Origin of the sequence: Vibrio pomeroyi, from assembly GCF_024347595.1 — a bacterium.
Taxonomy (GTDB): Bacteria; Pseudomonadota; Gammaproteobacteria; order Enterobacterales; family Vibrionaceae; genus Vibrio; species Vibrio pomeroyi.
In genome coordinates this window covers 749,731-865,073 of the sequence record NZ_AP025507.1, presented here as the reverse complement: position 1 = coordinate 865,073, position 115,343 = coordinate 749,731, and the positions used below count along the sequence as shown (strand labels likewise).

At 44.2% G+C, this 115,343-nt stretch carries 100 protein-coding genes (2 of these 100 only partly in view); 44 read left to right on the top strand and 56 right to left on the bottom strand.

Annotated features, from left to right (window positions below):
• Positions 1-13, top strand: the 3' portion of a protein-coding gene (locus tag OCV12_RS19970; protein WP_261887019.1) for a DEAD/DEAH box helicase. 1,337 nt of this gene lie to the left of the window's left edge; the window shows 13 of its 1,350 coding nt (coding positions 1,338-1,350); its start codon lies off the left edge, out of view; it ends in the stop codon at positions 11-13.
• Between the two features lie 189 nt (positions 14-202).
• Positions 203-409, top strand: a complete 207-nt coding sequence (locus OCV12_RS19965; protein WP_086712132.1) for an antitoxin Xre/MbcA/ParS toxin-binding domain-containing protein — start codon at positions 203-205, stop codon at positions 407-409.
• A gap of 70 nt (positions 410-479) precedes the next feature.
• Here the strand turns inward: OCV12_RS19965 and OCV12_RS19960 are convergent, their stop codons facing one another.
• The 7 genes from OCV12_RS19960 to OCV12_RS19930 form a co-directional block, all read right to left on the bottom strand.
• On the bottom strand, positions 480-1,472 hold the full coding sequence (locus OCV12_RS19960) for a TniB family NTP-binding protein (protein WP_261887018.1): 993 nt from the start codon (positions 1,470-1,472) through the stop codon (positions 480-482).
• A gap of 11 nt (positions 1,473-1,483) precedes the next feature.
• Positions 1,484-3,295, bottom strand: coding sequence for a Mu transposase C-terminal domain-containing protein (locus OCV12_RS19955; RefSeq protein WP_261887017.1), 1,812 nt, complete (start codon positions 3,293-3,295; stop codon positions 1,484-1,486).
• On the bottom strand, positions 3,288-3,977 hold the full coding sequence (locus OCV12_RS19950) for a Tn7 transposase TnsA N-terminal domain-containing protein (protein ID WP_261887016.1): 690 nt from the start codon (positions 3,975-3,977) through the stop codon (positions 3,288-3,290). The genes OCV12_RS19955 and OCV12_RS19950 overlap by 8 nt, the downstream gene beginning before the upstream one ends.
• 147 nt (positions 3,978-4,124) lie before the next feature.
• Positions 4,125-5,168, bottom strand: coding sequence for a GMP reductase (locus tag OCV12_RS19945; protein ID WP_048659894.1), 1,044 nt, complete (start codon positions 5,166-5,168; stop codon positions 4,125-4,127).
• Between the two features lie 874 nt (positions 5,169-6,042).
• Entirely contained in the window at positions 6,043-6,480 is a 438-nt protein-coding gene (locus OCV12_RS19940; protein WP_017630838.1) for a PAS domain-containing protein, read from the bottom strand.
• A gap of 1 nt (position 6,481) precedes the next feature.
• Positions 6,482-7,486, bottom strand: coding sequence for a response regulator (locus OCV12_RS19935; protein ID WP_010430576.1), 1,005 nt, complete (start codon positions 7,484-7,486; stop codon positions 6,482-6,484).
• Positions 7,487-7,812: 326 nt separating this feature from the next.
• The gene (locus tag OCV12_RS19930; RefSeq protein WP_017630837.1) at positions 7,813-8,058 is read right to left on the bottom strand and encodes a hypothetical protein; all 246 of its coding nucleotides are present in this window, start codon (positions 8,056-8,058) and stop codon (positions 7,813-7,815) included.
• 225 nt (positions 8,059-8,283) lie between these two features.
• Between OCV12_RS19930 and OCV12_RS19925 the strand changes: the two genes are divergently transcribed.
• The gene (locus OCV12_RS19925) at positions 8,284-8,721 is read left to right on the top strand and encodes a Spy/CpxP family protein refolding chaperone (protein WP_261887015.1); all 438 of its coding nucleotides are present in this window, start codon (positions 8,284-8,286) and stop codon (positions 8,719-8,721) included.
• A 110-nt stretch (positions 8,722-8,831) separates the two neighbouring features.
• On the opposite strand, the gene OCV12_RS19920 is transcribed toward OCV12_RS19925, so the two are convergent.
• Positions 8,832-10,184, bottom strand: coding sequence for an MATE family efflux transporter (locus OCV12_RS19920; protein ID WP_261887014.1), 1,353 nt, complete (start codon positions 10,182-10,184; stop codon positions 8,832-8,834).
• A 100-nt stretch (positions 10,185-10,284) separates the two neighbouring features.
• On the opposite strand from OCV12_RS19920, the gene OCV12_RS19915 reads away from it, so the two are divergent.
• Complete coding sequence (locus OCV12_RS19915) at positions 10,285-11,259, top strand: LysR family transcriptional regulator (protein WP_261887013.1); 975 nt, start codon at positions 10,285-10,287, stop codon at positions 11,257-11,259.
• Between the two features lie 94 nt (positions 11,260-11,353).
• Here OCV12_RS19915 and OCV12_RS19910 read toward each other — a convergent pair whose 3' ends face one another.
• Positions 11,354-12,754: an alpha-amylase family protein gene (locus tag OCV12_RS19910; RefSeq protein ID WP_261887012.1), complete on the bottom strand. Its 1,401-nt coding sequence runs from the start codon at positions 12,752-12,754 to the stop codon at positions 11,354-11,356.
• 300 nt (positions 12,755-13,054) lie between these two features.
• Between OCV12_RS19910 and OCV12_RS19905 the strand changes: the two genes are divergently transcribed.
• The gene (locus OCV12_RS19905) at positions 13,055-13,954 is read left to right on the top strand and encodes a DMT family transporter (RefSeq protein ID WP_081090052.1); all 900 of its coding nucleotides are present in this window, start codon (positions 13,055-13,057) and stop codon (positions 13,952-13,954) included.
• A gap of 97 nt (positions 13,955-14,051) precedes the next feature.
• On the opposite strand, the gene OCV12_RS19900 is transcribed toward OCV12_RS19905, so the two are convergent.
• Together OCV12_RS19900 and OCV12_RS19895 are read right to left on the bottom strand one after the other, a co-directional pair.
• Positions 14,052-14,471 carry a VOC family protein gene (locus tag OCV12_RS19900; protein WP_017065925.1) on the bottom strand — a complete coding sequence of 140 codons (420 nt, stop codon included), beginning with the start codon at positions 14,469-14,471 and terminating at the stop codon, positions 14,052-14,054.
• Positions 14,472-14,676: 205 nt separating this feature from the next.
• The gene (locus OCV12_RS19895) at positions 14,677-15,570 is read right to left on the bottom strand and encodes a DMT family transporter (protein WP_261887011.1); all 894 of its coding nucleotides are present in this window, start codon (positions 15,568-15,570) and stop codon (positions 14,677-14,679) included.
• Between the two features lie 299 nt (positions 15,571-15,869).
• Here OCV12_RS19895 and OCV12_RS19890 point away from each other — a divergent pair, with 299 nt between their 5' ends.
• Positions 15,870-16,490, top strand: coding sequence for a heme-binding beta-barrel domain-containing protein (locus OCV12_RS19890; protein WP_261887010.1), 621 nt, complete (start codon positions 15,870-15,872; stop codon positions 16,488-16,490).
• A 71-nt stretch (positions 16,491-16,561) separates the two neighbouring features.
• Here OCV12_RS19890 and OCV12_RS19885 read toward each other — a convergent pair whose 3' ends face one another.
• Entirely contained in the window at positions 16,562-17,503 is a 942-nt protein-coding gene (locus OCV12_RS19885) for a bile acid:sodium symporter family protein (RefSeq protein ID WP_261887151.1), read from the bottom strand.
• Positions 17,504-17,888: 385 nt separating this feature from the next.
• Here OCV12_RS19885 and OCV12_RS19880 point away from each other — a divergent pair, with 385 nt between their 5' ends.
• Positions 17,889-18,155, top strand: coding sequence for a DUF3081 domain-containing protein (locus OCV12_RS19880; RefSeq protein WP_261887009.1), 267 nt, complete (start codon positions 17,889-17,891; stop codon positions 18,153-18,155).
• Positions 18,156-18,227: 72 nt separating this feature from the next.
• Positions 18,228-18,836, top strand: coding sequence for a CIA30 family protein (locus OCV12_RS19875; protein ID WP_261887008.1), 609 nt, complete (start codon positions 18,228-18,230; stop codon positions 18,834-18,836).
• 152 nt (positions 18,837-18,988) lie between these two features.
• Here the strand turns inward: OCV12_RS19875 and OCV12_RS19870 are convergent, their stop codons facing one another.
• Positions 18,989-20,014, bottom strand: coding sequence for a zinc-binding alcohol dehydrogenase family protein (locus OCV12_RS19870; RefSeq protein ID WP_102433988.1), 1,026 nt, complete (start codon positions 20,012-20,014; stop codon positions 18,989-18,991).
• Between the two features lie 188 nt (positions 20,015-20,202).
• Positions 20,203-20,988: a glycine betaine ABC transporter substrate-binding protein gene (locus OCV12_RS19865; protein ID WP_261887007.1), complete on the bottom strand. Its 786-nt coding sequence runs from the start codon at positions 20,986-20,988 to the stop codon at positions 20,203-20,205.
• Positions 20,989-21,198: 210 nt separating this feature from the next.
• Between OCV12_RS19865 and OCV12_RS19860 the strand changes: the two genes are divergently transcribed.
• Positions 21,199-22,131 (top strand): LysR family transcriptional regulator, encoded by a 933-nt coding sequence (locus OCV12_RS19860; RefSeq protein ID WP_261887006.1) that lies wholly within the window; start codon positions 21,199-21,201, stop codon positions 22,129-22,131.
• 104 nt (positions 22,132-22,235) lie between these two features.
• Here the strand turns inward: OCV12_RS19860 and OCV12_RS19855 are convergent, their stop codons facing one another.
• Positions 22,236-22,622: a hypothetical protein gene (locus tag OCV12_RS19855; RefSeq protein ID WP_261887005.1), complete on the bottom strand. Its 387-nt coding sequence runs from the start codon at positions 22,620-22,622 to the stop codon at positions 22,236-22,238.
• Positions 22,623-22,961: 339 nt separating this feature from the next.
• Between OCV12_RS19855 and OCV12_RS19850 the strand changes: the two genes are divergently transcribed.
• Positions 22,962-23,945, top strand: a complete 984-nt coding sequence (locus OCV12_RS19850; protein WP_261887004.1) for a hypothetical protein — start codon at positions 22,962-22,964, stop codon at positions 23,943-23,945.
• An 87-nt stretch (positions 23,946-24,032) separates the two neighbouring features.
• On the opposite strand, the gene OCV12_RS19845 is transcribed toward OCV12_RS19850, so the two are convergent.
• Positions 24,033-25,226, bottom strand: a complete 1,194-nt coding sequence (locus OCV12_RS19845) for an acetate/propionate family kinase (protein ID WP_261887003.1) — start codon at positions 25,224-25,226, stop codon at positions 24,033-24,035.
• Positions 25,227-25,888: 662 nt separating this feature from the next.
• The gene (locus tag OCV12_RS19840) at positions 25,889-27,943 is read right to left on the bottom strand and encodes a DEAD/DEAH box helicase (RefSeq protein WP_128644454.1); all 2,055 of its coding nucleotides are present in this window, start codon (positions 27,941-27,943) and stop codon (positions 25,889-25,891) included.
• Between the two features lie 308 nt (positions 27,944-28,251).
• Here OCV12_RS19840 and rnb point away from each other — a divergent pair, with 308 nt between their 5' ends.
• Both rnb and OCV12_RS19830 read left to right on the top strand, forming a co-directional pair.
• Positions 28,252-30,258: an exoribonuclease II gene (gene rnb / locus OCV12_RS19835; protein ID WP_261887002.1), complete on the top strand. Its 2,007-nt coding sequence runs from the start codon at positions 28,252-28,254 to the stop codon at positions 30,256-30,258.
• A gap of 180 nt (positions 30,259-30,438) precedes the next feature.
• Positions 30,439-31,269 carry a helix-turn-helix domain-containing protein gene (locus tag OCV12_RS19830; protein WP_261887001.1) on the top strand — a complete coding sequence of 277 codons (831 nt, stop codon included), beginning with the start codon at positions 30,439-30,441 and terminating at the stop codon, positions 31,267-31,269.
• Between the two features lie 97 nt (positions 31,270-31,366).
• On the opposite strand, the gene OCV12_RS19825 is transcribed toward OCV12_RS19830, so the two are convergent.
• Positions 31,367-31,729 (bottom strand): DUF3024 domain-containing protein, encoded by a 363-nt coding sequence (locus OCV12_RS19825; protein ID WP_261887000.1) that lies wholly within the window; start codon positions 31,727-31,729, stop codon positions 31,367-31,369.
• 253 nt (positions 31,730-31,982) lie between these two features.
• Here OCV12_RS19825 and OCV12_RS19820 point away from each other — a divergent pair, with 253 nt between their 5' ends.
• A complete protein-coding gene (locus tag OCV12_RS19820) occupies positions 31,983-32,798 on the top strand; it encodes a phosphate ABC transporter substrate-binding protein (protein WP_261886999.1) in 816 nt (271 codons plus the stop codon).
• 91 nt (positions 32,799-32,889) lie between these two features.
• Here the strand turns inward: OCV12_RS19820 and OCV12_RS19815 are convergent, their stop codons facing one another.
• The 3 genes from OCV12_RS19815 to OCV12_RS19805 all read right to left on the bottom strand — a co-directional run bounded on the left by OCV12_RS19815 (position 32,890) and on the right by OCV12_RS19805 (position 38,226).
• The gene (locus OCV12_RS19815) at positions 32,890-33,576 is read right to left on the bottom strand and encodes a MaoC family dehydratase (RefSeq protein WP_123300660.1); all 687 of its coding nucleotides are present in this window, start codon (positions 33,574-33,576) and stop codon (positions 32,890-32,892) included.
• A gap of 349 nt (positions 33,577-33,925) precedes the next feature.
• Complete coding sequence (locus tag OCV12_RS19810; RefSeq protein WP_261886998.1) at positions 33,926-37,078, bottom strand: efflux RND transporter permease subunit; 3,153 nt, start codon at positions 37,076-37,078, stop codon at positions 33,926-33,928.
• Positions 37,079-37,089: 11 nt separating this feature from the next.
• On the bottom strand, positions 37,090-38,226 hold the full coding sequence (locus OCV12_RS19805) for an efflux RND transporter periplasmic adaptor subunit (RefSeq protein WP_239848530.1): 1,137 nt from the start codon (positions 38,224-38,226) through the stop codon (positions 37,090-37,092).
• Positions 38,227-38,486: 260 nt separating this feature from the next.
• Here OCV12_RS19805 and OCV12_RS19800 point away from each other — a divergent pair, with 260 nt between their 5' ends.
• Positions 38,487-38,930: a dCMP deaminase family protein gene (locus OCV12_RS19800; RefSeq protein ID WP_017058015.1), complete on the top strand. Its 444-nt coding sequence runs from the start codon at positions 38,487-38,489 to the stop codon at positions 38,928-38,930.
• A 118-nt stretch (positions 38,931-39,048) separates the two neighbouring features.
• Here the strand turns inward: OCV12_RS19800 and OCV12_RS19795 are convergent, their stop codons facing one another.
• From OCV12_RS19795 to pepT, 3 genes are all read right to left on the bottom strand, one after another.
• On the bottom strand, positions 39,049-39,891 hold the full coding sequence (locus OCV12_RS19795; RefSeq protein WP_213865138.1) for a mechanosensitive ion channel family protein: 843 nt from the start codon (positions 39,889-39,891) through the stop codon (positions 39,049-39,051).
• 156 nt (positions 39,892-40,047) lie between these two features.
• Positions 40,048-40,515, bottom strand: a complete 468-nt coding sequence (locus OCV12_RS19790; protein WP_261886997.1) for a DM13 domain-containing protein — start codon at positions 40,513-40,515, stop codon at positions 40,048-40,050.
• A 76-nt stretch (positions 40,516-40,591) separates the two neighbouring features.
• Positions 40,592-41,824 carry a peptidase T gene (gene pepT, locus OCV12_RS19785; RefSeq protein WP_261886996.1) on the bottom strand — a complete coding sequence of 411 codons (1,233 nt, stop codon included), beginning with the start codon at positions 41,822-41,824 and terminating at the stop codon, positions 40,592-40,594.
• A gap of 350 nt (positions 41,825-42,174) precedes the next feature.
• On the opposite strand from pepT, the gene OCV12_RS19780 reads away from it, so the two are divergent.
• The 3 genes from OCV12_RS19780 (at position 42,175) to OCV12_RS19770 (ending at position 44,652) form a co-directional block, all read left to right on the top strand.
• Positions 42,175-42,321, top strand: coding sequence for a hypothetical protein (locus OCV12_RS19780; protein ID WP_008215590.1), 147 nt, complete (start codon positions 42,175-42,177; stop codon positions 42,319-42,321).
• Between the two features lie 429 nt (positions 42,322-42,750).
• Positions 42,751-43,743, top strand: coding sequence for an aldo/keto reductase (locus OCV12_RS19775; RefSeq protein ID WP_261887150.1), 993 nt, complete (start codon positions 42,751-42,753; stop codon positions 43,741-43,743).
• A 174-nt stretch (positions 43,744-43,917) separates the two neighbouring features.
• Positions 43,918-44,652, top strand: a complete 735-nt coding sequence (locus OCV12_RS19770) for an RNA methyltransferase (RefSeq protein ID WP_017631333.1) — start codon at positions 43,918-43,920, stop codon at positions 44,650-44,652.
• A gap of 193 nt (positions 44,653-44,845) precedes the next feature.
• Here the strand turns inward: OCV12_RS19770 and fdxA are convergent, their stop codons facing one another.
• Positions 44,846-45,169 (bottom strand): ferredoxin FdxA, encoded by a 324-nt coding sequence (fdxA, locus tag OCV12_RS19765; RefSeq protein ID WP_017631334.1) that lies wholly within the window; start codon positions 45,167-45,169, stop codon positions 44,846-44,848.
• A 254-nt stretch (positions 45,170-45,423) separates the two neighbouring features.
• Between fdxA and OCV12_RS19760 the strand changes: the two genes are divergently transcribed.
• Entirely contained in the window at positions 45,424-47,055 is a 1,632-nt protein-coding gene (locus tag OCV12_RS19760) for an NAD(P)/FAD-dependent oxidoreductase (protein ID WP_017631335.1), read from the top strand.
• Between the two features lie 81 nt (positions 47,056-47,136).
• Here the strand turns inward: OCV12_RS19760 and bluB are convergent, their stop codons facing one another.
• Positions 47,137-47,805, bottom strand: coding sequence for a 5,6-dimethylbenzimidazole synthase (bluB, locus tag OCV12_RS19755; RefSeq protein WP_261886995.1), 669 nt, complete (start codon positions 47,803-47,805; stop codon positions 47,137-47,139).
• 167 nt (positions 47,806-47,972) lie between these two features.
• Here bluB and OCV12_RS19750 point away from each other — a divergent pair, with 167 nt between their 5' ends.
• From OCV12_RS19750 to OCV12_RS19740, 3 genes are all read left to right on the top strand, one after another.
• Positions 47,973-49,178 carry a DEAD/DEAH box helicase gene (locus tag OCV12_RS19750; protein WP_017630130.1) on the top strand — a complete coding sequence of 402 codons (1,206 nt, stop codon included), beginning with the start codon at positions 47,973-47,975 and terminating at the stop codon, positions 49,176-49,178.
• A gap of 112 nt (positions 49,179-49,290) precedes the next feature.
• Positions 49,291-49,692: a PPC domain-containing DNA-binding protein gene (locus tag OCV12_RS19745; protein WP_261886994.1), complete on the top strand. Its 402-nt coding sequence runs from the start codon at positions 49,291-49,293 to the stop codon at positions 49,690-49,692.
• A 70-nt stretch (positions 49,693-49,762) separates the two neighbouring features.
• Positions 49,763-50,386 carry a 3'-5' exonuclease gene (locus OCV12_RS19740; RefSeq protein ID WP_048661139.1) on the top strand — a complete coding sequence of 208 codons (624 nt, stop codon included), beginning with the start codon at positions 49,763-49,765 and terminating at the stop codon, positions 50,384-50,386.
• A gap of 85 nt (positions 50,387-50,471) precedes the next feature.
• On the opposite strand, the gene OCV12_RS19735 is transcribed toward OCV12_RS19740, so the two are convergent.
• The gene (locus OCV12_RS19735) at positions 50,472-51,308 is read right to left on the bottom strand and encodes a DUF6279 family lipoprotein (protein WP_261886993.1); all 837 of its coding nucleotides are present in this window, start codon (positions 51,306-51,308) and stop codon (positions 50,472-50,474) included.
• A 281-nt stretch (positions 51,309-51,589) separates the two neighbouring features.
• On the opposite strand from OCV12_RS19735, the gene OCV12_RS19730 reads away from it, so the two are divergent.
• Positions 51,590-51,763: a hypothetical protein gene (locus OCV12_RS19730; protein WP_017630126.1), complete on the top strand. Its 174-nt coding sequence runs from the start codon at positions 51,590-51,592 to the stop codon at positions 51,761-51,763.
• 125 nt (positions 51,764-51,888) lie between these two features.
• On the opposite strand, the gene dbpA is transcribed toward OCV12_RS19730, so the two are convergent.
• The 9 genes from dbpA to OCV12_RS19685 form a co-directional block, all read right to left on the bottom strand.
• Positions 51,889-53,268 carry an ATP-dependent RNA helicase DbpA gene (dbpA, locus tag OCV12_RS19725; RefSeq protein WP_017064348.1) on the bottom strand — a complete coding sequence of 460 codons (1,380 nt, stop codon included), beginning with the start codon at positions 53,266-53,268 and terminating at the stop codon, positions 51,889-51,891.
• Positions 53,269-53,415: 147 nt separating this feature from the next.
• Positions 53,416-54,324: an aldo/keto reductase gene (locus OCV12_RS19720; RefSeq protein ID WP_261886992.1), complete on the bottom strand. Its 909-nt coding sequence runs from the start codon at positions 54,322-54,324 to the stop codon at positions 53,416-53,418.
• 217 nt (positions 54,325-54,541) lie between these two features.
• Positions 54,542-55,129: a hypothetical protein gene (locus OCV12_RS19715; RefSeq protein WP_261886991.1), complete on the bottom strand. Its 588-nt coding sequence runs from the start codon at positions 55,127-55,129 to the stop codon at positions 54,542-54,544.
• Between the two features lie 210 nt (positions 55,130-55,339).
• Positions 55,340-56,284, bottom strand: a complete 945-nt coding sequence (locus OCV12_RS19710; RefSeq protein WP_261886990.1) for a PstS family phosphate ABC transporter substrate-binding protein — start codon at positions 56,282-56,284, stop codon at positions 55,340-55,342.
• A complete protein-coding gene (locus OCV12_RS19705) occupies positions 56,284-56,922 on the bottom strand; it encodes an OmpA family protein (RefSeq protein ID WP_261886989.1) in 639 nt (212 codons plus the stop codon). Before OCV12_RS19705 ends, OCV12_RS19710 begins: the two co-directional genes overlap by 1 nt.
• On the bottom strand, positions 56,922-58,235 hold the full coding sequence (locus OCV12_RS19700) for a TolC family outer membrane protein (protein ID WP_048661132.1): 1,314 nt from the start codon (positions 58,233-58,235) through the stop codon (positions 56,922-56,924). Before OCV12_RS19700 ends, OCV12_RS19705 begins: the two co-directional genes overlap by 1 nt.
• 34 nt (positions 58,236-58,269) lie before the next feature.
• A complete protein-coding gene (locus OCV12_RS19695) occupies positions 58,270-59,595 on the bottom strand; it encodes an HlyD family type I secretion periplasmic adaptor subunit (protein WP_107898391.1) in 1,326 nt (441 codons plus the stop codon).
• Complete coding sequence (locus OCV12_RS19690; protein WP_261886988.1) at positions 59,588-61,747, bottom strand: type I secretion system permease/ATPase; 2,160 nt, start codon at positions 61,745-61,747, stop codon at positions 59,588-59,590. The genes OCV12_RS19695 and OCV12_RS19690 overlap by 8 nt, the downstream gene beginning before the upstream one ends.
• A 33-nt stretch (positions 61,748-61,780) precedes the next feature.
• Positions 61,781-70,957, bottom strand: a complete 9,177-nt coding sequence (locus tag OCV12_RS19685) for a T1SS-143 repeat domain-containing protein (RefSeq protein ID WP_261886987.1) — start codon at positions 70,955-70,957, stop codon at positions 61,781-61,783.
• Positions 70,958-71,211: 254 nt separating this feature from the next.
• Between OCV12_RS19685 and OCV12_RS19680 the strand changes: the two genes are divergently transcribed.
• Complete coding sequence (locus OCV12_RS19680; RefSeq protein ID WP_261886986.1) at positions 71,212-73,059, top strand: M3 family metallopeptidase; 1,848 nt, start codon at positions 71,212-71,214, stop codon at positions 73,057-73,059.
• A 107-nt stretch (positions 73,060-73,166) separates the two neighbouring features.
• On the opposite strand, the gene OCV12_RS19675 is transcribed toward OCV12_RS19680, so the two are convergent.
• From OCV12_RS19675 to OCV12_RS19665, 3 genes are all read right to left on the bottom strand, one after another.
• A complete protein-coding gene (locus tag OCV12_RS19675; RefSeq protein ID WP_176679383.1) occupies positions 73,167-73,478 on the bottom strand; it encodes a hypothetical protein in 312 nt (103 codons plus the stop codon).
• A gap of 217 nt (positions 73,479-73,695) precedes the next feature.
• A complete protein-coding gene (locus OCV12_RS19670) occupies positions 73,696-74,736 on the bottom strand; it encodes a porin (protein ID WP_261886985.1) in 1,041 nt (346 codons plus the stop codon).
• A gap of 155 nt (positions 74,737-74,891) precedes the next feature.
• On the bottom strand, positions 74,892-75,812 hold the full coding sequence (locus OCV12_RS19665) for a DUF3187 family protein (RefSeq protein WP_261887149.1): 921 nt from the start codon (positions 75,810-75,812) through the stop codon (positions 74,892-74,894).
• Between the two features lie 259 nt (positions 75,813-76,071).
• On the opposite strand from OCV12_RS19665, the gene OCV12_RS19660 reads away from it, so the two are divergent.
• Positions 76,072-76,866: a response regulator transcription factor gene (locus OCV12_RS19660; protein WP_261886984.1), complete on the top strand. Its 795-nt coding sequence runs from the start codon at positions 76,072-76,074 to the stop codon at positions 76,864-76,866.
• Between the two features lie 22 nt (positions 76,867-76,888).
• Here the strand turns inward: OCV12_RS19660 and OCV12_RS19655 are convergent, their stop codons facing one another.
• Entirely contained in the window at positions 76,889-77,722 is an 834-nt protein-coding gene (locus tag OCV12_RS19655) for a RecX family transcriptional regulator (protein ID WP_261886983.1), read from the bottom strand.
• A gap of 164 nt (positions 77,723-77,886) precedes the next feature.
• On the bottom strand, positions 77,887-79,491 hold the full coding sequence (locus OCV12_RS19650; protein ID WP_261886982.1) for a mechanosensitive ion channel family protein: 1,605 nt from the start codon (positions 79,489-79,491) through the stop codon (positions 77,887-77,889).
• A gap of 252 nt (positions 79,492-79,743) precedes the next feature.
• On the opposite strand from OCV12_RS19650, the gene OCV12_RS19645 reads away from it, so the two are divergent.
• The 5 genes from OCV12_RS19645 to OCV12_RS19625 all read left to right on the top strand — a co-directional run bounded on the left by OCV12_RS19645 (position 79,744) and on the right by OCV12_RS19625 (position 84,407).
• Positions 79,744-79,992 carry a hypothetical protein gene (locus tag OCV12_RS19645; protein WP_210442077.1) on the top strand — a complete coding sequence of 83 codons (249 nt, stop codon included), beginning with the start codon at positions 79,744-79,746 and terminating at the stop codon, positions 79,990-79,992.
• A gap of 366 nt (positions 79,993-80,358) precedes the next feature.
• Positions 80,359-80,835 (top strand): hypothetical protein, encoded by a 477-nt coding sequence (locus OCV12_RS19640; RefSeq protein ID WP_261886981.1) that lies wholly within the window; start codon positions 80,359-80,361, stop codon positions 80,833-80,835.
• Positions 80,836-80,930: 95 nt separating this feature from the next.
• Positions 80,931-82,994 (top strand): protein-disulfide reductase DsbD family protein, encoded by a 2,064-nt coding sequence (locus tag OCV12_RS19635; RefSeq protein WP_261887148.1) that lies wholly within the window; start codon positions 80,931-80,933, stop codon positions 82,992-82,994.
• Between the two features lie 3 nt (positions 82,995-82,997).
• Positions 82,998-83,567, top strand: a complete 570-nt coding sequence (locus OCV12_RS19630) for a protein disulfide oxidoreductase (RefSeq protein ID WP_261886980.1) — start codon at positions 82,998-83,000, stop codon at positions 83,565-83,567.
• Between the two features lie 120 nt (positions 83,568-83,687).
• Positions 83,688-84,407 (top strand): DsbA family protein, encoded by a 720-nt coding sequence (locus OCV12_RS19625; protein WP_210472633.1) that lies wholly within the window; start codon positions 83,688-83,690, stop codon positions 84,405-84,407.
• Between the two features lie 293 nt (positions 84,408-84,700).
• On the opposite strand, the gene OCV12_RS19620 is transcribed toward OCV12_RS19625, so the two are convergent.
• Positions 84,701-85,720, bottom strand: a complete 1,020-nt coding sequence (locus OCV12_RS19620) for a succinylglutamate desuccinylase/aspartoacylase family protein (RefSeq protein ID WP_261886979.1) — start codon at positions 85,718-85,720, stop codon at positions 84,701-84,703.
• A gap of 377 nt (positions 85,721-86,097) precedes the next feature.
• On the opposite strand from OCV12_RS19620, the gene OCV12_RS19615 reads away from it, so the two are divergent.
• The 3 genes from OCV12_RS19615 to OCV12_RS19605 all read left to right on the top strand — a co-directional run bounded on the left by OCV12_RS19615 (position 86,098) and on the right by OCV12_RS19605 (position 88,823).
• Complete coding sequence (locus OCV12_RS19615; RefSeq protein ID WP_261886978.1) at positions 86,098-87,090, top strand: porin; 993 nt, start codon at positions 86,098-86,100, stop codon at positions 87,088-87,090.
• A gap of 155 nt (positions 87,091-87,245) precedes the next feature.
• A complete protein-coding gene (locus OCV12_RS19610) occupies positions 87,246-88,136 on the top strand; it encodes a DMT family transporter (RefSeq protein WP_261886977.1) in 891 nt (296 codons plus the stop codon).
• A 69-nt stretch (positions 88,137-88,205) separates the two neighbouring features.
• Positions 88,206-88,823, top strand: a complete 618-nt coding sequence (locus OCV12_RS19605) for a glutaredoxin domain-containing protein (RefSeq protein WP_017630100.1) — start codon at positions 88,206-88,208, stop codon at positions 88,821-88,823.
• A 162-nt stretch (positions 88,824-88,985) separates the two neighbouring features.
• Here the strand turns inward: OCV12_RS19605 and OCV12_RS19600 are convergent, their stop codons facing one another.
• The 5 genes from OCV12_RS19600 to OCV12_RS19580 all read right to left on the bottom strand — a co-directional run bounded on the left by OCV12_RS19600 (position 88,986) and on the right by OCV12_RS19580 (position 93,465).
• Complete coding sequence (locus tag OCV12_RS19600; RefSeq protein WP_256099315.1) at positions 88,986-89,120, bottom strand: hypothetical protein; 135 nt, start codon at positions 89,118-89,120, stop codon at positions 88,986-88,988.
• Between the two features lie 322 nt (positions 89,121-89,442).
• On the bottom strand, positions 89,443-89,793 hold the full coding sequence (locus OCV12_RS19595; protein ID WP_017057980.1) for a hypothetical protein: 351 nt from the start codon (positions 89,791-89,793) through the stop codon (positions 89,443-89,445).
• Positions 89,794-89,936: 143 nt separating this feature from the next.
• Positions 89,937-91,136, bottom strand: a complete 1,200-nt coding sequence (locus OCV12_RS19590) for an MFS transporter (protein ID WP_261886976.1) — start codon at positions 91,134-91,136, stop codon at positions 89,937-89,939.
• A gap of 115 nt (positions 91,137-91,251) precedes the next feature.
• Positions 91,252-92,166: a LysR family transcriptional regulator gene (locus OCV12_RS19585; RefSeq protein WP_261886975.1), complete on the bottom strand. Its 915-nt coding sequence runs from the start codon at positions 92,164-92,166 to the stop codon at positions 91,252-91,254.
• A 93-nt stretch (positions 92,167-92,259) separates the two neighbouring features.
• Positions 92,260-93,465: a multidrug effflux MFS transporter gene (locus OCV12_RS19580; RefSeq protein ID WP_261886974.1), complete on the bottom strand. Its 1,206-nt coding sequence runs from the start codon at positions 93,463-93,465 to the stop codon at positions 92,260-92,262.
• A 108-nt stretch (positions 93,466-93,573) separates the two neighbouring features.
• On the opposite strand from OCV12_RS19580, the gene OCV12_RS19575 reads away from it, so the two are divergent.
• A complete protein-coding gene (locus tag OCV12_RS19575; RefSeq protein ID WP_176679368.1) occupies positions 93,574-94,470 on the top strand; it encodes a LysR family transcriptional regulator in 897 nt (298 codons plus the stop codon).
• A gap of 152 nt (positions 94,471-94,622) precedes the next feature.
• Positions 94,623-96,467, top strand: a complete 1,845-nt coding sequence (locus OCV12_RS19570; RefSeq protein WP_261886973.1) for a putative bifunctional diguanylate cyclase/phosphodiesterase — start codon at positions 94,623-94,625, stop codon at positions 96,465-96,467.
• 106 nt (positions 96,468-96,573) lie between these two features.
• Here the strand turns inward: OCV12_RS19570 and OCV12_RS19565 are convergent, their stop codons facing one another.
• The 3 genes from OCV12_RS19565 to OCV12_RS19555 form a co-directional block, all read right to left on the bottom strand.
• Positions 96,574-97,884 (bottom strand): peptidoglycan DD-metalloendopeptidase family protein, encoded by a 1,311-nt coding sequence (locus OCV12_RS19565; protein WP_261886972.1) that lies wholly within the window; start codon positions 97,882-97,884, stop codon positions 96,574-96,576.
• A gap of 367 nt (positions 97,885-98,251) precedes the next feature.
• Positions 98,252-98,551, bottom strand: coding sequence for an isoamylase early set domain-containing protein (locus OCV12_RS19560; RefSeq protein ID WP_017630092.1), 300 nt, complete (start codon positions 98,549-98,551; stop codon positions 98,252-98,254).
• A gap of 126 nt (positions 98,552-98,677) precedes the next feature.
• Positions 98,678-99,331: a hypothetical protein gene (locus OCV12_RS19555; RefSeq protein ID WP_261886971.1), complete on the bottom strand. Its 654-nt coding sequence runs from the start codon at positions 99,329-99,331 to the stop codon at positions 98,678-98,680.
• 32 nt (positions 99,332-99,363) lie between these two features.
• On the opposite strand from OCV12_RS19555, the gene OCV12_RS19550 reads away from it, so the two are divergent.
• From OCV12_RS19550 to OCV12_RS19535, 4 genes are all read left to right on the top strand, one after another.
• Positions 99,364-99,846, top strand: a complete 483-nt coding sequence (locus OCV12_RS19550) for a GFA family protein (RefSeq protein ID WP_261886970.1) — start codon at positions 99,364-99,366, stop codon at positions 99,844-99,846.
• A 150-nt stretch (positions 99,847-99,996) separates the two neighbouring features.
• Complete coding sequence (locus OCV12_RS19545) at positions 99,997-100,671, top strand: YoaK family protein (RefSeq protein WP_261886969.1); 675 nt, start codon at positions 99,997-99,999, stop codon at positions 100,669-100,671.
• A 228-nt stretch (positions 100,672-100,899) separates the two neighbouring features.
• Entirely contained in the window at positions 100,900-102,270 is a 1,371-nt protein-coding gene (locus tag OCV12_RS19540) for a YjiH family protein (protein ID WP_086775662.1), read from the top strand.
• Positions 102,271-102,706: 436 nt separating this feature from the next.
• Entirely contained in the window at positions 102,707-104,578 is a 1,872-nt protein-coding gene (locus OCV12_RS19535) for a methyl-accepting chemotaxis protein (protein WP_261886968.1), read from the top strand.
• A gap of 128 nt (positions 104,579-104,706) precedes the next feature.
• Here OCV12_RS19535 and OCV12_RS19530 read toward each other — a convergent pair whose 3' ends face one another.
• Entirely contained in the window at positions 104,707-106,113 is a 1,407-nt protein-coding gene (locus OCV12_RS19530; RefSeq protein ID WP_261886967.1) for an alpha-amylase family glycosyl hydrolase, read from the bottom strand.
• Positions 106,114-106,395: 282 nt separating this feature from the next.
• Positions 106,396-106,674 carry a peptidylprolyl isomerase PpiC gene (ppiC, locus tag OCV12_RS19525; protein WP_017062750.1) on the bottom strand — a complete coding sequence of 93 codons (279 nt, stop codon included), beginning with the start codon at positions 106,672-106,674 and terminating at the stop codon, positions 106,396-106,398.
• 211 nt (positions 106,675-106,885) lie between these two features.
• On the opposite strand from ppiC, the gene OCV12_RS19520 reads away from it, so the two are divergent.
• The gene (locus OCV12_RS19520; RefSeq protein ID WP_261886966.1) at positions 106,886-107,800 is read left to right on the top strand and encodes a chemotaxis protein; all 915 of its coding nucleotides are present in this window, start codon (positions 106,886-106,888) and stop codon (positions 107,798-107,800) included.
• A 92-nt stretch (positions 107,801-107,892) separates the two neighbouring features.
• Here the strand turns inward: OCV12_RS19520 and OCV12_RS19515 are convergent, their stop codons facing one another.
• The 4 genes from OCV12_RS19515 to hutW form a co-directional block, all read right to left on the bottom strand.
• Positions 107,893-108,453: an ATP:cob(I)alamin adenosyltransferase gene (locus OCV12_RS19515; protein WP_261886965.1), complete on the bottom strand. Its 561-nt coding sequence runs from the start codon at positions 108,451-108,453 to the stop codon at positions 107,893-107,895.
• A 161-nt stretch (positions 108,454-108,614) separates the two neighbouring features.
• The gene (gene hutZ, locus OCV12_RS19510; RefSeq protein WP_261886964.1) at positions 108,615-109,145 is read right to left on the bottom strand and encodes a heme utilization protein HutZ; all 531 of its coding nucleotides are present in this window, start codon (positions 109,143-109,145) and stop codon (positions 108,615-108,617) included.
• A gap of 119 nt (positions 109,146-109,264) precedes the next feature.
• Positions 109,265-109,786: a heme utilization cystosolic carrier protein HutX gene (hutX, locus tag OCV12_RS19505; protein WP_261886963.1), complete on the bottom strand. Its 522-nt coding sequence runs from the start codon at positions 109,784-109,786 to the stop codon at positions 109,265-109,267.
• Positions 109,787-109,844: 58 nt separating this feature from the next.
• Positions 109,845-111,254, bottom strand: a complete 1,410-nt coding sequence (gene hutW, locus OCV12_RS19500) for a heme anaerobic degradation radical SAM methyltransferase ChuW/HutW (RefSeq protein ID WP_261886962.1) — start codon at positions 111,252-111,254, stop codon at positions 109,845-109,847.
• 161 nt (positions 111,255-111,415) lie between these two features.
• Here hutW and OCV12_RS19495 point away from each other — a divergent pair, with 161 nt between their 5' ends.
• The 5 genes from OCV12_RS19495 to OCV12_RS19475 all read left to right on the top strand — a co-directional run.
• Positions 111,416-112,219, top strand: coding sequence for an energy transducer TonB (locus OCV12_RS19495; protein WP_261886961.1), 804 nt, complete (start codon positions 111,416-111,418; stop codon positions 112,217-112,219).
• A 2-nt stretch (positions 112,220-112,221) separates the two neighbouring features.
• Positions 112,222-112,923, top strand: a complete 702-nt coding sequence (locus OCV12_RS19490) for a MotA/TolQ/ExbB proton channel family protein (protein WP_017062755.1) — start codon at positions 112,222-112,224, stop codon at positions 112,921-112,923.
• Positions 112,920-113,333 carry an ExbD/TolR family protein gene (locus OCV12_RS19485; protein WP_261886960.1) on the top strand — a complete coding sequence of 138 codons (414 nt, stop codon included), beginning with the start codon at positions 112,920-112,922 and terminating at the stop codon, positions 113,331-113,333. The genes OCV12_RS19490 and OCV12_RS19485 overlap by 4 nt, the downstream gene beginning before the upstream one ends.
• A gap of 148 nt (positions 113,334-113,481) precedes the next feature.
• Entirely contained in the window at positions 113,482-114,372 is an 891-nt protein-coding gene (locus OCV12_RS19480; RefSeq protein WP_261886959.1) for a heme/hemin ABC transporter substrate-binding protein, read from the top strand.
• Positions 114,373-114,475: 103 nt separating this feature from the next.
• Positions 114,476-115,343 carry the 5' portion of a FecCD family ABC transporter permease gene (locus OCV12_RS19475; protein ID WP_261886958.1) on the top strand. The gene runs 170 nt beyond the window's last position, so the window shows 868 of its 1,038 coding nt (coding positions 1-868); its start codon is at positions 114,476-114,478; its stop codon lies off the right edge, out of view.

The following is a 115,343-nucleotide window of genomic DNA, read 5'->3' as shown; positions in this document are numbered from 1 at the left end:
CCAATATCTTTGATCCAGTTTGGTTAAATCTTATAAGTGACACGTCGAATTTTCAGCGAATCAACCCTCCACAATCTGACTTTTGGCCACTTCTTGTTTAGACCATTGTTATTTATCAGTTCGCCTAATCATTATTTGGCCTACTTTTCTTAACGTAGTATTGTGTATTACACTTACTACATCCATTTAGGTGGAGTTTAAGGTGAATAAAGAAACGAAAAAGAATTTTGATAGAGTATTTCAGGAAGCACTAGCGCTGTTTGGAAGTGAAGAAGCTACTCATTACTGGCTTAAACACCCAGTTAGAGGACTAAGTAACAAACGGCCAATTGACATGCTTTCAACAACTGAAGACACTCAAGTCGTAATTAGTTTAATCGGTCGTTTAGAGCACGGAGTGTTTTCGTGACCTTTTGTAGTAGGTTTTGCCCAGAAAATAAGGACAACGCTCCTTAAGTAGTGTTGTGTACACCATTACATTACTCAAACATGTTCCCACCATTAAGCTTACTTTTTGATCTTGAATTAATGTTTTTCAGATAATCCTCCCATCCAATATCCTTTGGTGGAGGACGCAACATTTCCTCCGTCACCTTGACTCCGTTTTCAAAAGGGTTTTTCCATGTGTAGGTCTTGTTACTACATGTGAGCTCAGCAGCAAAAACTAGATCTTCATAAATAATCGTGGCCCGATGATTATCAATGGCATTAACCGATGCTTGATAGATGAGGTTTCTCAGCGAACGCATATTACCTTCAGAAAAAGCATATAGTTTTTTCTGAAGGTTTTTCTCTGCTAACCCAGCCTCTTTGACAAAAGGTAATAATTTATCAAGATTTTCCAGAAATTTTTTGAATACACCTTCACCACCCTGATAGATAAATGGGCGGAGTTCACACTGAATTGAGAATCGTCCATGCAGTTGTGAGTTTGCTTTCAATACAACCTTAGAATACGGCATACCAAAAAGAACAATTGGGCACTTCGTTCTATTGAGTATCATTTTGAGCCAATTGCCTACTTGTGTAAGAATGCGATTTGACCTCTCTTCAACTAAGTGCTGAAATTCATCAATAATGATCAACTTAACACCAACCAAAGGTATCAAGTCAGTCAGTTTTTTCGTCAACCTCGCCAGATCAGTATCATAAAGCGCTAATGGGTCACCCATTTCAAGCAACAACTCTCTTGCTGCATCAATAGGCTTCGCATTGTCTGGTAATTCGATATGCAGAACAGGAACTATTTCTCCTCGCACTTTAGAATCGCGATTATTTTGACTTAAATATTTTTTGATAACCGTCGTCTTGCCTACTCCCGATGCACCAAAGACCATCATACAAGTTGGCTCGGATTCAAAATCTGACAAATCCCTACATCTATCCATATAGCCCAAAATTTTCGTAACACTCGGCGTTGATACAAATGCTCTTTTGGCTTTTGAGATGCGCGCTTCTCGAGTTTCATTCATCTAATGATTTCTCAAACATAACCAATATCCCAATCTTCATTATCTACAATTACAATTTCTTCTTCGTCTTTCTGGGGTGGGGCTAGCTTAGTATTGCTGATGCTCTTTGCTCTTGCGCTATTTTCCTGATGCCTAGCTCCACGCCTCCGGGATCTAATTTTCTTTGTTTCAAGAATTGAACGATCAGCAATTTCTTCAATTTTGATCTCTGCATCGATTTCCTTATCTTCGTCATATTCTGCTGAATTTAATTCTGCTAGATACTTAATATTGTATTTATGCTGCCACAGAGAGACTCTACTAGCATATTCATAATCTATAGCATTAACCGTGAAGTATTCGTTCACATCTTCATCTAACACCCAAATGACCGCCATACACTCTGGATTATATTTGAACTGCACTTTATGATTCCCTTTCTTACCTCTGTACCCAGCTAAACGTTCACTGCTGTATGTCAGTCCTTTGTAGACGGTTACCCCTGCTTTGGTTAGTTGTTTGCTATCAACAATAGCGAATTTAAAGTCCAACTCATCTTTAGAACCAGAAAACTCTTCAGGCTCCCATTCTTGGCACCCATTTCGCCAAGCGATATTCGGACAATTAGTGCCTCTCTGGTTAGAGTCTTTATGATAAATATCTACTAACCAAATTAAGTAAATTTCTTGAATTTCATCTAGTGTAAGAGTAGCTTCACCCACTGAATCATAACCCTCTCTCTGAAGGTATTGACTAAAAGCTTTCCCTGGTAAATCGTCTAATAGAGAAGTATTGATCGTCCCGTATTTACGTTCGACATCAGGCTTATTGTCAGGCACTTCGACTCTGTTTTGATGAACATTGATCAACAGTGACTCACATGCTTTATCAAAGGCTTTAGACAAAAATTCTTTACCATTATCAGTTACGAGCAAGTCAGGGATACCGTAACATAGCCATTCATTTTCAATTGATTCATATGAAGACAATAAGTCATCTTTGCGTTGTATTGCATTTTTTAGGGCTAACGATACCGATACGTAACTGGGTGGCTCAAAACCTAAATAAAAACCAATTACGGCTTTACTATAACAATCTACTAACTGCGTGAGCCAAGGTCTTCCTAAAGTAACTCGATGTACTGGGTGTACCGCAAATATATCAACCATTGTATGGTCTATTTCCACCCGCTCTAATACGGCCGAGGTTGTTATCTTCTTTCCCATACGGCGGAATTCTCTTTTAGCAACTCGTTCGCCTTTCTTTGCTGCTAATACTTCGAAGGGAGTTTTCTTTTTAACCCGTATTCTTACAGACTCGTATTTAGGGTATGGATACTTTGTACCGTGCGTTAAGTTATATTGTCGAACTTTACGCTTAACTCGCCTGTGTGCCGAGCTGATATTGATCTTTCGACCAGAAATAACTCTTTCAACTGCTTGTTCTATTATCGAATCAACAATTGGTGAAACTTTAGCCCCCCTATTTCCTCTACTTTTAAAGTCAGGAGCTAAACTAACCGGGTTATAACCGGAGGCTCTGAAAACTAACCACCACCTGTATATTGATATCGCACTTGGAATATTTTTGTCGTGTAACCGTTGCAGTGCGACGCGATATGGTTCGATTGTCTTGGGAGTGATTTTTTCGCACTTACCAGCTAAAAAACGAAGAATGCTTAGACGAAAAGTAATCTGATTGGCTATATTTTCAGGAAATGCGGATATATCTTGATATGTTGCTTCATCGACATCGTTGGAATCAACGACTCTATCATTCTGCTCAAGTTTTTCTTGCTGAAGTGCTGACTTCCTATGAAAACTTGAAAATGATTTCTTAGGCATAACAACCCAATTCAAATTCAGACTCAAGTGATAGTGGGGTCTCTAAGCTCGTCTGGAGGAGGTTTCGAGAGAGTAAATCACACAGGAATGGTAATATTTTTCTTCCATTTAAGCCGAGGTGATGCCCTAAACTCTTTGCTGTTTGCGTACCATTCCGTTTCAAAGTAGTAAGGAGAATTTGATGGAAGTCGTTCAAGTTATCTCTTGAGGCATACCGATGCAAAAGCTTAAGGTTGTTAAATATGACCTCATCCAGTATTTCTTCCTCTACAACCAGCTCTAGATCTAACCCTATCTCAAACGCACCTTGAACTTTTGCTTCCCATTCACAATGAAACTCCTTTTTTGAACTTTCCTTGTCGGACTTTACCTCGTACAACTTATATTCACCGGTATCAAATTGAACTAGAAAGTCTGGAACATAAGTATGGGTCTTACCATTTAGGCTGTATGAAAATCTTATCGGTTGAGAACAAAAGCGAACGATACTAGGTTCGAAATCAAAATGATAACAAGCGGCACATTCTAAAAAAGATTCTACCGTGACTCTTTTTCCCATCTTAGCACTGACGTAACGGTGTATGTTTTTTCCACGTGATTTAGTTAAGTTTCTAGCAGGAGTGTCAAACGCAGTTTCAAGTTCAAGCAGGGTGGCTATAGAAAGGAAAGGTAGAGCAGACATAATATTGCCTCTTCACGATTTTGTCGTAAACTTACACAAGTTTAGACCATGAAGAGGCAATATCAAATTATGGCTGTACCAAAAATCAATATATGGTTGTAAATATCAATTTATGGATGTTTCAACAACTATTCGAACTCGTTCAGATTACTCTTTACCGAATACGTTGTTCTCTTGCTCTTGTACACGGATGAAAGTTGTACGCTTAGTTAGCTCTTTAAGCTTCGCTGCGCCTACGTATGTACAAGTTGAACGTACACCACCAAGGATGTCAGAAATTGTGTTGTGAACTGAACCACGGAACGGAAGAAGTACAGTTTTACCTTCCGCAGCACGGTACTTAGCAACACCACCTGAGTGCTTGTCCATAGCCGACTGAGACGACATGCCGTAAAACTTCATGTATTGCTTACCGTCTTGCTCTACAACTTCACCGCCTGACTCAGAGTGACCTGCTAGCATGCCGCCTAGCATTACGAAGTCTGCACCGCCGCCGAACGCTTTAGATACGTCACCCGCACATGAACAGCCACCGTCACCGATGATCATGCCGCCAAGGCCGTGTGCCGCGTCGCCACATTCGATGATTGCAGAAAGTTGAGGGTAACCTACACCTGTTTTAACACGAGTAGTACAAACCGAACCAGGGCCGATACCAACCTTAACGATGTCTGCGCCCGCTAGGATTAGCTCTTCAACCATGTCACCTGTTACAACGTTACCAGCAGAGATAACTTTGTTCGGGAATTCTGCACGTACTTTCTGTACGTACTCAACTAGATGCTCTGAGTAGCCGTTAGCGATATCAATACAGATAAATACGAAGTCTTCGCTAAGTGCCATGATTTGCTTAGTTTTCTCAAACTCAGCTTCAGATGTACCTGTTGATACAAATACGTTGTTCAGTGTTTTCTTATCTGCTGTTTTAGCGAACTCAGCCCACTGCTCTACTGTGTAGTGCTTGTGTACTGCAGTCATAACACCGTGCTCTGCTAGAGCAGCTGCCATTTCAAAGCTTGCTACCGAATCCATGTTAGCTGCAATTACTGGAGTACCAGACCATTGACGACCGCTATGCTTGAATGTAAAATCGCGGGTTAATTCAACTTGAGAACGGCTTTTAAGGGTAGAACGCTTCGGACGGAAGAGTACATCTTTGAAACCTAACTTAAGTTCTTGTTCGATACGCATGGTGTTTTCCTTGATTCATAAAATTATGTGTCTCTCGCGAAATGCGTAGTAAAACCGTTGGCAGACGAGTTTACTTTTCTTCGGACACAAAAAAACCGGAGCGTTGGCAGACGCTCCGGTTTTCAGCATTATAGGTCGTGATTTAGTAACAGCAAGTCTGATATTTCATTTTTTTTTGTGCTATCCTCTCGAAGATTCCATATCTGGTAAAACCTCCCAAGTAACACTTTCCTACTAAATTCTTACTAATTAATAACTTAGCGAACCAATCACGCAAACGCTGTCGGTTTATTGCGCAATCGTTTTCCTCTCTTTTTCACACAATATCGCCTTCATTAAGCAAATATGTGAAGAAAGTGCCTCGAGATCACATAAAAATCACACTTTTCTCCAACAAAAAAATGCCTTTTTTCTTAAATAAATTCGATTTTTTTCCAAATTTTTCCTGTTTTCGACCAAATTCAGCAAACTCATGGTGCTGTTGGTTAGCATCAAGTATGAAAAATACACCTCAATTCGCTTTATCTTGAAGGCAAGGTTCATTTGGTTTCGACAACCCAAATCCCAATCTCTATTAAAAGCCACCTAAAACAACAAAATTTATAAACCACTAACAGCCGAGATCGTGCTTCTTCATTACCTAGTAGTTCATTCTATCTAGGTTCTTGAGTAAAAGGTTCGAGCAAAGAGAGTTCGCTGAGGTGGTGAACTGTATAAATGATGGAAATTTGCAATAAGCAGACGAAAAAGATCGAAGCCTTTAAGGTCAATTGAAGAATAGAAAGCAAAAAAATGGCTAAGGTGATTCACCTTAGCCATTTTTATTCGATGTTTGGATTGCTCTTCTAAAGCTATTTAGTCATCGCAAGATGGGTTAGCTCTTTTGAGACATCAGCGCTTCTGCCGTTGCATCCTGAATAGACAGGAACAATGAAGTGACTTGGCCTGTTGGCGAGCGCATTGGGTTTAGCGTCACGTTCTGATACATGAAATCGGCTTGTTGAGTTACAGGCCTAACGTTACGACACTTAAACAGATAAGGCCTTTGTTGCCATGTAATGAAGCTACGACAACCTAAATCATAAACGGGCTTGGTTTTGAGCCTAAACCACTCTTCAGGAATCTCCGGGAACAGTTCAAAGATAGACTTACCAATCGCATCATGCGATTGCTTACCGCTATGGTGCGTCATGAAGCCATTCCAAACTTGTACCTGAAAGTCACGGTTAATGACCACCAGCCCCATATCGACATTTTGAACCATATCCACCATCCAGTGGAACTGTTCAAATTCAGCAGGAAGATTCAGCATATTAAAACTCCTCCATTAGGTAGGCCAACTTGTTGTCTAGAAGAGGCAGAGATTCGTCAACGAACATAAACAGAAGGTCACAACGGATAGAAGTGCCATCAATGTTATAGCTGACTTCGAAGGTCATGGTCTTCTTAAACGAGCCACTGGTATTCTCAATCACAGAATCAATCGAGATGTGTTGCCCTAGCAGAACAGGCGAACTCTGGAAGAAGCGAACCTCGGATTGCTCCCCTAGCCCGTTAAGGAATGAGCCGACTAGGATATTCGACACATCCATCAGCAGTTCTAGTTCTTCAAGCTGTTCGCTTTCGGTGGGCACCTTCATGAGCTTCTTAAGATCGCTCACGCTGGAATCACTCAATAAAACTAATGCTTCACCTGCAATGCCTTCTCCGCTAAAGCCTTGGCAAACACCCGAAACTTGGTCGTTGTCTGCGAGGTCACGAAGTGCCATGTGCAATTCACTCACTTCGAAGATGTTCACGTTCGGCAATGGTAAGTGCACAAATACATTAAAGTGGCGCGCCAATGCATCGGCTGCACGGCCTATCGCAACGTTCGCGACTTCCATATAGATGTCACGTCGGCGAAGTATTGGGAGTTCTAAAGGCGAAGGCGTAATGAGTTGAGGCTGTTTTGGCGGCTCCACATGCTCACGTAAAATGGCTTTTAACGCTTCTTTATCAATCGGCTTTTGCAAAAACGCTTTGGCACCAAGGTCCATGACCTTCTGCTGCGCTTTTGGTTGGATATCACCAGAAACCACTACAACAGGTGTGGTATCACCTAAACGTTGCATCTCTTCCAATGTGCCATAGCCATCTAACTCCGGCATGGTGAGGTCGAGGAACATCAGTTTGAACTGGTTTTGAGCGAGCTCTTCAAGTGCATTAAGCCCATGAACAGCAAAAGTTATATCTGCATTTAGAGAACTAGGCAGTGATCGAGCCATCTGCTTCCTTGCTAACGCAGAATCATCACATATAAGAACTGGGAACGACATAAATGCACCACCGACAAATTAAAGCTAATTTGGACGAGTGTAACAGATCATTATGGTATCAGGTACGGGGTGAATGGATTTATGTGTAGATTATTAGTAAGAATGATGAAACAAGTGGGTAAGCTATTATCTCGCATTATTCTTTATGAAAAACAATATGCTACAAAGACAATAGCAACTCAATATCATGGAGTATTAACACTATTTTATTAAATAGCAGCCTTAATAAGTGAGTTTATTAAGGCTCGGTTTACTCATGCATTTATCGCTTCTATATATCCAACATGAAAGAACTTATGAAAGATGTCAGAGCGAATACAAGATAGCTAGAATTGATAGGTCGGCCATAGAATCAGCAAGGCGAAACGGATAATCACGGCAAAAACCAATAACGCGATTCCAAGTCGGTACCATTTGTATTCCGCAATATTCATTGGGATACGCTTGTAGAACATCGTAATCACGCCTTTCCAATCACTACTGCGTCTTCCGTACTGCATCATGCTCGTCAAAACAAACAGTGCGCCAAGCACTAGCATCCCTTTTTCAGCCCAGAACAATCCAACTTCCATTTGTGTAATCCTTGATAAAACGGTGAGCAACTCAAATCATTCTAGTCACCTTTGCGCTCGGTTTCTGTAAGACCAAGGTCTAACCTGCTTCCTTGTTTATCTGCTTCTTTGCTTATCCGGATACAGCAGCTAGGCGTGAAGCAAGCTTAGTTAACTGAACAGCGTGTTCATATCGAGTTCAGCTTGCTCACCTATACTCTTATTTCCACTAACAGGAGAAACTCAATGAAATCACTGAAAAAGTCGCTTTGTGTATTAACTGCTTCAGCTTTACTCGTTACTGCTCCGTTTGTGAGTGCGTCATCACCACAACAACCGCCACAGCCAGTCCTCAGCCCACTACAAATGGTTATTGCTTCTTTGAATCTAACGGAAGAACAGCAAGCGGAAGTGTTCACTCTTGTGCAAGATTATCAATCCGATAGAACTGAAATTGATATGGATAGTGCGATTGAACTTAAGAAAAAGCAGATCGCCTTAGTGACTCAACCTGAGTTTGATGAAGCTGAGATGGAAAAAGTCATCGACACAGTACAAGCCACTGAGAAGTCGATGGTGATGCAAGAAATGCGTCTTAAGAACAACATCTATAACGTACTAACTGAAGAGCAGAAAGAGCAATTTAAGACAATGATGAAGTCAGCGCTCTCTGGTGAAAAATAGTTTGGTAGAAACTAGCTGCCCCTAAACCTGATATTGATTCACTCCCCCAGAATCAATGAGATAAACAAAAGCCACAGACTTTGCTGTGGCTTTTTGCGTTTCAGTAAAGCTTAAGAATAAGCTGAACAATCTAAGTCTGGTGTCTTGCTGCTCTTGTTTAGAACGACCATCAAATGGATAAGCAGCAGAATACCCGTCACGCCTAAGCCAACGCCGATTCCGCCCCAGATCCCTGCAAGCTCGAATTTTGGCATCAAGTACCAAGCAGCAGGCAAGCCAAACATCCAGTAACCAATGGCTGTCATCACCGTTGGCATAGAGACAATCTTCATCCCTCTTAGCAGGTTAATCGCCAACAGTTGCCAAGCATCAACAATAAAACACAGTGCGACAACCCAGATAACCGAAGCCAATAGCGATGTCATTGAGCCAGTGCCGTCGTCTAGCTTGAAGATGGAAGCGATCATTTCAGGCCAAATGATAAACACGGCAGACAAGGCCACACTCAACACAGACACCAATATAAAGCTTTGAATCGAGGTTCTTTTGATGCCTTCGTAGTTGCCTGCGCCATAATCACGGCCTACTAAAATTGCCGCAGCTTGCGAGAAACCGAAGTTAAAGTTCCAAGTAAAGCTTAAGCATTGCAGCAAGATTTGGTGCAGCGCTAGAGAAGCAATACTGATCGTTCCCGCCATCAAGGTTCCGCCATAAATCAAGCCGTGCTCAAGTAACGCCGCCAAGCCGATAGGCAAACCCATTAATAACAACGGGCTCATCAACTTAATAGAGTACTCTTCGGTATTGAGCCAAGGGGCGAACTGTTTAAATTCGTCACGTTTAAACACCCAAACGGTGTAGCCAACCATCACGATAAATGCCGCAATAGCCGTACCTAAGCCTAAACCTGTTAAGCCCATGTCGAGCTGGAACGTGAGGAAGTAGCTCACTGGTACATTCAAAATCACAGTGATAATCGACATCACCAGAATAGAACGCACATTACCGAATGCACTGGTTAAGCCACGCAGCACCAATAAGATAAGCGAAGGCAACATCACCCATTTTAGGGCGTGTACATATTCCATCGCTAAGGTGATCACTTCTTGAGGTTGTTTCGCCGCTTCCAACACCAGTGGCGCAAACCAGAAGCTCGCCATTAAGGTCACGCTGAGCACGAACGACAGCATGGTTGCACCTTTCACGGCCAATCTAATTTGTGTATTACCGAACTCTGGGCGTGCGACACGCTGACCATAAGCAATAGCGATTAAGTTTGCGACACAGCCGACTGTGCTACTCGCAATAATGAAGATGAAGAAGTAAATAGAGGCACCTAAACCACCAGCCGCAAGGGCTGACACGCTGATTCGCGACATCATCCAAACATCAGTAAGGACTAAAGCCATGGATATCAGCTGTGAAATGATCAAAGGGAATGCAAGAGTGAGTATTTTTTTCATGAGCGCCTCAGTTAATTTCGCCCAAAATACGATCGATGGGGCTGGCGTTCAATTGATAAATTTGCGACTCTAACATTCCAAAAACTCATGCGAATGAATTATGACCCCATATCCTAGCTTGCCATCCTCCCATAATAGCTTAAAAGCCTTCGAAGCGGCTGCAAGGCTGATGAGCTTTACGTTGGCTGCCGATGAGCTCAACGTGACACAGAGTGCAATCAGCCGTCAGATCAAACAGCTTGAAGATGAGCTGAACGCATCTTTGATCATTCGTAAGCATCGAGCGATTGAATTAACGGTACAAGGTCATGATTTGTATGTCGCTTTGCGTGAAAGCTACGGCAATATCGAATCGGTTATCGCCTCTTGGAGTGAGCCGAAACAGAAACGCATAGTGATCAAAGCAACCCTAAGTTTTGCTACGCGCGTGTTGATCTCTAAGGTTCGTGAATTAAACGAGCGTTACCCAGATTACGAGATCGTGATCGTTCCCGTGATTGAAGAAGATGAAGCCATTAACAGTAGTGAGTATGACCTGTTGATCTTCCACACTCGATTCAAAAAACGCTATGACAACGCACCTGACATCACTTTCTTGCGTGAAGAGTTCATGGCGCCAGTCTGCTCCACGAGCTTAACGAATGCTGTTGGTTTGACTAAGAAAGATACCGACCTCGATTCGATCTTAACCATGCCACGGCTGCACCCGACCTTAGATCACCATGACTGGAAAGTATGGCTGGCTGATGTCGAATCGCCTCCGAAAAAGCCCGTTAGAAACACCAGCTTCTTGTCTTTGGATATGGCACTCAGTGCCTGCTTATCCGGTGAAGGCGTCACGGTAACGGATCTGCTTTTGGTTTTGCAGGATCTCCAACGCGGTTTCTTATATTGCCCAGAGAATGCCAAGATCCAGAACAGTGCTTGGACCTATTTCATCCACCAGCGCACTCACTCACCTGTGATCAGTGGTTTGATTGATTGGCTTAAAATAGAGACAGCGAAAGAGATCGAATTGTTGAAAGCGCTTTCCCAGCAAAATCATTGGTCAGGAGTGATTGAAGACCAGCACTGAACACAAGCTTACGCCAAATGAATAAGCCACAGCATTTGCTGAGGCTTATACTTCGTTCTTGCTTAATAAGCTAAGTGGTTTAGCTAGATAACATTTACAACTTAAACATACGCGCACTGCGTGGTGGTAAGTTAAAGGTGTGATAGCGAGAAGTCACGGTTTCTGTCGCGCTGCTTAATACGTCTTTGTATTGAATATGCCAATTGAACTCATGTTGGTAGGTATCGACCGTCACGCCACGCGTTTCGCCACACTTGTTAATACCAACAACTCCCTCTTTACCTCGCTTGAACAACAAAGTGCACTGGTCGCTCGAAATCATAGTCATTGTTTTGCCTTGCATCGCGTTATGGAAGCTCAACATGTTCTTCATTGTCGAACTGTTCCACACATTGCCCCAGCGACCATTATCCTTGTCTTCAGAATCAGGAAGATCATCGCTGTAGATCAACGGCGTGCCACCATCTTTACCAAGGATATACGCGTAAGCAAGCTGCTCGTCTTGTGGGTCCATGATTTGGTAACGGAAGCCGTCATTAGTTGGAATATCATGTGTGATAGCGAAAGTGATTGAGCGACTATCATCCAAAGCTTGTCCGTACGCTTGTGGATCATGCAGTTGGTTTAAACCGCCACTCATAGAGAAGGCTGATCGAATTGAAGCAAACAGCGGGAAATCGTACGCAGAATGATTGGTGTTGTTCAAGTAAGGCGCTAAGAACGACTCATAACCACTGTTCCCTGCCCCGCCACTGGTAATCACCTCGCCAAACACATGCATGTTCGCGGTGATCTCAGGCGTAAATACTTGGTCGATTTGGTACTGGCTCATGTGCTTCACTGCGTCAATACGGAAACCTTTGATGCCCATGTCTTTTAACGCTTTCAAATATAAACGTTGTTGTGAAACCACCCAGTTGTTTGGATCCAGATCAGGAAGACCCACATCGCCGTCGGCACCACATAAACGCCAGTATTGAACATGACCCGGGTCGTTCCAGTCAGTAATACAGCCTGCGGCATGGAAATCGTTAGCCGAGACAAAACCTTGCGCTAAGTTGCCAAACAAAGTCTGGTCGGCATAGTAGCTTGAACGGCTGGCATAGTCATTTAGCACTTCTGTGCCTGGGTAGTCCAAGTCACTTCGCTTCCAGCTTTCATTTGCCATGTGGTTCAGCACCACATCTGCGTAAACATCAACACCCACACCTTTAAGTGCGGTGATCATTGCAGCTAAATCTTGTTTATTCCCCAACGGAGAATCAATGGTGCGCAGATCTTGTGGTTGATAACGCGCCCACCATTGGCTGCCGCTGGATTTCATTGCCGGAGCAACCAACACTTTCTTATAGCCAGCTTCGGCTATTTGGTTGGCATTGGCTGTCACATCTGAGTACTTCCAATTGAAAGCATGCAAAATGGTGTCAGCGTAAGTCGCTGAACTAAAAGAGCAAAGCGCGATTGTGGATATGAGTAGGGTATTTATTGGTTTCATAGAACATATCTCTCATTATAAATTCACAAGAATGATATGAGTGATAAGGACAATTAAAACGACCGATAAATCAGAGTTGAATTAGCGTCACCTTCTGTTGATGTTGATTTTATAAAATTGAGCTATAGCCGATATTATGTGGGACAAAATGTGATGTGCGTTTTATGGGGTTGTACAGGTATGCGTAAAGAGTGGAAATGAGAATTAATTGAATCAAGTTGACGAGAACAGGACAAAGACTTTGGTCGCCTCTCCTAAACTAAGCTATGATTCCTTCTCCCTCAACCGATTGATATTTTTATGCCTTCTTTCTCTTTTTCAATGATCCCTGTTGGGGTTCGATTTATGATCCTTTCTGCTTTTGGATTCGCACTGATGTCTGCTTGTGTGAAATACATCAGCAACTACGGCATACCGGTATTTGAAATCGTTGCAGCAAGGGCGCTGGTGTCTTTGATCATCAGCTACATCGACGTAAAACGAAAAGGCATTTCTATCTGGGGTAATAACAAACCTCTGTTGTTCGTTCGAGGCGCAGTCGGCACTGCGGCGCTGATGTGTGTTTACTACGCAGTAACCACGTTACCGTTAGCAGAAGCGACCATTCTGCAATACGTACACCCTGTCTTTACCGCATTACTCGGTGTGTTATTCCTTAAAGAACGCGTCCAAAAATCGACCATGATCTGCATTGCATTCTGCCTAGCGGGATTACTGGTAATGGTACAGCCAAGCATGAACAGCGGCGCGAGCAGCGAACTGCCGTTATTCAGCATTATGGTGGCGTTATGTGGCGCGTTTGGTAGCTCAATCGCTTATGTGATTGTGAGAAAACTGAGTCAAACGGAAGACAGCTCTGTCATCATCTTCTACTTCCCACTGGTTGCCCTACCGATCTCAACAGCCCTTATCTGGAACGACTTTGTGTGGCCAAGCCTATTCTTAACCGTGATGCTGGTTTTGGTTGGGATCTTCACTCAAATCGGCCAATACGGTTTGACCAAGGCGATGCAGACACAAGCAGCGGGCAAAGCTTCGGCTTACTCTTACGTTCAGATTGTGTTCTCGGCACTGTTAGGCGTGTGGATCTTTAATGAAATCCCATCAGTTTGGACTTATCTAGGTGGTGGCCTGATTGTCACTGGCGCACTCATTAACGTGTTTGGTAAACAGCTATTGGTGCCATTCAAGGCTAAATAAGTAACCCACTCAATATCAGCTAATAAATAGAATCTAAAAAGGGCATTGCGGAATATTCCACAATGCCCTTTTTGTTACTTTCTACCCAAAGACGCTATTAGCTTGTAGCATTACGCAGCTTGGGGTCATCACTTAGGTATTCAACGAACTCGATTTCAAAGCCTGCCGGATCCACAAAGTAGACATTTTTTCGATAAGGTTCTTCAGCGCCGGGTTTAGCAATCGGGAAGCCCGCATCAATAAGACGTTGAGTGACGCTTTCGATATTATTGGTCACATAAGCAAAGTGCGCGAGACCAACAGAGTGCCCTGCTAAGTCTCTATTTTCACCTTCTCCGTGATCACTCAATGCGATGTATTGGTACTCGTCGCCAAAATGCAGCCAGTTACGTGGCTTGCCTGACCATTCGCCTTTTCCTTCATCACGAACGTACCAGTGTGGAAACGCCGCTTTATAGAAAGTCAGCATTTCAGGGATGTCCTTAACGACTAAATTCACATGTTCAAGTTGGATCATTCTTCTCTCCTTAAAGTATTCTCGTAAGCAACGTTGCATATCCTAATACCTCAAGTTAAGTTGAGGTAAAGCACTAATTTGCATTTATTTCGAGAACGTTTTTAGAGCCCAAATTGTCGTATTTTTAAGCGATACAAACCCTAAGTTTAGACGACCTTCCCTAATGTGGTTTATTTGGAATCCAGAATAGCTGAGAGACAAACCTCTATGGTTTAGGCGGAGTAACCTCAACTTCTAAAGCGGCTCGCTCCCTCCACTTGAAACTCTTCTTCCATTTAATCGGCATCATAGGAATAACGATAAGGCTAATACCCACCAGTGTCAGGATGTCTGGAATCTCATCGAACCACATAACACCAAACAGTGTCACAAACACCAACCCGGAATACTCTGCGAGCGCAATCTGGTTGGCCGGTGCTTTTTTGTAAGCCACCACCACAAGCGCATGGTATCCAAGTACGAACAAGTTGATTGCCATGATCCAACCCACATGATGCCATTCAATCGCAGACCAAGTTGGTAGTGCAAATGCCAGTGCGAGTGGAAGAGTCATAATGCTGGTCCAGAACAGAGTTGAGATGATGTGTTGCTCTGTGTTCAGGCGTTTGATCAATATGTTACCCACGCCCATCGCAAGCGCACTGCCTAGCCCAGCAATCGCTGCCCAGTGAAATTGCTCTGGGCGTAATACGATCAACACGCCCACAAAACCAATTAAGGTCGCGATCACTTTTGAAGATGTCGGCCTTTCTTTCAACAGCACTATCGACAAAGGCAGCATAAGGATTGGTCCAACATAGAACATCGCGTTTGCTGTCGCCAAAGTAAGGTGTGTAATGGCGATCATCGCGCAGCCACTCCCCACCAAGATAAATTGAGCCCTTAAGAAGTTGATTCTGCAACCGCCTTGCATACGTGTCTCTCTCGGTAACTTTAACCAAAATGGAAGAAGCAAGATCACGCTCAATAGCTGGCGGATAAACACATACTGGAACGTAGGGACTTCGCCATTCAGTATCTTCAACGATACATCTGAAAAGGACGCAAGTAGGTTTGCGAACACCAAAAGTAAAATGGCGTGGTTAGCAGCTTTATTCATACAGAAGTAAGATTACACATTTGTCATACAATTATGGGCGCACATCATACATGAGAATTTGAAATGTGTAATAGCAAAATTAATAAGGCTCAGATTAATGCAATTTTGAATTAAACCTCGATGAACAAATCAAAGCTATTCGTTCAATATTTAGCCGCATTAATATTCTCTTATTGACTGATACATCAAGTTACAAATCGCTTTCATAGTAACCAAGAACACTGATCTGAGTTAATAAACTGGTTTCACAATAACCTTACTTTTACTGAGGTCGTATAATTACAAAAAAGGAAGTTACAGTGAAAAAATTATTAGCACTTAGTATTGCAGCAGTAATCTCGGTTCCAGCAGTAGCCGACCACAATACAATCAACGGAATGGATTTCGGTCCATTGGCAAAACTAGTCGGCACATGGAAATCAGTCGAAACAGGCGGCGTTGATATCTCCCCAGGTCAAGAAGGCACAGAAGTCGGTGCGGGTGGCCCTGCAGTCACACCGTTTTATGAAATGATGACGTTCGAGGTTGCCGCAGACGCGACTAATGCCAGCGACCAATACCTTGTTGCTCTGTACTACAAGCAGGAAGTATTCAGAAAGGCCGACGATTCTAAATTCCACGATCAACGTGGTTACTTCATCTACGATCAAAAAAATCAGATCGTGTACAACTCTTACTGTGTGCCACGCACCACATGTGTCACCGCGGAAGGCCCTGCTGGCGACACAATGACGTTAGTCGCGTCTAAGCGTGGTATCGCTGAGTCTGAATACATGACAGACAACGCAACCACTACGGGCTTCACAATGAACATCAGTATTTCAGACGACACGCTGACTTACTCTCAAACAACTGGCTTAGAGATCTACGACAACGCATTCGCTCATACCGATTCAAGCACACTAATTAAAGTGAAGTAGATTCAAATACAAACGCCTTTCACAGCGAAGTGAAAGGCGTTTTTCTGTTGTACTTGTAACAACAAACAAGTTTAACTCGATTGTGTATCAACCTTGGCGTAACGGTTGGCTAGCACTGCACAGTAAAAGATCTGAATCGGGTGATAGAGCATGATTGGCAGTAATATCATCCCCAGATTAGGGTTGTGAGCAAAGATAACCTTAGCCATAGGAATACCTGCCGCTAAAGTCTTCTTGGTACCACAGAATACTGCCGCCACTTCATCTTGATGATTGAATCCAACCTTTCGGGCACTCCATTGAATGCCGTGTACCATCACCATCAATACCACTAAACAAATCACCGCAGACACCAGCAACAGCATTGGTGAGAAGTCGCTCCAAATACCGTGTTCAATGGAGTCACAGAAAGCACTGTAAACAATCAGAAGTATCACGTATTTGTCTAATTTGTTGACCACTGACTTGTGTTTCTGAGTCCATTCAAAAAGTAATGGGCGCATCACCTGGCCTACAATCATTGGCAATAGCAGCATTTTAGATATAGAGATCACCGACTCCATCAGGTTTAGCTCTGCACCTTCCAAACCCATAAAGAGCTGAATCAGAAGCGGCGTAATGAATACACCTAAGATACTAGAAAGTGATGCATTGAATATCGCACCCGGTAGGTTTCCTTTTCCAATCACCGTCATCGCGACCGAAGACGAAATCGTACTAGGCAAAACAAAAAGATAGCAAAAACCAAAAGCCAGAGCTGCTGGCATATAAGCGACAAACCCTTTCCCGAATATCACCCAAAGCAGTGGGTAAACTAAGAAGGTCGCACTTTGTACAAAAACGTGCAGCTTCCAATTTGAAAGCCCCTCAAGAATGGCTTTTGGTGACAAACCCAAACCGTGTAAGAAAAACACCAAAGCAATGCCGAGAACAGTCACCGTATCGAGATGAAGTACCCCACCTGATTTACCCCAATCTGGCGTAAAAACAGCAACGGCCATGGCCACCACCATCCCTACCAGAAACCATTCCTTTTTCAGTTTTTCTATCATGTTGACACGCACTTTCTGTAGATTCCATTTCAGCCAATAACCCGACTCCGATGCTATTTATCCTATCGACTCTAATTTTAATTAACCACCATAACCGCAAATTAAGCTCGTCTTTATTTTGAGGGTTAACATCATTATTCGAGTTTGTTACGCCCGTTTTGCTCAGGATTGAACAGATGTATGGAATGACGATGAAAATATTAGAAAACAGCGGTTTATCGAGAAGATAAGACCCTTTCAGTGATCGGGGCATAGAGCCAAGCCGTAAGGATATAAAATTAAGCCGTAGTTAGTTTAGATACCAAAATTCAGCCTATGTTAAAAGATGACGCAGCGGGAGCAACACATGGACAATAGAATCACCATTATTGAGTTTCTCAGAGTGTTTGAGTTTATTCGCTCTTCCGGTGAGCAACGGGACAACAAATATCAAATTGGCGAAATGACGGCCTGGCATGATTACGATGGTTACACCTGTTGGCTAAGCTATAAAGACGTCACTGTGACTCTGATGTTCCATGGCTCGTTGAAAATTGAGTACGACAATGCTTCAAACTACTCTGAATTTATCGAACATTGTTTAGGTATGCTCGCCACTGAACCTTCTCCATAAAACGCGAACAGACTCATCACTACTATCGGCTATCGGCTATCGGCTATCGGCTATCGGCTATCGGAGAAAATCATGAACGAATCTGCTTTTAAGGAATCTTCATTACGTAAACGAGTCGCTCCTTTATGGCTAATGCTCAGCCTTTCTTTTTTATGGTCTAAAGGGTCAACAGCAGGAACAGAGATGATTGATTTCACACAAGCGAACGAACATAAGAATTGGACAGCGACTAACGACAACGTGATGGGCGGAATCTCAACCGGTGGGTTTGTTTATGACGGTGGTATGAGTCAGTTCAAGGGAGAGTTATCGTTAGAGAATAACGGTGGCTTTAGCTCAATCAACCGCTCTGTTGAATCACTAAGATCTGAAGTAGGCAACGTAGAACTGATGTTTGTGGGTGATGGGCGTACTTACCAATTAAGGTTAACCACATGGAAAGACGGTTATCGAACCAACTACAAGCACAACTTTGAGACAATCAAAGGCGAGCAACTTAGGAAAGTCTTCCAACTAACGGACTTTCAAGCCGTGTTCAGAGGTCGATTGCTCAGCGGAGCACCAGAACTCAAAGCTCAAGACATTAAAAAGATCGGCTTTTTAATTGCAGATAAACAGGCTCTGCCCTTCGAGTTAAATTTAATTCAGATTCAATTCAAAACGCTTCAAGAAACTGAGTAAAGCTCTGAGTAAGACCCGAAGTAAACTACAGACGAACAAAAGCCCCTGATACCTTACCGATTCACGATAAGTATCAGGGGCTTTCTAATCCAGCGTTCGAGCTATTCAAAAGATCAACGATTCAAACCGTCAAAGATCTAAATCATTAACAATTAATATTTGATAGCTGTTTTACCAATCGACGCGCTGCTTTCAATACGTTGGTGCGCATCTTTCAGTGTCTCAACGCTAAAGCCATTCAATGTGGTGGTAAGCGTAGATTTGATACGGCCAGCATCAATCAGGTTCGCTGCTTGGAACAGGATATCTTGTTGTTTCTGAATATCGTCAGTGTTGAACAGTGAACGTGTAAACATCAACTCCCACACAAAGCCTGCAGACTTGCCTTGCAGCGCCGACAGATCTATTCCGCCGTCGAACTCAACAATAGAACTGATCATGCCTTGTGGTGCAATAAGCTCGACCATTGATTCCCAGTGCCCTTTGGTATCGGCAACATTGAAGATGTAGTCGACATGCTGAATGCCTTGCTCTCGTACAGACTCAACCAAGTTACGGTGATTTACGACATGGTCTGCACCCATATCCCTTACCCACTGTTCAGTTTCAGGTCTTGAAGCAGTCGCAATAACAGTCAGGTTAGTCAGTTGGCTCGCCAATTGAATTGTGATTGAACCGACACCACCAGCACCACCAATGATCAAAATGGATTTTTTCTCTTCTGGACGCACACGTAGGCGATCAAACAACGCTTCCCACGCAGTAAGTGTTGCCAGTGGCATAACTGCAGCAGCTTCATCAGAAAGGCTCTTTGGTGCTTTCGCCGTAATACGGTAGTCAACGGCTTGGTATTCTGCATTAGCACCCATGCGAGTTACGTCACCTGCATAGTAAACGCGGTCGCCTAGTTCGAACCCTTCAACGTCTGTACCTTTACCGACAACTTCACCAACCGCGTCATAACCAAGGACTTTTGGTTGCTCAAGTGTTTTATCTTGAGCACTGCGAATTCGAATTTTTGCGTCTGCTGGATTGATAGAGGTCGCGCTCACTTTCACAAGCAGATCATGTTCTTTTAGTTCTGGAAGATTCGTTTCAAACTCAACTAGACTGTTTTGCTCTGCAATCGCAAGTGACTGAGTAAATCCGATAGCTTTCATTTTCGATGGTACTGACATTGTGCTTTCTCCTTGAATTAGACGACTTAATCTTAGTTGACTCTCAATTTAGATAAACCGCCTAATGTTTGAATCATATTCAATTATTTTTTGATAATCGTGTTGCTACTGATTGAGCAACACGAACAAGTAACTCTGTTAGGTGCTGCATAGAGGCATAGAGGCATAGAGGCATAGAGGCATAGAGATTAAATTAGATCTTGCTCAATCAACCAGTCACGCGTTACTTCATCTTGCGGCTTACCTTCACGGCAAACTTTATAATCTAGCTCTGCGATAATATCGTTTGAGAATCGCAATGAATCTAACGTCTGGATCTGTTGTTCGCTAAACAAATGCTTCTTGTCGTCTCTTAAAAGAAGTACTGCTCTATCCACAATACCGAGTAAGCCTTTTGGCTCTTTGATCTCTCGAATGTCATAGCGATAGTGCAAGAATTGAGGTTTCCACAGCGGTACAACAACCCACTCCTTGTTCGCTACCGCGCTTTCAAAGGCATCAAAACAGTCGTCTTCACTACCAGGGAAAAACTCGTAACCCGCATCGTTCAGGCCGTACTCTTTCATCATCTGAATAGAGAAGCGTGTGATGCCTGCACCGGGGTTAATACCCTGAATGGTAGAGTTCATTTTCTCGATAACTTCAGGCTTTAATAGATCAGCGACCTCAGAAACAGCTTCTTCAGGGACATAATCAGGCACGCCCCACAACGCATAAGGTTCATAGTGAAGGCCAAGTTCAATAAGTGGCTCAACTTCCTCAACGTCCGCTTTGTAGATACCGTGGCTTGATGGCAACCAAGCCGAAGAAAGCATGTCTACTTCACCCGCTTTTAGCTTTTCGAAATTTTCTTGATGAGGAGAAAAAACACGCTCCACCTCGAAGCCCATTGCGTTTAATACATTGGTAACCAATGATGCAGTGGTTCGGTGAAACGACAAATCTGTTACGCCAATTGTGATTTTCTTAGTCATGTTGTTATCCCCTTTTGTTCGGCTTGATAGAGATAGTACATGGGTAAAAATCAGCGAAAAACAGCCTAATATTTGAATGATTCTCAAATATATTTTGGCAATTGCGCATATAAAGCTAGCTTAAAAGAGATGAATTGGGATCAACCCACTTTATGATTAGCAAAAATCTCAATACAATGTTTAGAACATTATCAAACACAGGTAGATAATATGCTTCTTGAAGACTTGCAGGTCATTTTAAAGGTGGCGGAGTTTCGTAGTATCACCGCAGCAGCCACCAACCTAGACATGCGTACCGCAACCGCGAGTGCTGCCGTCAAACGTGTTGAAGCCGCACTGGGTGCTGAACTGTTTGTAAGAACCACTCGTCATTTACGGCTTTCCTCTGCAGGCGAGCGCTATTTACCTGAGTGTGAGCAAGCCTTGAAGATGTTAGAGCAAGCCAAACTCAACATGCGTGAAGAGCTTGGTATCTTAGACGGAGAAATCCGCATCGCGCTTTCTTCGGATTTAGGACGTAACCTCATTACACCTTGGCTTGATGAATTTCTGCTTGAATACCCAAAGGCTACACTTCGCACCAGCATCAGTGACAGCAACATCGATTTCTACCGTGATTCTGTAGACATGGCTTTGCGTTATGGTTCTCCGAATGATGCCAACATGTACGGCTTTAAGATCTGCGATGTGCCAAGAATATTGTGTGCAGCGCCTGCATACTTGGCCGAGATGGGAACACCAAACCAGCCAAGCGACCTAGCTGATCACAATGGTCTGCTGTATCAGCTGCATGATATGTTGCAAGACGAATGGGTGTTTAATGACGGTAAACAAGATCATAAAGTGAAACTAAAAGGGAATCGCGCCTCAAATGATGCTGACCTTGTTAGGCGCTGGTGTGTGGCAGGGAAAGGCGTGGCGATAAAGTCTTGTTTAGATATGTCGAGCCATCTGCTCTCTGGCGAAGTGGTTAAAATCATGCCCGAGTTCAAGCCAACCTCAACTGAACTGTGGTTAGTGTGTCCCAGCCGTCAATCCATCACTCCGACCGTTCGCCTATTAAGAGATCTGTTCCGCGAGAAAACCGCAGAGATCCTTTCTCAACTGAGCGAGCAAGGCATTATAGAAACTCAAAAGTCTTAACGACCTAAAGATAAAAAAGGCTTTTAGTGAACTTTAATCCACTAACGCCTTTAATCATTTGAAGATTACACCCTATCGATGGATGTATCGTCTAATACGAGTGCTTAGTTTGACTCGTCTTCAACATCACAGTCAGCACAGCACTGAAGCGCAATTTCATGTTCGAAGGTGATCGTGTCTTTACCTTCTTCTAGTAGTTCTGCGATTTCATCAGCGACTTCTTTCTCATCATCCGCTTCGATCCCGCTTTCTAGCTCTTCTTCTGAATAACCAAAGAAGTTCAGCAGCAAGTATTCGCGAGCTTCTTCTTTCGTACAAACTACGTCCGCTGAAAGATCTGGCGTAACTTCACCTTGAGCAAGCGTCGCAGTTACTTGTGCTACAGCAGCCTCTTTCATCGCAGGCGTTAACCAACCAAGATCAGTACTTACAGATGTCTTTTTACAATCGAAGCAAGGCAGTTGGTGAAAGTAGTATTGAAAGGTAGTCATAGGTAATTTCTTCTTTAAATGTTGTATAGCGAGATTATGCGCGTTTTGTAGCAAAATACTATCTCAATCACAACCAGAGACTGATTCGTGGGGGTTATTTTTACGAACACAGCGCAAGCTGGTGCCATTATCCAAGCAAACGCTGTTTTACCATTTATTACTCAGCTTTACGCTTGTTTACATTCTTGCCGTTATTATAAGCCCCATTCAGGAATAAGCATGGTAGCCCAGCAGGTGATCTAGCTTCTGCTTAGTTTAATTGTATTTAGCTTAACTTACTTGCACTTGGCTCATTTTGAACCACGCTTATTTACATCATTCCACATTGGCTCTCTATCAATGATCAACACAAAACATCAGGCTCTTGCCATTTCATCTATCGCATTACTCGTGGCAGGGTGCTCACCATCATCAGACACACCGTCTGTCAGCAACATCAACGATTACCAAGGCTCAGCAAGCATTACTCAAGGCAGAGCCACTACCGTTGAGTCGAATCTATTTGAATGTAACAACGGACGCAGCCGAGTCGCCGGTGTTGGGGAAATTACAGACTCTGACGGAAAGGTTTGGACAGTTCCTGCCAAAAACAGCTTTGCGAGCGGTCCAAAAGCCTTCGATCTTTATGAAGAGTGTTCAAACACCACACCAAGCAGCCTAGCGGATGTCGATCAAACTTTGGTTCCGGTAGTCGAAATTGATCCTGACGGCGAAGAAGTGACAGGCTATATTTTTGCCGATAACTATTTTGAACTGTACATCAACGGCACGCTAGTCGCAGTCGATACGGTTCCTTTTACGCCATTTAACTCAAACCTTGTTAAGTTCAAAGTTAACAAGCCCTACACGATTGCAGTAAAGGTGATTGATTGGGAAGAAAACCTAGGCCTAGGTACAGAAGACAACCGCGGTAAAGCTTATCATGCGGGTGATGGTGGTTTTATCGCGAGCTTTAGTGATGGAACCGTTACAAGCGCAGATTGGCAAGCTCAAACATTCTATACCGCACCGATTTACGACCTAACTTGTTTGAGTGAAGTAGACGGAAAACGTCTTTCTGAAAGTTGCACAACCGAAGGCACTGATCACGGGCAAGATGCGTACGCCGCTCACTGGGAAACGCCAAGTAATTGGATGAACCAAGAGTTTAATTCAGCTTCATGGCCTCAAGCATCTGTCTACTCAGAAGACGATATTGGCGTAAACAACAAAAAGGCATACATGAACTTCATTGAAAAATTCAGTGGCGCCGGAGCAAGCTTTATCTGGTCGACGAATGTTGTTCTCGATAATGAAGTGCTTCTAAGGTACGAAGTTAAGTAGTTTTCAATTGAATACAACAGACACAAAAAAGCGAGCCACTTAGGCTCGCTTTTCAATTGTTTTTTATAACTTAAGCCGTTGCTTAGATTACAGAAGCTCTACCGACTGTTGAGCAATAACGAACTCTTCGTTAGTTGGGATAACCATTGCTACAGCGTCTAGCATTTCAGACTTCGCGATGATGCCTTCAGCACCGAAGCGAGCTGCTTCGTTACCAGCTACATCTTCAACAAAACCTAGAATCTTAAGGTTGCTTAGGATCTCACGACGAATTGGTAGAGAGTTCTCACCGATACCGCCTGTGAAGATGATGCCGTCTAAAGAATCTAGCGTTGCAAGGTAAGAAGCAACGTATTTAGCTACGCGGTATGTGAATACTTCGAAAGCCAGTTTAGCGCCTTCATGGCCCTCTTCCATTGCTTCTAAAATGCCACGAGCATCGCTCGTAAGACCAGACACGCCTAGGAAGCCAGACTCCTTGTTAAGAGAGTTGAAGACTTGCTCTTGTGACCAACCTTTCTTAAGTAGGTACTCGATGATGCCTGGGTCTAGGTCACCACAACGTGTGCCCATCATTAGGCCAGAAAGCGGTGTAAAGCCCATAGAAGTATCAACACTGTTACCATCTTTGATAGCACATACAGATGCGCCGTTACCTAGGTGAACAGAGATGAAGCTCGATTTCTCGATTGGCTTGTTAACCATCTTCGCAGCTTCACGGCTAACGAAGTAGTGGCTAGTACCGTGGAAACCGTAACGACGTACGCCGAAGTCTGTGTATAGCTCTTTTGCGATTGCACCAGTGAATGCACGTTGAGGCATTGTTTGGTGGAAAGCAGTATCAAATACAGCGAACTGAGGTAGAGAAGGGAAAGCTTCAATCGCAGCACGGATGCCGATAGCACCTGCTGGGTTATGAAGTGGAGCTAGGTCAGACAGGCTTTCAATTTCGTTCGTTACTTCTTCAGTAATGCGAACAGTTTGAGTGAACTTCTCACCACCGTGAACGATACGGTGACCGATTGCCACGATATCTGCCGTGAAGCCTAGGTCTTCCATCAGGCCAACCAATTTGCCAATGGCAATTTTGTGGTGGTTATCTTCACCTTGAATGGCAATTTCAGTTTTCTCGCCTTGGAATTTCCAGCTCATGCGAGCATCTTCAAGACCAAAACACTCCCCTAGGCCACTTAATACTGCTTCACCAGAAACAGAATCGATTACAGCAAATTTTAGGGATGAACTACCCGAGTTAATAACCAGAACAAACGAATTAGACATTGGATATGGATCCTGTTTCAGTACGAATTGGATGAAGTGTTTACTTCAATTTTAGTTAAGCCCATTATTCAATAATTTTTGAATCTTTCAACTTTTGTTTTGAAAAAATCACTAAATGAACACAATTAAGTTGATCTTAGTCATTAATTTATTTATTTCGAGAGCGAAATTAAAAAATAGTTGAATAAGAAAATTGATAAACGAGTACCGCAAACGAATGCTAACGTTATTTTTAACTTGATTTGCTCTATTTGTCGGATTCGGTCAGGAAGCTCATTTCACGAGAGAAAATAGTAAAACTCCCCCCATTAAACACCTGTGACTGCCAAAACCTCCCCCCACTCCAATAAACCTTCTACACGGCACATTAAGTGGCTTTCATACATCTCGCTGAATCTTGTAGCACGCGATTTAAGTATAGCCTTACAACGTCATACAGCCATGCTAACGGCACTTGATGCTCACTTCACGTCGTCTTGAAATCGGATTATTCATTTTTAGTTTATATACCGACGAAGACAGTCAATCGCGGAGTTTGGATAGTTTGCTTCAAATGTGAGTAGTAAGATCGGGAAGATAAACGAGCAGGCACAAAAAAGCCGAGCATTACGCTCGGCTTTTAAATTCAGTGTCTAGACTAAAGCGTCTAAGCGAAAGGTTGATTAACCTTCGTTACGCTCTGGACGACGACCACGGTTACCGCCGCCATTGCCGTTACCATGGCCACGTTCACCACGGTAGTTACCACGGTGATCGCCACCACGGTTACGGTCGAAACGACGCTCGCCATCACGGCCGCCTTCACGGTTACCATCGCGTGCACCATCACGGTTGCCACGGTATCCACCACGACCGCCTTCACGGTTGCCACCTTCGCGGTTACCATCACGGTTACCACGGTAGCCGCCGCCATCACGACCGCCACGACCACGGTTGCCATCACGACCGCCGCCACCACGACGAGGCTCACGGAAGTCGTTGAAATCAACAACAACAGCGCCAGCTTCTTTTTGACGAATACGTAGTTTGCTTAGCTTACCAGCAGTTTCAGAGTTCATTGCTTTTGGCAGTTGAACGTAAGTAGAACCTTGGTCTAGCTTGATAGCACCGATTGAACCTTTAGTTAGGCCAAGTTCGTTTGCTAGTGCGCCAACGATGTCTTTAACCTGAACGCCTTGCTCACGGCCAACTTGTAGTTGGTAAGTATCCCAATCTTGCGTATTGAAGTTGCGATCGCCACGACCATTTTCACGGTCTTCACGACGCTCTTTGCGACGGTTCTTGTCACGCTCAATAGCAGCGATCATTGGGTCTTCGCCAACATAGAATAGTGGGCTCTTACCTTGCTGACGCTTAAGAAGCATTGCAGCTAGAGTAGCAGCATCAACTTCTAGAGACTCTTGAAGTGTAGAGATAAGACCTGCGAAGTTTTCTAGAGCTTTGCTTTCTTTCTCTGTTTCAAGTTCAGCGCCAAGCTTAGCAACACGTGCTGCAGCAACTTGGTCACGTAGAGGAAGTTGGATTTCTTCCATAGATGACTTAGTTACGCGCTCGATAGTGCGAAGCATGCGAATTTGGTTAGTGCGAACTAGTAGGATCGCTTTACCTTTACGTCCAGCACGGCCAGTACGACCGATACGGTGGATGTAAGATTCAACATCGAATGGGATGTCGTAGTTGAATACGTGAGTGATACGTGGAACATCAAGACCACGTGCTACAACGTCAGTTGCAACTAGGATGTCGATAACACCTTGTTTGATGTGATCAACAGTGCGCTCACGTAGAGACTGAGGAATATCACCGTGCAGTGCAGCAGCTTTGAAGCCACGTGCAGATAGCCAATCAGCTAGACGCTCAGTGTCTTGACGAGTACGTACGAATACGATTGATGCGTCAGTTTCTTCAGTTTCTAGAAGACGAGACATTGCTTCGTCTTTTTCTACGCCTTTAACAACCCAGAAGTTCTGCGCTACTTTGTCAACTGTGTGGTTAGTACCAGCAACGTCAACTTTTGCAGGGTTACGTAGGTAACGGTCAACAATAGTCTTAACCATTGGAGGCATAGTTGCAGAGAAAAGTACACGTTGTGCAGTTTCTGGAGCTTGCTCTAGGATCCAAGTAACGTCATCTACGAAGCCCATTTTTAGCATTTCATCTGCTTCATCAAGAACAAATGTGTGTGCTTCATCTAGGTGTAGACGGTCACGAGTTAGTAAGTCTTTAACACGACCTGGAGTACCAACAACAATGTGAGCACCGCGGCTTAGAGCGCGCATTTGGTCAACGATTGAAGCACCACCGTAGATTTCAATAACCTTAAGACCTTTGATATCACGGCCAAGGTTTTTGATTTCCGCAGCAACTTGAATCGCTAGCTCACGAGTAGGAGCCATGATGATTGCTTGTGGTTTGTGTTGGTTTAGGTTGATTTTGTTAAGTAAAGGCAGAGAGAATGCTGCTGTTTTACCAGTACCAGTCTGTGCTTTACCTAGTGCGTCACGGCCTTCAAGTAGAAGAGGAATAGCTGCTGCTTGGATTGGAGTCGGAGAAACGAAACCCATGCTATCAAGAGCTGAAAGAATGTTATCGTTTAGGGCTAATTCATTAAATTGAATTACAGATTCGGACATTGGGATCCCACTATATATAAGTAAACAAAAGGTCCCGGGAGCTCTATCAATTCCAATACTGATCCAATCAGATACTGATTCCATTCAGAGTTACGAAGCAGTAATAAAACACTTCAAGCCATTAGGGACGTCTAAGGGAGGCGGATTATTCCCTAAATGCATAAAAAAAGCCAGAAAAAATTGAAATACATCACATATTTTTCGGTTTTATGTCAATACTGGCTATCATATCGTCAAAACTTGATGAATATCTCGTCATAGCGAAGGACATCCACCAAATTGACCTAGTTAAATAAGCCGACAATTAATTTACGCTCACTTCGGCTTTAAGTAGTAATCGGGCCTCGCAATGATTATAGTGTGCTCAATTGTTCTCGTTAGATAAAAGTAAGATGTTTCAAGATAATCCTCTACTCGCTCAGCTCAAGCAGCAAATCCAAGAAACCCTCCCTAAAAAGGAAGGTACTATCAAAGCCACTGAAAAAGGCTTTGGTTTTCTCGAAGTTGATAGCAAAACAAGCTTCTTTATCCCGCCTCCGTACATGAAGAAATGTGTTCACGGTGACAAGGTGATTGCCATCATTCGCACCGAGAAAGAGCGCGAAGTAGCAGAGCCAGAGGAATTGGTTGAACAAGGTCTTACTCGCTTTATTGCACGAGTGAAGCTTTTCAAAGGCCGTTTGAACGTTGTTCCTGATCACCCGCAACTGAAAAAGCTGCAACTAAAAGCGAAAGCAATGAAGGGTTTAAACCCTGAAACGCTTAAAGAAGGTGACTGGGTTGTTGCTCACATCGTTCAACACCCATTAAAAGGTGACAACGGCTTCTTAGCTCAGATCTCTGAAAAAATCACAGACGCTGATGACAAGATCGCACCTTGGTGGGTAACGCTGGCACAGAACGACCTACCAAACAGCGAGCCTGCAGGCATCGACAACTGGCAGATCAATGATGACGCCGATCTTGAACGTGTAGACATGACGCACGTACCTTTTGTGACCATCGATGGTGAAAGCACAAAAGATATGGATGATGCGCTTTACGCGAAGAAGAAAGAAAACGGTGATTTTGAACTGACTATCGCGATTGCTGATCCTACGGCTTACATCTCTCCTGATGATGCTATGGATAAAGTAGCTCGTGAGCGTGGTTTCACGATTTACCTCCCGGGTCGTAACATCCCAATGTTGCCTCGTGATCTTGCAGACAACTTGTGTTCACTTATCGAGAACGAAGTTCGCCCTGCTCTATGCTGCACAGTAACGGTATCTAAAGATGGCGTTATCGGCGACGACATCAACTTCTTCGCTGCAAACATCAAGTCTCACGCTCGTCTTGCTTACGACAATGTATCAGACTGGCTAGAAACGGGTGCTTCAGAGAAGTGGCAGCCATCAGAAGAGATCGCTGCGATTGTTTCTGACCTTCATCAATTCGCTCAAGCACGTTCAGCATGGCGCTCAGCAAACGCTGTTGTGTTCCCTGATCGTCCTGACTACCGCTTTGAACTTAGCGAAGATAACGATGTTGTTGCTATTCACGCTGACATGCGTCGTAGCGCGAACAAGTTAGTTGAAGAGTCGATGATCAGCGCAAACATCTGTGCAGGTCGAGTGTTAAAAGAGAGCTTCAACCAAGGTGTGTTTAACTGCCACTCTGGTTTCAAAGCTGAGAAAGTTGCTGACGTTCTTGAACTGGTGAACCCGCAAGCGGAAACACCATTCACTGAAGAACAGATTGTTTCTCTTGAAGGATTCGCAACGCTGCGTCGTTGGTTGGGTTCGTTAGACAACAGCTACTACGACAACCGTATTCGTAAATTCCAAGCGTACAGCGAGATCAGCAATGAGCCTGCGCCTCACTACGCAATGGGTTTAGACATTTACGCGACTTGGACATCTCCAATCCGTAAATACGGCGACATGATTAACCACCGTATGCTTAAAGCGCACATCCTAGGTAAAGCGCCAATTCAAACACCAGATGAAACCATTGGTGATGAACTTGCTCTACACCGCCGTCACCACGGTATGGCTGAGCGTAATGTTGGCGATTGGTTATATGCTCGCACTCTGGCGAACGCTCCAACAGAAGAAACTCGCTTCCAAGCAGAGATCTTCGACATTAACCGTGCGGGTATGCGTGTTCGTTTACTAGAGAATGGTGCTGCGGCATTTATCCCTGGTTCTCTCATTCTTGATAATAAAGAGAGAATCGAGTGCAACAGTGATATGGGCACTGTATCTATCGATAAAGAAATGGTATACAAACTGGGAGACGTTTTAGAAGTAGTTCTCTCAGAAGTTAATCAGGAAAACCGTAACTTAGTCGCTAAACCGACTCAAGTATTTGCGGACTTGCCTAGCGAGCCTGAAACAACAGACGAAACCGAAGCTTAAGACCTATAACGGTTACAGCTTGCAAGGTTAGGCCCTTCAAGGTCAAAAGCTTTAAAGCTTCAAGGTTCACTTCTAAAGGCGCTAATTATTAGCGCCTTTTTTGTAAATGTCTCATGCTTAAACAATACTTAAAAAAAACAATCAATAAGCAACCAATTTACAACGTCAAAGAAGCGCACTATGTCATCAATCACAGTTACTCAGTTTAGAAACTTCATTCCCAGGAAACGAGAACGCTACCCTGCCTCTAAAAACGGTATATTCATGGTATCGAAGGGCAGCATTTCTTTCGTGCTACCTAATGGCACTGAAGCCTCGTTACAAGCGGGCGATTTCACACTTTACAATTCTGGTCAGATTAAAGACATCACGGTTAACACTGAAAATGGCGAATTTAGCGCAACCTGCTTAGATTTCGATTTGGCTATTTTTCAGAAGTTCATCAACCAATTCAGCGATCTAGAATCCACTCGAATCCCAGACAAATACATCAAGTTCAATCAAACTGATACTGAAATCTACCAGTTGAAAGAGCTCATCATGTCGATCGCCAATTCTTCTTCTCAAAATGACTACGCACTCACTCAATTAGGCTTAAGTTTGCTGTCGCTGATGGTAGAGCAATACCCTGCTCTTTTGGTCATCATAGCTCGAGCTTCGAGATTAACCGTGACACAAAAAGTCATTCATTACATTGAACAAAACATAGAAAACAATATCTCTTTGGACACGCTCGCGAGTTACATGGGAATGTCGCCAGCAACGCTTAAACGTCGTTTGTCTGCTGAAGATCTGTCGTTTTCGAATCTACTGAAGATCAAGCGAATTGCCCACGCCGCTACGCAATTAAGAACATCGGATAAATCGATCACTCAAATTGCTTATGAATCAGGCTTTAAAAGTGCCGCTCACTTCAGTACTGCCTTTAAAACTTATCACGGAAAAACGCCAAAAGACTTCCGTTCGTTAATCGCACGAGCGCAACAACAAGGCATTAAACCGCCCGTCTAAAGTGTAGGGAAACAAGTTGGTTAGGCGCAAGTGGTTAAGCTTTGGCGTTGCGCCACTCGCTATGAGGTTCAGCCACCAGCGACGTTGAAGTGGTCGGTTATGACCAAAAATACGATTTAGGATCTTTTTCTAGTTCAGCCAGAATAGCATCAAGATCCTTCGATTTAGGAAGGTAGGGATAAGGTGCCCAATTCACGGAGTCAGTTTCGGTATCGTCTTCAAGCGGCACCATCACCAACCAGCAAGATAACGATTCATCAAAGGTCACGCAGGCTATCTCATTTGTATAATCACTATGAGATGAGTCGAGCAGGTAATGGGCCTGAGAAAACAGCACACCGCCCTCATACTCTTCATATAGGGATTTGCCTAGCTCGACCGGTAAATTGCTATTTCGAGAAGTACAGAGCCTCTCAGCTCCAATTAAAAGACGATTCAGTTCTATATGAATAACGGACATAACACCCCTTGTAACTTCATAGAAACTTCTAAGTAGTGAATTCCTCTACTTAGCTTAGGACTCAACGAACATTTTAGCGAACCAGCGAAAACAAAATACCCGCCCAGCTCCCAGAAACGAATCCTTCTCCTCCAAAGTTATCTTACTTTCAAAAACGAACCCGGCAGCTATACATCGAGCGTATAGAATTTCACAAAAGTGTCATATAACCGACCTATCATATGCGACAAATGTTATTAACTAGGAGTTGTTTATGTTACGAGTCGCGATTGCCTCTCTTTTATCCTTAGCCCTGTCTTCTCACGCTGCTTTTGCACAAGAAACCAATATTTCGGGCTCCACTTCGGTATCACGAGTGATGGATGTATTAGCTGAGGAGTACAACAAGACTCACCCTGATAACTACATTGCGGTTCAGGGCATCGGTTCTACAGCAGGCATTACCATGGTTAATAAAGGTGTGTCTGATATCGGTATGACCTCACGCTACTTAACGGATCGTGAACAGAGCGACAAACTGAAAGTGTTCCCGATTGCTTTTGATGGCCTAGCGGTCGTAACTAACCGTTCGAACGGTGTAAGTAACGTTACTCGCGAACAGTTATTCGATATCTACAAGGGCAAAATCACCAACTGGAAAGCCGTAGGTGGTGCCGATCAGCCTATTGCGGTTGTGACTCGTGAAGCGTCTTCTGGTTCACGTTACAGCTTCGAGAGCTTACTGGGTTTAACGAAAATCATTAATGACCGTCTAGTGTCTGACATCAACCCAAATAACTTGGTTGTAAACAGCAACAGCATGGTAAAGACGATTGTTAACCATAACCCACACGCGATTGGTTTTATCTCTGTAGGTTCTATCGACCGTTCGATTAAAGCAATCACATTTGAAGGCGTAGAGCCGACATCTAAGAACATTGCCAACCACAGCTATGAACTAGCTCGCCCATTCTTATTGCTGCACAAAACAGATTCTGTTTCTGAAGAAAGCAAAGACTTCATCAAGTTCGTGAAGTCAGAGCAAGGGCAAGATCTTATCGAAGAATACGGCTACACTCGCATTAAATAAGTGAGCGAGTTTTATCTTATGGAAACAAAAAGAGAGAGCACTATGCTCTCTCTTTTTTTGAATCTTTATAAATCGCTTGTTTACAAATCACTTAGAAGTGAAGTTGAATCACCGAAACGATAACAGCGCCAGGACGACGAATACCTTCGATTTCTACGCGTATTTCGCGCTCAATCTCTAGGCCTTTCTTAATTGGCGTCACTTTTGTTAGCGTACTTTTAGCACGAACGTTGCTGCCTGATTTCACAGGGTATGGGAAACGTACTTGGTTAAGACCAATGTTTACAACCATCTTCGCTGTTGGAAATTGAGACTTGTCAGGATCAACGCTGTCAGTAAGGCGAGGAAGCAGAGACAAAGTTAAAAAACCATGTGCGATGGTTGTTTTGAACGGAGAGTCTGTTTCTGCCTTAGAAGGCTCAGTGTGGATCCACTGCATGTCTTCAGTCACAAGGCCGAACTGGTTAATACGGTCTTGACTTACATTGATCCAGTCGCCAGTATGGATGACTTCACCGATCTGCTGATTAAGCTCGTCAAACACAAGCTGTGCTTCAGGCTTTAATACGATCGGTTGCTCCACAGGCATCTCTGGTGCATCTTCATTTACTGCAGGTTTGTGGTGATCACGAACCCACGCAAAGAAATGGCTATTTTGCGTACGATTAAGAAAGTCACCCCAGTAATCTCTAAGAGCTGGAGACATCCATTGCATAAACTCTGAGTGTTGCGAAGACACGCTGTCGCCTCGGTGTTTAAATAAATCAATGACTTTCATAAGAACCTCAATGCACAAAAAATTTCAATATAACTTCGTAATTTTGAAACACTTCACACTATTGTGCAAATGTTTTCGAGCATACACCCGTTAGCTGAACCTTGCTATTTTTATAATAAACATACACTTACTAATAAAACATCATTTTATTACAAAACCCAATTTAGAGTGTTAGCTCTATCACATAATAAACATTTGATTATATAAATAGCGTTTTTATTCACAAGTGGAATAAAAAAAGGCTTAGCGCAATGCTAAGCCTCAGTTTTTATAAGGGATTAATTTTCACAAGGGATTCGTTTGTGGCTTACTTTGGCAAGCAAGCCACCTCCCTTGAAATTAACTTATCCTATTCGTCATCCAGTGGAATCAGTTTGGTATTACCACCGTGTGCCTTCTCACGCTTACGCTGCACGAATGCGTAGAAGCCAGGGATTAGGAACGTACCCGCTAGTAACACACATAGCAGACCACCAATCAGTGAAATACCCAGAGAGTTCTGGCTCACGTGACCAGCACCCGCAGCGAAGATAAGCGGGAAGATACCTAAGATGAACGACCAAGACGTCATGTTTACAGCACGGAAACGTAGCGTACCGCCCTTCACTGCCGCATCTTCGATTGGTGCGTCTTTCTCTTCACGCTCAACTTTCGCGAATTCCACAATCAAGATTGCGTTCTTCGCGGCCAAGGCTATTAAGAGAACCAAACCAATCTGTGCATATAGGTTCAACGGTGTGCCTGTTAGGTTCAACGCCAAGAAGGAACCTAAGGTTGCGACCGGTACTACTAAGATAATCGCAATCGGTATGGTCCAACTCTCGTATTGAGCCACCATGAACAAGTAGATGAAGATCAGTGCCAATGCGAACGCGAAGATCGCTTGGTTACCCGCTAATACCTCTTGGTAAGCCATACCAGTCCATTCGTACTGGTAACCTTGTGGCAGAACTTCTGCAGCTACACGTTCCATCGCCGCAATCGCATCACCACTAGAGTAACCCGGTGCTGGTTGGCCTTGGATCACTGCACTGCGGTACATGTTGTAACGCCATGCTACATCAGGTTCGAAGATCTGGTCGTAAGTAACAAGCGTACTTAGCGGGATCATCTCACCATTAGACGAACGTACGTGGAATCGTTGTAGGTCGTCCATGCTGCTACGGTGATCACTGTCAGCTTGCATGGTTACGCGGAAGTTCTTACCAAACATGGTGAAGTCGTTCACGTACAACGAACCCAGGTTACCTTGTAGTGTTTGGAAGATTTCCGACAGCGGAATACCTAGTTGCTGCGCTTTCTCACGGTCAATGTCGACATAGTAGTGAGGCACGTTCGCACGGAAAGTACTGAATGTGTGTGAAATCTCAGGCTGTTTAGTCGCCTCAGCAATCACGTCATTCATAACCATCGCAAGGTCAGTACGGCTACGACCTAATGTATCTTCAAGCACAAACTCAAAACCAGACGCTGCACCCATACCCGGTACCGCTGGCGGTCCCATAGCAAAAACAATCGCCTGAGGCAGTTCAGTGGCTGCTCGCCCATTGATACGCTGTGAGATAGCCTGCGCTGAATGTTGACCGCCCAGTGCGTTACGCGTATCCCAATCGTGAAGCTTGATGAACATCGACGCACCATTCGATGCAGATGCACCTGTCATGAATGCGTAGCCGTTTACCAGTGTTACACCATCAACACCCGGCTCTTGCTCAACCATCTCTAGTAATTGCTCAGTCACATCTTCTGTACGAGACAGTGATGCCGCGTCAGGAAGCTGCACGTTAACCAGCAAAATACCTTTATCTTCTTGAGGTACGAACGCCGTAGACGTTGTTTTCGCGAAGTAAGTAACAGCAGCCAAAGCAACAACGAAGAAAGTGAACAGCAGAACGCCTTTCTTAACTAAGAAGCCAGCAATTTGACCGTATTTGTTAGTTACGGATTCTAGGCCACGGTTAAACGCTTGGTACCAACGAGCTGTGTTACCACCGCCTTGCTTCAGAACCAATGAACACAATGCTGGTGACAACGTTAGTGCGTTAATCGAAGAGATAACAACGGCGATACAGATAGTCAGGGCGAACTGACGATACATGATGCCGGTAATACCTGGCAGCATCGCAACAGGGATGAATACCGCAAGTAGAACCAAGGTAGACGTAATGATCGGACCCGTTACTTCTTTCATCGCGATAAGCGTCGCTTTACGCGGTGAAATCGTTGGGTCTTTGGCCATCGTGGTATCAACGTTCTCGATAACCAAGATCGCATCATCTACTACAATACCAATCGCCAATATCAGACCGAACAGGGTTACCGTGTTGATGGTAAAGCCCGTCATCTGCATGATGGCAAACGTACCGATCAAAGATACCGGAATCGCGACGACAGGAATCAAGGTTGCACGCGCACTACCCAAGAACAGGTAAGTCACTGCGATTACCAGCAAGATCGCTTCGATCAGCGTTTTTACTACCCCTTTGATCGACTCAGCAACGAAAACTGTCGTGTCGTAACTCGCTTCATAAGCGACACCTTCAGGGAAGTTTTTGCTTAGGTTGTCGAGCATCGCCATTACGGCTTTACCACTTTCCAGTGCGTTAGCGTCTGACTGAAGTGACAGCGTTACGATCGACGCATCTTGACCACGGTATTTACCATTACCATCGTAGAACTTTTTACCAAGCTCAACACGTGCAATGTCTTTTAGATAAACCGTTGAACCGTCTTGAGTTGCACGAAGAACAACATTTTCAAACTCATCAGCCGTTTCTAGTCGGCCTTTTGTTACCAAGTTAAACTGCACTTCTTGAGCGTTGTTATAAGGTGCAGCACCAATACGGCCTGCAGCAACTTGAACGTTCTGCTCTGCCAACGCGCGATTCACGTCTGAAGTGGTGATATTGAGATTAGCCATTTTCTCAGGATCTAACCAAACACGCATTGCGTATTCACCACCACCCAACACATTAACTTCACTAATGCCTGACACACGTGCCAATTGGTCTTTAATGTTTAAGTTAACGTAGTTGATCAGGAATTGATCGTCGTACTCACCGTTTGGCGAATAGAAGTTCAATACCATCAAAAGGTCCGGTGAACGCTTTTTAACGGTAACACCCACCATTCTAACTTCTTGAGGAAGCTTTGATTCGATTTGAGCAACTCGGTTCTGAACGTTGACCTGAGCCATATCTGGATCAGTACCAACATCAAAGGTCACATTAAGGTTATATGAACCATCATTAGCACTCTTAGAAGACATGTAGATCATATCTTCAACGCCGTTAACCGACGTTTCTATGGGGTCGGCTATCGCCTGTTCTACTACTTCAGCACTTGCACCTGTGTAGAATGCGGTAACACTAACAGAAGGCGGGCTGATTTTTGGATATTCCGCCACTGGCAAGATAGCGAGAGAAATCGCACCCGCCAGCGTTAAGATTATGGATATTACAAGGGCAAACTTAGGCCTTTGAATAAAGAAACGACTCAACATAAATAAGCCCCTTACTCAGCTTTTTCAGCAGCAGGTTGAATGCGCACAGACATACCATTACGCACACGCTGTAAGCCTTGAGTGATAACTGCATCGTCCTTCTCTAGTCCAGAGTGAACAATCACACCACCTTCAACCTGACGACCCATCTCGATGTTTCTACGTTCAGCCACAGGAGCAGCTTCGCCTTCAACTAGCACCATAACAAAGTCACCTTCAAGATCAGTTTGAACTGCGCGGCGAGGAATAGTGACAACATCAATAGATTGCTTTTCACGCAGATCAACACGAACGTGCTGGCCAGGAAGCAATTGCTGGTCTGGGTTATCGGCAATCGCGCGCATCGCGATCGTACCAGTGTTTAGGTTGATACGGTTTCCCAAGAAATCGAGCTGACCTAGGTGTTCGAATGCTTCGCCATTTTCAAGCATGATTTGCACTTCAACACGGTCAGAATCGCTGCTGCCGTCACCTTCAATACGATCCATACCTAACTCAATACGCTCACGCTCACTGATGCTGAACGATGCGTGGATTGGGTCTAGGCTAACCAAAGTCGTTAGTACACCTGAAGACGGTGAAACTAGGTCACCTTTACTTACTTTAGTGTCACTGATTCTTCCAGAGAAAGGCGCGATAATTTGGGTGTGAGAAAGTTGGACATTCGCGGCGTTTAACTGAGCTTGGCTTGCTTCTAGCTGTGCTTGAGAACCTAATAGGTTTGCCGTTAATGCATCAAATTCCGATTGAGAAATACTGCCCTTAGGAAGTAGGTTCTTACCACGGTTGAAATCAAGTTCGGCTTTTTTAAGGTTGGCATTCGCTTGAGCAACAGCCGCTTTCGCGCTTGCTACTTCCGCTTCAAATGATGAAGGCTCAATTGAGTAAAGCAATTGACCCTTCTCGACCATTTGGCCTTCTTTGAAGTGACGGCTTTGTAGATAGCCAGAAACCTGCGCCGTGATCGCCGTGTCTTCTACGGCTTCAATACGACCGATGTACGACTTACTTTGCTGGTGAGAAACAACGCTAACATCCTGTACAGCTACGAGAGGTAAAGGCGCTTGCTTGGCATTCTGAGCATCTTGCCCACATCCAGCAAGAATAAGAGAGCTTGCAAGAGCCGTAAGGATTAACTTTTTACGCATGGTTATACCGTCACTTATGAGAAATTGAACAGCATAAAAGTTACGTAACACAATTGCTTCAAATGTCCGAGGAATATCAATTATAACTCGCAAAAGTGTTTCAACGTGTAACGAGAAACCTGATGCTTATAAAACACTTACAAGTAGATAACAAAATCACCTCAAATGAGCCTTTCTCGCTATTGGTAACTAGGTATATTGATTAACATCATGTATCTTCGTAGATAAGTATTCATATTTAATTACTTAAGGTAATTCACATGATTTCAAAATGGGCTAAACGTTTTTATCAAATGGCGGAGCTGGTTGGCTCTTGGAGTAAAGATCCATCCACTCAAGTTGGCGCTGTGATCACCAAACACAACCGTATCGTTTCAGTAGGCTTTAACGGCTATCCTCATGGTGTATCAGATAGCGCTGATACTGATGATCGTGAGATGAAATACCTAAAAACCTTACACGCAGAAGAAAACGCAATCTTGTTTGCTAAGCGTGATTTAGACAGCTGTGAAATCTGGGTGACTCACTTCCCTTGTCCAAACTGTGCAGCGAAGATCATTCAAACAGGTATCTCTGCGGTTCACTGCCCTGAGCAAAGTGAAGATTTCCTTTCTCGCTGGGGAGACAAGATCAAGGTAAGCCAAGATATGTTTGAACAAGCTGGCGTACAAGTCGATTGGTTGCCAATAGCTGACTTAGACTAACTTCAGTTGGTTAATCTGTTTATTGATTGATTAAGAAGATACAAAAAAGCCGAGAGTCGATGATATCGCTCTCGGCTTTCTTTTTATTCGGCTTGTTCATTCACAAATGAAGCGAGGATTATGCGGTAGCTGGAAACTCTTCAGCGTACGCTTCCATGAAGTCTTTGCGGATGTCTTGCTCTAGGTGAATCGCTTTTTCCGTCGGGCAGAAAATCATAAAGTGGACTTCTTGCTCACCCGTTGAACTGCTTGTGATGTGGATATGCGGCTCAGAGCCCGGAAGGTCGACGCCAGCGTGCTTTTCGATTACACCGTTATAACGACGAGCGACATCGATAAACTCTTCACAATGCTCTTCAATTTTGACGATAAGACCCGGCACCATTGGGTACAGGTTAACGAAGTCTTTCACTGTCACCGTAAAGCTATGGTAAACGTAACGCTTCATGAAGTTGAGATTCTTTACAGGATAAGTAAAGAACATGCTGTTAGGCAGCGTCGCTGTCTTTCCTGTGAAGTGGTATTGACCATGATACAAGTCGATTTCTTGAATCACAGTCGCCATCAGATTGTGTTCAATCACCTCACCACTGATTTTACCCACCTCAATCCAGTCACCGATTCGGAATGAACGTGAACTCGCACGTTGAATCGAGCCAGTAAAACACAAGATGATCTCTTTCGAAGCCACAACTATCGCAACGGCAATCGCAGTCACAGACAGAGCAAACTCACTGATTTCAGATTTCCAGAGAATAAACAGCGTAATAACAATAATCGCAAAGGTGCCGTTTTTGGTACGGGACATCCAGTTACGTTGGTCTTCGCTAAGGAAAGCGACATCACCTCTAATGCGAGACAAGGTGATTCGGCGGATGATTAAAATAAGACTGATAATCAGCGCACTAAAAATAAACTTATGAGCGAGTAGGAAATCTATTACTTGCCACACTTTTTCCATTACTTAATCCTTAGCATTACAACAGTGAGCTTTACAACGGCTAGCGATACAGCAGCTAGCAGCTTTAACAACAAAGCAGCCGTAAACGGCATTATAAAAAAGCGCTCAAAAGTAGAGCGCTTTTTTTACATGCCTAAATCAGCTTAGCTAAGGCTATCATTTTATCTGAGCAGAAGTAATAAATTGGCCAAAAGTTTCACACCAAATCACAACGGTATTAAATCGATTAAGATCAACACCTTCTGGAAGCTCAACCATAAATCGGTCGAATGTTTTTACATCTCCCACTCTCAATAAGTCGCTCTTGCTGTCATTGAAGGCTTGTTCGGTTTCAATAAACTTAGGAGAGAGGTAAACCTTGTAGTCCGGCCCCGGAGCCAGCTCGCCTTCAAACGCAATCGCATTTTCTGAAACCGAGACGATGCCCTCTCCCCAGTGTAAGAAATCACTGTCTTGGCGATCTTTACTGAATTCGCCGGTATAAATAGCTTGTTGTGAAATAGCTTCAACTGAACTCGAAGATGGAGAATCAGGTTCAATCAAGATAGGCAATGCATAAACACCAAGCCCAAAACCAACAGCACCCACGGCTAGGTGGGTGCAAAGTAAAACTAACTTTTTCATCGCGTACTCCCTTATGCTTAAAGAGAGTATTATTGAATACTCTCAAAAATACAAAGAGATATCGCGTTATAGGTTGCTATTTCTGGTAATGCAAAGCGGTACGTTGAGACAGTTCCACAATCACTTTTACCGCCTGTTCCATACCTTGGATGGTAATGAACTCATGAATACCGTGGAAGTTATAGCCGCCAGTAAAGATATTCGGACATGGTAGCCCCATGAACGATAGGCGAGCACCGTCTGTACCGCCACGGATCGGTTTGATCATTGGCTCCACATCGCACTCGATCATCGCTTGCTTCGCCAACTCAATAATGTGCTGATGAGGTTCAACCATCTCTTTCATGTTGAAGTAACTATCAGTCAGTACCAACTCAACATGGCCTTTCTCTAGGCGTTCGTTCAGTTCATCGACTTTCTGTTGCATGAACACCTTACGCGCTTCTACACCCTCACGCTCAAAATCACGGATGATGTAGCCTAGTTCGGAACGAGCAACACCCATTTCAGCCGATTTCAGGTGGTAGAAACCTTCATAGCCTTCTGTGCATTCAGGGGTTTCTTGTGCTGGCATCATCAATTGGAACTGCGCTGCAATGTTCATCGAGTTCACCATTTTACCTTTCGCAGTACCCGGGTGAACATTTACGCCATGGCAAATAACATCAGCACTTGTGGCATTAAAATTCTCAAATTCCAACTCACCGACTGGACCACCATCAATGGTGTACGCCCACTCTGCGCCAAACTTCTCTACATCAAACAGGTTTGCACCACGGCCGATCTCTTCATCCGGCGTAAAACCAATGCAGATGTCACCGTGTTTAATTTCAAGATTCGCTTTTAGGTAAGCAATCGCGCTGATGATTTCAGCGATGCCCGCTTTATTGTCGGCACCCAGTAACGTCGTGCCATCGGTCGTAATAAGGTCATGACCATGCAGAGTATCAAGATCTGGGTATTGGCTTGGGTTTAAGCATTCTCCACTTGTGCCTAGCTCAATCGTTCCACCTTGGTAATCTTTAATCACCTGTGGTTTCACGTTCGCGCCGGATGCATCAGGAGCGGTATCCATGTGTGCGACAAAGCCAATCGCAGGTACTGGGAAATCGACGTTCGACGGCAGTTTCGCCATCAAATATCCATTTTCATCTAAAGACACATCAACTAAGTCTAATGCGATCAATTCTGACTTTAAGGCTTCAGCAAAGGTGATTTGACCCGGTGAACTTGGGCACTGCTGATTAGAAGGATCGGATTTGGTATCAAAAGTAACGTAATTCAGAAAACGTTCTACAAGCTTTTCCATAATTCATCTCACCATGGATTAAGTAATTGATTTACTGACTTAATACTTAATATAGGTAAGTATTTTATTGTTAGGAAATTACCTACGCAGAGTCAGTAGCGAGGTTTTTCATCTTACGCCCCTGACCATCTATGTAATTGCTCTAAATCATTATTGTGCGAAATTAGACGAGCTTCCTATACTTGAAATCAGAGGGTTTCGTCAGTTCCAATATTGCATACGGATGATAAGCGATCGCTTTGTACGCATTCTACGCCCTTCGCTCTCAGCCTAAAAAAAGTACAAAGTGGATGATGATCACAATTTATCCCTGATGCAGAATCTGTCATACGTTACACGGAGACACAGTTATGACGATTAATAAGTATTTTATTTTTTCTCCTCAAGCCTCTGAGGAAGCACTTCAACCAGTATTGACTGAGAAAGAAGTTCAAAGGCAGGAAGCTCTAAGGCTCGCGCAATCCCAAGGTGGATTTGATACCAACGCGACCTCGTAACTTGATAATACTCAGAACGTATTTATAGAACCCCTAATAAAGAGCTCTACTTCTCTATGATGTAGAGCTCTTTGTCTTTAGACCTTTCTTCCCTATTTCCAATAAGTCCTATTCAGGCGGCAGCCTATTCGCACTCTTTCCTTTCCGACCTTCGCCCATACCTGCATCTATACCTGCCCCTATAGTTACTCGAGTACATCGCCATCTCACTCGCCACGCTGAGAAATGACTCATTAAACTTCCCCAAGCCATACCTTGTCGTCCCATTTTGTGCTAATAATTCATATTCGTTTTCATTCCTCACTCGCCCTCTTTTCAAATACTTTTATGCGAGTACCAGAGAACTTAACCACAGGAATCCCGAATTCAATGGAATATTCAAAACTAGGAAGTAGTCAAATTCCCGTTTCCCGAATCTGTCTTGGTAGCATGACTTGGGGGCTTCAAAATACGCAACAGCAAGCCGACCAACAGATCGAATACGTATTAAGCCAAGGCATTAACTTTATTGATACGGCAGAAATGTACGCGGTTCCGCCTTCTCCAGATACCTACGGCAAAACAGAAGCGATCATCGGTAACTGGCTGTCTCGTAATCCACAACGCCGCCAAGAGTTAATCATTGCGAGTAAAATTGCGGGGCCAGGACTGCCTTGGGTTCGAGATGGTGGACCGATAACGGGTGAAGCCGTGATCGCCGCAGTTGATGCGTCATTACAACGCCTGCAAACCGACTATATTGATCTTTACCAACTTCACTGGCCAAATCGCACCACTCCTCACTTTGGTAAGCATTTCCCAAATCACATTCGATTCAGCGATATCGACCGAAAGCAACATGAAGCGGAGATGTTGGAGATCCTTCAAGCATTAGCGAGCTGTATTAAGGCGGGTAAGATTCGTCATGTCGGCCTTTCAGATGACACAACTTGGGGCATTAACACGTACCTTAAGCTGAGTGAGAAACACGATTTGCCGCGCATGGTCTCTATTCAGAATGAATTCAGCCTACTGCACGCGAAAGATTGGCCATATTTGATTGAGAACTGTGTGCATGAAGATGTCGCTTACCTGCCTTGGTCACCTTTGGCTGCAGGTATGTTGAGTGGTAAATACATTGATGGTGCAAGACCGGAAGGCAGTCGCTGGACGTACATGCAGCGTAAAGGCATTTTCCGTGACACTGAATCTGCAAACGAAGCGGTGAAAGGATACGTGGAAGTGGCGAACGCTCATGGGTTCACACCGAGTCAACTGGCATTAGCGTGGTGTAATCAAGTCGACGGTGTTACCTCGGCCATTATTGGCGCAACCACCATGGAACAGTTGAAAGAAAACGTGGCGGCGTTCCGTAAACCGCTGTCAGAAGAGATCCTTACCGATATCAACACGGTGTTTAAGCGCTACCCTGCTCCGTATTAAGCTGTCAGTTCAACTTAACTTAGGTAAGTAATCCCATAAGAGCGCGCTATTTAGTGCGCTTTTCTTTTTTAAGTGGGTCGCTTTTGCTTTTTATATGGATCGCATTGAGCCATCACGCTTTTGGTTATCCAACCTTTGCTCTATAATGCGCGGGCTTATATCTAGGATAAAAACATGATTTCAAAAAACCAATTAAAACTCCTTCGTGCTTTGGGCCAAAAGAAACAACGTAAAGCCCACGGCTTGTTTCTAGTTCAAGGTGAAAAGAACGTTCTTGAACTGTTCAATAGTGACTTAGTCGTAAAGAACGTCTTTGCCACTGCTGATTTCTTATCAGAGAATCACGCATCACTGATTGAGTTTGATTGTGTTGAAGCCTCGCTAGACGACCTAACCAAAGCAAGCACTCTAGTAAGTAACAATGCCGCGATTGCTGTGGTTGAGATTCCAAAGGTTGAATTACCAGAAGCGACAGGCTTAATGATTGCGCTGGATGGTGTTTCTGACCCAGGTAACCTAGGTACAATTATTCGCGTGGCAGACTGGTATGGCATTAAGCATATAGTTGCGAGTAGCGATTGCGCAGACCCATATAACCCTAAAACGATCAGTGCAACTATGGGTAGCTTTGGCCGGGTACACGTAAGCCAAACGGACTTACCAGCTTACTTAGAGCAAGCGAACTTGCCTGTTTACGGCGCGTTTTTAGAAGGTGAAAGTGTTCATAAGACTGACTTCACTGCAAATGGCATTTTGCTGATGGGTAGCGAGTCTCACGGTATCCGTGAACATGCAGCGAAGTTCGTTACAGACAAGATTACGATTCCAGCATTCGGTGGCGCTGAATCTCTGAACGTAGCAATGGCGACAGGTATCATCCTTGACAACATGCGTCGTCAACATAGTTAACCAATTCAAAGTTAAACGACTATCCAGAATTCACGGATATAAAGAGCAAGATTCCCTATCTTGCTCGTCTCTCGCAGTAGGGAATGACGTGAAAATACAGTCTCGTGGTAAGTTCATACCAGCCGTCATCCTCGAGAAGGAGGACGACTGAGTCGGGGATCTTTTTAGGGGAGATTTATTTCAAGTAGCAGAATTACTTCTCTAGCATTGCCAACTTATCAGACACACCATTCCACTTTTCAGCGTCATCCATTGGTGCTTTGACTTCCGTTTGCACAGGCCAAATTTCAGCAAGCTCAGCATTCACTTCAATAAAGATCTTTTGATCTTCTGGTAATTCGTCTTCTTGGAAGATCGCTTGAGCATCACATTCAGGTACACATAAACCACAATCGATGCATTCGATCGGGTTAATTACCATGAAATTCGGGCCTTCATGGAACGCATCTGCGGGGCACACGGCCACACAGTCTGTGTATTTACATTGAATACAATTATCGCCTACGACAAATGCCATGATGCTCTGCTCTATAAGTTAGTCAAAATTGAAGAATGGGGATAATACTCATCCCAAAGCAAAATTCAACATCATACGGCTCTAATATCGTGTCTATTTGCTCCATGTTTCCAAATTAGTATGACAGATAAATCAATTTCTCGTAAAATGCGCGCCATTGTGAGCTTATCGCATCTTTAAACATCAGCGTTTTCATCAAACTCTGTGTTAAGAAGTGGTCTAGCTAAGACACCTATAAAAAACGAGACATCGAAATGATACGTTTAACCGAAATTAAACTTCCACTAGACCACGAAGAGTCTGCCATTCAAGACGCGATTGAAGCGAAGCTTGGTATTAACTCTGATCAGGTACTTTCTTTTAATATCTTTAAACGTGGCTACGATGCTCGTAAGAAATCGAAGATCCTACTTATCTACACGCTGGATGTTCTCGTTGAAAACGAAGCTGAACTGCTAGAGCAATTCATCAGCGACCCGCACGTAAAAGTGACTCCAGACATGGAATACAAATTCGTTGCTAAAGCCGTTGAAAACCAAACTGAACGCCCTGTGGTTATCGGCTTTGGCCCTTGTGGTTTGTTCGCTGGTCTGGTGCTTGCTCAAATGGGCTTCAACCCAATCATCGTTGAACGTGGCAAAGAAGTTCGTGAACGTACTAAAGATACCTTTGGTTTCTGGCGTAAGCGTACTCTGAACACAGAATCAAACGTACAGTTTGGTGAAGGCGGCGCAGGTACTTTCTCTGACGGTAAGCTTTACAGCCAAGTGAAAGATCCAAAACACTACGGCCGTAAAGTAATCGAAGAGTTCGTTGCAGCTGGCGCACCAGAAGAAATCCTATATGTAAGTAAGCCGCACATCGGTACCTTCAAACTGGTTACCATGATCGAAAAGATGCGTGCTTCTATCATTGAACTAGGTGGTGAAATCCGTTTCAGCACTCGTGTAGACGACGTTCACATGGAAGACGGTCAAATCACTGGCTTAACGCTTTCTAATGGTGAAGAGATTAAGTCTCGCCACGTTGTACTAGCCGTTGGTCACAGTGCTCGTGACACGTTCGAAATGCTACACGACCGTGGCGTTTACATGGAAGCGAAGCCTTTTTCTGTGGGTTTCCGTATCGAACACAAGCAATCAATGATTGATGAAGCTCGCTTCGGTAAAAATGCAGGCAACCCAATTCTAGGTGCGGCGGACTACAAGCTGGTTCACCACTGTAAGAATGGCCGCACTGTATACAGTTTCTGTATGTGCCCGGGTGGTACTGTGGTTGCTGCAACGTCTGAAGAAGGCCGCGTAGTAACAAACGGCATGAGCCAATACTCTCGTGCAGAACGTAACGCAAACAGTGCGATCGTTGTTGGTATCGACCCAGAACGTGATTACCCAGGTGACGCACTGGCTGGTATCCGTTTACAACGTGAACTAGAAAGCGGTGCTTATGTTCTTGGTGGCGAAAACTACGATGCACCAGCACAAAAAATCGGTGACTTCCTGAAAGGTCGCGATCCAAGTGCGATCGGAGAAGTACAACCGTCTTTCACGCCGGGTATCCACTTGACAGACATTTCAAAAGCGCTACCTGATTTTGCTATCGAAGCGATTCGTGAAGCAATCCCAGCGTTCGAGAAGAAGATCAAAGGCTTCTCTACACCAGACGGCCTACTAACAGGTGTTGAGACTCGTACATCTTCTCCTGTATGCATCAAGCGTGGCAAAGACTACCAAAGCATCAACCTTAAGGGCTTCTTCCCTGCAGGTGAAGGCGCAGGCTACGCAGGCGGCATCCTGTCTGCTGGTATCGACGGTATTAAAGTTGCTGAAGCTTTAGCACTGTCTATGGCAGAGCAGAACCAAGCTGAGAAAATTGAGATCGCTTAAGGTTTCGGTTTAAAGCAAATATCAAAAAGGGCTCAATGAGCCCTTTTTTAGATCTTAATATCAGTGTTTCTGTTGAAGCATTTACTTTCCATCAGTCTGCAGCTGCTCAGGATTCCACTTACCTTCATGAATCGCTGAATTAACGTCTCTTCTTGGTAACCAACCCATGGTTTCAAGTTCGGGTTTATCTTTGAAGTGGTCAACGTAGCCGATACATAAGTACGCCACGATATCGATATTTTCTGGGATATCTAATGCGTCTCTCAGTGTTGAATCATGTAGGATGCTCACCCACCCTAATCCAAGGTTTTCGGATCTTGCCGCAAGCCACAAGTTTTGAACCGCACAGACTGTGCTGTATAAGTCCATCTCTTGTTTGATGGTTCTACCTAGCACGACCTTTCCAGTTCGATTACGGTCGCAAGTCACGCAGATGCCGATAGGTGATTCAACAATACCTTCCAACTTTAAGCGCTTATACATCGCCTGCTTCTCGTCGGTGAACATTTCAGCGGATTCTGCATGCGCTTGATTGAAGCCCGCTTTAATTTGTTGCTTGGTTTCGATATCACGAACAACGACAAAGTCCCAGGGTTGCATAAAACCGACACTAGGCGCATGGTGCGCGGCGGTTAACACTCGCATCAAAACGTCTTCTGGGATCTCATCAGGAAGAAACTGACCACGAACATCTCGGCGAGAAAAAATCGTTTTATATACTGCTTCGCGTTCATTCGGCGTAATTTCCATACTTCCCTGTCTTATCGTCGTCTTATTGAGCCAGTATTATCCAACTAAAGTGTCTATGTTACTAGCGGTACACAAGCAACATGGTAGAATGCCGCCATTAATCTTATCCTTGTATAAGATTGTTGGACCTTTCCATCGCTATTTAGCCAAATCATACCGAGAAACTTATGCCATTTTCCAAGCTTGGATTAAGCTCACCTATTGTTAAAGCCGTTGCAAAACAAGGCTATGAAAAGCCAACTTCGATTCAAGAAAAAGCAATCCCGATTGTTCTTTCTGGTAAGAACCTTATTGCGGCAGCACAAACAGGTACAGGTAAAACTGCGAGCTTTGTTCTCCCTATCTTAGAAATGCTAAGCAAAGGTGAAACGCAGCGTAAAAAACGTATTCGCGCCGTGATTCTTACACCAACTCGTGAGCTGGCTGTTCAGGTTGAACAGAACATCACTAAGTACGCGAAGTTCCTAAACCTAACATCATTAGCGATGTACGGTGGTGTGTCTTACCAACATCAAAAAGATCGTCTGATTGAAGGTGTTGATATTCTGGTTGCAACACCTGGCCGTTTGATCGACATGTACGGACAACGTGCCGTTCACTTTGATGAAGTTGAAGTATTAGTTCTTGATGAAGCTGACCGCATGCTGGACATGGGGTTCATTGAAGACATCAACAAGATCATTGCGCGTTTACCACAAGACATCCAAAACCTACTGTTCTCAGCAACGCTTTCAACGCCAGTTCGTGCGCTAGCGAAAAGTGCTATCAGCGAAGCGGAAGAGATTTCAATTGCGAAGACTGACGCGTCTAAAGCAAACATTGAACAATGGTTGGTAACAGTAGATAAAGACCGTAAGTCAGCACTGTTGAGCCACATGATTACCGAAGGCAATTGGGATCAAGCGCTTATCTTTATCGAGACCAAGCACGGCGCGGCTAAGTTGGTTGCTCAACTAGAGAAACGTGGCATTCAGGCTGAAGCTTTCCACAGTGGACGCAGCCAAGCGATCCGTGAAAAGATCTTGGCTGACTTCAAGAAAGGTCGCCTAAAATACTTGGTAGCGACTGGCGTTGCTGCTCGTGGTATCGATATCGATAACCTAAGCCGCGTAGTGAACTACGACTTGCCTTTCCCAGCAGACGACTACGTTCACCGTATTGGTCGTACAGGCCGTGCTGATGCATCTGGTGAAGCGATCTCTTTCCTATCAAAAGACAACTTCAAAAACCTGTGCATTATTGAAAAGCGCCTTGGTCACCTGATTGAGCGTCGTGTAGTGGAAGGTTTCGAACCACGCAAAGAAGTGCCTATTTCAGTGCTGAACTTCGTTCCTAAGAAGAAAAGAGAACAGCAAGAGAAAGAAGGCAAGTAAACTATCAAAGCTTAACTGGCTGCGATAACGAGCTAGCTAACCTATGACCTAAACGAAGCCGTATGTGGCTTCGTTTTGTTCTTTGATACACAGATAAAACCGAGGTATTGAGATGATTACTCCTATCGCAACGAGATTAACCCGAGGACAAGACCTAAAGCTCGAGATCCAGAGGCTAGTGACAGCGCATAATATCTCGGCAGGCTCTATCGCATCTTGTGTCGGATGTGTTTCTCAACTCAATATTCGCTTAGCTAATGCCAACAATACCAAGCTAGTTCAAGCTCCGTTCGAAATCGTATCTGTGATGGCAACGTTAACGCCTAACCACCAGCACGTTCATATATCCGTTGCTGATGAGAGTGGTGATGTGATTGGCGGGCACCTGCTAGAGGGGACGATTATCGCAACCACCGCTGAATTGATTGTTCACCGCTACGATACTTTGACCTTCAACAGAGAGCATGATGATACGACGGGTTACACTGAGCTCACTATCAGCAGTGGCACATAGTAGCTTAACTTGTAATAGCACCAAGCGCCTCATATAAAGCGATACCACACAATAGCAATTAGGAAACACGATGGCTCCCAACTCCGCAGACTCCGTTATCGTTCTCGATTTCGAAACCACAGGCTTATCACCAAACATGGGTGACAGAGCGATTGAAATCGGTGCGGTGAAACTCGTTAACGGCGAAGTCGTCGACACCTTCCAACAACTCATGAACCCAGGGTTTCGTGTCAGTGGATTCATTGAAGGTTATACCGGAATCAGTAACCGTATGTTAAGCACAGCGGCCAGTTGCAGTGAAGTGATGGAAGAGTTTGCAGACTTCATTCAAGACAGCCAACTTGTCGCTCACAATGCCTCATTTGATAAGCGCTTTCTTGATGCGGAATTAGATAATATTGGTCGCGATTACAATGGACAATTTGCATGCTCAATGCTGATTGCTCGTCGTCTAATCCAAGACGCACCGACTCATAAGCTAGGCGACCTTGTGCGTTTCAAGAATATCGACAATGACGGCACTTTCCACAGGGCGTTAGCCGATTCAGAGATGACAGCACGCTTATGGTTATTGATGATTGATGAACTGCAAAGCGACCACGGCATTCAACAGCCAAGCTTTCAACTGATGCAAAAAATATCGAAGACAGCGAAAGGCTCTATTCCAAAGCTGTTGATGAGTAATCGAGGTTAAAACCCTTACCATACGATAATGATTGAAAGGCTGATGGGTTTAACACGATCAGCCTTTTTAGTTATTAACGAAGCTTACTTGTACCCTACTCCTGCAGTGTCACCAGTGTAGATTTGAGGCTCTCTAATTCATTCATGAAATAAGACCATTGCTTATCACTACTGGTTGCGGCGATATCCGCCAAGAATTTGGCTGATGTCTGCATATTCTTATTAAGCTTAGATTCCAATTCGTCTGGATAATAAGCTTCGTTGTTCAGAAGCAAGTTCATAATAATTGGCTGAGCGATATGCAGGTCACTCTTCTTTTCCATCAATGTTGTGAGATCTTGGTAGGTATTATTTTGATATTGGCGCCAGTTATCGTTGGTATTTACCCACTCTTGAGACCAAGTAAAAATAATCTGCTTTTGTTCTTTCGATACCGACCCTAGCCATCGCTCTAGTCTCTCTTCTATCCGATTTCGATATCGCTCTCTGGAATCTTCGTCATTCAACGACAATCTTTCTTCGTAATAGTCTTGCTGCTTTTCTCTAAAGTTTTTTAAGAACTCGCTATCTTGCTTAGCGCTAAGTTGCATACTTAACGAGTAAACATCGGGTGCAAACTTATTAACGATCGAGCGAATATGATTTTTAATTTGCTCACTTTGGTCGACGATAAACGCAGAGTTCATATCAGGACGAGTAATACTTTGAAGCGCTTCTAATTGCGAAATGTACAGTGGGAGTTGAGTTTCTTTATGCCAGGCTTGCAATGAGTCTAGACGGGCTTCTAACTCGGACTCTTGACTATTAGATAAGGAAACAAAGTCTTCGATATAGCTGACCGCAAACCAACTGATATTGTTATAGGCGAATTTAGTCCCACACCCAGCAAATAGGAAGCACACCAATAACATTAACCAACGGCATTTTCTCATTACACCCTCTCACAAACTTCTACTGATCAGCGAACCTGTAAACAGCTTTATCAGATTCACTCTTGATCTTATAACATTAGCTATAAAAGCAGCTGTTCGTAAAAACTTTCAGATAAATTGAGACTTAACCTTGCTAAACCATCTATTTAGGCAAATGATTAAACTAAAAATAATTAACGGCAGTGATGTAACTTGAATTTTATTACTCATTTGACGTAATACGAACCCTATAAAAGAAACGGGGTAGCGTTTTCAAATGATTGATATTTGGGAGGCAAGCTATGGCCGCTATTCCTGAGCACCCAAGCGATTTAGAATATGAGCTTTGTTATTTTGATGATGGTTCAATAACCACAATCACGATATTCGTTCACAATCGACAGGAAGCGATGAATTGGTATGTTAGCGAAGGAAAACATATCAACGATCTTTATTCGATAAGACCCGATGAATAATGCTTTGATATAGAGGACTAGGTCGATAAACCTAAGAGAAGAAACTTGAGTGGCATTTTGTGAAACACCCTTTACCGCTTCGCCGTTAATAATGGCAGCTCGCAGTAAAGGGCTTCAGTCTCGAATTACTTCAGGATTCGGGCGCGGAATTGACGACCCTTCATTTTACCTGATTCAATCTTGTTCAGTGCTTTCTTAGCGACAGAGCGTTCTACAGCAACGTAAGCACGCATTGCAAATAGGTTGATCTTACCTACTGATTTACCATCAATACCACCTTGACCAGTCAATGCACCAAGAATATCGCCTGCACGAAGCTTAGCTTTCTTACCGCCATCAATCTGAATGGTTACCATGTTTGAGTAGTACGGCTTAGCAATAGGTTTTGCTGGAAGCTCAGATGGCTCAATCGGCATATCCATGTACTCATCAATTTGAGCAACACGGTACATCTCTTTCTCGCTAAAGAAGCTGATAGCGACGCCTTTGCTTCCTGCACGGCCAGTACGACCAATGCGGTGTACGTGAACTTCAGGGTCGCGAGACAATTCAAAATTGAATACAGCGTCTAGGTTATCAACATCAAGACCACGAGCCGCAACGTCTGTCGCAACTAGAATCGAGATCGTTTTGTTTGAGAACTGAACCAAAGCTTGGTCACGTTCACGCTGCTCCATATCGCCATGAAGTTCGATGACACTGAAACCACGGTGGCTTAGCTCATCGTTTACGTTCTGCACTTCTTTCTTGGTGTTACAGAACACAACCGCAGATTCCGGTTGGTGATGAAGTAGCAGCAACTCTAGAGCGTCATCACGAGCTTCAGAACCTTCTAACTTATAGAAGTGTTGCTGGATGCTTGAGTGATCGTGCGTTGATTCAACCTTCACCATTTCTGGGTTACGCATAATGCGGTCTGCAACAGATTTGATCTGTTTAGGGAAAGTTGCACTGAATAGCAGAGTTTGGCGTTCTTTTGGCGCCGCTTCAATCACTGCATCCAAAGCGTCTTGGAAACCCATCTCTAGCATGCGATCCGCTTCATCTAACACAAGTGTATTCAGCTCAGACAGGTCAATGCGACCTTTCTCTAGGTGGTCAAGAATACGACCAGGAGTGCCCACAAGAATGTGTGCGCCATGCTCTAGTGAACCAATCTGAGGGCCCATTGGCATACCGCCACATAGTGTCAGCACTTTAATATTGTGAATACCACGAGCAAGAGTACGGATCTCTTTTGCTACTTGGTCTGCAAGCTCACGAGTCGGACATAACACTAAAGACTGAACACGGAAACGCTTAACGCGTAGGTTCTGCAGCACGCCTAAACCAAAAGCAGCTGTTTTACCTGAACCCGTTTTACCCTGACCGATAACGTCCTTGCCATTTAGGATAGTAGGAAGACTTAACGCTTGGATCGGCGTCATTTCAGTATAACCAAGAGAATCTAACGTATTTAGAAGCTCTGGTTTAAGGGCGATTGAAGAGAATTTTGAAGTGCTCAATGGAAATATCCAACTGGTGAAAAACAGAGTGCATTATGAGTGTTTTTGAAAATTATTCCACCTTAATCACAGTTTTGAAGCAACATGTTAGGCGAACACAAAAAAGCCAGCTTCTTAGCTGGCTTTTGCTTCTATGTAAATTGCTTTCTATGGCACACCATGACCTTTAGATGCTACCCATACGCGGTACCACTGCTCGCGAGTCAGTTCAATTTTCAGTGCATCAACAGCCGTCTCCACACGTTCAATCTTACCTGAGCCAATAATCGCAATTGGATTAGACGGTAAACGACGAACCCAAGCGTAAATCACTTGATCAACGCTGTCTGCACCCACTTCTTGACGAATCGCTTCTAGCTCATCACGAACACGAATCGCTTGTGCTGAATCTCCACTGAAGATGCTACCACCACCAAGACAAGACCACGCCATTGGGCGAATGCGGTTCATCTGCAGTTGATCTAGCGTGCCATCATGGGCAACTTCGAAGTTCAGTGGGTTAATTTCAACTTGGTTAGTTACTAATGGCTTACCAAGGCGAGATTGAAGCAGTTCGAACTGACGCGGTGAAAAGTTAGAAACACCAAAGTGCTTAACTTTACCGACTTTATGCAGCTCTGCGAACGCTTCTGCTACTTCATCGGCATCCATCAGTACATCTGGGCGATGAATCAGCAATACGTCGATATCGTTAACACCGAGGCGCTCTAGTGAGTTATTTACTGATTGGTAAATATGGTGCGCGCTGGTGTCATAGTGATTGATCTTACGATCAGGAGTGTGGTCACCACACAAATTGATATCGCACTTGGTGACGATTTGAATATCATCACGAAGGCTCGGCTCAAGCGCTAATGCTTCACCAAACAACTTTTCACATTGGTAGTTACCGTAGATATCCGCGTGATCAACAGTTGTGATGCCAAGATCAATGTGCTGCTTAAGGAAAGTCAGGCGTTGTTGCGGGGTCATGCCCCATTCAGCTGTACGCCAGTATCCTTGCACCAACTCAGAAAGTTCTGGGCCTTGTGGCGCTGTCGTTACTCTTGCAACCATGGGTTGTCTCCTTTATCAATACTGAACGTATCCTATGCTCGTTTTACCGAAGGCTCAACGTATAACAAATGGCAAAAGTAAACGCTTGCCAAAAATGTGAGAGCCACAGAAAAACGAACACTAAAATGAATAATAACTTGCTGTCTGCCCGTGAACCTTTATTCCAAAAGGCTTATTCTCTCTAATGAATTACGAAAGCATCTATAAATTTGAGCAATTAAAAGCGATTTAGTTCAACTGTTAAGTTATCACCATCACTGTGTAACTGAACCCGAGGAGAAGACAAACTAGCATTCGATGAGCTAGGAACGTTCCATAAACTCACTTGATCAGATGAATGGTGTGGCGCATTAATAAATTCTACTAGCTGCTTATCTACCTCATCAAAACCAACGCCCTCACGTTTTGCGTGTTCGAGTTGAGCGACGACATCAAACTCATCTTCCCCAATACGAATAAAACTCAGAGCAAAGCCATCTTGACGAAGGTAAGCCTGAAGCTTGGTGTAACTTAGGTTTGAATACGGCAAGCTTATGCGGACTACTTCAATGCTTGATTCACTTAACTCCAGTTCAACGTAAACATCCAGATCGTAATATTTGGTTTGGTCACTGCACAGCAGAGTGCCTTCTATGTCACCACAATCCATGAGATCGATATCGTTAATATAGTTTTGAGCACTTGGCTGATCTGAACTTGTGTTGAATACCGTTCGCAGCCACCAGCTTTCGGTTGCTTGTACGGAGAATACAATGGCATTCAAAACCAGTAACAAAGGTAAGATTAAGGTAGGAAAAGTTCTCATGATTGTGCTTATTTTGCGCGATAAGAACCGTCCATTATACGCGACCAATCAACAAACAAACGCCAGAGCCACAAATTTTAGGCGAAAAAAAACGGGCATACATGCCCGCTAGATAAATTCTATCGCCGAATAACGTAATTCGTCACGTTGAGAACCATTACGGAACTAACAATACCATTCCCATGCCTCACATACAACACATCATACCAATTATTTATAGCCACCTTCTATTGCTGGCTCTTCAAGCGATAGTCTTACTTTATTACGTTGAATGGCTTCTGGCGGCAAACTGATGAAACCGTATTGATTCAACACGCTTTGATGTTCTTCCGACAAAGTAAGCCCAACAAAGAACTTCTCTTGCTCAGTAAACCCTTTACGATGCGCTGGAATATTCAGGTACATGTAATAAACCGTGGCTAATGGGTAACGACCAGAGAGGATCGTCTCTTTGTTTAAGTCGTAGTTCACACCTAGATTATCAACCACACTCAGCCATTTCACATCTGAGATTTGATCTGAGTAGACGGTGTAACCAATGGCGGCATCCTCGTCTTCGATCTTGTTAATCAGATCCGGCAGATCCGCTAAGAATTGAGTATTCGCATACTCTCCGTCAGATCCACACTCGACCCAACTAGAAAACGTAGTATGGCCTTGCAGATTATGGTCGATAGCGAAAGGCAACATGTGTGTGTCTAGGCTTTCACCACCTCGAGTGTCACTACTTGGCGTCCATTTGGGATGTTTAGGGTCGTTAGAGCAACCAAACACATCGATAAGTTCAGCGACACTGATGGATGTTGCAGGGTTATTCTCATTCGCTAAAATCGCAATCACGTCGGCGGTAAACATCAGCTCTGTCGGCCTATAGCCGTAGCGCATGTCGAACCTAGCCATCTCTTTGTCAGTCCACTTTTTGGAAGTAATACCAACGCGTGAGCGTTGCATGATCATCTGCTCTGGGACGCTATCACTCAGCAAGATATCTAGATCGATCTCTTGGCTCTTAAGTAAGTCTTCAACAAGGCCCTGCATATTCGGCTCAATTGCGACCAAACCAATTTCACTGGCATCACTTGCGAACGTCGATGCCGAGAACAACATAGGTACAGCAGCAAGTAGTAAGCTCGATTTATTCGATAGACGTTTCATTACTGGCCTCCTACTGGGTCAATCGATGTCTTAGATTCCACATCGCTGTTACTGTCGAGCTGCATCTCTGAGGTGAAGATATTCCAAGATGGATTCACTTCCATGCTCTCTGTTTTTAACACTGCGATGGTCCTGCGCTTACGCTTATGAAGATGCTGAGTTAAGCTGGTTATTTGGGTAAATTCTTGTTCGAAAATTCGCTCACCATCGATGCCTCTGTCAATCAGTGCATCTCGAATCACGCCAGTCCTTTTCTTCGCCAGTGCCTTGTTATAAGTGTTTGTACCCTCAGAACTGGTATCGCCAACCAAAGTCACCGATGCGTCTGGCTGTTCTCCCAGTAAACGAACAAGTTCATTGAGTACCGCAGTATGTTCAGGTTTAAGGGCGTACTTATCGAAATCAAATGCCACGCTTAACACTTCAACATCTTCGACGATTTTCCAATTGGCACAGCCTTTAATATCTACCGTTACGCCTTCTGGAGTATCAGCACAAAGATCGCGTTGGTTAATCACCCCATCACGGTCATCATCCGCTAGATCATCAATTTGATGACGAGTCATTGTCGTGTCGGGCGTTTCTGCACAACCCATTAGCAAGATAGAACTAAGTAGCGCTAGTTTAAAATATCTCATTACTTGTTCTCCCCTTGCCACTCTTCTGGGTGTTCAACCCTTAATGCGTAGGTCAACATGCCCATCGCGTTCAGTACGCGGTATGCCGCTAACGTTTGATCGTATTCAGTGCTGATGAAGTTTCTTCGAGCCAAGAACACTTCCACTTTTGCATCGAGTACATCCAACAGGCTTCGTCTACCTACATTAAATTGTTGGATGTAACCCAGTTCTGCAATTTTGGCCGCGTCCACGTTCTGTTGAAGTAGAGACTTTTGTTGTTCAAGCATTTTGTAGGCGTTCCAAGCAAGTTGAGTACCCTCTTTCACTTCACGCTCGGTTCTCACGCGAATCGCTCTTGCCTCTTCAACACGCCATGCTGACGATTCAACACGAGAGTCAGTAGAGAAGCCGTTAAACAGATCATAATCCATGGTCAGCATGATTCTCGCGTCTTCATCAACACCACCCGGTGGGTTAGACACGTTGTCATTTTTGTTGGCATGAAGTTCCAGTTTTACTTCTGGATAGTAATCGCCTTTCTCTCTACGCATCTCTTTCCGAGCGGCATCGATATCAAGCAAAGAGGCTTTGATTTCTGGGTGATTCTCGACAGCTTGTTCAAGTGCGACCTGTGCTGAGCTTGGTAATAGAGCGTAATCAAAACGGGGATAAACCAAATTTACAGCAGGCTTGCCCACTAAACGTAGGTACTGAGTTTGCAAATCAAACAGGTTGTTCTGAGCAGCTATCAATGAAGATTGCGCCGTCGCAACACGAGCAGAGATTTGAGCCAGATCCGAGTTACTACTTAGGCCTTTACTCTTTTTATCTTGGATGTCTTGATAGATTTCTTGATGCTCTTTTACATTACGCTTGGACAGTTCAAGCAGCGTCTCAGCTTTCAAGATATCGAGATAGTTTCTCACCACATCTAACGATACATTTTCAGCACGTGAAATCAGGGTTAAACGTTCAGCCTCAGCTTCAAATGTTAGTCGGTCGACGTTCGACGTTGTTTTAAAACCATCGAATAGTAACTGGGAGACTTTAACGCCGATTTCTGTTCGCGTTAGTCCACGGTCATCAGTGTCAAGTTTGCTACCACTGTTATAACGCGTCTCTTCATAACCTGCAGCCGCGTACAGATTAACTTGCGGCATATACAAACCGCCTGCAGCGTCACCGTCTCTTATCACCGACTGGTATCGGGAGTACTGCGCCAATATCTCTGGGCTGTAGTCTATGGCAAAGGCCACGGACTCTTCCAATGAGGCTGCTTGAGACAGTCCGCTCATTAGTAAGCAAGAAGAGAGTAAGAATTTTGAATGCATTACACTTCCTTTTATATTTATGCTTTAACCCACTTCATCGTTCGCGAAGTGAGTTTTCCTTAGCTCGTAAAATAGGTTTTAACCAATAACTCAATACTGTTTTTTCACCGGTTAAGATATCAACCGCCACTTGCATTCCTGGGATAATGCTAAAGGCAGAGTTTTGTTGTTGGTCTTCATTTAACTGAATATGGGCTCGGTAATAGGCGTTGCCATCTTCTGTTTGCAAGGCGTCAGCACTGACATAAGTCACCTCGCCTTTAAGCCCACCATAAATGACAAAATCATAAGCAGTGAATTTAATCGTGGCGCCCAAACCTTTATGCACGAAGGCAATATCCTGTGGCGAGATTCTGGCTTCAACAATCAACTGGCTGTTCGACGGAATCAGCTCAATAATTGGCTCACCCGGCCTCACCACACCGCCAATGGTGCGAACAAATATCTCTTTCACCGTGCCATCGACGGGCGCCAAAATTTCAGTTCGTTTCAACTGGTCGGCAATCGCCTGTTGGCTTTCGTTCAATTGCGCGATTTTACTGGCCACTTCATTCAATTGACCTTGTACCTTGGCACGAAAGTCGAGTGCGATGCTGCGATGATCCGCTATCGATTCTGAGTAAGCAGCTATCTGTTTTTGAGCCGCCACTTTTGAGCTGGCAATATCGCCTTTCAGCTTCACCACATCACGGTTCAGCTTCAGCAGTTCAACCTCAGCAACCGCGCCGCTCGCGACCACGTCTTTGAGCATGTTGCGTTCACGAATAACGATATCTAGGCTACTTTCTAGAGTCTGGATATTATTCAGCGTATCAACACGCGCTTGGTCTTGTTGCTCAATGCGAAGTGCCGCCTCTTCAAGCTCAGATTTCAACTGACCTAAGCGCTCTCGGTAGTTTGCTTTTGCGTTCATCAACGCGGGATGACTTGATACATCAACAGCAATATCTTGTGGCACCAAGACCACTCGCTCATACCACTCTTTCGCATCGTTATTTAAAACAACCGTCGACAGTTCAGCCTTTAATCTTAATTGTTGAGCAAGTAAGGTATCCGCTTGTTGAGCCGACTCTAGAAAAGCGGCTTTAAAACGCGTGTCTTCTAGCTTAGCCAGAGGTTGGCCTTTCACGACAGATTGACCTTGTCGTACCATGATCTCTTGAACCAAGCCGCCTTCTAGACTCTGAATGGTTTGAACTGAAAGGCTCGGCACAACTTTGCCTTCACCGATCACCACTTCTTCTAGTGTTGCCCACGTCGCCCAACCGATAATCGAGACAATAAGTAGAGCACTTAGCCAAATCAGCTTACGAGAACGGAATGCCAAGTGATTGTTGGTCCACTGAATATCATTACTCATGACGACCTCCCTTCACCACTGAAACCGTCTTAAAACGACTGATTCCTTTCGGAACACTTTTCTTCTGTAGAGAGAGGATATCTTTTGGCTCACCCTCAGCCACGATCTGGCCTTTATCCAACACAATCACACGGTCACACATCATCAAGAAAGAAGATTTATGCGAACTGATCAGCATCGAGGTTTCTCTCGGCATGCTTTGTAGTGCATTGAAGAACTGTATTTCAGCTTGGTTATCTAACGCGCTGGTCGGCTCATCCATGATCAATAGCTTTGGACAACGATATAATGCTCTCGCTATCGCCACAGCTTGGCGTTGGCCCCCTGAAAGCAATCGGCCACCTTCACCAACTGGCGTTTCTAAGCCATTGCTTAAGCGCCCCATATAACCATTCAAACCCGACTGTTGTAGAGCTTGTCTCAACTTCTCCTCATCAACGTTAGTCGCCCCAAGCGTGACGTTGTCGTAAACACTTCCGAAGATAAGATTGGTGGTTTGCCCTACCCAGCCCATGCCACTGCGCAACACACTGGTTGGCCACAATTGCCCATCGATTTCTTGATAAAAAGCTTGCCCTGTTGTGGGTAAATATTGGCGAGCAACAATCGATAAAAGCGTGGTTTTTCCGGCTCCTGCTGCGCCCACAAGGCCAACTCGTTCACCCGGTTTTATCTCAAGAGAGATTTCCTTTAACGCAGGACTTTGCGTTTCTGGATAGGTAAACATGACTTCATCCAACCTAACCCCGCCATCAAAGTGCCCCTTATCGATTACTTGGTGTTTAGACTCTTCTTGAGGTAACTCCATGATTTGATTCAGGCCTTCGACGGCCGATCGTGTTTGTTGGAATCTCAGCATTAAAAGAGAAAGTTGATTCACCGAGCTCGCAGCGCGTCCACTCAACATCACCACAGCTATCAAGCCGCCCATGCTCAATAGGCCTTCAGAGATCTGATAAACACCGAAGATGATCAGAGTGATGGTGACAATCTGCTGACTCGACTGGATGGAGTGCGTCACGATATTCGAATAGTGGCGAGATTGAGTCTGCCATTGAGAGAGCGATGAAATCGTCTGCTCCCAACGCTTTTGAGTAATACCTTCAGCGTTATTTTGTTTAATGTCCGGAAGGGTTGTTAAACAATCAAACAGCTGCGCTTGTCTTTGTGTTGATAAACGTGCGGTTTCATCGAATGTTTTCTCGACTTTGCCTTTCATCGCTATGCTCAACACAATCAAAACAAGCATGATCGCGACAGGTATGAACATCATCGCCCCACCGAGCCAACCGATAAGGAAAAGGAATAACAAGGTGAACGGTAAGTCGACTAACGTGACCAAAGATATGGAAGTGAAAAAATCTTTCACGCTGTCGAAGTCTTGAAGCTGTCTGGCAAATGCACCTACCGATTGAGGTCGATTTTCCAACTTCATACCGAGCACTTTAGAGAACAGTTGAGAAGACAACTTGTTATCAATATAGCGCCCAGCCATATCAGTCACAGAGCTTCGTGAACTTCTCAACACCCAATCAAAAATAACGACAATGCCCACTCCTGCGGCCAACACCCACAAGGTATTAAACGCTTGGTTTGGTACCACACGGTCGTAAACGTTCATGGTAAACAGAGGTACAACTAACGCGAGTAAGTTGATCAAAAATGAAGCGATAAACAGGTCTCGATACCAAGGCTTCACTTCTTTGACGACACGCCATAACCAACGAGTATTGGATTTATTCTCGCTACGTTCATGGGATTGTACGCGGGCATCATCAAGCGCTTGAGCACCCACTTGCCACACATACGGTTCTACTTTAGCAACCAAGTCTTTTAAAAGGGTTTGTTGGCTTGAATTAGTTTCGCAATCCAATACATGAAAGTCGCCACCGGAACTTTGAGTGACGACAAGAGGAGTCCCTGTCGCAGAATTAACGGCAACAACAGGGAACTGACATTGAATCAGTAATTCTTTTTTAACGTGGCTCAGCGTTAACCCCGACTTCTCAATCGCTCTTGGAAAAAGGGATTCATTGAGCCGGCCTTCATCTAAAGGTAGGCCAGACACTATTTTGGAAGGATGGCTGCGAACATTAAAATGCTCACACAACCACTCAACACAACCTAGCCAGCTGTCTTTTTGTTCTACCAATCTAAACTTCCTTTTATAGACTGTACATCTAACTTACAGCGTTAAATTATTGTCTTCTATCATTTTTTGTAAAATTTGTGCTTCTAATGCACTGCTGCTGTCACCTTGATACAGATCGTCGTACGTGACATCGGCAAGTAAGATGTTTTGTTGAACGTCTTCATCACCATTTGGTTTAATAGAAATGGTTACGCCTTCTCCAGATTCTTCTAAATCTAGGTATTGTGTTGCTCCTACTCCGGTATTCAGCCCAAGGCTTCCTAGAATACCTGAGAGGTCAATTGCATCTGTATTTGGAGACGCATCAAAATCTTGAACCACATCGTAGCTTGGGGTCTCTGCACTCCCCAAACCTGACGATTCAAATACAAAATTATCTGAGCCTGCGCCGCCAATCAGCAGATCGTTATCCTCTGTTGCGGTAATCGTAGAGTCTCCTTCAGCGACAAATTCAACCGATACCGTTTGAGGCAAACCTACCGCTTGGTTGTTGCCTATCTCTGCAGACGGCTCAATCGTTAGCTCAAATTGATCACCACTGCTGTAGCCCCCTGTTATCGCCAGGTTAGGTACATCTGCCAGGTCCACCACGTATTGTCCTCCGACCATCGAACCATGTGAGAAGGTCAAACCTGCAGGTATGTCATAGATGGTGATAAAACCCTCCTCTGAATCCGCGGGGTTAACCAAAGAAAGATCTAAGCCTAGAGGAATCGTGCCACTCGCTTCCGCGACTATCGATGGGTATTCAACGCTCAGTAACGGAGCATCAGGTTCTGGTGTGATAACAAGCGTCATGTCTTGCGAGCTTGGGTCACCCGTGTCGACCACTAACTCACCAAGTACAGTGTTTTGATCGACCGTTCGGCCTGTAATCGTAATATCGAGATTACCAAACGCATCGCCTGCAAAGAATTCGAGCTCATCGACAGAGCTGGCTTTTACGATGATCGTCGCCTGTATGATGCCACCAACACTGGTGAAAGAACTGGTTTCAGAGCCAATTCGAATTCGGTCTAACCCAACTAACCCTGATGGGTCCGAAGTCCCATTTACCGTTACCGTAATTGACAAGAATTCATCACTATTCGTCTCAAAGCTATTCGCATCAAGCGGAATAACAATGCCTTCATCTTCACTGCCCGTCAGTTGTTCAGGTAAATCGAAGAACTCAACCTTGTCACCAATAGGGTTCACACCGACCGTGAATTCAGATTCGGTATAACGAATTTCTGTGGTGCCGATTTCTTGAGTAATCGCCTCAAGTACAAGATTCATGTCACCACTGAAATCTCGTGGCGGCATGATAACGAGATCTGCGAGCTGGCTCGGATCCAGCTGCCACTCGTAAGTAGGGTTACCATCAAAAGTGCCGCCATCGACGCCATTATTCGGTACCAATTCGTAACTATCGCCCACTTTTAACGCGACAATTGCGCCTTCAGGCACGCCTTTCAATGCCAAGGACATATTTTCAGAGCCATCTTGGTCAATCAGCTCTGCGCTAAGTGATGACAATGAAATATAGTTGTCTTCATCGCCGACAATGTCTTGTGTTACCAAGTTTGCCGCGTCAGCGACAGGTTCAACCGTGATCGTCACTACAGTCGTTTTATCTTGCGTATCCGTTTCAGTTACGCAATCCGCTTCATCGGTAATATTGGCTGTTACCGTTAAGGTAATTTCACCACTGTAGTGTTCTGGTGGTGTCACCAACACATCACTCAATCGGCTAGGATCGGTTACCGTCCATGTGCCATTGCCGTTATCAACCAACAAGCCAGTATCGGCAGGGCTTTCCGACAGTGTCACACCATTTGATACTGTGATGGTCAGAGAGTTAACGGTCTCTTTACCAGTAGCGCTGTTGCCTTCACCCGTGATTAACTGGCCTTCTTCAACGCTATCTCCAAGAACAAGCTCAAGATTAAGATCCGTTGTGATGTCTTCTTGGATTGTTGTCGAATCCGTTGCAACCGTAATGTCATCGACAACAGGCAGTACTTGAATACTGATCGTTTGATTTGTCGTGACTGTTTCACCATTACACGGTGAGGTTTCGACCGTCTCTATCGTGAAATCAATGCACCCTGCAAAGTCTTCATCTAACCCAGTTAGCGTTAACTTCGATAGACCACCAGCAGTAATCGAGTAACCGACCACTTCACCAGTTGCATCATATTCAGCAATAACACCTTCCCCTGAAATCTCGACGCCTTCAGGCAGAGAGTCAGCTGGAATATAGAAAGAGATCGTGTTGTCTGGGTCACTGGCAACATCAGTATTTAATAAACCCGTTAGATCGATATCTTCACCTTCTGGCGTTTTAATATCGCCATCAGGTTGGATTGGACTTGGTGGGCCGACAGGGTCACAAGAACCGCCCCCGCCGTCATGACCTGTAATCTGAATTTGGAATGAGGTATCAATGTATTTCGAATCTTCACCATCAATGACACGAGCACGCACCACAATATCTAACACAGGGGTGTCACTTGGGCTGGAGATCGTCATGCCGCTCAGGATTTCTTGCGCCAATTCTTGGATAGAATCACTCGTTAGGCCATTCGCCGAGATAATCCAGTTTCCTGAAATATCTTGAGCGGCTCCGTTCGGGTGGTCGATAATCAAAGAATAACCATCAGGTACATCGATCAAGATATAATCTAAGTACTCAGAGCCATCCATATCAGCATCAACAAAAGTAACCGCATCTGACACGTTGACCGGAGAGCCGTCATCACTGGTGTACAGCTGACCCGAACTTTCTAAACGTGTATCTGACTCGACCCTCGCATCAACAGTGACACTAATGGATCCCGAGATATCTTTTACATCGGTCGCGCCCGTCGGCGACGTATCTGTAACTTCATAAGTAATTGGGATTGAGAACGTGCCGCTCAAATCTTCAGTTGCCGTTACTGACAACCTGCCGCTGTTTAAAAGCTCCGATAATGTTGGCGTCGTGCTATCCAATAGGCTCTCTAAATCCAAACCTGAAGCAGGCACTTCGATCACACTGCCGTCAAAATAGAGAGTCAGATCAGCAGGAAGGCTATCAATCACATACCCAGTTAAAGACTCACTGCCATCGACATCTTGATTTACAGATGGTTCAAGATTCAATCCGATTTGGCTGTCTTCAATACCTTGAGTGCTTACCGTTTGGCCATCTTTTTGATCAACAACAGGCGCTAACTCTACCTTCAAGGTCATCGGAAATTCGCCCGAATCACCGTCAGGTTCAGTTGAGATAGCAATAACGGTAAGTTCCAGTTCGCCACTGAAATCAGCGACTGGCTTAAGATACAAATCATTCAATTGTGCATTAGAGACTTGGAATACTGCGCCAGTAACATCATCGATATAAGCAATCGTCAGTGACACTGGTTCACCCAGAGCATCCACCAGCAAAGTGCCTTCAGGGATGTTGGTCAGGAGAATGTTGATCTCTTCTGAAACATCGTCATCTGAGGTTTGAACAACAAAGTCGAGTCGAATCAAACCATCTTCATTGAGAACAGATTGATTGCTGATGACTTTAGTGTCGCTATCATATTCCCAGTGTGCATTGCCTCCATCCACAACAACAGGCTCATCCACTACACCTTTGAGGAAAATATTGATGGTTTTAGTATCGCTAAGCGCAGTCACATTAACAGGGTCTAACGAGTCAATTGTCGATTCATAAGAAACGGCAGTCACGTTAATGAATAGGTCTTCCGTAAAGGAGCTGATGTCTTCTTTTGGGATTAAATAAGCGGTGCCGTTCTCTATCGCTTCAGCAGACACGAGATAAGTATTAGGACCAATTAGGTCAAACAATCCTCCTTGAATCGCCCAGCCGTCTTGCACTTCAATCTGATAACTTAAAGATTCAGAACCATCGGTATCAGTCAACGCACCATTGATTACGTTCTTTAAGAAGATGTTTTCATCTTCCAAACCTTTGTAATCTTTAACAGATAAAATTGGAGTGTCCGCATCCGGTGAGATCTCAACGACTACAGTATTAACAATATCGGCAGTTCTATCATCTGGATCCGCAAAGGTATTTCCTGCTTCAGTCGCAATCGCAGTAATTTCAAATTCAAATCGACCCGCTAAATTTTCATCAGCTCTGATTTCCATTTTGTCGATTTGATTCTGAGTGTACTCCTTACCCTCTTTAACGGCATTTCCGTTCAAGGTGATATTCAGACCATCTGGAATACCACTTATCGTATAAGTTAGTGTTTCCGACGAATCTTGGTCAACGAGTTGAGCGGTAATATCAAGCTTGATAGGGTCGGCATCATCTTCCACGGATTGATAAGTGAAGACCGAATCAGACCAATCAGGTGCGTCAGCTACAGGTAAAACAGAAACAGCAATATCAGCGGTCAGCTCTTTTGGTACAGTATCGGTACTAATAATCGCGTTGATCGCCAAAATAACCGTCGACGTGGTATTGGACTCATGCAGAGCTGGACGATAGGTCAACTGTCCATTCGGGCCTGTAAACTGACTATCAATTGCAGCCAATTGACTTCCAGACAAGGTGACTTTGCCGTCTACAACTTGAAGCAATACGTCATCAAGGTACAAACTACCACCGTTTAAAGATGCTTCGGAGAACTCAATAGCCGTAACGGTTTCGCTTTGGTCAATATCTCCAGTTGAAACACTGACTACAATAATCGCATCGTTATCTTCTGTGGTTTCCGAATCTTCATAACGAATAAAACCTTCGTTATCATCCAGTATGAGCTCAGCGTTACTAACGACTTCATCGCCATCGGCATCTCGCACCAAATAGTCAATGTCATCGACGATCTTGGGATCGGCAGGGTTGGTCGTTACATTCGGTTTCGTCGTTAGTTGGTAGCTACCGTCTGATGAGAGAGTAAACTGGCCGTATACGCTACCACTGTCAAAATCGTTGATTAGATCAATGGTTATTGGGGTATCAGCATCTACAAAGGTGTAAGTAGTACCGCGATAATCGAAACTAATAATGGTGGCGCCATCAGCGCCAGCAAATTCTTCCGTTAAAAACTGTCCGTTAAGGTTGTCGCCTTCCACTAACTCAATAGAACCACTTCGCGCAATTGGAACTGCGTCAGTTACGTTTACAGAGTAAATAGCGGGATCAGAGCTATCGCCGTCGGCATCTGTGACAACCAATTCAAAATTCACAGCAAGGTTATTTTCACCGTCACCCGTGGCATGATCGAGCGGTCCATAAAGGTTAAACTCGGTGGTGCCATCGTTGTTGAAGCGAATTCGGAAGATATCGTTACCTGACGAATCTTGCGCGTAATGCCAACCATCGGCATTTACTTCCTGTAAGGAAATCGCTCGCCCACCACTGGTGTAACCGAGAGCATCAAATGCATCAATATTAATTGATACGGAAGCAATATCGTCCGAGCCTTGAATTATGGATATAGATGGACTCGGCTCTTCAGTACCGGCTTGTTCGTTGTCACCAATGAGTCCATCTTCATCAACAGATATACTGCCTACAATTGAGAATGCAGGATCTTTACCGTCGTATATTTTAATGTCGGATTCTTGCGTGTCTCTCGATCCATCAGAGTCAATGGTGACGATAGACGCTGGGATCGTCAGCTCGGTATCTTTAGAACCAGAGCCATGATCAATGGACTGATAAAGCTCAATGACGACATCAACACTTGTTGAACCATTGGCTTCAAGGCTGAAGTTATCTGGTAGTTTGATTTTGAAAACAGCATCACCGTTACCGAGAACTGCATCAAAGGTACCATTACCGTTATCACGCCAAGTTAGCGCTTCACCATTATTGGTTACCGCTATACCATCACTGTCGAGAACAGCTTGACCAGTGGTCACATCCAAACCTAAGAAAACCAGAGGGTCATTGCCCGCGGTAACGGCTAAGCTCACGTTTGCTGTTGAGCCAACTCCCGAAGGTATGCTATCAGCGATAGGGGTTTCACTCAACTCAACAGTTCCCGAACCAATCGTCGGCTCACCGCCATCAGTCACTGACACGTTCAAGGTTAATTTGGTTTCATCGTTGTCATCATCTCTGGCAGTGACAACAAATGGAATTTGGTCTGTAGGGGAACTTTGATCCAAGCCTTTATTTAAAACAAATGTGTAGGTTACATCCGAGTCAACTTGGCTATCTGTTTGAGGGAAGCTAAGCGTAAAAGCAACGTTCTCCGCACTGACAGAACCAACGTAACCGGTGAGTAAGTTTCCGCTCGGTGAGACCGTGTAGACAATCTGTTCGCCTCCGCTAAATAACATGGGTTGATCAGCTAAGTTGAAAAAAAGTGCTCCCTCGTAATCACTTCCTAAATTGAGACTGAAAACACCAGTGCTTGTCGTTGCACCACTTGAGAGGTCAGATTCATCAACCGCAGCATCACTGACAGATACTAATATAGGGTCAGAACCATCTTTCACAATCCATTCGAATCGCCCTTCCCCTAATGGTGTTCCATCGAGATCATTACCTTCAATGAGCATTGGCAGAGTAAAAGAATCTTTAACCAATTCGTGGTTAAGTGGTTTATTCAACACGAGCGTGACATTAGCTAAAACATCATCACCACTTGAAGTTGCGGAAAGTGTCAGTGTAAAGATCGTCTCACCACTTACTTGAGCGGTAATAACTTTCCCATCAGCAGAAAGCGTGTAAGACAGTGGAAAGAGAATTTCACTTGTTGTCAGGTTCAAGGCATCAAGCTGGTTGAGGGTATCAGCACTAAACACTAATGAATCAGGGTCAGGATTATCAGACTCTCCTAAAACTGTAAATTGCCCGACAACGGTTTGTATACCGTCCGAAACATCTGTTTCTGTGGTGGTTGCATCCCCATCCAGTATTTGTCCAGCATCACCATCGAAAATATCGATAACCGCGGTGCCATTTCCGAAGTCATTACTGCTATCGCCTGCGACATAGTTGAAACTGATGTTTTGAGCTACGGTGTGATCTAAGTTTCTGTTGGCGACAAACGTCCAGTGACCATTTGCAAAGACGGTTAAAACACCTTCATCAAGAGTAAATGATACAGGAGCACTGCCTGATATTGTTTGGGTCGTCCCATCAACTTCAACACTTTTTATGGTTAGCTGGGTATCAAGATAGATATCGTTATTGAGTACATTGCCGGATACCACCTCACCTTCAATAACGTCATAAAATTCATCAAAAATGAGTGGTTCCGAATCTTTAATAACAATAGGCAGATGACCAATAACGAGCTCTGTGGTGCCGTCCGCATCCGTTTGTAAACCCTCAATAACCAGCGCGGTCTGAATAGAATCTAAATCAGCCTCTTGGTCAATCGCCTTATAGAAATTGATGTTTACGTTACTGCCGGAAATAGCAGCATCGAATACAATTTGGCCATCGCTTCGTGTTCCAACCAAGCTTTGCTTGTCAGACGATACTGCGACAGTAATCGTTAAGCCTTGCGAGGTTAATGACTCAGCTAGACTTTGATCATCACCAAACGAGATGTCTGCAAAATCGATGCGAATATCTGATGTTTGTGTTTCATCGCCAAAAATACCGATGACGTTTTCCGAAAACACCACAGATTCAGGAAGAATAATCGTCGGCATGTCATCGATGGCCTCGTTGCCGACTGTATTGAAAACTTTTGCGTCAATCGTCCATTCTGCAGATGAATCTAGGGCAGAAATATCAATATTCTCCACCAGCCAGTTACCCGCAGAATCAACAACACCTTCAAATACTAGGGTCTGAGTCCCATCGCTTACTTCAATGTAAACTGGGAGCCCTTCTGCAACATTGGTTGTACCCTGCATGGTGGTAAGTTGGCCACTACGGAATGCCAAAATACTAAAGCCATCTAACGTATCAATATCAATAACTGGCGAAACAGTATCAATAACAATGACCCCTGCACTATTTACTGCATTCGCTGGGTTACCTGCGATATCAATAGTGTCAGCCTCAATAGAAATACTGCCATCTGCAAAGCTCGTTAAATCAACGCCTTCAACAGACCAAGCACCATTCACAACCGTTGCCGTTAGAACGATCACGTTGGTGGTGCTATCTGAAATTCGGATGTTGACCGTTTGTCCATCCTCAACATTTTGTACCGTACCAAGGAATTTGGCAGATTGGATTTCGAAACTATTGAGAACACCATCCCCGCCATCATCAACACTTGCTGTAATACTCGCCAGCGTATCTTTGACAATGGTGTCTGTCGCTGTCGTTGGATTTCCGGCAACATCGATGGTGTTAGCAATCACCGTCAGTTCCCCTTCCGCAAAACTAGAGTAGTCTTGTAGAGTAAGAGTCCATGTACCACCCGATACGGTCGTTGTGTATTCTTGGGTGAGGCCTTGGCTATCAGTAATGGAAATGCTTATCGTCTGACCATCTTCAACATTAGTTACTGTACCTACCAAGGCACCATTATCGACTTCGAATTTGTTATAAAACTCATCGCCAAAACCATCAAAATCGACATCGATTGTGGCTAGAGTGTCTTTGATTGTAGAGTCGTTAGCAGTAATGCTATTGCCAAAGTCATCGGCGATGACCGCGTCGACCTTAAGGTCACCTTCCGCGAGTGAAGAGAGATCAACACCGTTGACGACATAAGCTTCGTCATTTGTTATTGCGGTGGTGGTGACTGTGTTGCCATTCACATCGGTGATCGTTAGAAGAACGGTACGCCCGTCTCGAACATCAACAGCGGTCCCCGTTATCGTAACTGAAGGTACTTCGAACTGGTTTTCGTACCCATCACCACCATCTAAAATATCAACGGTTAATGCAGCACTCGGTAAAAGTATGTCGAGGTTGCCTTCATTCGATGTTGTATCGTCTTCAAAGTATTCTGTTGGTCGAGTATCAAAACCGGCTTCTGCCAGAGTTTCATCTAATGTCGAACGAACGTAAGCAATGAAAGAGGCGCTAGCGCTAGGTTGGTCATTGGCGGAGTTCTGTTGCTGAGGTGCGCTTTCGATATTGTTGACAAGCTGAGTAACCACCTCTTCCAACTGTTGTTCTACAGCGGCTATTTGCGGTTCAGTGAGAGGTTGAGTTTGGTCCAAATTCTGAGGCTCAATGCTCACAACTTGCACACCTTCAACTTTGGTTTGTGATGCGGGCACTTGAAGCCAAGTACCATCGGCCATCACCTGCCATACAACGCCACCAACTTCGATATATAAAATAGGATCCATCCTAAACCTCTTCCTTACAAAAACGCTGACATTGAGAACATCAATTTACTCAATAAAAGGGGATAAAAATCAGCGAATATTCCCTAAACAATACTAGCAAAAAACAAAACATTAACAGTTCATTAATTATCACTCATACGCCGTAATGTAAACCGACACCTTGTGACTTACATTCCGATATACGCAATGTCACAAAATACATCGTATGAATGTGTCATAATCTTGAAATTCAAGCGTTATTTTCAAGGAATATCATGACTGCTACGAACTATCTCAACGAATTGAATCAAAAGTATCTTGCGACTCATAAAGCAAAAGAAGACTTCTTTTGGGATACTTACATGGGAATAAGTGACGACCATGATGGCTCGACACAAGCGCAAACTCAGTGGACCGAGTTTCTTAGTGCAGCTGAACAAATTACGGCTATCGAAAAGCACATTTCTGCCATTGACGAGATTCAAGACGTTCAAGAAAAAGAGAGCACGTTAACAGGGCTAAATGGCTGGTTAGCCACCTTTAGATCTCACGCTATCGAATCCCAACAATCTCAGGCGCTAAAAGCAGACCTCATCAAGTTCGAAGCAGAGCTGTTTGAGAAAAAACAGAATCACGTGATGACGTACGTTAATGAAGCGGGTGAGGAAACAGAAGGATCGTTACCGGTTCTCGGTTCAACAGTAAGAACCAATAACAATGAAAAAGTGAGGCTTTCGGCGCATCAAGCACTATTAGGACTTGAACAATGGCTTCTGGCTAATGGTTTCATTGAGCTCATCCAAAAGCGTAATCAATTTGCTCAATCACTGGGTTTTAAGACCTTTTTTGATTACTCAGTCGTGAAAACTGAACAGATGACGACCGAGCAGCTGTTTACGATTCTGGATGACTTTGAAGCTCGTACACGCGATAGCCATCAAAAAAGTCTAACGAACTTAGCTCAGCAGAAAGACACAAGTGCACTCGAAGCGCATAACTTTACCTACTCTTTTGCTGGTGACGTTATGAATGACTTAGACCCTTATGTTCCCTTTTCAAAATCACTGAGACGCTGGATAGAATCTTTCGGCCGACTGAACATCGAATACTCTCAAGCGACATTGAAATTGGATCTGCTTGATCGCAAAGGAAAATACCCAAATGGCTTCTGTCATGGGCCCATCCCTTCTTTCTATGACCAAGGTGAATGGGTTGCCGCTCAAGTGAACTTCACTAGCAACGCTAAACCCGATCAAATCGGCAGTGGTTATGATGGGATTAACACCTTGTTCCACGAAGGTGGTCACGCAGCTCATTTTGCCAACGTGAAAATGAACGCTCCTTGCTTCTCTCAAGAGTTCGCCCCAACGTCAATGGCATATGCGGAAACTCAATCGATGTTCTGCGATAGCTTGTTAAATGACGCCGATTGGCTAAAACAGTACGCGCTAAATTCAGAAGGCCAAGCTGTACCAGATGAATTGATCAAGGCCATCATTGATAACAAACAACCGTTCCGCGCTTACCAAGAACGCAGCATTCTTGTGGTTCCTTACTTTGAACGAGCTCTATACGAGATGGCTGATGAAGACCTGACGCCTGAAAAGATCACGGCGCTTGCTCGCAACAGTGAAAAGAAAATTCTAGGATTAGATTGCAGCCCTCGCCCACTGATGGCGATCCCGCACTTATTGTCTGATGAAGCATCTTGCGCATATCAAGGTTACTTGTTAGCTCATATGGCGGTGTACCAAACGCGTGCATATTTCACCGAGAAGTTTGGCTACTTAACAGATAACCCAGAGATCGGGCCTTTGTTGGCTGAGCACTATTGGCATCAAGGCAATAGCGTGAACCATAACGCGACAATACAAAGTCTTACTGGGGAAGGCTTCAATGCCAAATACCTTGCCGACGAGTGTAACTTATCACCAGAACAGGCATGGGCGATTGAAGAGCAAAAGATCAAAAAACTGGCTTCTCGTGAACGCGCACAAGTCGCTGATTTGAATGCGAAGATATCTATTGTCGACGGGGCAACTGAATTAGCGAATAACGCAAAGTCGAATGACCAAATGTGTGATGATTTTGAGCAGTTTATTGTAGAGCAATACGGGCGATAATCAGCGTGTAAGGTCAGCAAGCCCCTACGCTCTAAAAAATCAGAAGCAAAAAAGCTAAAACGCAAAAAGGACGATATTTCATCGTCCTTTTCTTTTAAATCTTGGCACTACATCGAAACGCAAGCTGACCGAATTTCGGTATCAAACTCAATATCAACCGATTCAATGCTTCTCAAAGACTTTCTATGGATGCCGTACACCTGCCCCGTCAAAACAATATAAAACTTCTCAGTTTTAAGTAGCTCCCACGCTTCATCTAAAGATTCAACGTACACCTTGTTTTGCGAGTCTTGCGGGCGAGTACCAGCAACTCTTCCATGCTTACGTGCTAATTCAAACAATCCATTGCGATTAGGTTTACACGTAAACAGAGTGTCATTGCCATAAATGACACCCTTGCCAGTCATACTCTTAACCATTGTATTTCTCCAGATAATAATCCACTCGTCAAACTTGAGTGGCATACCACATGTCGAACCGTGGATGCTTAAGCCGCACAAAGAAGAAAATATGGTGTAAAGACCGGGCAGCAATTACACCATAGCGTTCAATTTCGAGTATTTGAGTTCTAAGGACTTAAGTTCTTAAGTTCTTAAGTTCTTAAGTAAATCTAAGCTCTTAGAATTGCTTATGTTCTTAGAAGTAGTAGTAAGCTGCTGCGAATACGTGTGTTTCTTCGTCGTATTGCATACCAGTTGAACCAATGCGAGAGCCTTCAATGTCTTGTTTGATATCGATGCCCATGTCTGCATTTTCGGCGATACGGTACATTGCTGCGATGTTGATGTAAGAAGCATCTACATCCGCTTGTCCGTCAAGTTCGTTGTTGCTAGATGCGTAACCAGCAGCAAGCGTTAGGTCTTCAGAAACTGTGAAGCCACCTGATAGGTAGTAACCTGTGTTTTTCTCAGAATCACTCTCTTCAATCCAAGAGTTCACACCTAGCTTAAGCGCGCCAACCTTAACGTTACCTGTCACTGTGTAAACTTCGAAATCATCTTCGTAGTCACGGTTCTCGTAACCAGTGTATAGGTTGAATACTTCTTGCTCTAGACCGATGTAGCCGTTCACACCTTTGTCGAAATTATCATCGTTGCGAGAGTCTTTCGTTTCAAAGTAAGAGATACCGTAAGCGATACCGCTTGTTGCACCTTGGAACTTAACTACGTTGAATGCATCAGAAGCATCGCCAGCAGAAGCACCAAACTCGTAAGTGTTGTCGCCTGCGCCGTCGACTTTATCTAGCGCCGTGTCATTTTCCCAACCAAATGAAGCAATACCGTAACCAGTGTCAAAACCCAACCACGCTTTATCTACGTCTGTCGCAGGGCCAGTATCAATACCGTTTACCCAAGCAGATGTCGCTGCGTCGTTCGCTGCAACGTTATCGTCGGTCGTGTACTGAAGCATCATGTCCGTTTCGAAGTAACCAACAAAACGGTTGTTACGGTAACTTACCGCAAGCGTTAGGCCTGTCGCCCAATCATCGTAAAATGCTTTAGAACCTGTGTCGTAGTAACCACCAACACCGAAAGAACCTGCTACTGAGAATTGATCTTTGTGCATAGAATCAAAAGCAAACATCTCTTCATTCTGGCTGTTTTGGCTGCTTGTGTTTACAGCGAATGCTGAAGTTGAAATGCTTGCAATCGCAAGTGCTACTAATGTTTTTTTCATGGTTACCACTACCTATATATTGATTCGGCCTTGTTAGTCCGGCCTTTTGGAGTGGCGCTATTGTTCAAAAAATCACGTTATTGATATACCGTAAATTTACTGAAATTTTATAGCTTTGATGAATTAAATTACATAATGATATGTTGATATGGCTTTTATATTAAGAAGCGCAGCCCGAGCGTAAACCCGATGTCGGTACTGTTGTCCATGTTACGGATGTTTTCGATCATCAAAGCCTCAATCGCAAGTTGATGTAGGCGATAACGGTAACCCACGACCACTTCGTTGGAAGGTTCAGAAAAATCTGGATCGTTGCTCGCCCACCCTTGATAGTTGAGAGATTCAATAAGCAAACTATGACGCTGATTCAATCGATACTCATACCCTATCGCCCAACTCGCGCTTACGTTTTCAAAACTTAAGTCTTCTAGACCAACAAAGGAATTATCGCCATTTCGATGTACTAAACCGACGGTCGAAAAAATACTGTGTTTGGGTGTGATATAGCTGTAGTTAAGTTGAACGCCTTGCTCAAAACTTGTTCTCGCAAATTGGCCACTTCTTACGTTGTTGTAGTACAAAGAACCACCAGCAGAGAGCGACATAGGCCCTCTGGAATACAGCAACAGCTCATTGTAAAAAGTCAGCGCATTGGTTAAGTCATCACCTTCAAAATCAGAGACATGAACGCCAGCATTATGAAAGTCCATGGTGAATTGATCTTCTGCGACCTCATCACGACCGTTTTGCCCAATGCCAAATAGATCATGAAACCCCATCACAAAGCTATCTAAGCCGTTATCTTTTGCCGTAACGACACGATAATCCAGTTCCGTTTTCCAGATAGGAGACGCTTGCCACTCAACAGCAATATTGGATTGGTTTTGGTAGTAGTCTAGAGAATAGGCTTCCGTATGAGCCCATATACTGGCCTGTGTGTAAGATGACTTGAACTCTATCGTGCCGGCTCTATTCGGTTGGGCTGAACGCAGCTGAGTTGATAGAACGTTTGAATGAATCGGAGACTGTGCGTAAACAAACATTGGCGACGCTATGGCACTAGGAAAAGTGAGGATCAGTATGGATGAAATGAGTAAGACTCTAAACGCTATCACGGTTTTGCTCGATGATATAAAACGTCCGATTCTCTTAAAATCACAGGCTGATTTATGCAGCAAATGTACTGCTTTTGACTAGAATAGATAGAACAAAGTGTTATAAAAAAAGAGAATTAAGAACACCTTAGTTATCTTATCGCGTTAACTTGCGCTGCCACGAGTTAGCGAATATCTTCACCGCGTGAATGAATAGCCAAACTTTTAATAAGGATAAAATGTGAACGCCTCTAAACAGAGCTTTGAACAATTGTTGATGAGTCAGTCTGCAACCTTGATCAATAGTGACCCAAGGGATTTTAACGCGACTTGGTCCACTGCAAGCTTTGATGTTCTAGACTGGTTCGATATCGATAGGCTCACGCTTTACCCAAATTCGATGGTGTTACTGGAAGATGGGAAAACCTGTTCAGTTTCCAAATCGCACATCCCTTCAATCAACAAAAGAGACTTTGTTGGCTGTAACCACCTTGAGTACCTAAAGCTTCTTAAAACGTCTGAAACCTACTTGGAGTTTTCAGAGGCACAACTCGCGATCAGCCAAAACGATGTGTTGAGTCAAATACACAAACAAGGTGGAAAATGGCACTGTATTATCCCTCTGCAACTGTTTAATCAACGCTGGGGCGCCCTCTCTTTTACCAACTTTCATGACAACAAAAACACCTTGGGTTTCGAAGACATCAAACGACTGAAACTAGTCTGTGAAATGTGGCTTTGTTATTGGCAGCATTCAACCTTAGCGAGGACGCTGAATCAAAGCGAAAACTTGTGGGAGGATGATAGCGATAAATTGCTGTTACTTACGAAGAAGCAAACCACGGTGCTTTCTCTGATTGCTCAGGGGTTTACCGCCAAAGAGTGTGCCGATAGGTTGCACTTGAGCCCACGTACCATTGAATCCCATAAATACAGAATGCTTGGACTAATGGAGCTCAATAATCACAACGAGTTAGTGCAGTTCGCTTTACGTAACGGCTTAGGCATCACTGAAAACCAACACACCACTCGTTAACCTTGTTTAGCTAGTACCTGACTTATTCGTTGCCTTCACTCAGCGCAAATTTAATCTCATCGGATGAAAAGCCTTTGCGGCTCAACATGGCGTAGGCCTTCGAACGTTCCTTGTGATCATTAAGGTCATAAGATTTTTTCTGAAGCTGTTCCAAACAAGAAGAGTAAAAGTCCAATTGCTCTTCGTTGATCAATCGGTCAACCAACGATGAAAGCTCAGTGGTATCGATTTGTCGCTGTCTTAGTTCTTGTTGGATAGCAGTTAAGCCTTTCCCTTTACGAGCGTACTTGAGCACTTCTTTCTCCAAATCCGCTTTGTCGGCCTTAATTTGGATATTACTTTTCAGTTCGTGCGCTTGTGGATGCTGATCGATGGCGATTTTCACCTGCTGGTAACTAAAGCCACGCTTTTGCAGTGCAGCCACCAGCTTTTCACGGCTCATGGTAAAGCTTGTGTAGTAGTTGTTGATTCGCGCTATCAATATAGTCTGTTCGTCGATATTTTTTTCAGCAGAAACCTTGTGAATGGCATCAGCAATAATTGAATCGGAGAGTCCTTTCTTCTTCAATTTCTCTACGATGTATCGAGATCCAAATTCACCGAAGAAGGCTTGTTCTGCGAATTGCTCAGCGAAATCTTGGTCGGATTTAAGATAGCCGTAACCTTTCAAGTTGCTCAAGGTTTCATTGATCCAATCTTGATTGTCCGTTTTCACTTTCAACTTCGCAATCAACTCGCTTTCCGTCATGTCTCTTTGGGTTAAATGCCACATCGCAGAGTTCATGACACTTTCGATTCGCGTCGCTTTTCTTACCGTTGTATTTCTCGTTTTTGGGTTTTGCTGTGAATCATCCATTCGATTTCAACTATCCAGACTGAGCCTGCCCCATGATAACGCAATTCTGACTAGCGTGAAGTGACATAAAAGAACGAGGTTCAGATAAACTGGCCTCCAACAAAAATGGACACCTATTTGGCGTCCATTTGATTGTCACATGAAGAAATCGACTTTTAGACGAATTAACTCTCTTCGTGATTGTAAATATGCACATCTCGTTGCGGGAATGGAATCGTGATACCTTCTTCATCGAAGCGTTTCTTCACAGTTTCCGTCACATCCCAATATACATCCCAGTAATCGTCTGTCTTAACCCACGGTCTTACCACGAAGTCTACAGAAGATGTATTCAAGGTATGCAGCTTGATCATATGCTCAGGCTTTTTAAGCACTAGAGGGTGCGCAATAATGATGTCGTTCAATACAGCTTTCGCTTTATCGATGTCATCTGAATAACCGATGCCAAACACCATATCCACACGTCTCACGCGCTCTGCTGTGATGTTATTGATAACGTCACCCCAGATCTTGTTGTTCGGGATCACCAAGCGTTGGTTATCGATAGTTTGAACCGTTGTCGATACTAAGCTCATGTCTTTTACTGTGCCTTGAACACCCGCGACTTTAACCATGTCACCAACATCGTAAGGACGGTAAATCAAGATCATCAAGCCAGACGCGAAGTTAGACAGCGTATCTTGCAATGCAAAACCAATGATGACACCCGCGACACCGAAACCGGTTAATAGCGGTGCTAGCTCGATCCCTATTTGAGATAGGGCGATAAGCAAACCGACAAACACAACCGCTTTGGATGCGATTGATACAAAGAAATCTTGCATCAATACACTAAAGTCCATCTTAGAGTGCGAAACGCTCTTGCGAACCGTCTTACGAGCTACGTTAGCAATTAGGCGAGTGACGTACAAAATACCGAGAAACAGAGCGAGTTTGACGATAAAAGAAGGGGTGTTCTCAAAAGCCCATGAGCTGAACGAACGTAACCAACCGTCTAATAGCTCTAGTGCGACATCCACATCCAATACATCGGCGTTAATGTCGCCCGTCGTTGCTAATAGCACACGCTTGTAAGAGGTAACATCGACGCCAAACGGTTCCATCAAGGTGATGGTTTCTTCTAAGCTCACCACCATAACACTGGTACGTTCACTGAAGCGTTCCAGTTCCTTTTTAATGACCGCTTTCTCTTCTTCATTCACGAAAGATAGGCGTGCTTCAAGATCTTGTCGCTGTGTATCGGTGTAAAGAATGGCGTTAGTCAGATATTTAGAACGAGCCACCAGCGCCGTTTTGAGATCAGCTTCAGGGACGGCAACATCAATACCACGCTCTTTTGACCAATCGAGTGTCTTAGCTAATTGCTGATAATAAACATCCATCATCCCGATTCGTTTTTGAATACGAAGCTCAAGACGTTTCTTAGCATCACCCTCTGTCGAACGGTTTTCTTTGCTCATTGAAACGATTTTAATATCATTCAATGACAATAATTTTTGTAATAGTTCAACCTGCTGAGCAAGAACAATATTGAGCTCTTCTTTCTTATCGGATGATAACTGGGTGAATATATCTTCGCGCAAGCCTTGGTTCTTGCGCCTTAATATATCTTCAAGAAAGGGTTTCTCAGCATCGTGCGCCGTTTCTAGTGTTGCCAGATCGAGCATCAGCTGATCTTGTACTTGTGCTATTTTCTCGACGCTTTGTGCATAACTTCCAAATGCGACAAACGCCAACATTAACAATAGACAACGCCAAACCTTCATCATATTAATTCCTATTATTGTCTAAATTGACCCTATAAATAGTAGTAAAAAGAATATGGATAACAATCATTTAAAGGTATGTTGTGTTAAAAATTCGCAAAATATCAGTCCGCCTCTAATATTTGAGAGTTCCAATCCCCTCTTATGACCTGTAGAGTACGCAACCAACAAAGAACAACGGCCAATATCGTCACCTAGGCACATGCATTAAAATGCCTTGAATCCGATGTTGGCTCACAGCAAGAGAATAGAAAAATGAACAACGAACTTGATGTTATTGAGTCTCTAGAAGAGCTAGAAAAATTCCTAATTTCAGTGGAAGCTGGCGGTTTGGGCCTTGAAGGGGTTGAAGGCGTAGGCATGGCAACCAATAATTCAGATGGTCGTCACTTCGTTGCTGTATTCAACAGCAGCCACAAAGTTCTGCTTGCTCGCTGGATCACTCAAGAAGTCTTTGAAAATGGTAAAGACCTAGTGCGTAACGGCCCACGTCGTAATCACTAAGATTACCCATTAGAAGGCTTGGAGTTCTGAACTTCAACGCTAGCGGAAAAAGCCCAATCGAGTTCCTAACGAACGGTTGGGCTTTTTTGTATCTGTTTTATCGCTCTTTTTTATTCAGTCGAACACCTTTGCTAATTATATACTGCTCAAGGGAAGTCACGACTTTGGTCAACAAAACAGCGAATAGCAAAAAAGAACAGATTATTATGAACTTAAGTGAAAATGCGATGCCTTAGCCTCTGAGTTTGTCGTTTATGTGCCCCTGTGACTTTGACAATTTTATGACTTGTGGCACGCAGCAAAGTTATCTAAGCTAGCCTGCTTCTAACCCGTGTTAAATACTAACTGATTCGATTACTGACTGATTTGCTGAATACATCGCTACTTTTTTTATCCCAACAGAACCGCCAACAAAAGCAATCGCTTTGGGCGCTTCTTCTTACCGGACTGGTTATCGTAACTTGTCTGGCAAGTACGCTGTCTGCAAATAAAGTGACGTTTTCTAAGGCTTCTGTTAGCCAATCAACACACATAGGTTCTGAAACCAGCGACCCACAAGCCACTATCGCTTCATTTGACAAAATGTCTGAGCTTTATGCCAGCGTTTTTAGTTCAGATGCGTCTAAATCACTGACAGCACCGAATTCTAGCGCCTGTGACCTGAGCTCGAAAATGCTCACCTTCGCCACACCGAAAACCGGTTGGCTGATCCCTTTCATTCTATTTATCGCTGTCGCATTCAGCCTTTCACCTCATATATCGAGATTATCTAGAGACAACCATCGCTCTACTCGACCAACAAAACACCGCCTACACCTAAAGCACTGTATATTTAGAGAGTAAATAACCGGGCTATTCCACCCTTTTATTTATTTTTTGGAGATACATTTGTGTACAACACACTACTAACTAAGTTTGTCGATTCATTGGCATTCTGTATGCGTACATGCGCGAAAACTATAGTCACTGCCATTTTGGTCATGACATCATTTAATGCTTTAGCACAGACTACAGGCTGGCTTAGCGTGCCTGAACACCCTCCAGTCAAAATGCGAATGATGTCGACAGGTGAACAGTCGGATGACGGTTCTAAGATTCAAACCGTGCTGGATGTCGTGCTCGACGGCGACTGGAAAACCTATTGGCGCAGCCCAGGCGAAGGTGGCATACCTCCAAGCTGGGACTGGTCTGGTTCAACAAACATTGAGTCGGTAGAGTGGCATTGGCCAATTCCGAAGTACTACGAGCAGCTAGACGTAATGACGTTGGGCTACAAAAAGCACGTCAGCTTTCCGGTCACACTCACACTGAAAGACAACACTAAGCCAGCCATCTTCAAGGCTTCGTTCACCTTTCCGTCGTGCACGAATATCTGCGTGTTAACCGATTACGACATCGAACTGCCGATCGACCCACAAACATTAGAGCTCGATGAAGAAGCTATGTTCTTGTTCAATCAAGGCATGAGCCAGTCACCACGCGAAGCAAACCGAACTTCAGTAAATGGTCTGTTTTGGGACAAGAGCAAGCAGCAACTGGTGACTCAGCTGACGAGTAAAGAAGGCTGGGATAAGCCAATGGTATTGATTGATGGCCAAGAAGTGATTGACGATTTCTTCTCTCAGCCAACTGTTCATATCACAGACAACACAATGACGGCCGTTTTCGATGTGAGTAACTGGATTGGTGACGTCGACTTAACGGATCGCACCGTTAGCGTCACGGTTTCAGATACTAACTTTGCTGAAGAGATGACGGCTCAGGTTGGCTCAGAGCCTATTGCCTATCAATCAAGCAATACTAGCTTTATTGCGATGATTGGCTTTGCCTTAATTGGTGGCTTGATCCTTAATATCATGCCGTGTGTTTTACCTGTATTAGGAATGAAGCTAAACAGCATCATTCAAAATCAAGGTGCATCAAACCGGCACATCCGAATCTCATTCCTAGCATCGGCTATGGGTGTCATCACCTCGTTTGCACTCTTAGCTTTAGGCATGACAGTGCTCAAAGTGGGCGGTAATGCGATTGGTTGGGGAATCCAATTCCAAAACGTTTGGTTTATCGGGTTTATGCTGATCATTACCCTACTGTTCTCAACCAACCTACTTGGTTTATTCGAATTCAGACTGCCATCGGGTTTAAACACATGGATGGCAACCAAAGGCGATGACTCACACTCAGGTCACTTTGTTCAAGGTATGTTTGCCACGCTGTTAGCAACACCTTGTAGTGCACCATTCCTGGGAACCGCCGTCGCTTACGCGCTAGGCGCAAGCTACCAAGAGCTGTGGGCGATCTTCATCGCACTTGGTATTGGTATGAGCGCACCTTGGCTTATTTTCGCTCTGTTCCCGAGCCTCACCAAACTGCTACCAAAACCGGGCGCTTGGATGTTCAAGGTTAAGCTGGTATTTGGCTTAATGATGTTCATCACCAGCCTGTGGTTAACAAGCCTACTTAGCCCATTCATTGGCAAGTCCCCAACCATCTTGCTGTCACTGTTTATCGTGATTTCAGTACTGGTTTGGATTGGCATGAAATTAGGTCGTAAAGTACTTATACCTATCATGGCAACCACTACCTTGATGTTTGGTGCAGCTCTAATTGTCGGTAGTGTTACAGCAGATAACTGGGCGACACCTATCGTTGATGATCTTGCTTGGCAAAAGCTGGATGCGAAACAAATTCCTCAATTGATCGATGAAGGTAAAACCGTATTTGTCGATGTGACAGCTGAATGGTGTATCACCTGTAAGGCGAACAAGATCGGCGTGATTCTTCAAGATCCGGTTTACAGTCACCTACATCAAGAAGACATTGTTTTGATGAAAGGCGATTGGACAACACCAAGTGAAAGCGTCACTCAATACTTACAAAGTAACGGACGATTTGGTGTGCCATTTAATATCGTGTATGGCCCAAGCTATAAAAGCGGTATTCCACTGCCCGTGATTCTGGACAGTGACACTGTCGTTCAAGCCATCGATGCTGCGAGGTAAGTGATGAAGACTCCCAACAATGAAGAGAAGCCCAACACGACCAAAGACCAGCCTGTAAAGGGTGAGGCGAAAAAGCCAAGTCGTCTTAAAAAGTGGGGAAAGGAACTGGTCTCAATGATACTGATCGTTGCCGTGGTTTCATTTGCTATGGATTTTTATCACAGCAGAAGCATGCCTCAAGGAGATGCGATTCCAATCGTAGGTCAATCACTGCAAGGTGAGGATATTGATGTTATCGAGCTCAGTAAAAACGGTAAGCCTATCATTGTCTATTTTTGGGCAACTTGGTGTGGTGCTTGCAAGTTCGTGAGCCCAACCGTCAATAGCTTCAATGACTCTCACCAAGTCGTTACGGTCGCCCTTTCATCAGGACCCGATGAACGAGTGCAACGCTACTTGGATGCAAAAGAGTATGACTTCCCTGTGATCAATGATCTTTCTGGGTCAATCAGCAGAAGTTGGGGCGTCAATGTCACTCCAAGCATCGTCATCATCAAAGACGGAAAGATCAGCAGTATCGCAACTGGCGTGACTTCCCCTATCGGACTGTGGTTAAGAGCCTATTTTGCATAACTCGCTTACCAAGAAAAAAGCCAAGCAAATGAGCCAACTAAAGCCAATTTAACAAACAATAATACCGTGAGCGCGACCTAATGAGCGCTCACGATTATCAAGAATTAGAGAATACATAATATGAAAAAACATCTGATTAGCGCACTGATTTTAGGCTCACTGATGAGCACCAATGCCTTCGCTGAACTAAGCAAAGAACAAACCCAACAACTTGAAGAAATTAATCAGTTTCTGAAGGAAAACCCTTCGACTATTTCGGGTTTGCATACCAGCTTAGAGCAGTATGTGGCCGGCCAAGCGCAAGCGAAGAAAGCTCAAGCAGAAAGCCATGATTGGTTGTACAACAATGACGCTCACCCAATTACAGGAAATCCGGATGGCAAATCGGTAATCATCAACTTCACCGACTACAACTGTCCTTTCTGTAAACGTTTGGAAAAAGGTTTAGTTCAATTAGCCTCAGAAAACAGTGACATCAAGATCATCAATGTCTACCTGTCGTTTAAGCAGCAACAAGTGAGCGGTCTTAATACCAATGCGGCGCTATACGCGATGAAGGTATGGAAAGACAACCCGGAAGCCTTCCCTGAAGTCGATCGATTACTGATGGCGAAAAGCGGCAGTCACACAAAATCGTCACTCCAAGCGGTAGCGAAAAAAACAGGCACTGAAGCGCAGTTAGAGACAACGACAGAACAAAGCAACACGTTAATGACTAACCACCAAACCTTTAGCGCACTAGGCTTAACAGGTACACCAACGCTAATGATGAATGGTCAGGTCTTACCGGGGTATGTGCCTTACGACCGACTAAAAGACATTGTGGATGACGCTTTCTAATTGAATCTAGTAAGGTTTTAGAAAGGTTGTGAGCCTTAGCTAAACTTGAAGACGAAATTGATAAAGCCTACTTGCGTTAACCCGCAGCAGGCTTTTTTATGGCTTGAAATAAAAAAGCAGTCGAAGTGTCATCATCTCGCAATGGGTTCTTAATTTATCCTGCTTACTCTAAAAGCAGTTCTGTCGACGAGTCCAAGACGTGTTAACTCTAGACAACTGTCCTTTGACCGAGCCTAGCTCGGTCTTTTTTTTCACGTTTCGAATGGCAAACCTAGTCGCTGTCTAACTAATTACTAGCTCAATAAGCGGCACACCAAAGCACCCGGTTCTCTTAATGCATCCACGTTATAACTAAGTACACGACCAGAAGATGGCGCATGATAACGACGACATTCATTGCCGAACGCATCATATTGAATGGCTAACAGGTCATCTTGCTCCACGCTTTGCAAAAGCTCAACCTGAGGCAGTACAAAACCACCAATATCAGCACGGATAGACACCACATTGTTACCTTCAATCCAATCCATGCTTGGCAGTTGCTTTGTCTCTAACGGATCTAGTCCATCGACCTCTAGCATCTCGTAATAGGAGAGCATATTCAAAACGCCGTCTACCGCTCTTTGAATCATGTCAGGTTGAGTAAACTTCCCCATCCCTACTTCGACAGTGATGCTCGGTATACCACTGCGATTCCAAACCGTTTCAAGAATCCCGGGGTCGCCAGGATCATTAAGTACACAGTCGGGTTGCATCAGCCTCGCCATGTCTAAACATTGCTCTATGCGATAATCTGCAAACACATAAAGTGGGTAAACTGCACCACGAGTTTGGGTATGAAGGTCAACGGCGAAGGTGGCATTGTGTTTGAGTAAGCGCTCCCAAAGTGACGCAACAAAGCGCTCTGCCGCTAGTCCGTGAGCATCACCGGGAAAGAGGCGGTTGAGATTTGCAGGGCATGAACCCGGATCGGAAGAGATGAAGTCACGACTGTGATTTAGCAAACCGGACAAGTTCACCGTAGGTACAATTGTCACCGTACCTTTCAGTGTTTTACCCACCAAGTCTCTGATAATTTGCTGAGCCGCCAATACACCGTTCAGTTCATCGCCGTGAATACCGGCCGTTATCATCAACTTAGGACCATCTTGGCTGCCTTTAAAAACAGAAACCGGCATGTTTTTAGGTTGACCTAGTCCATCACTGGTCACTTGAAACCAAAACTGATGCTCTCCAACCTGTAAGTCTTCAACATTCAAGGAGCCAATAACCTGCCTACCTTGTAAAACATCGCCTAAGTACTCTGTTTTCATCCAACTACTCCATCTTGTTGAGCAAAACCTATTCTCTTGTCAGTTTTTGCATCATAGAGGATATCTTAACCAGTACAAGCAGTTAATCGATCTAACAAGTACAGTTCAACACCTAGAGTTCACTCATAGCATCCTCACCTCTTTCAAAGCGAAACTAGCACAAATGGCTGCTTCAAAACTTCCAATTTGGATAATTATTCACAAACCACTCAGCCAAATGAAATAAAAGTGCAATAAAATCAACACTTAAAAAAGTTCCCTATTCACGAAAATGTAATTTTATAGAAATGAAAGCTTAATTTACCTGCTCTAAATTAGCTTCATATCGAAACGGAGAGCGTATTGCTCACGGATTTTAAAATACAAGGTAAGTGATTATGAAAAAGGCAGTTCTAGCTTCTGCAGTGGTAGCAGCACTAGTTTCAGGTTCATCTCTAGCAGCAACAGTTTACAGCTCTGACGGTACTGAGCTTAAGATTGGCGGTCGTGCTGAATTCCGTGGTGACTTCATTGGAACGTCGAAAGGCGCTGAAATTGAAGGTTCGATGAGCGATGAAACTCGTTTCCGTCTGAACATTGGCGGTAAAACTCAACTGACTGACTCTGTTTCTGCTTTCGGCTTTTATGAAGCGGAACAAGGTACTGGCGATAACACGTTTAATAACCGTTACATGTACGCTGGTGTTGATTTCGATGGCCAGGCGGTTTCTTTTGGTCGCCAAGACATGGCTTCAGTAATCGTTTCTGATTTTACGGATATCACTGAGTTCTCTGGTGTTCAACAAGTATTCGATGCAGCATCTGATAAAGAAGATGGCGTTATTGCATACCGTGGCGGTTTTGATGCACTTCAGTTAGAAGCAACTTACAAAACAAACAGCGAAAAAGACTCTGATGGTTACGGGATTTCTGGTGTTTACTCACTACCATTCGGCCTAGACCTTGGTTTAGCGTACTCTGGTGAAGACCTAGGTGCGGGTAACGGTAGTGCCGACCAAATCCTAGCTGGTCTAGCGTACTCTTTAGATAACCTTTACCTAGCAGCGACATATTCAACAGGTGATGTAAATGATAAAGCAGTCTTAATTCAGGATAAGTCGTTTACCGCTATGGAATTTGCAGCACAATACAAATTCACTAAACAAATCTCAGCTGCGGTTGTTTACACGTATCAAGAAGACGAAGCAGCAAACGGCTCTACAGCAGACTCTGTTGACGGCATCGAGCTAGCTGGTTACTACAAGTTAAACAGCAACTTCCGTACATATGTTGCATATTACCTTAATGGCTTAGATGAAGCTAAAGATGCAAATGGTCTAGTTACTGCTGGCGAAGACACTCTTCGTCTAGGTGTACGTTATGACTTCTAATCTAAATTTACTTTAGATAAAGATTAAAAAGGTTGGGCGATGGCTCAACCTTTTTTCATATTCAAATATTCTGACCAACTTCATCAATGCTTTTTCTGGTTTCATTGTGTTAAATCCGTATCATAGGTGAACCACATCAAATAATTAGAAGCATCATGTCACAACACCATCCGATTCAAGGCGCTAGCTGGATGCTAACCGCTGGTTTAGCCTTTGCTGTCATTAACAGCCTTACTCAAATCGCTAGCATTCATTTCGGACTTACTTCTACTACCGTTGCCGTCATTCAGTATTCAATTGCATTGTTCGCCATCCTTCCTTACTTGAAAACGTTAGGAATTCGCCGCGCACTAAAAACTGATAATCTCAAGCTACACGTATTCCGTGTCTTCTTATCTGTTATCGGTATCCAACTTTGGATTTGGGCGCTGGCCTACCCTGTGCCGATTTGGCAAGGCATAGCCCTTCTTATGACTTCGCCACTGTTTGCAACCATAGGTTCAGGGCTTTTCCTAAAAGAGAAAGTTGGCGCAGCTCGTTGGGGGGCAACTTTGGCAGGTTTCGCTGGTGCTATGGTCATTCTCGAACCGTGGGCCGAAGATTTTAGTTGGGCTACATTACTACCCGTTGGTGCAGCTTTCTTCTGGGCATGCTACTCACTGATGGTGAAAAAGCTCTCTTCTCAAGACAGCCCTTCAACCATGGTGGTTTACCTTCTTCTATTGATTACACCGTTTAACATCTTGCTGGCCGTTCCTGATTGGCAAATGCCAAGTGGCGGCACTATTTGGGCTATCTTAATCGTTATCGGTGTTATGACAGCACTGGCTCAGTGGGCTATTGTAAAAGCATACTCGGTGGCTGATGCCTCTTTCGTTCAACCGTTTGATCACGCGAAATTACCACTTAATGTCTTAGCTGGTTGGCTGGTATTCAGTTGGGTTCCACCAGGTCGTTTATGGCTAGGGGCTGCGATTATCATTGCGTCTGTTGCGTTCATTACCCATTGGGAAACGAAAAAACCGACGAAAGTTAAGAAAGTTTAAGGTCGATGAAATAAATAGTTCTACTGTCCGTTCTATATTGATAAGAGAATTTTAAGCGAGGTCGTAACCATGAAGAAACCAGTCAAGATTACACTATACCGTTGGGCAGGCAGCTGGGGTCCATTTAAAGTAAACATCCCATGTGGAGAATGTACCCTTACCAAAGACATTCTTAAGGATACTTTTGAGAATGAATTGGCTGATGTTGATGTCGAACTAGAAGTGAAAGATTGGTTATCTCACTGGTGGGAACCGCTAAAACTCGGTTCTTGGCATGCGCCTATCCTTGTTGTTGAAGGCAAGGTTGTTAGCCAAGGTGAAGCACTCAATCGTGGTGTATTGGTTCAATCCGTAATCAAAGAGTGGACTAAACGAGACAGCCTAAAGGGTAATATCGTTTATGGTAAAGCGACCTGCCCATTCTGTGTGAAAGCTAAGAAAATGCTGGATGAAGCGGGTGTCGAGTATACCTATCACGATGTCGTTAAAGACAGTGCTGCCCTATACCGAATGATTCCAGAAGTGAAAGCACACATTGGTGAAAAAACACCAGTTACTGTGCCTCAGATCTGGCTTGATGGTAAATACATTGGCGGAGCAGACAACTTGGAAGCATGGATGAAAGAAAATGGTCTAGATTCCATTCCAAACAATGTAGTCGACTTATCCAATCAATCGGCAAGCTGATCTCGCTTAGGTAGAATTAGACTTCCGATCATTAACTAATCAGTGTTTTCTTGTGTCCATCCACATTAAAACAGAGCGATGAAAGTCACCAATCGCTAAAACGAAAAAGGCCTTAAACTTCTATGAGTTTAAGGCCTTTTAAAATTCCGTTTTGGAAAATGCTTACTTAGCCATTTTCTTCATCATTCGCTTAAAGAATGATACTTTTTTTGGCTTTGACTTGCCGTACAATGCTTCGTGCATCATGTTTTTTGCTGCCATTTGACCAAGGTATGCGTGGCCTAGTTCGTAGTTCATGCTTATCTCCGCACATAATCAACTTTCTTATGCGCGGATTCTACACTTAAAACACCCAAAAACAAGATCTAAATCACACTTTAATGCAAGTTGGTGAATTTTATTACACCGCGAGTATTCCCGTTGTAATCACAATCAAAAGTATATTTATATATCAATAACTTAAGCTGTGACTCGTTTTGGCTTTGATGCAATACGTGTAATGCCGCTTAGGATCTAGATTGAAACACCCACAAAAAAGCAGCCCATGTGAGCTGCTTTTTAAATGCTTCGCTTAAAACTTCATGCTTTGATACTGAAGTCATAAACGATAACTGAAACCTTAGCTACGCTTTGGCTGACGGTAAGTTTTACCCGCAATTTGGTAAGTATCTTTTTGCTTTAATTCGAACATAGTTTCGAAGAACCAAGCTGCAAATTTGATTAAGTCATCGCCTTCATTCATTACATGTTCGATGTACTCTTGCTCTTCGCCTTGTTCATTCTCTTGAAGCGTCACGTGGTAAATGCGCTTTTCGCCTTCCACTTCCGCTAGCGCAAATTGACCAGTCAGTGAAGCGGCAGCCTCAGCAACTTCAGTATCCTCATTGGATTTCAATAGCTCAAGTGCTTGAGGTAGACCATCTAGTGCGCAGATAGCTTTTACCAGTACTTCAAATTCATTTTGCTGCATTTTGTTTTACCTATTAAATGGACGCCAGTATTGTAGAAAACCAGTCAGACAAATACAACGTCTTAACGATAAAGCACTTCTTATTCTCTTAAAGAGCTCGATTCATACCAAGAACTCCATTCATCGAGACTCAGCGACCTCACTTAGACATTAAACTCAGCCTGAGTCGCAGTGCCTTTGTCTTTTCGGTTATTGACCACCAAGCTGGCGACGACTATCAGAGCACTGAATACCGCAACGCCATGCCAACCAAAGTGTTCAAACGACAACACGCCAGCAAACGAACCAAACGCGCCACCTAAATAGTAACCCAGCATGTAAATACCATTGATACGACTTTGCGCTTGCGGGTCGATAGAAAACACGCGAACTTGGTTAGAGACCTGTGCACTGAACACGCCTAAGTCGATTAGAATGATGCCAACAATGAGACCCATTAAGTGATCGCCGAACAGGCCTGAAACCGCAAAGCCAACCACAATCAAAACCAACGCCATGTTGATCATCTTGCGAGAGCCGAACTTACTCACAATCGCGCCAGATACCTTTGCACCAATCACACCCGCCAATGCCACCACACCGAACAAACCTGCCTGTTGAGCGTTGTAATTGAACGGCGCTTCACTCACGTGCAATGCCAACGTTGCCCAAAGCGCATTAAATGAAGCAAACCACAACGCACCAGTCAGCGCTGATTTTCGTAAAATCGCATGCTGTTTTACTAACGTCGCCATGCTCGCCACGAGCTCAAGATAAGGCATGTTATTAGTCGGTTTATTGGACGGCAAAAACACGTAAAGCAATACACCAAACAATGATGCTAAAACGGCAGACATAATAAACACCGCGCGCCAGCCGTATTGTTCTCCGACAAAGCCACTAATGGTACGAGAAAGCAAAATACCAACGGTTAAACCTGTCATTAAGGTACCGATCACTCTCCCTTTGGTTTCAGGCGTACTTAAAGAGGCCGCAAAAGGGATAAGCTGTTGAGTAATGTTCGCGCTGAGACCAATAGCAAAACAAGCAAACACCATTGCTAACAAACTGGAAGCGTTTGAAGCCACTAATGAAGATAAAACAAGCAATACAGAAAGAATCGAGATGAGTTGCTTACGTGGTAACTTGTCCCCTAATGGCGAGAGAAACAATAATGCCGCTGCATATCCTATCTGACCCGCAGCTGGAATAGAGCCGAGCTGCTCACTTGATAAACCCAGTTCAGCACCAATTTTCGGCAATATTGGTTGGTTGTAGTAAAGGTTGGCGGCTGTTGCAGATACTGCACTAGACATTAACAGTAAACGACCTGTGCCTAGTGATTCTCTTTGAGTTTGTTTCATGTTTAACCCTTAAATTCTATCTCATTGCGTTGATGAGTAGAGTTTAAGGGGATGCTTTAAATAACAGAAATAGCCATTTAATCTAGAATCGATACCATTATTGTATAGATGGAATTTAGGTCATTTTACGACGGATATTATTAATCTCGCTGTATACAAGATCGGCAAACAGTCGAGCCGTTGGGGAGAGTGTATGGCGGTGATGCGTCATGACCAAAGGGATCTCAACGGGCTTTGAGTCAATAGCTTGATTGGATTTAAGAGACAGGAATGAACATTCATCGCACCTAAGGTCTTTTATCGAATAAGGCACAATAGTCACCCCTAGCCCTGCAGCAACCTGAGTAAGTACGGCCTGCATCTGACTCGGCTGTTTCTTGATGTTGGGTGAGAAGCCTGACATTTGACACTGAGTAATGATCGAGTCAAATAGCCCAACAGCCTGATCGCGCTCGAACAAAACAAAAGGATCATTATTGAGTTCGCTGAGATTGATTTCATCCTGATTTGCTAAAGGATGCGTGATAGAAACCGCTGCCACCAGCTTGTCGGTGTAAATATTGGTCGATATGTAGCTATCTTCGAAACCAGCAGGCAAAACGCGCGAGAAAGCGATATCAATGTCATGTTTCTCAAGCGCTTCAATTTGCTCAGACACGGTCATTTCATACAAACCGACATCGATATTTGGATTATGTTGGAGATAGTTTCGAACTAAAGCAGGAAGAAAGCCGAGCGTTGCTCCTCCTAGATAACCTATCTTGAGGCTACCTACCACACCTGAGGCGGCTTGGATGACGGCTTGTTTGGTGCTCTCTGTCTGTTCAATCAGAGGGAGCGCATCTTGCAACAACCTTGAACCCGCAGCGGTAATCGTAACTTCTCGCGATGTGCGGAAGAAAAGCTTAACACCCAACTCATCTTCAAGGCTGGTAATGTGGCGACTAATAGCAGGCTGCACCGTATGCAGCTCTTTTGCTGCCCTCGAAAAACTACGGTGTGTTGCTACGGCCACAAAACTACGAAGCACTTTGATTTCCATAAGTATCTCAGCTCACTATCAATCAGTTACTTAAAGTATCGCATCTTTTTAGAGCTGAGTAACCGAGCCGCCCTTATTCATTTAGCTGAATTCTACTTCCGCGTTGTCCGCTTTCTTGTTCATTCTCGCTGAAGACCAAAGCACACCGCCCATACCCGCGCCGATGATAAGATAGAACACGCCAAGTTGTAGATGGGTTGTAACCCAACTTTCAACCAAATATCCACCTAGCAAACCCGCTAAACACATTTGAATCGAACCGGATAGAGCAGACACCGCTCCCGCTTGCTTCTTGTGAGGCTCCAACAACATGCTAATAGAAAGAGGGAAAGAAATACCCTGTGCGATCGCCAACCAAGTAAATGCCCACACTAGGTTAAAAATGGAGAGTTCATGTGTTAACAACCAAGTGCCAGACGCCAATACGATCAAAATCGCGAGGCTCATTAACTGAGGTGTACTGAATTTACGGTTGAGTATGTTCAACGCGACACTGCCAATCAACAATCCTGCCGAAGGTACAATCATCAAAGATCCATATTCAGCCGCTGTAAGCCCTAGTTGCTCCTGCATTAAAAATGGGAATAGAGATAACGATACCAAACTCGCCATATAACTCATCCAGTTATAGCTGGCGCTGCTTATCACTTGGCGATTCGTTAACAAGCGTCCGTAGTTCTTTACCACTTGTCTTACTTCAAAACGGCTCTTCCCATATGGCAGAGTCTCATGCAACACGAAATAACCCAGTGTGAATATCGCTAACAAATACAATAGAACAAACAAGAACACAGCCTGCCATCCAAGGTGGAATGAAATCCAGCCACCAAATACAGGTGCAATGATCGGCATGATCGAAGCCGTCAGGGAAATGTAAGACAAAGCTTTCGTTAGCTGAGGGCCATCATAACTGTCACGCAGTACGCTTCGCCCCAACACAGAGGCACTACCCGCCCCTAATCCTTGCAGTAATCGACCTACTTCCAACGCTGTCATGTTGTCAGAAAAGGCAAAACAAACGACAGTACCAATCAAATAAACACCCTGACCTAACAAGAAAATAGGTCGTCTTCCCACCGCATCGGACATCGGCCCATAAAACAGCTGCGATAAGCCGAAACCCACAAGAAAAAGTGTGACGAGCAGTTGCACATCCACTTGGGTAACACTTAAGTCAGAAGTAATCAGCGGCAGTGCTGGCAAGTAGATGCTGACACCCACTTGTCCCGTCGCAATGATCATCATTGCTAACAGTAATGGCGTTTTTTTAAAGGTCGATTGGCTCAAAAAATTCCCTATTCGTTTGATATTTGTTCATGATATAAGTTTATATTCAAAACCAGTAGTTGATAATTAACCAAATTGGAATTTAATTAAGTCCCAGCAGGAAATAATATGGATTGGATTCTCAACGTAAAAAGCTACGTTAGAGTGGTTGAAGAAGGCAGTTTCAATGGCGCGGCACGCAAGCTTAATACCACCAGCTCAGCGATCAGCAAAAGAGTAAATTGGCTAGAAGAACGCATCGGCACTCAACTTTTAAAGCGCACCACTCGCTCAATTAGCCAAACCGAAGCAGGCGCACTCTTCTATCAAAGAGCAAAAGATCAGCTCGACAATTGGCAGTCGATCATTGATGAAACTCGTTCTGTCAACCAAACCCCTGCGGGCTTGCTCAAGATAGGCGCGACCATTGCGGTTGGATCTAAGTTTCTTGTGCAATACATGGACGACTTCTTAGAAAAGTACCCTGATATTAAGGTACAACTCATCACCACTACGCCCGGTCAATTGCCCGAACTTGGCTTGGACTTGGTAATCAGTCGTGAACTAGAACAACTCAACTCGTTAAGCTTCAAGAAAACGCCACTGTTCGAGCATAGAGCCAGCTTCTATGCAGCACCAAGCTATCTTGCCAAACACGGTTACCCCACTTGTGAACAAGATTTAGAGCAACACAACTCGTTGATTTGGGGAGAACGCCCGACCCGTGAGGTAGCACTCACCAAAGGGCAGCGAATCACGCTAAACGGTAACTTTGCCACCACCAATCCAGAAGCGTTATTTCATGCGGCGAAGCGTGGCATGGGCGTGTTGTTAACCATCAAAGCGATGATCAAAGAAGATCTAAAACAAGGGACATTAGTTCCAGTATTGCCAAATATAACGGCAGACGAAGTGATGGTTTACGCGTACTACCCTAAGCTTGATTACTCACATACTCGAACCAAACTGTTTTTGGATCACCTCAAAGAGAGACTGGACCGAGAGCGAAGCACTCAGATTTTGTGAAATAAATCACATTTAAATTTGAAAAATTATACAACACGACCAATAATAAACCAGACGCATATTACTTTGTATGCACAGTTTGTATGCACAGATAGACAAGACCTTACATAAACAGCTTACACAATGATTCTGGTTAGCTATGGATGGTGACTATGACTCAACATACCCACAACAGCATGATAGATACAGAGCGCATTGGGCGTTTACTTAAGTTGGAAGGTATCGACCTTTTAGAGTCGGCTGTGCTCACGTTGCACCAAACATTTGGTACTCAATACACCAGTATCATTGAGAAGAAGTACTTCCCGGACCAAACGGTTCCTTTGGTGATTGCCCATTCCGACCATGTACTGCATGACAAAATCAACGCTCGTCATGGTCATATCTACCAACAGGCGGTGAATCAACGTCACCCAGATTGTTCGTTCGCGCAATATGTCATTCAGTCGCTTCCTACTTCGGCGTTTAGGCAGGAAATCACCTCACAGAACTCGATCGCTATCCCTACTCGAACTCAAAGTGGCGAAGTCATGGGAGTGCTTTTCTCAACATTCACCTCTCCGCTTAGCCCAGACCAACAACATGATGTGATAAAGCATCATCAGCTATTTGCTGACATCATCATCCACACGCTAAGAGAGATGTGGTTCAACGATCGTTCTGAACAACTGGTTAATCAGCTGAGTTACGAGGTATCACACGACAGCTTAACTGGTTTGTTAAACCGCAGCTGCTTATCCGATACCTTAGAATCAATCACTCAACAGAGTGTTACTCCATTTACATTGGCCTTGCTCGACATCAATAGCTTCAAAGCCATTAATGATATTCACGGTAATTATATTGGTGACAAGGTGTTGCAGTTTGTCGCAGAAACATTGCGTCGCACCTTACCTGAAAGCAACCTGACTTTTCGAACTGCAGGTAATGAGTTCGCCTTCATCACCTACCATTCCGACCCGATAGCCGTGTGCGAACAAATACTGGCCAAAATTAAACAAGGCTACAGTAGCGTTGATATCAAGATAGATTTCGACATCAGCATCGGAATTGCCAGTTCGGATGGAGACAACAAAGATGTCGAGCAGATCATCTTCAACACCAGCTTGGCGCTTAAAGAGTGTAAACACAGCCAAGATACTCATATTCAATGTTATGACACCCACTTAAGAGTTCGTTACCAAAGAAAAACCGAGCTAGTCGCTGCGCTACGAAGTGAACTGGAAAACCCAATTTCACAAAGCTATGTCCCCGACAGCAATGGCATGTACGTGGTGGTACAGCCAATTGTGGGTCAAGGTGAAGCTCAATGGGAATACTTCGAGGTACTGACTCGCTGGAAAACAGCCAGACATGGTGACATCTCACCTGTAGAGTTTATTCAAGTAGCTGAAGAGTCAGGGCTGATTGTAGAATTAGGCGAACGCATTATTGAATTGGTATGCCGCGCTAAAACCACACTAGAGCAAGGTTTGGGCTATAAGATTAAACTTGGAGTCAACTGCTCTGCGCACGAGCTTACTGATTCGAAACGTTATATCTCCTACCTGACTCAAACCATTGAACAGCACCATTTTAAGGCGAATGAGTTTGTTATCGAGTTAACCGAAACGGTACTACTCTCTCCGACGCAAGAGACAAAATCCGCGCTTAACTTTCTGAGAGGACAAGGCTTCACGATTGCACTCGACGACTTCGGTACTGGCTACTCCAGTTTGAACTACATCCACAGCTACCCGATCGATTGCATCAAGATTGATGCGACCTTTATTCGAGACTTGTTAACTAGCTCGACCTCAGAGAGCGTAGTGTGGCTGATTGTTCAACTGGCCCATAGGCTCGATGTATCTTTGGTTGCGGAAGGTGTTGAAAAGCGTGAGCAATTAGAAAAACTGCACGCGATGGGATGTGACAAGATCCAAGGTTACCTCTACTCGCCTCCAATGCGACCTGAAGCTATCGTTAGCTATGTCGCACACTCTGAGCCTTTAGTTTAAGCCCTTACCAAACCTTTTATTGAGAACTAAAAAGCCGCAAGAGCATCACTTAACACTGACTGTGCTTTGGGATACTCTTGCGGCTTTAAAACAGTTTAATGGCTAGCTACTTACTAGCATTATTAACCATTGCTAGATTGCGCGTTTCTAACGCTGCCTTCAATAGCTTGTCTGCTTCATCTCTCGCTGCTGTGAATGTCGCTTTTTCCTTTTTAGGCACAGAATCGGCCATTGGGATATTCGCTTTCATCGCATCAACAGGACGACCACGTTCAATCAGTTCATAGTGCAAGTGAGCACCTGTCACTCGACCTGTTTTACCCGATAGGCCAATACGTTGACCACGAGATACCGTTTGTCCTTTACGAACAAGGATCTTGCTTAAGTGCAAGTAACGCGTTTTATAAGTGCTACCGTGTTGGATCACCACATAGTTACCCGCATAAGGGTGTTTACGCGTCATGATCACTTTGCCGTCACCCGTTGCTTGAACAGGCGTGCCAATTGGTGTCGCGAAATCGGTACCGTTGTGCGGTGAGATTCGGCCAGTCACCGGGTGTAGACGTTTAGGGTTAAATTGAGAACTCTGACGCCAGCTGCTACTTACAGGATAACGTTGGAAAGCACGTTGAAGGCTATCGCCGTCTGCGTCGTAATATTGGCCATCAGTATGAAGGTAGGCAGAAACAACACGATTGCGGTTAATGATCTTAATCGCTTCAATTTCGCGTTTGCCCGTAGCAACACCATCAACGAATTGCGCTTTCTGAAGCACCTCAAACTGATCGCCAGCACGTAAGTCTCGGCTGAAGTTCAGCTTGTCTTTAAGAAGGGTCACAATATGGTCAATCTCAAGGCTGTTCAGGCCAGCTTTATTCGCCGACATTGAGAAGCTGCCATGAATATCACCCACCAGAGGTCGCTGCTTCCATTCGCCCGGAATAGAGATATCTTCAAACTCGTATGTGCCATCTTCAAGTAGTCGGTAAACCACTTTATCAGCAACACTAAATTGAAGTTCCATTTTAGAAAGATCGCCCATCGCCTCATCACGCCAAAAGCGCAATGTGTTACCCGGACGAAGCGTGTCTAACGCAAGGAAGTTTAAATCGGTTTCCATCACGCTCATCATCGATTTATAAGAAAACCCAAGCTGAGTGAAGATGCTACTTAAGTTATCGCCCGTTTGAATTTGGTACTCAAACGTTGGCGGCTCGATAACAGTAACAGAAGAAGGTGACAGAATAGACTCAATCACGGTTGAGTCGGGTAAATCAAGATCGATCGTTTTCGTCAGATCCGATTGTGACGATTGCAAAGCAACACCAATCGCAGCAATAAGTGGCAGTCCCAGAATAGCTACTTTTTTTACAGGTGAAAGCTCAGCAAACGGAGAGGGAAATATTTTTGAATACACGGTAAACAGGTCTTTCTACGATATAAAGGCATAGGATATGCTTTTCAAACGCATAAATCATCAATGCATTGTCATAATATGACGTGAATCTGTCTACTTAGAGCTAAGTCATTGAGTTGCCGTAAGTGAACGTTCACTTCTCTCCAAATAAAATTAACCGCTAAATTTGAAAATAAAAAAGCAGAAACGGCTAGTTTCTGCTTTCTATTGATTTACGTTATTCCGTTTCGAATAATTAATAAACGAAGCGAATTGGTCGCTGTTTTTAGCAAATGAAGCGCTTAAACGACTCAACCCATTATCACGGTTGAAGCAAAACGGCTTAGTTCAAAAAACGCGACTTTTTACCTAAAACAAACGGTCGCGATTAAGCGTTAACCGTCGACACTAGGCAGTTGTCTTCGCCAAATTCATTGGGAATGTAACGGTCGGCATTCGAATCGTTTACCCATTGCTGATCATCAACTAAGTAGCGAAATTGAAACTCGCCATCTTTAGGTAAGCGAGTTTTGAATTTGTAGACTTTTCCTTTCGCCAGTTTTTTCATTGGCGTGGCTTTCCAGTCAAGGAAGTCAGCAACAATGGATACAGAGTTCGCTTCTTGAGCTTCTAGCTCGAAGGTCACTTCCACTTCATCTTTCGTCTTAAAAAAACGTTTATTAATCATTCGCAAGCTCCATTTGTAAAAGTAAGCAGACACAAGCACAGTAAAGTGTCTAAATTTCATTCATCTTATTAAGATAATATGTAATTTGGCTCACATAAACAACAAATCCTTGCACTAACGAAAACGCTATTGCTTACCAATTGATTGCGTATCAAAAGAAAAGCTCATCAACACCTTTTCAGAAGGGGGTTCTGCAAATGATTGTTCCGCAGAATGCTGAGTAAAGCCGATAAAACCTTCCCCAGTGAGTTTTTTCTGTGATTGCAAATCTGGCTGCTCGGCGACATCCAAAGTCTGAATTTGCACGCGATCGCCTAAGAAAAACTGGTCAACTAACACCACACGGCTTCGCTGCTGATCATGTTTAAACAGACCAAGGTAATAGAATACGCCGCTGCCTTGGTTTGATATCCACATCGGCGCAACGAAAAAGTTTGCGTTTCCTAGAGTTACCGCAGAAAGGCTTTTCGTATCAACGGTCACCACACCACGCTCTACTCCAGAATCATAACGACCAAACGCGATTGCTTTTGGCGTATCGATTTCATTAATAAAGGCGTATGCGTTGGTTTCAGGTACTTTGATTGTCCATGGGTTGGTTGTCTTCAAATCAAAAACGGTTTCTACCACTGGGTCATAACTGACTTGAGAAGAAGGAAACTTAGCTAAGATTTCTTCATCACTTAAACTAAAACGATAAACACCCGCCAATATCACCACGACCAGCATGACGATTGGAATCAGTAAAATCAGAGGTATAGGCAAGATTTTCTTTTTCATGAGTAATTATATTCTTTTGTTTTCATCCAGTTGTGCAGACCATAAAGGGCTTTAGTATAATTATCAATACAGGGTTAACCAGAAGTGGAGCATGGATGGATATCAATCATATTAAAGACAGAAATATAAGAAGTTGCGAATGTCGCTGTGGAGCCGTCAATCTCGTATGCCGCGGTGAGCCTCAACGTACCTCTGTATGTCATTGCTATGAATGCCAAAAACGCACAGGAAGTGTGTTCGGCGTTCAAGCTCGGTTCCCAATTGAACAAGTCACACTCAGCGGAGAGGTCACCTCTTTCTCACGCATCAGCGATACAGGCAATGAAGTCACCTATCAGTTTTGTCCTCAGTGTGGCACCACTATGCTTTTACAATCGGTTGCCGCCGCCGATTTTTATATCGTCCCTCTCGGGCTGTTTAAAGAACAAGATTTTCCACTGCCAAGTTTTTCAGTTTATGAAGAGCGAAAACATGGTTGGGTCAAATTTGACCATCAAATGAGCCAATATAATTAGTGGCGACATCCCTCAAGTATTGCGATAGCACCTGTAAAGAAACAAACTGCAATACTGTTGCCCAAGATCAAATATGAAAGCCCCGCAACGCTAGCGTATCTTTTCGCTAGCGTTATAATCTGCTCCTCTTTTTCAACCCAAGGTGACAACATGATTTCTAAGCTACCTCGCTGGGTTGAATACGGCGCGCTACTGCTAGCAGGCCTTGCTGGTAGCGTAAATGCTATTGGGTTACTTGGTTTCCAACATCAAGCCATCTCACACATCTCTGGCACCATGTCTTTACTCGGCAGCAGCCTACTCACTCCAACTTCGGCATCCGTGCACCTTCTATTGGTGATCATGAGCTTTATGTTAGGCGCAGCCTTCAGTGGGTTCTTTATTGAGAACCAAGCACTGAAGCTAGGACGCCGCTACGGTGTCGCGCTGTGTATTGAAGGTGGATTATTGTTCTTGGCGCTTTGGGCACTATTACAAGGCTATATGTCAGGTCAATACTTCGCTTCAGCCGCATGTGGGTTGCAGAACGCGATGATCACGACTTATAGCGGTGCGATCATTCGCACCACACACATGAGCGGGATCATCACGGATCTTGGAATCATGATTGGCGCTCGCCTTAAAGGCATGCCCTTTGACCGCCGCAAAGCCAAACTGCTGATGTTCATCGTTGTCGGTTTTCTATTTGGAGGCTTAACGGGCGCTTGCTTGTTCCAACGCTTCGAAATATTAGCTCTGGCGTTCCCTGCTTCGTTCGCCTTCATCATTGCGTTGAGCTATTGGCTATACTTGACCTATCGAACTGAAACGCCAGTAAATTTATAAATACCTGGCAATATATCCTCAAACTACGTAACATCCGCAACACTTTATTCTAAACTCTTAAGGAGTTGCAGAATAACCAGTGTGAATACTTAGCGATATTTGATGAATAGTATTGCAAGCGATATTAATACTGGGTAATCTTGCACCCAATGAGAAAATACGGACGTTTAGTGAATAAAAATGCCAAGGATGTGGCTTTTTTACGTGTAGAAATTCGAGAACAATAACATGTCTAACAACACGAATACTGCTCAAACAGAGAAATCTAAAGGCAGTTTCTGGGTTTTCTTAATCCCATCATTGATTGGTTTATTCCTTTTCATGGCGCCAATCAGCTACCAAGGCGATCTCACCATCCCTGTAGCAATCTTAGCCAAGTCAATTCAGGCGGTTTTCGGTGAGTACCTAGTCTCTATCATCACTGCGATCGTCGCTTTCATGTCTGTAGCTTCCGTTTTAAGCACCATTTTCAAGCCTACATTCATTACATCGAATTCATTTTTAAACGGCCTTTTCAACCCATCTCCACTGTGGTTGTTGGTTCGTTTGATTGGTGGTGCTGCGGCATTCATGGCGTTCTTCCAAGTAGGTCCAGAGTTTATTTGGGAAGAAAACACCGGTGGTTTAGTGTTAGAAGGCCTGCTTCCTACACTGTTCTCAGTATTCATCTTTGCGGGTTTGCTACTGCCTCTTCTACTTAACTTCGGTTTACTAGAGCTGTTTGGCACCCTACTAAGTAAAATCATGCGCCCAATCTTCAACCTACCAGGTCGTAGTGCTATCGACTGTATGGCTTCTTGGTTAGGTGATGGCAGCGTTGGTATCCTACTTACCAGCAAGCAGTACGAGAAAAAGTTCTACACTCAGCGTGAAGCTGCGGTTGTTGGTACGACTTTCTCTGCTGTATCGATTACATTCAGCCTAGTGGTCATCGCACAAGTAGAGTTAGAGCACTTGTTCCTGCCTTTTTACGCAGCAATCTGTCTAGCGGGTATTGTAGCAGCGGTAATCATTCCTCGCCTTCCACCACTAAGCATGAAGAAAGATACCTTCATTGATGGTAGCAAACCGCACAAAGACGCTGACGCGATTCCTGCAGGTCACTCAACATTCTCTTGGGGTCTTGAGCTAGCAGTAAACAAAGCATCACAAGTGAAGTCGGCTAAGTCTGTGTTTGGCGAAGGCGTTCGTAACGCTGTTGATATGGTCTTTGGTGTACTGCCTGTGGTTATGGGCCTTGGTACCATGGCGTTGGTGATTGCGGAATACACTTCTGTGTTTTCATTCCTAGGTCAGCCTTTCATCCCATTCCTAGAGCTACTTGGTGTACCTGAAGCCGTTGCAGCCTCTGAAACGATCGTTGTTGGTTTTGCGGATATGTTTATCCCAGCAATCCTTGCCGCTTCTATCGACAACGAGATGACTCGCTTTGTTATTGCAGCAATGTCGGTAACTCAACTGATTTACATGTCTGAAGTAGGCGCTCTGCTTCTAGGTAGTAAGATCCCAGTGAACATCTTGGAACTGTTTATTATCTTTATTCTGCGTACTCTAATTACGCTTCCAGTGATCGCTGGTGTAGCTCATCTAATATTCTAAATTAGATGCTACTTATATAAGTAAATAAGCAGACAGAATTATAAGCCTCACTTTTGTGGGGCTTTTTATTTGCGTAAAATATATACACAGTGTCATTTAGATTTCAATCAATATATAAGTCCTGCATATCATTTAATTTCATATTGTTTATTCACATCGCCTCTTGTTAATAGAAAACTGAACGCATAGTCTGCAAATTAATACATTCTTAATTCCCCCTTAAACCCCGTCTAGCGCCATTCCCCAACTCATTGAACCCAATAATAAAAGTAACAAATACGTGATTTAGTGAATTTTGTATTGTTTGGGTTGTTGTATTTTTGTAGTCTATTTTGTGAAATTACATTCAAGTAAATTTCAATCTCGTCGATATATATAATTAGAAAAACACGATTAACTTTGGTCTTCGCAAAGCCTGTGAGAAGGGGAAAACTCAATGAAATTTAGCCATAAGGTGGTTGCTGCATCATCAGCCTTGCTGCTAGTGACAGTATCATTGCTTTCAATACAACAACTTTACACCGTTAGAAGTGCTGTAGAGAACCACGTCAATGCGAGTCTTAATGAGATGGTCTCGGGCGTAAAAAATACCGTCGTATCCGAGATGAATGCCAAGAAAGCTTTGGCGCAATCGACGACTGAAGTCATCGAGATCAATCCTCAAGATCGTACTTACGTAAAAGAAATTTTAGAAAAGCCGAAGCTTAAAAACAGCTTCCTTGCGGTTGGTTTTGGTTATGAAGCAAACGGTTTCGTCATTGAAAATGATGACGGCTGGGAAGCCGGTCCAGATTACGACCCACGAATTCGTCCTTGGTACATTGATGCTAAATCCAAAAACAGTTTAGTTGTTACCGCACCTTATGTGGATGCATCAAGTAAGAAAGTCATTATCTCAGTGGGTACGCCAGTTAAAGACAATGGCCGCTTTACTGCAGGTATGTTCTACGACCTAGAACTGACCAACCTTGCGACCTTAGTAAACCAAGTGAACTTGTTCGATGCGGGCTACCTATTCCTAGTGACAGCCGACGGCACAACGATTGCTCACCCAAATGCTAAAAACAACGGTGAAACGCTTTCAAGCTACATGCCGCAAGCGACTATTCGTGAAGGCTCTCAAGAGATCGAAGTCGACGGCAAAATGTTCCTTGTTAACTTCACACACATCCCAAGTGAAGATTGGTACATCGGCGCAATCCTAGATGAAGAGATAGCTTACCAAACCGTTGAAGATTTGAAAAACAGCTCAATGATCTACTCTTTGCTTGCTGTAATTCTTAGTGTCGTTGCACTAACAGTTCTGATCCGCGTGTTGATGCGTCCACTGGATGCACTTAACCAAGCGATTCAAGATGTAGCGAGCGGACAAGGTGACTTAACTAAGCGTCTGGATACCAACACAGACAAAGAGTTCTCTGACCTAGCGAAAGGCTTCAACACCTTTACTGAAAACCTGCAAAATCAAATCATTCAATCGAAAGCGATTGGTATTGAGATTAAGCGTGGTACGGAATTCACAGTGAAAGGTGCTGGCGAATCTGCAAATGCGATGAACACGCAACTGCAAGAGCTTGAGCAGCTAGCGACCGCAATGAACGAGATGGCGGTTACCGCAACAGAAGTAGCTAACAATGCTCAAGGCGCAGCAGCAGCGGCTCGTGAAGCTGACGAAGCAACGCTAGACGGCACCTCTGTCGTCAGTGAAACCACTCAAGCGATTGATAACTTATCTGAGCGTATCGACCAAGCCGTTGCAGAAGTACAAGTACTAGAATCAGCAACCGCAAACATCGAAACGATTCTTAAGGTAATCAACGACATTGCTGACCAAACCAACCTACTAGCACTAAACGCAGCAATTGAAGCGGCGCGTGCTGGTGAATCTGGTCGTGGTTTCGCAGTCGTAGCCGATGAAGTTCGTACTTTGGCGCAACGTACTCAAGAATCGACCACTGAAATTCGTAGCATGATTGAGCAGCTTCAAGCAGGCGCAAGCTCAGTATCGAATGCGATGAACCAAAGTAAAGACACCGCAACTGACGCCGTTGAACGTGCTCAGCAAGCGAACTCTTCACTTGAGCGCATTCGTGACGCGATTCAGCGTATCTCTGATATGAACATTCAGATTGCTTCAGCAGCAGAAGAGCAGAGCTTAGTAGCGGAAGAGATCAACAACAACACAGTTAAGATCAAAGACCTTTCAACACAAGTATCAACAGCAGCTCAAGAAGCGAATACCGCAATGCAGCAGCAAACTGACAATGTTCGCCAACAAGACGAGCTATTGAATAAGTTTACGGTTTAGCCACGGTTTGGCTCAGATGCCGTTTGGCTGAGTCGCCATTTGGTTTAGCTACCGAGCAATAGCTTAAAATAAAAAGCCCCGCTTACTGATTGCCAGTAAGCGGGGCTTCTCTTTCTAGTCTATCCGAGTTAACTCGTGACTGGCTTCAATTCATTCGTCGTTAACATCATGCATTGGTTCGATTCCACCTTAATGGTTAAATCCTTACCCACACATTCAAACACATCACCCGACAGCAAATCGGTTACCGCACCTGTCCAATTTAATGAGGCGGTTTTGCTGCGTTTCGACTTGTTAATCACCACAATGCCTTTGTCACCGCGGACAAATACCAGCAAATCATCATTTGCTTCAACTACACGCATCGCTTCGCCATGAACATGATTATGGAATTGAATCATGCTTTTCATGTAAGGCGCTTGCCAGTCGTTAAGCCAACGAGGCTGACCATTCTGATCCAAAATGCCGCTCGTGCTTAATTCACTGTAAACCAGTGGCACACCACCATCTCGACCAAGAATGAAGGCATGAGCCAATCGCTCATCCACTTCATCCATCACATGCTCCAAAAACACCTCGTTGTTTGGAATGTCATGGGTCACGGCAAAGGTGATGGCTCTCATATTCGATAGAGCCTGACCAAAACAGTAAGGGTTGATCAGAGACTTAAAACTGCCCTGCTCTTCAAAGGCTTTAAAGATAGTATTGAACAGAGGGAAATCGTACGCACCTAAACGCGTGTGTTTCAGGTATGGCTCAAGGAACAGCTCATACTCTTCTTCTGTCGCACCGCCATCGGTAATGATCTCGCCAAAGATGTGCATTTCTTCACAGATATCATCAGTCCACACCTTGCGCAGGTGTGACAGTGTCATGTGTTTTGCAGCATCAATGCGGAAACCTTTCACACCAATCGCTTTCAGGGCTTTTAGGTACGCTCGCTGCTGTGCAACCACATTGTCGTTGTCTAACAGCGTTGGTAAACCAGGATCGCTGGCTCCGCCAGTAATACGGCCGTTCTGCACTTCCCAAGTGTCTTTCCAGTTTTTGATACCAAACGCTTCCACAAAGTCGTTTTCATCAAATAAAGGCTTAGAAAGATCACCAAATAAACGGATCGATTCGTAGTAGTCAGCGTCTTTTTGGTAAGACGCCATATCTTGAAGGTTCGGATATGTTAATTCACTGCGAATGCCAGACTCGTTTGCCATGTGATTGAACACCACATCCACATAGGTACGAAGCCCATGTTGCTTTAACGTGTCGACCATCGCTTTAAAATCTTGTGTGTCACCCAACTGATTATCGATCACACGATAGTCTTGTGGCTGATAGCGTTGCCACCATTGAGTACCAGAATCTCGGTCGCAGCCTTTAGGGCCACGTAACGATTTCATTGCCGGTGAAACTAAAACAGATTTATAACCCAACTCTTGGATCAGTGGGGCGTTCTTCATTACGTCAGCGTAGCACCAGTCAAAGGCATGCAATATGACATCTGTCGCTGGGTTGCTTAACATAGCTGAACTCTCCATGTTGTTCTCCTACCAAACTCGTTTACAGCTTTTTAGAAAAGGCAAAGGCTAAAAGGCAAAGCTGCATAAATTTCCTCAAGAATGGCATTTATTATATGAGTTACTCATTAAAAACCCTCCTCCTCCTACCAATTACTCACGGTGGATAGTTGAGGGCGTAGCACCAATTATCGCATAACGTCTGGGATGAACACTCAGCCATTGTGCTTTTAAATGCACCAAAAAGTCACAAAAAAGGAGCGTATCTACGCTCCTTTTATTCCATCTAACACATATCTTACACTAGGTTCTGTAAAGAACCTTAACGACGTGCCAACCGAATTTAGTTTTTACAAGATGTGGTACAAGCGTCTCGCCAGAGAAACAAACCTTATCAAACTGAGGCACCATTTGACCTTTCTTGAACTCGCCTAGGTCGCCGCCCTTTTTACCAGATGGACAGGTTGAATGTTTCTTCGCTAGCGTTTGAAATTTAGCGCCCTTTTTAAGCTGCGTCATGATGTCTTCTGCTAGTTCTTTATGCTTCACCAGAATATGAAGCGCTGCTGCTGTTCTTGCCATGATAATTCTCAGTTTGTTGCTGTCTGCTTGCCGACTAACCATCGACAGCGAGTATTTAGCGTGATTTTAACCCAAGAAACACCATTCTTCACTCTATAACCGAAAACAACCGCCTTAAAGCCCCTAAAAACAGTAGAGTTACTTGCCGCGACTGCTATTTCCCTTTAAATTATTCTTTATAAATTAAGCGTGTAGTAAATAGGAGCCAATTATGGCCAAACCGATCAGTAAAGCGAGTCAGTCACAGGGAATGTTGATGTTCAAATTGTCCCTCACTCAAAGTTTTGCGATTGGCACGCTTAAAGTCAGGGAAATCGTTCCTTTTCAACCGATGACCCAAATCCCCTATTCTCATCACCATGTGATTGGCACCGTGACCATTCGCGATCTTACCGTTCCTGTGATTGATATGTCTGCTGCGATTGGCTTTCGCCCGATCACTCCTTCTGAATACAATGACTGTGTGCTCATAGTGACCGATTGTTTAAGAACGGTCGTGGCATTCTTGGTTCGCTCAATCGACAAAATCATTGAATGTGATTGGAAGAGTATTGAATCGCCACCAGCAAGTGTCGGTCGCAATGTATTTGTGACGGGCATTACTCGCTTTGAAGATCGCATCGTCCAAATGCTCGATGTCGAATTACTGCTCTCTAAGATCTACCCAGATTATGAGAATGCGCATATTCCAATGCTGACCGATGTAGAAAGGGAGCGACTCAAAGCGCTAAACATCTTATTGGTGGATGACTCTTTAATTGCGCGTAAGCAGTTATCTGATGCCCTAGATAGCATCAACATTCCTTATAGCATCTGTAATAACGGTTTAGATGCGATTGATCTCATGCGACGCCAAGCTAGCGTCGGCAAAGCAATCGACCTTCTTGTGAGTGACATTGAGATGCCGGGACTGGATGGCTACGAGCTTGCATTTGAAGTACAAAACGACAGTGCATTGAGCCATGCTTACTGTATTTTGCATACCTCACTTTCAAGTGAGATCTGTGTGGATCGTGCTAATCAGGTAGGTGCCCACGAAGCGCTTGAGAAGTTCAATGCGGGTGAGTTAATCGAAGCCATGCTACGCGGCGCAAAAGTCTTAAACGACGCCTCTACGGCTGCTTAGGACTCTTCACGAAGCTAAACCAGCATCATGCTCAATGGTTTAGCTTCTTCAATTCTTAGTTTTTCATCTCTTAACCAAAATAGAGCTAATCGTTAGCCTTTCTCTTTCGGCATAGAGCTTTTGGGCATCGAATAGCTCTTACTCACGAATTCCACTTCCTCGACCTCATTGACATGGTTAGTGAAAGACGCCAATGCATACAGTGTGTTCGCGACTAAGTTAGCGTATTTAAAAAGAATCGGATCGGGTGACTTTTTACTTTCATAGTGCTCAATGCTCACCAAAGCTCGCACCACTTTCTTCGCCTGACAACGACACAAATGAAGCTCACTCGATACTCGATTTCCACCAGGTAATACGAACCCTTTGAAGCCACCTTCTAGCTGCTCACGGATACGGTGGTAATCTTGCTTAAGTTCGACCAGTTCGGATTCAGTGATCGCTAACTTCCCACGCACGGAACCATTCAAATGATAGATGTTCGGCTGCAGGCGTTGCAGGATCTCGCGAACTTGTGGCTCCAATTCCAAAGACAGCACCAATCCAACTCGGCAGCAAAGTTCGTCCGACAGAATCTCAAAATCACAGATAGGACTATCTTCATAAATGAACGGGTAACAGAACTCGTCCCAATCTCGACTTACTGGTTTCACGTAGCGATCCTTACACATAAATATTAATCAGACGCCAATATACCAAACTCCTTGATTTAGTCTGCTTTTTCTCACATCAATAGCCAGTGTGTCTGCAACGATTTTAAGACGTAAAAAAGCCCTCTCACAGGAGGGCTTCTTAAATAACCAGTTAAACGAGATTACTCGTTAGATACTTTTTTGTGGCCTTCTTGCAGGTGAACGAAGTCTACTAGATCGTCACCCGATACTTGGTATGCCTGACCAAAGCCTTTAACGAACAGGCCGTTCTCTGCTTTAAGGTTGAACAGAGAGAAATCTTGAAGCTGGCTCAGACCATCGATGATCTCGCCGAAACGCTCTTGCATCTGGCCGATAACTTGAGTCCAAAGTTCCGTTTCACGTTCTACAACGCTCGCTTGCGCATCAAATGTTAGACGCTTACGTGCGTAAAGCTGCTTCGAGCTCTCTTCGTCTTCAATCATCATCAAAGACACTTGAGGGTTTGCTTTCAAGTTACGAGCATGACGAGCAATATCAGAAATTAGAACAAAGTAACCTTCTTGGTTCTGAACGAAAGGTGCGTAACTTACGTTTGGGCGACCTTCTTCATCAACCGTTGCAAGTTGAATGGTACGGCGCTCTTGGCGAAATTCTTTAATTTCTGGACCTAGGCGACCTTGTAGACGTTCTTGTTTTACTTGCTGTTCCATGGGTAATTCCTTTATTCACTTTCTCTGATTTATTATTTTTGCTCGAGGTTGAGCGATCATTAGCGAACTAAACGATCCTCGAGCATTGATGTCTTATAAACTATTACTGCTGATTCTGTTTAAGCTTGTGCTTTTAGCGCTTTGAAGCGTTCTACTTGGTCGGCAATAAGCTCACGCTTTTCATTGCGGCCTAGGTAGATCTTAAAAATGTTCTCGCCCGTTTCACTGAAGAAACCGAAGTAATGACTTTCACGGCCCATGAATGCTTTGCTCACCAAACCGATCTGTTTAACGTTGTCGAGTTTCAGGTGGCCATGAAGCTCGCCCTCTTTGCCCATCAGGTTGTAGTAACCACGTGCTACTTTACCTTTGGGGAACGGCGCTTTTACTTCAAAGATTGAGCCGAATGAATGCACGATTGTAGTCACTGGGCCCCAACCCACTAAACCTTCAAGAATTTCTTGAGCACGGCTGCCATCTAACATCACTGCCATGTCGTTTGGAAAAGCAGCAACCACTTCAACCTCTGAAACACCGAGCTTCTCAGCAATCGCAGTAGGAAGCAGTTTTGGCTCTTCTTCTAGAATGCGAGCAACACATTGTTCTAAAGTTTCTGTCATTTCTAATGTTGTATCTGTCATTGAATATGTTTCCGTATAAACGAGTAATTTACGTAAGTTCTAAATTTAAAATTCGATATTAAGCGTGCTTCAAGCTTGCATGCGGATGAACGCCCGAACCTGATGCTTTGGGCGCTGGGTGCATTGCTTGATATTCAGCGTTAAGTACTTGAATCACACTCTGAGCGAGGCTTACTGCCCAGAAGCTGCCAGCAATAGTCAGGCTCAGGTAATCTTCCGAAAGCTCAACCAAGCCATTCTTTTCCCAATGTGAGAACAGAGGCTTTAAGTAATCGAACGTGTCTTGCCCCATAAAGGTCGGCAACGTACTTCTTCTAACAACACCAGAATCAAAGCCTGCCTTTAATGTCGAGAAGATTGGCTCTAATGAGCTTTGCTTCGTCATCATGGCAATCGGCAACTGACCTTGTTTTATAGACTCCATGTAGCTGTCTAAAGTTCGATGTTGCATCACACCGTGGCCGCCAATGTTGCCACCAGCACCACAACCAATTGGAAGCACGTCGGCATAAGTTTTGGCTAAGCTGTTGTAAATGCTGCGTTCGCGGTTATCGCGAGTCCAGTGATTCACACTCAGCTGTTTAACCTTGTGCTTAGCCATGAACTCAACACCCGCCAAGTACATGCTCGCCTTATCAGGCGTATTGGCCGGCGGTGGGATTTTTCCTTTCTCAACAAGATTAAGCATAGGTGCATTACCCCCAACAATCAGTTGGTAGAGGTCAATACCGTGTGCACCAGTAGACATGTAGTCTTCTAAATCTTGTTGGAACACTTCCATAGACTGGTATGGTAATCCGTACAACAAATCCAGAACGATGGGCGCTTGCTCAGTACGGCTCAAAGCACTGATACGTTCCAACACAACCTCTCGGTCATCTAGGCGCTTAGCGCTGCGTCGAACTTGAGTGTTGAAACTTTGAATACCAAAGGAGAAACGGTTGAAACCACCTTCAAGCGCGCGATCAAACATCTCGTCGCCAAAGCGATTGATGCGCCCTTCTAAAGTCATTTCCACATCGTTTGCTAAAGGGAAATATTGGCGAATAGCCTTACCTAATTGCTCTACTTGTTGAGGCGATAGATCGGTAGGTGTTCCACCGCCAATGTAGACGGCGTGAAATAATCCAGACTGAGCCCAAGGCGTTTTGGCTTTTTGCTTCAACTCAACCATCAGAGCATCGAAGTACTCATCCACTAATTTGCGGCTTGCGGCATTTTGGAAGAAGTTACAGAACGTACAGCGCACACGGCAGAAAGGAATGTGGATATACAAGCAACGCTTATCCTGTTTCTTCCCTTCGCTTAGCATCAGTTCATCAAAGAGCTCCAACTTCTTGCTCGGGTCGACCGGAATTGAACTTCCTCCGGCATGTGCAGAATGCTTTTTCGCAAACGCAAAACGAAGCGGATCAGGGCTAGAAACACCCAAGATTGATTCGTCAAATTTATAAATATTAAGATTCATATAATCTCTCTAAACACTTACATAGCAAAGTCTGGAAGACTATTCGCTAAAAACTGAGAGAATCATAAATAGAGCCAAATGATAATGCAATTGATAATTGATCTTATTTAGATTCTAAGCAATAATCCGATACAGAATTTTGATTTGGTAAAGGATTGATTGTGAACGTTCCTAGATATGTTATTGCAGGCGGTGCATCTTTGGTGATTCATGCGGCGCTATTGTTTGTCGCTCAAGAATCCAAAGTGTTTGCGATGCCTGCAGGTAGCCAATCGAACACGGTATCGATCAATTTCACGCCTAAAAGCGCTCCTTCTCAAGCCCAGCAAAAAACGGTTACAGAACCCGTTGAACCAAAACCAATTGAGGAGGTGGTTTCACAAGCCGAACCTAAACCTGTTGAGCCGAAAGCCGTTGAGCCAAAGCAGGCCAAACCGACACCAAAGAAAAAAGCGATCACCAATAAGCCTCAACCGAAGAAAGTAGAGAAAAAGGTTGTTGAAAAGAAAGTCGAGAAGAAGCTGGTTCAAAAGAAACCTGTGACTGAGAAAAAGGTCGTGAAGAAAGAACGCCCAGAACCAGCCACTCAACCAGAGAAGCTGGCCGACAAGAAAGTCGATAAAAATATGGACGAGTCTGCCAACCAGCCTCAGGAAGTAAACCAAGGCGTATCAAACCAAGAGCCAGTGCTAGTCACTAAGCCTTCTTTCTCTGCACGCCCTACACCGCCGAATTACCCGCGCCAAGCCAGACGCCGTGGCGTTGAAGGTGTTGCAACTTATGAGATCTGGTTAGACGCTGAAGGCAAACAAATTAAACAAGCATTAGTAAATTCATCAGGCGCACTAATGCTCGATAACGCCGCTTTAGACGCCATTAAACAATGGAAATTCTCACCTCATACTGTCAATGGTCGAGCGATTGCTCACCGAGTACAAATACCTGTTCGTTTTAGGTTGGATTAATCATGCAACAAATCAGTTACTTACAAGATCAACTGGGCTTAATGACTTGGCCTCTTCTTATCTGCTCTGCATTAACAGCAATGATCATCGCAGAACGTGTCTTCCAAGTTATGTTAAGCATTGGCGTTGGCAAACGTGCCATTCGTCGTGAGCTCAATCAGATCTCGCCAACCAACAGCAAAGAGATTGAAGCGCTCGCTCAGTCGATTTCAGGTAAACGACCGCTATTGTACAAGGGCGTGTCGATGTTGCTTGCTCACCACTCTTTCTCAAAAGGTTTACGTGAAGATGCAGCTGGGATCTGGCTACAAGAGAAACGCCACCAATTGCACGCTGGTCTAAGACTGCTTGGTTTAATCGGTGTGATTAGCCCGCTGATTGGACTGCTTGGCACGGTACTTGGCCTTATTGAAATGTTCAAAGGTGTTGCCGCGACTACTGGCAGCATCACACCGAACGACCTAGCAGACGGTCTTGGCTTAGCTATGAGAACGACGGCTGCAGGCTTGATGATCGCACTTCCTGCAATTTCAGGCGCACAGCTATTAGGCCTTTGGGCTGACCGAGTGCTTGCTCAGCTAGAACATACCCTGAACTATGTGAATGTGTGGCTAGAAGGCATGTCGATTCAAACCAATCAATCCGATGATACTCAAGGTAAGCCTGTCAACAAAACCTCTATCGGTGATGTGAGCCAAGCATGATTAAGACGCCCCACTCATCTCACTCACAGAGCCTAGCGCCGGACTTAACACCGCTGCTCGACATCATTTTTATCGTGATGGTTTTTCTATTGCTTACAGCATCAGTAAAGCTGGAGTCACTAGAAATTGAACTGCCTAGTTCTGACGTTAAAAACGTTTCTGAAGTCCACAAAGACTCGATTAGCGTCAACATTCTAGACCATGAACCCTACTGGGCGATTAACGGCCAAGAGTACATCGACTGGGAAAACTTCAAGATTGCCTTGTTAGAAGAGACAGGTTCAACAGATAAAAAGCCGATCATCATTGGCGCGGATAAAGCCGCCAACGTTGAAAACTTAGTGAAGCTGCTTTCATTTCTTCAAGAAAACGGAATACCAGCGACTCAATTGCTCACTGACGATGGCTAAAACAAGACTCAATTTTCACGAGGTTTGGCTTCTGACCGATAAGACTAAACAATCAGAGCTAAGCCTCTCTATCGACTCGAACTCACAATGCGAACGGACTGCTCACTGAGTATCTTCGCGATACAAAAGAAAATATAAAGAACTTATTATGAACAACTTAAACGTGCTCAATAAATTAAAGACCAAGACACATCTCCTTTCAGTGGCTGCTATGAGCTTGGCATTGACTGCACCAACCGCGATGGCAAACGACGTTGAACAACCTCGTATCATCAGTGCCGGCAGTGCTGTTACAGAATTAGTTTTAGCGCTTGGCGCGGAAGAACAATTGGTAGGTATCGATGTAACCAGTCGCTTCCCTCAGTCTGAAAATCTACCAAAGATTGGTTACCACAGAAACCTGTCTGCTGAAGGTTTGCTTGCCCTAGAACCAACCACATTGATTGGCTCTGATGAAATGGGACCAGACAACGCGATTTCTCAATTAAAATCGGCAGGCGTCGATGTCGAGATCGTGAACACTGAAGCAAACGTTGGAGGGCTGTTAAAGCGTATCGACCAAATCGCAAAGATCACTCATACCGAAGACCACTCTCAACAAGTGAAAGCCGAAGTGAATCAAAAAATTGCAGCACTGAAAGCGAATCAGGTACCGAGCAACGAAGCGAAGAAAGTTCTATTCCTGTTACTCCATGAAGGTCGCCCTGCGAACGTTGCTGGGGGTGAAACATCACCAAACGCAATCATCGAATTGGCTGGCGGTATCAACCCTGCAGCTCAGAGCCTAACGTCTTACAAGCCACTTTCAATGGAATCACTCGTTGAGATGCAACCTGATGTCATTTTGGTAAGCGGCCGTAGTTACCAAAAAATGGGCGGTGCGGATGCCATCCTGAAATCACTACCTATGCTAGCGGCAACGCCTGCAGGTATGAACAAGCAAATCATTACCGTCAATGGCAGTGCTTTGGTTGGCGGGCTTGGCCTAGAAAGCCTCTCTGAAGCAAAGCGTTTAAACGCACTTATCTACCCGCTATAACTCGACCACCCTATTTCTGCTATCGCTAATTCGCTTCCCTCACCAACTGACTCACGCTGTTGGTGAAGGGGATTAAAGTTAGCGATAGATATTGAGGCCCTTTATGTTGTTACGATCCGTCCCACTGAAAACATCGATGTTAGGCCTAGGCGCTACCCTAGCCTTCGTCGCACTGTACTCGATCACTGTTGGGCCAATGAACATTAGCTTAGCCGACAGCGCCAGAAGCTTAATTCAACCAAACAATGACTTAGCACCTCACATCAACTTAGTGATTCAAGAGATCCGCTTACCTAGAACTATCTTGTGCATGCTGATTGGTGCGATCCTCGCCTTGTGTGGTGCAGTGATGCAGGGTTTGTTTCGAAACCCACTTGCCGAACCTGGCATCATCGGTGTGTCTGCGGGCGCAGCATTAGGTGCTGCACTGGCTATCGTTTTGTTCTCTGAGCTTTCACTGCAATACCCAGCCTTCATGAACTTTGCAGCGGTACCTGTGTTTGCCTTTTTAGGCGGCGCCTTAACCACGCTGCTGGTTTACAAGCTTGGTACTGGCAAGTTCGGTACCTCAGTAACCATCATGTTGCTTGCAGGTGTGGCAATCAGTGCACTATCAGGCGCAGGTATTGGCTTCTTAAACTTCATTGCTGATGACCAAATGCTGCGTGACCTTTCACTATGGTCGATGGGTTCACTGGCAGGCGCAAAGTGGTCGGGTATTTTGCTTGCTGCAGTTACGCTCGTTGGTCTGTTTGTTGTGTTCTACCGCCAAGCAATGTCTTTGAATGCTCTATTACTGGGTGAATCAGAAGCGCAACACCTTGGCATACCTGTACAAAAGCTAAAACGAAAGCTGATTCTACTGACGGCTGCGGGCGTTGGTATCACGGTTAGCCTGTCCGGCATGATTGGCTTTATCGGACTGGTTATCCCTCATTTAGGTCGCATGTTAGCGGGCCCAGATCATCGAG

Bases quoted from the DNA above. Each gene is read 5' to 3' on its own strand.
- bluB (WP_261886995.1), bottom strand. From the start codon at position 47,805: ATGGAAATTACGCCGAATGAACGCGAAGCAGTATATAAAACGATTTTT.
- OCV12_RS19920 (WP_261887014.1), bottom strand. From the start codon at position 10,184: ATGAAAAAAATACTCACTCTTGCATTCCCTTTGATCATTTCACAGCTG.
- OCV12_RS19545 (WP_261886969.1), top strand. From the start codon at position 99,997: ATGATTTCTAAGCTACCTCGCTGGGTTGAATACGGCGCGCTACTGCTA.
- OCV12_RS19650 (WP_261886982.1), bottom strand. From the start codon at position 79,491: ATGATGAAGGTTTGGCGTTGTCTATTGTTAATGTTGGCGTTTGTCGCA.
- OCV12_RS19710 (WP_261886990.1), bottom strand. From the start codon at position 56,284: ATGAAACGTCTATCGAATAAATCGAGCTTACTACTTGCTGCTGTACCT.
- OCV12_RS19955 (WP_261887017.1), bottom strand. From the start codon at position 3,295: ATGCCTAAGAAATCATTTTCAAGTTTTCATAGGAAGTCAGCACTTCAG.
- OCV12_RS19945 (WP_048659894.1), bottom strand. From the start codon at position 5,168: ATGCGTATCGAACAAGAACTTAAGTTAGGTTTCAAAGATGTACTCTTC.
- OCV12_RS19840 (WP_128644454.1), bottom strand. From the start codon at position 27,943: ATGGAATCAGTATCTGATTGGATCAGTATTGGAATTGATAGAGCTCCC.
- rnb (WP_261887002.1), top strand. From the start codon at position 28,252: ATGTTTCAAGATAATCCTCTACTCGCTCAGCTCAAGCAGCAAATCCAA.
- OCV12_RS19940 (WP_017630838.1), bottom strand. From the start codon at position 6,480: ATGCTGAATCTTCCTGCTGAATTTGAACAGTTCCACTGGATGGTGGAT.
- OCV12_RS19535 (WP_261886968.1), top strand. From the start codon at position 102,707: ATGAAATTTAGCCATAAGGTGGTTGCTGCATCATCAGCCTTGCTGCTA.
- OCV12_RS19845 (WP_261887003.1), bottom strand. From the start codon at position 25,226: ATGTCTAATTCGTTTGTTCTGGTTATTAACTCGGGTAGTTCATCCCTA.
- OCV12_RS19480 (WP_261886959.1), top strand. From the start codon at position 113,482: ATGAACAACTTAAACGTGCTCAATAAATTAAAGACCAAGACACATCTC.
- hutX (WP_261886963.1), bottom strand. From the start codon at position 109,786: ATGACAGATACAACATTAGAAATGACAGAAACTTTAGAACAATGTGTT.
- OCV12_RS19680 (WP_261886986.1), top strand. From the start codon at position 71,212: ATGACTGCTACGAACTATCTCAACGAATTGAATCAAAAGTATCTTGCG.
- OCV12_RS19950 (WP_261887016.1), bottom strand. From the start codon at position 3,977: ATGTCTGCTCTACCTTTCCTTTCTATAGCCACCCTGCTTGAACTTGAA.
- OCV12_RS19870 (WP_102433988.1), bottom strand. From the start codon at position 20,014: ATGTCAGTACCATCGAAAATGAAAGCTATCGGATTTACTCAGTCACTT.
- OCV12_RS19600 (WP_256099315.1), bottom strand. From the start codon at position 89,120: ATGAACTACGAACTAGGCCACGCATACCTTGGTCAAATGGCAGCAAAA.
- OCV12_RS19670 (WP_261886985.1), bottom strand. From the start codon at position 74,736: ATGAAAAAAACATTAGTAGCACTTGCGATTGCAAGCATTTCAACTTCA.
- OCV12_RS19820 (WP_261886999.1), top strand. From the start codon at position 31,983: ATGTTACGAGTCGCGATTGCCTCTCTTTTATCCTTAGCCCTGTCTTCT.
- OCV12_RS19915 (WP_261887013.1), top strand. From the start codon at position 10,285: ATGACCCCATATCCTAGCTTGCCATCCTCCCATAATAGCTTAAAAGCC.
- OCV12_RS19830 (WP_261887001.1), top strand. From the start codon at position 30,439: ATGTCATCAATCACAGTTACTCAGTTTAGAAACTTCATTCCCAGGAAA.
- OCV12_RS19800 (WP_017058015.1), top strand. From the start codon at position 38,487: ATGATTTCAAAATGGGCTAAACGTTTTTATCAAATGGCGGAGCTGGTT.
- OCV12_RS19810 (WP_261886998.1), bottom strand. From the start codon at position 37,078: ATGTTGAGTCGTTTCTTTATTCAAAGGCCTAAGTTTGCCCTTGTAATA.
- OCV12_RS19630 (WP_261886980.1), top strand. From the start codon at position 82,998: ATGAAGACTCCCAACAATGAAGAGAAGCCCAACACGACCAAAGACCAG.
- OCV12_RS19605 (WP_017630100.1), top strand. From the start codon at position 88,206: ATGAAGAAACCAGTCAAGATTACACTATACCGTTGGGCAGGCAGCTGG.
- OCV12_RS19530 (WP_261886967.1), bottom strand. From the start codon at position 106,113: ATGGAGAGTTCAGCTATGTTAAGCAACCCAGCGACAGATGTCATATTG.
- OCV12_RS19925 (WP_261887015.1), top strand. From the start codon at position 8,284: ATGAAATCACTGAAAAAGTCGCTTTGTGTATTAACTGCTTCAGCTTTA.
- OCV12_RS19865 (WP_261887007.1), bottom strand. From the start codon at position 20,988: ATGACTAAGAAAATCACAATTGGCGTAACAGATTTGTCGTTTCACCGA.
- OCV12_RS19935 (WP_010430576.1), bottom strand. From the start codon at position 7,486: ATGTCGTTCCCAGTTCTTATATGTGATGATTCTGCGTTAGCAAGGAAG.
- OCV12_RS19615 (WP_261886978.1), top strand. From the start codon at position 86,098: ATGAAAAAGGCAGTTCTAGCTTCTGCAGTGGTAGCAGCACTAGTTTCA.
- OCV12_RS19875 (WP_261887008.1), top strand. From the start codon at position 18,228: ATGAACGAATCTGCTTTTAAGGAATCTTCATTACGTAAACGAGTCGCT.
- OCV12_RS19590 (WP_261886976.1), bottom strand. From the start codon at position 91,136: ATGAAACAAACTCAAAGAGAATCACTAGGCACAGGTCGTTTACTGTTA.
- OCV12_RS19795 (WP_213865138.1), bottom strand. From the start codon at position 39,891: ATGGAAAAAGTGTGGCAAGTAATAGATTTCCTACTCGCTCATAAGTTT.
- OCV12_RS19960 (WP_261887018.1), bottom strand. From the start codon at position 1,472: ATGAATGAAACTCGAGAAGCGCGCATCTCAAAAGCCAAAAGAGCATTT.
- OCV12_RS19745 (WP_261886994.1), top strand. From the start codon at position 49,291: ATGATTACTCCTATCGCAACGAGATTAACCCGAGGACAAGACCTAAAG.
- OCV12_RS19485 (WP_261886960.1), top strand. From the start codon at position 112,920: ATGATTAAGACGCCCCACTCATCTCACTCACAGAGCCTAGCGCCGGAC.
- OCV12_RS19655 (WP_261886983.1), bottom strand. From the start codon at position 77,722: ATGGATGATTCACAGCAAAACCCAAAAACGAGAAATACAACGGTAAGA.
- OCV12_RS19570 (WP_261886973.1), top strand. From the start codon at position 94,623: ATGACTCAACATACCCACAACAGCATGATAGATACAGAGCGCATTGGG.
- OCV12_RS19715 (WP_261886991.1), bottom strand. From the start codon at position 55,129: ATGAGAACTTTTCCTACCTTAATCTTACCTTTGTTACTGGTTTTGAAT.
- OCV12_RS19900 (WP_017065925.1), bottom strand. From the start codon at position 14,471: ATGATCCAACTTGAACATGTGAATTTAGTCGTTAAGGACATCCCTGAA.
- OCV12_RS19610 (WP_261886977.1), top strand. From the start codon at position 87,246: ATGTCACAACACCATCCGATTCAAGGCGCTAGCTGGATGCTAACCGCT.
- OCV12_RS19880 (WP_261887009.1), top strand. From the start codon at position 17,889: ATGGACAATAGAATCACCATTATTGAGTTTCTCAGAGTGTTTGAGTTT.
- OCV12_RS19860 (WP_261887006.1), top strand. From the start codon at position 21,199: ATGCTTCTTGAAGACTTGCAGGTCATTTTAAAGGTGGCGGAGTTTCGT.
- hutZ (WP_261886964.1), bottom strand. From the start codon at position 109,145: ATGGAACAGCAAGTAAAACAAGAACGTCTACAAGGTCGCCTAGGTCCA.
- OCV12_RS19675 (WP_176679383.1), bottom strand. From the start codon at position 73,478: ATGGTTAAGAGTATGACTGGCAAGGGTGTCATTTATGGCAATGACACT.
- OCV12_RS19620 (WP_261886979.1), bottom strand. From the start codon at position 85,720: ATGAAAACAGAGTACTTAGGCGATGTTTTACAAGGTAGGCAGGTTATT.
- OCV12_RS19575 (WP_176679368.1), top strand. From the start codon at position 93,574: ATGGATTGGATTCTCAACGTAAAAAGCTACGTTAGAGTGGTTGAAGAA.
- OCV12_RS19695 (WP_107898391.1), bottom strand. From the start codon at position 59,595: ATGAGTAATGATATTCAGTGGACCAACAATCACTTGGCATTCCGTTCT.
- OCV12_RS19625 (WP_210472633.1), top strand. From the start codon at position 83,688: ATGAAAAAACATCTGATTAGCGCACTGATTTTAGGCTCACTGATGAGC.
- ppiC (WP_017062750.1), bottom strand. From the start codon at position 106,674: ATGGCAAGAACAGCAGCAGCGCTTCATATTCTGGTGAAGCATAAAGAA.
- OCV12_RS19760 (WP_017631335.1), top strand. From the start codon at position 45,424: ATGATACGTTTAACCGAAATTAAACTTCCACTAGACCACGAAGAGTCT.
- OCV12_RS19560 (WP_017630092.1), bottom strand. From the start codon at position 98,551: ATGATTAATAAACGTTTTTTTAAGACGAAAGATGAAGTGGAAGTGACC.
- OCV12_RS19740 (WP_048661139.1), top strand. From the start codon at position 49,763: ATGGCTCCCAACTCCGCAGACTCCGTTATCGTTCTCGATTTCGAAACC.
- OCV12_RS19825 (WP_261887000.1), bottom strand. From the start codon at position 31,729: ATGTCCGTTATTCATATAGAACTGAATCGTCTTTTAATTGGAGCTGAG.
- OCV12_RS19730 (WP_017630126.1), top strand. From the start codon at position 51,590: ATGGCCGCTATTCCTGAGCACCCAAGCGATTTAGAATATGAGCTTTGT.
- OCV12_RS19735 (WP_261886993.1), bottom strand. From the start codon at position 51,308: ATGAGAAAATGCCGTTGGTTAATGTTATTGGTGTGCTTCCTATTTGCT.
- OCV12_RS19905 (WP_081090052.1), top strand. From the start codon at position 13,055: ATGCCTTCTTTCTCTTTTTCAATGATCCCTGTTGGGGTTCGATTTATG.
- OCV12_RS19775 (WP_261887150.1), top strand. From the start codon at position 42,751: ATGACTTGGGGGCTTCAAAATACGCAACAGCAAGCCGACCAACAGATC.
- OCV12_RS19555 (WP_261886971.1), bottom strand. From the start codon at position 99,331: ATGAAAAAGAAAATCTTGCCTATACCTCTGATTTTACTGATTCCAATC.
- OCV12_RS19750 (WP_017630130.1), top strand. From the start codon at position 47,973: ATGCCATTTTCCAAGCTTGGATTAAGCTCACCTATTGTTAAAGCCGTT.
- OCV12_RS19850 (WP_261887004.1), top strand. From the start codon at position 22,962: ATGATCAACACAAAACATCAGGCTCTTGCCATTTCATCTATCGCATTA.
- OCV12_RS19635 (WP_261887148.1), top strand. From the start codon at position 80,931: ATGCGTACATGCGCGAAAACTATAGTCACTGCCATTTTGGTCATGACA.
- OCV12_RS19855 (WP_261887005.1), bottom strand. From the start codon at position 22,622: ATGACTACCTTTCAATACTACTTTCACCAACTGCCTTGCTTCGATTGT.
- pepT (WP_261886996.1), bottom strand. From the start codon at position 41,824: ATGGAAAAGCTTGTAGAACGTTTTCTGAATTACGTTACTTTTGATACC.
- OCV12_RS19490 (WP_017062755.1), top strand. From the start codon at position 112,222: ATGCAACAAATCAGTTACTTACAAGATCAACTGGGCTTAATGACTTGG.
- OCV12_RS19815 (WP_123300660.1), bottom strand. From the start codon at position 33,576: ATGAAAGTCATTGATTTATTTAAACACCGAGGCGACAGCGTGTCTTCG.
- OCV12_RS19885 (WP_261887151.1), bottom strand. From the start codon at position 17,503: ATGGTGGTGGCCATGGCCGTTGCTGTTTTTACGCCAGATTGGGGTAAA.
- OCV12_RS19595 (WP_017057980.1), bottom strand. From the start codon at position 89,793: ATGCAGCAAAATGAATTTGAAGTACTGGTAAAAGCTATCTGCGCACTA.
- fdxA (WP_017631334.1), bottom strand. From the start codon at position 45,169: ATGGCATTTGTCGTAGGCGATAATTGTATTCAATGTAAATACACAGAC.
- OCV12_RS19780 (WP_008215590.1), top strand. From the start codon at position 42,175: ATGACGATTAATAAGTATTTTATTTTTTCTCCTCAAGCCTCTGAGGAA.
- OCV12_RS19700 (WP_048661132.1), bottom strand. From the start codon at position 58,235: ATGCATTCAAAATTCTTACTCTCTTCTTGCTTACTAATGAGCGGACTG.
- OCV12_RS19930 (WP_017630837.1), bottom strand. From the start codon at position 8,058: ATGGAAGTTGGATTGTTCTGGGCTGAAAAAGGGATGCTAGTGCTTGGC.
- OCV12_RS19720 (WP_261886992.1), bottom strand. From the start codon at position 54,324: ATGGTTGCAAGAGTAACGACAGCGCCACAAGGCCCAGAACTTTCTGAG.
- OCV12_RS19685 (WP_261886987.1), bottom strand. From the start codon at position 70,957: ATGGATCCTATTTTATATATCGAAGTTGGTGGCGTTGTATGGCAGGTG.
- OCV12_RS19895 (WP_261887011.1), bottom strand. From the start codon at position 15,570: ATGAATAAAGCTGCTAACCACGCCATTTTACTTTTGGTGTTCGCAAAC.
- OCV12_RS19540 (WP_086775662.1), top strand. From the start codon at position 100,900: ATGTCTAACAACACGAATACTGCTCAAACAGAGAAATCTAAAGGCAGT.
- OCV12_RS19645 (WP_210442077.1), top strand. From the start codon at position 79,744: ATGAACAACGAACTTGATGTTATTGAGTCTCTAGAAGAGCTAGAAAAA.
- hutW (WP_261886962.1), bottom strand. From the start codon at position 111,254: ATGAATCTTAATATTTATAAATTTGACGAATCAATCTTGGGTGTTTCT.
- OCV12_RS19520 (WP_261886966.1), top strand. From the start codon at position 106,886: ATGGCCAAACCGATCAGTAAAGCGAGTCAGTCACAGGGAATGTTGATG.
- OCV12_RS19805 (WP_239848530.1), bottom strand. From the start codon at position 38,226: ATGCGTAAAAAGTTAATCCTTACGGCTCTTGCAAGCTCTCTTATTCTT.
- OCV12_RS19770 (WP_017631333.1), top strand. From the start codon at position 43,918: ATGATTTCAAAAAACCAATTAAAACTCCTTCGTGCTTTGGGCCAAAAG.
- OCV12_RS19705 (WP_261886989.1), bottom strand. From the start codon at position 56,922: ATGAGATATTTTAAACTAGCGCTACTTAGTTCTATCTTGCTAATGGGT.
- OCV12_RS19790 (WP_261886997.1), bottom strand. From the start codon at position 40,515: ATGAAAAAGTTAGTTTTACTTTGCACCCACCTAGCCGTGGGTGCTGTT.
- OCV12_RS19910 (WP_261887012.1), bottom strand. From the start codon at position 12,754: ATGAAACCAATAAATACCCTACTCATATCCACAATCGCGCTTTGCTCT.